Genomic DNA, 115,070 nt, shown 5'->3' with positions numbered 1-115,070 from the left:
GCATCAGATGGATCGGGCGTCCTTCTCAGCCACCCGGTTCAAGCTTCTCTGCTGGACATTATTTGGTTCGTGCCGGCGTTTTAGCAGATCGCCATCTGATATAACAATGCTGGAAAGGCCGGTAGCAGCGTCGATCGGGAACGAATTTTCCACGCAAAATGCAAAATCTGGAAATTCCTGCTCAGTGGATCGACACCTCTAAAAGGCCGGGGAAAATATTGCCCGCATCGAGAGAAATGGCGGCCCGACCCCACCGCACTATCGAAAACCGGGCCCAATCGCTATACCGGCTGCTGAACCCGCGCCATGTGGCATGCCGCAAAATGCCGCCGCCAAACACCCCTCGTCGCGCAGCGACCCCAGCGCATTGTGAACCAGAGCATTGACCCCGATTTCCACCATCAAGCAGCACGTCTCGCCCGCACGGATCAACATCACCTTCTCCATCCTCTGCTTCTTTTGCCCGCCGGTGTTGGGATCGGCCGTCAGCTTTGTGTTCAATGGCGGTGGCCTGTGGTCGGTGTTTCTGCTTGCGCTGAAAAGACGGCGTTTCAATATCGACCGGCCGATGACCGCGATGACGGTGGCCATCTATGCCTATTGCGCAGCCTGCGTGCTCGCTTCTATCGTCAACAATTCGATCGCCAGGGATGCGCCGCATCTGGCAGGGCTGATCACCTTCCTGTTTTTCCCCGTGTCATACGCGACCTGGAGCATTACCGAGAAAACCACGCTGACGCGCATCGTCGTGCTGGCGAGCGCTGCCGCCTGTTTTGGCGCCCTGCTGCTGGCGATCGTGCAATATTACTGGCTGGGCATGCGGGCCGAAGGCGGCGCCGGCAATGCGATCGTGTTCGCGACCGTTGCCTGTCTCAGCGTGATGATGTGCCTGGCGGGTGCCCTCTCGGGCATCGAAAAGAACAGGGCGTTGCTGGCGTGCGCGACACTGGCCGGTGCGGTCGCCATCCTCTATTCGGGGTCGCGGATCATCTGGCTGGCGATGCTGGTGGCCGGCATCGCCGTCCTGCTGATCAACCGTCGCAAGCTCAACAACAGAAACGCCATTCGCCTTTTGCTGATTGCGGGCGCGACAGGTATCGTCATCGCTGTCGTCGGCCTCCCGATCATTTCCGAGCGCGCGGCCTTCCTGTTCAGCGACTGGGATGCGCTCACCTCGAAGGGTGACCACACAACCGCGCTCGGCTTGCGCGCAGCACTTTGGCAGATCGGCCTCGGCGCCTTCCACGACATGCCGATTTTCGGTCACGGCATTGCTGCAAGCCGTGAGCTGATAAAGGATGGATTCCACAATCAGTTCAACATGCCGTCGGTGGGCTTCAGCCATTTCCACAATGGCTTCCTGACCGCATTGGTGCAGGCCGGGCTGCTTGGCGCCATTACGCTCGCGGCTGTTTTCGTCGTTGCCACAAGAAATGCGGCCATCGTGCTGCGCACCAGCACCGATCCGATCGAGCGGTTCGGCGCCACGATGATTGTCGTTACCGTGATCACCTATCTCATCGGCGGCCTGACCGGCATCCTGGTCGGCCACGACATCCTCGATGCCACACTGATGGTGTTCCTGGTGTCAGGGACCTATCTTGCTTCGGGCCGGCAACAGGCGTTGCCGGAACCGACCTCGACGCCGCAGGCAAGCCAGCGATGAAAGTGCTGGTCACAGGCGCGACGGGTTTCATCGGCAGGCAGGTCGTCAAACAGCTTGGCGAAGCCGGGTTCGAAGTACGCTTGGCATCGCGTCGCCCACAACAGGTCGATCCCGCGAGCGATGCCATGCTGTTGCCGGATTTCGACGCGCCGGCCCAGGCGTTCCAGGCGCTGATGCGAGATGTCACCCATGTCGTCCACTGTGCGGCTCTCAACAACGACCGCAAGGCAAGCGAGGCCGACTTCCTGGCCGCCAACGCGACACTGACCGCGCAGCTGGCACGCGCGGCCGCCTGGCGGACAAGCGGGCGCTTCATCTATCTTTCATCGATCCGGGCGGTTGCCGGTTCCGGTTTCAGCGGAACGATCAGCGAGGTGACACCCCCTGCCCCGCAATGCGCCTATGGGCGCTCGAAACGCGAAGGCGAGATCAGGATGCTGGAAGCCTATGCGTCCAGGCCTACCGATGCCACGGCGCTGCGCCTGCCGCCGGTCTATGGCGAAGGCATGAAGGGAAATCTGCGTGGGATGATGCGGGCCGCGGCCATCACTTTGCCATTGCCCTCAGCCGCTCTGACCGCAGTTCGCTCGCTGATATCGCGCGACGCGGTGGCTGGCGCCGTGACGCATCTTTTGACTCGTCCCACGCCGTTGCGCCCTACCTATGTCCTGGGCGATGCTTCTCCCGTTGCGATGTCCGAAATCTTGACCGCATTCAGGAACGGATATGGCCTTCCGACCCGCCTCGTTCTTATGCCGGCCTGGCCGTTCAGCCTGCTAGCCACACTACTTGGTAGAAAATCAGCGTACGAGGCCTCCATGGCGACACAGATATGCGACCCGTCACTGCTGATTTCGGAAGGCTGGATGCCGGAAACCGACACGCTCGGCCGGCTTGAGGAACTTGCGCGGCAGGCCCGTCAAGCCCGGTAGATCGTGCCAAGCAGGATTTTGACGTCGAGACGCACAGAGGCCGCGCTGAGATATTCGGCATCGGTTTCGGCGCAGAGATTCGGATCCGACATGTCGATACCTTTCATCTGCGCAAGCCCGGTAATGCCCGGAAGTGCGGCAAGCACACCCAATCGCCTGCGGCGTTCGATCAAGTCGGTCTGCGTGGGCAGGCACGGCCGCGGGCCGACCAGGCTCATCTCGCCCACCAGCACATTCCACAGCTGCGGCAGTTCGTCGATCTTGAATTTTCGCAGCACCTTGCCGGCGGCAGTGACGGAGTTTGCCGGCGCCTGATGCGAGGGCAGAGACGGCGTTCCGACAACCATCGTCCGCAGCTTGTGGCAGGCAAACAGCACGCCATTCTGGCCGACCCGGGTTTGCGAAAACAATGCGGGTCCAGGCGACGACAGCCTGATTGCCAGCATGGCAAGCAGGATGACGGGCGAGGTCAGCGGCAAGAGAACCGCCGCCACGACGAGGTCGAAAGCTCGCTTGGGTCCCCTCATGGCCATCTCTGCGAGACCATTCGCTAGATCCGCCGCCAGATGAAGGCCAGATAGAGCCCAAGCGTACCAGCCAGCGTCTGCCGGTAAACGCCGCTTTTCCGGAGAAGACGCAGGCGTCGCAAGACACCGCCCTTGCGCGCCCTGATGAACAGGCCGAGGCAGGCGGCGGCATCCTTGGTGAGGATGTCGCGGTTGACAGCCAGGCCGCTCAGATTGTGATCGGTCCAGACGGCGAACTCGCCCTTGAACAGGCGACCCAGCCGCGACAGCCGCGCCTTCCACGACACGTTGGCGCCGACCAGGTTTGCCTCATGCTGGCGGTAGCGCACCAGCGGCCGCGGGTCATAGCGGACAATGCCGCCTGCGGCGGTGACGATCAGATAGGTCCACCAGTCATGGCTGACGAACTCGGTCCTTGCCGATGCCTTTGCCAGCAGTTTTCGCGCCGCGCGGTTGATCATCATGGTGTTACCGCCGGCAATGCTTTGCACAAGCGCATTGCGAAACGACGGCGGCTTTAGGAACAGCGGCGAATGCCCTTGCGCTGTGCCGGTTTCGGACATCGTCGCGGTCCTCGAGCAAAACAGCAGCGGTGTTTCGGCATCGTGCGCCTGCATCCAGGCAATAGCGCTCTCCAGCCTGTCCGGCTCCCAGATGTCGTCCTGGTCGCAGAAGGCGTAGTAGTCGGCATCGATGCGCGGATCGATGATCATCGAGCGGAAGTTGGCGGCAAAGCCCTGGCGAGGGCCGTCCGACAGGGTCAACCGACCCTTGGACCAGCGGCTCTGCCAGGCGCCGATGATGGCAGCGGTGCCATCCGTCGAGCCGTCGTCGGAGACCCAGAGGTCGACAAGGGGATGCGATTGCGCAAGCAGCGATGCGAGCTGCTCGTCAAGGAAAGCCGCGCCATCTTTCGTGCCCAGCAGCACGGCCACGCGCTGATCTTGTCTGCTCACTGGTTCAGAATCATCTGCAAACGCCTGGGACCGGCCATCGGATTGGTTTCAATAGCCAATAGCGGTCGATCAGGACAGGCTTTTTGTTTCCGCAATTCCTCAGGCAAAGCGCTGCGCGCTTTTCCCGGGAAAACCGCTTCACACTTTTCCTGGAATTGCTCTAACCCGCTTGTCCGACTGTTTTCGCAACGGTTTCCCGCCGTGCTTCACCTTGAGGCTTGTCCGCCTGATGAAGTCCGGCCATGACGGCGAGCGCGGCGGCCTTGTCCTGATCTCGCATGGCCGCCTGCAGCGATGTCAGCGCGGCCTGGACCTTGGGCCATCCCACGACATCGGTTCTGAGGCCAAAGATCTTGGGGATATCGAGCGCGACAATCTCCTCATTGCCGCCATGCAGCACCTCGTGAAGCTTCTCGCCCGGCCTGATCCCGGTGAAACGGATCGGAATGTCGGTGTAGGGGCTTTTGCCGGCCATGCGGATCATGGTTTCGGCGACTTCGAGGATCGGCACCGGCTTGCCCATGTCGAGCATGTAGATGGCGTAATCGTCCTTGCCCTGGCGCCGCTCGGCATCGGCCGCCGACATGATGACGAGGTCGACGGCTTCGGCCACCGTCATGAAGTAGCGGGTCATGCGGCGATCGGTGATGGTAACCGGACCGCCGGCCTCGATCTGCGCCTGGAAGATGGTGGCGACCGAGCCGTTGGAGCCGAAGACATTGCCGAACCGCACGGCGATGAACTTGGTGCCGGAGCGACGGCCATTGGGTTCGGTGGTGTGCGTTTCGTGCAGCGAAGAGACGATCTGTTCGGCGGCGCGTTTTGTCATGCCGAGCACCGAGGTCGGATCGACCGCCTTGTCGCTGGAAATCAGCAGGAACTGCGGCACGCCGCATTTGGCGGCAACCTCGGCGCAGACGAGGGTTCCCAAAATGTTGGTCTGGATCGCCGATTCCCAGTTTTCCTCAAGCAGCGGCACATGTTTGAGCGCGGCGGCGTGGAAGATGATGTCGGGCTTGAAATCGCTAACGACGCGGGTGATCTGGCGCCGGTCGGTGACATCGACGATGCGGCTCTTGAGCCGGGCATGATCCTTTTCGTCGACTTGCTGGTCGAGCTGGAAAATCCCGAACTCCGAGATATCGGCAACCAGAACCGCCTCGGCGCCAAGTTCCAGCGACCGCTTGACCAGGATGCGGCCGATTGAGCCGGCGCCGCCGGTCACCAGAACGCGCTTGCCGCCGACGAAGCCGCCGATCCGCTCAACATCAGAAGGAACCGTGGAGCGACGAAGGATGGTTTCCATTTCGACAGCGTCGAGAACCAGCTTTCCGCCCTGCCCGAGTTCCGAGACGCCGGAGAACTGGACGACGGCGATGTCGCTGTGGCGGGCGACACGGACCAACTCCGAATACTCCTCGATCTCGCGTTCGGTGCCATTGCCGAAAATCAGCATGTCGAGGCTTTTGGTGCCTCTTGCATATTCTTCGAGGACCTCGACCAGGCGGGGCCGCACGGCCACCACCGGGACGCCCTGGATCTGCGTGCCCAGCGGCGCGCCGTTCTCGATGGCCATGATGCCGGCGATGGAATACTCGGCCGGCTCTGCCGTGCGCGTGAACCGGATGATGACGTCTGCTTCGCCGAGCCTGCCGACGAACAGCGCCTGCTTGATCGCCACGTTGTTTGCGTTGCGGCTCAGGATGCGCCAGCTCGCTCCATCGCGCAGGAAGCGGTAGTAAAGCCGGGGCGCCGATATGATGGTGAAGGAGACGAGGAAAAAGACGATGAACTGGCGCTCGTTGAGGCCGGTCACCGGCTGAAACGATCGAACCGCCAGCGAGACGACATAGAGCGTGACGGTCAGGATCGTGCAGCTCTTCAGGATGTTGAAGAAGTCCGGCGTGGAGGCGAAACGCCACACGGTGTTGTAGAGACCGCAAAACCTGAACAAAAGGTGGCTAAGCACAACGATGAGCGTCCAGCAGGCGAGACCCGGATAAGACAGCGGATCGAACGACAGTCTCGACTGCGACAAAACAAGGCTGAACGCCACCGCGACCAGAACCATGACAAGGTCCTGGATCATGATGATGGCGCGCCGCATCTTCGGCCGAAGTCCGGACACGACTTCTACATAGGATGTCATTGGGTAGTACTGAACTCCAGGCGCAAGGATACGGACACTAACGTGGTGCGAGAGCGACGGAAACCCGTCACCTATCACCTGTTTAGAGTGCCAATCCCCAGCCCCGCCGCTTAGTATCGCATAGCGTGGAGTTGCATTCATCGCCAGATATTTTTTCGTGGACCCTTTGGTTAAGGGATTGAACGATCAGTCGAACGTCCTTTTCACCAGGATTCGCGAAATGTCGAACGCTGGGACGACCGGCGCGCCTTGGGCCTAAGCCAGGCGCGGCATTGACAGGAAAGCATTTTGACCAAGTGCCAAGATGCGCCTCTGCTCATATCAGAGACATGGATTTAAGGTTCGCGCAGTGCCTCGATTGCGATATCGAGGCAAGAGGCGTCGACCTGTCGCAAGCGATTCGCGGTCCATCGAGGCTTCTTTACGACGCAATGCGTTGCCAAATGCGCGCGGCAATGGCTATGAAGGGCGCCTTTCGCCGGTCTAACGGCCATGGGACGTGATCCACAACGACAACAGACTGCGACACCAGGAAACGATGATTGCGGCACTAAACGGCGCTCTTGACGACATCAGCAAGGCCATGAGGCTGCACCGGGTCTGGATTGCGCTTGCTCACGAAGATATCGGCGACCAGCACAGACGCACAACACTTGGCCCGCTTTGGCTGCTGGTCAATTACGTTGCGTTCGTGGGCACATTCGTCTTCGTGTTCCAACCCGCGGGCAAGGATGCCGCGGGTTATGCTGCCTATGTCGCGATCGGCCTTCTGGTATGGTTCTACCTGATGGAGGTCATGTCCCTGAGCGTGTCGCTGTTCCAGCGCGAAGAGAGCTTCATCGAAGGCACGACGCTGCCTTTGTTTGTGTATGTGCTGCGGCTGACATTGCAGTCCGCCATCCGGGCGGGCTATGCGATCACGGGTTGCGTTGTCATTCTGCTCTTGAGTGGCACCCCTGTCGCTTCGCCGTGGCTGTGGTCGATTGCAGGATTGCTCCTTATACTGTTGGTCACGCCCGCAATGATTACTGTATTCGCGTTTCTCGGAGCTTTCTTTCCCGACAGCCAGTTCATTGTCGGTAATTTGCTGCGGGTAGGCATGTTCTTCACGCCCGTTTTCTGGGTGTACAAAGGACAAGAAGGCATACAGAAATACGCGTATCATTGGAATCCATTCACGTATTTCCTTGAGATCGTCCGTTTGCCGATATTGAACGGAGAATTGCCAGCTCATGCTTTTGGGGTGACGATCATCATGTCTTTGGCGACATGGGTGATTGCATTGCTGCTGCTTGGCCGGTACCGCAAGCAAGTCATCTTCATCATCTGAGTTTTCGATGGTTTCTATCAAACTGGACAACGTTAGCCTTGTTTACAAGCTGCACGAGAAGCTGACGCTTTCCGCGCCGGATCGGCGCGTGGGTGGGCCTGGTGGCAGAATTGAAGGCTCGGGCAGAAAGCAGTTTGTGCAGGCGCTCGACGGCATAAGCTTCGAGTTGAAGGCCGGCGACCGACTGGGCCTGGTCGGCCCGAACGGAGCCGGCAAGACCACCCTTCTCAAGGTGCTCTACGGGATCTACGAACCATCCGGCGGAAGCGTCGCGATAGAAGGCAAGGTCGATGCTCTTTTCAATATCAACATAGGCTTTCGCCGCGAGGCCACCGGACGCAGGAACATCGTGTTGCGTGGGTTGATCAGCGGATGGACGGAAGCCGAGATCGAAGAGAAGATGGAGGATATAATCGCCTTCAGTGAGCTCGGCGACTTCATCGACCTGCCGTTCAAGGCCTACAGCCAGGGCATGGCCGCGCGGCTGGCCTTTTCGGCAGCAACCGCGCTTGATCCCGAGATTCTGTTGATGGACGAGTGGATTGGCGCCGGCGACGCCTCTTTTCAGGCCAAGGCGAAAAGGCGCATGGATGAACTGGCGGAAAAGGCCGGCATCATCGTGCTGGCCAGCCACAGTGAGGCCCTTATCCAAAGCGTCTGCACGAAAAAAATGACGCTCAGGAGCGGTCGGATCGAATCGTTCACTACAGAACCGGTTAAGCGTGCTGGAAAGCCAGCCAAACTCTAATCCTTTTCGCGGGTATCGGGTAGCGAGACTGACGCATGACGAAACAAGACTCCGTTCCGATGAATGATCTGAAGCGCCTGTATCAGCGCTATCAGGTTGAAATCGAGCGTGAAGTAGTGAGCACGCTGCGGTCCGGATGGTGGCTCAACGGCGCGGCGGGCAAAAAATTTGCGGCAAATTTTTCCAAGTATATAGGTGTTTCGGAATGCGTCCTTGTCGCCAACGGCACCGATGCCCTTGAATTTGCCTTGGCCGCTGTCATCAGGTGCAACGGCTCGCGCGGGCGTGAAGTCATCATCGCGGCCAATGCTGGGGGCTATGCTAGCTGCGCCTGCTGGCACAACGACCTCATTCCGCACTATGTCGACATAGAACCGGCTAGCCAGCTCATGGACGTTCAGTCCGTGTTGAAAGCAGCCAACGCCGACACCGCTGCGATAGTCGTCACCCACCTTTATGGTGGCGTCGTCGATGTCCGAGCCATGAGGGCCGGACTTGCCGAGGCTGGCCTCTCGCACATTCCAATTGTGGAGGACTGCGCGCAGGCGCACGGGGCAAGGATCGCAAACGAGGTTGCGGGTTCGCTGGGAGATATCTCCACTTTCAGCTTCTATCCAACCAAGAATCTCGGGGCTATGGGTGACGGCGGTGCTGTTCTCACCCCTGACGCGTCAGCCGCCGCACACATACGGCAGTTGCAGCAATATGGCTGGAGTTCAAAATATCATGTCGGCGTGCCCAACGGCCGCAACTCTCGCATGGATGAGGTTCAAGCCGCGATACTGGACGTTTTGCTGGGCGATGTGGATATCCGCAACGGCCAGCGGCGCGCCGTCCTCAGCCGATATAAGGCGGTCGCTGGGCGCCGATTGAAATTCCTGGAAGGAGGAGATGGCGCTGTCGCGCATCTCGCCGTCGTGCTCTGCGACGACCGGGATGCATTCCGAGCGTTCCTGAAAGAGCGCGGCGTCGACACCGACATTCACTATCCCGTGCTGGATTGCGACCAGGTCGGCTGGGCGGATCTGCCGATGAAGGGCGCGGAAAATCTCGCCGTTTCAAGAGCCAGCGTCAGCCGTCTCTGCTCCGTCCCCTGCTATCCCGACATGATGAGTGACGAAATAGAGCAAGTGTGCCTAGCCCTCCGCGAATGGGAGGCAATGTGACAACACGTTCGATCGTTTTCCCGATCTATCGAAATCAGGCGAACATCCCTTCCCTTCTGCAGGCGGTCGCCAATTTCCATTCCAGATATCGAGGTGACATCGAGTTCGTCTTCGTCGTCGACGGATCGCCGGACGAATCCGGCCCTCTGCTGGTCAAGGAATTGAAGGGCTCGGGCTACGACTACAAGATCATCTTCCATAGCCGGAACTTTGGCTCGTTCACCGCCATTCGAACCGGGCTCGAACATGCCTCAGGTGACCAGGTCGCCGCCATGGCCGCCGACCTGCAGGAACCGCCGGAACTGATTGTCGAATTCTTTTCGAAGCTGGAAAGGGATGAGGCTGACGTCGTGTTTGGTCAGCGAACCGGGCGTAGCGATCCGCCCCTGACCAAATATCTGTCCAGGGTTTTCTGGGGTGCGTACCGTAGGCTCGTGCTGCCCAGCATGCCGAGTGGCGGCGTCGATATCTTTGCCTGCAATCGCCAGGTGCTGGAAGCGATCCTCTCGATCGAGGAGCCGAACAGCTCCCTTGTCGTGCAATTGTTCTGGGTCGGCTTCAGGCGGGATTTCGTGCCATACCGCCGCCGCGAACGAGAGCACGGAACAAGCGCATGGGGCATGGCACGGCGCTTCCGGTACATGATGGACAGCGTTTTCTCGTTCTCAGATTTTCCGATCATGCTCACGCTCTGGTTGGGTTTTGCGGGCTGTGTGCTAAGCTTTCTGTTCGCAATTGTTACCGTGGTCGCCCGGCTGCTTGGCAATATCGACCCCGCTGGCTACACGACGTTGGTGCTACTGATCACCGGCTTCGGCTCAGCCAGTCTGTTGGTTCAGGGCATTCTTGGCTGCTATCTGTGGCGCGCCGTTGAAAACACCAAGTCGCGCCCTCTCAGGATCATCAGCCGCGTCGTTGACGGAACCGCCAAATGACCGACAAGCCATTTTTCGTGCATGAACGCGGCATCTGCGAAAGTACCCATGTTGGCAGCGGGTCGCGTATCTGGGCATTCGCCCATGTGCTTCCGGGCGCTGTGATCGGTTCGAACTGCAATATTTGCGATCACGTCTTCATCGAGAACGATGTGGTCGTCGGCGATGACGTGACCGTCAAGAGCGGCGTCCAGCTATGGGATGGGGTACGCCTGGGCAATCGCGTTTTTGTCGGTCCGAATGCGACCTTCACCAACGATCGTTTCCCGCGCTCCAAGCAATACCCAGAGACGTTTCTGCTGACGAGGGTCGAGGACGGCGCGTCGATCGGTGCCAACGCGACAATCCTGCCGGGCATTGTTATCGGCCGACAGGCGATGATCGGCGCCGGCGCGGTGGTGACCAAGAACGTCCCTGCCAATGCGGTCGTGGTCGGAAATCCAGCCATCATCATTGGCTACCAGACCGGCCCGCAGATCGTGCCGGCAGTGACGCAGACCTTCCCCGACGCCGTCGGCGAGAAGATGCCGCTTGGGGTCGGCGGCAGCGAACTCTGGCGACTGCCGCATTTTGGCGACCTGCGCGGCGAACTGGCACCGCTGGAATTCGGTTCGAACTTGCCCTTCAAGCCCCTCCGGTCCTTTCTGGTCTATGGCGTGCCGTCCGACAAGGTCAGGGGTGAACATGCGCACCACGAGTGCCATCAGTTCCTTATCGCAGCCCATGGCCGCCTTTCGGTCGTCGTGGACGATGGCCATGACAGGAAAGAGGTTTCATTGGCCGAACCGTCGATCGGGCTCTACATACCGCCCGGCATCTGGGGGATTCAGTACAAGTTTCAGCCGGACACGGTGCTCCTGGTTATGGCCTCGCATCCCTACGATGCGGACGACTACATCAGGGACTACACGGATTTCCTCGCCACGGTCAAACCGGATGACCACTGACCGCATAGGCTCAGACGCACTACGCTTTCTTGTGGCGGGCGCATTGAACACCGCGCTGACGAGCGTCGTCTACTTCACCGGCCTTCTTTTACTCCCGTCAGCAGCTTCCTATGCGATTGCCTGGCTGCTAGGCCTCGCGTTCGTGATGGTGTTCTATCCGGGTCGGGTGTTTCCTGGGGGGCGTACTCACCTAGCGGATCGACTGACGGTCGGCGGTTCGGTCGCCGCCGTGTTTATTGCCGGGTTGGCGACCCTTCACTTTCTCGAGCGAGCGTTGCAAAGCCGAGCAGTGGCGTTCTTTGCAACACTGGCCATCACGACGATGCTCAACTTTCTGGTTTCTCGATGGATACTGCGCAGACAATAATGAAAGACTCTATTGGGCCTCAAACGGCGAACGTCACGCCGGGACCCGCCCCCCAAACGACGCGCCGACCCCGCTATACAGCGACATCGGCAGAGCGCGTTATCATTGCCCTTTTCGTCGCCATCCCAATTTGCTGCCTTTTATGGATGGCGATCCAGTGGATTAACTATGGAATAGACCTTCCATATTTCGACGATTGGCGCGATTATTTTGATGGAACCACTGGTTCTCTTAATACCAGATACCTTTTTATGCCAGCAAACGACACTCTATACGCTGTCGGTAAATTTCTTGAATCCCTCATTTTTATCAATTTCAAGGGAAACTCGGTTGTCGATCAATTCCTTTCAATGACGACTGTTCTTGGTTTAATTCTTTTTTTGCAGTGGATTCTAATAAATATAGCGATTAAAGACCGACTTCTTGCGGCATGCGCCTTCTCTCTCACTTTGTTCATGCTTCAACCGGATAGCTATTGGGGTCGACAAAATATAGCTTACCACCAAGCTTTACCACTCATATTCATTCTTGCCGTGGTTTACATCCTGATTGCAAGTCGATGGCCATGGCCCATTCGCTCTTTCGTTTTGTTCGTGTTGGGCATTCTCTCTGGATTGGCTTATACCTCGGGCGCCTTTTCCTTACTCGCACTGACCGCCACCCTCATTGTCTGCATAGCGGGTAACCGGCGCGCTTATGGCGAGTTGATCCCAGACGCGGTCGCACTGCTTTGCGCAGCCGTCATTACCGTTATCGTGCAAGGGTACGTCCTCGTATACGTCCAACATGGCCAGGTGCACTCAGGAACGCCCTGGTCCCTGCCGAACAGCCCCGAATTCTGGTTTTACATGTTCGGCAAGGTAGGCCGTAGCCTCATGCTGACGGGCTCGCATCCGTTGCGATCTCTTTTGGTCGTCTTGTTTTGCTTGGCCCTTGCCGTGACGGTCGCGATAGCCAGCCTGCGTAATGTCATGACGGCGGAGACGCGGCATTCGGTTCCCGCCCGTTTGGGATTGATCAGCCTTCTTTTGTTTGCCTCGGTACTTTTCTACCTTCTAATGGTCGCCGCCGGTCGAACCGATTTGCGGCCCGCCGACATATCAACCCCCTTGCAACTCTTCGCCTTTGGCTTCGCGCGCTTTCACTTCTTTTGGGCCACGCTGATTTGGCCGTGGGTGTTTGCGGGCACCATTGTAATGGCAATGATGCTGCGGCCTAAGAAGGAGGCTGCAATTCGTATCGTAGCGGTGGTGGCGACGGGTTGCGTCGTCGTCTTCACCATGGCGGCAGGAGTTTTTGCCCACGCTTCCTACTTTCGGCAGACATCTGATCTAACCCTTCGAAACGGCGCGTGTTTACAGGCGAAGCTGGTCGCGGGGGGGCCTATCGATTGTCCAACGCTTTACCCTCGCGACATGACACTCGCATATGCCAACGCGGTAAAGATGGGCGCGTCATTCATACGCTACTTTCCGCCCGACCTGCTCGAAAGTGCTCCTCGCAATCCGACCTGGAATGTACTGGGCAAGCCAATTGACAGCATTACGGTGAACAACGCGAAAGCCGAGATTCGCCCTGGCAATCTGAGTCTGGCTGCTGGCAAGGATGTTCAAATGGCCTTCTCAGTCGGCCAGGCGGATGACCTCCACCACTGCTTGGCGGTCCGCGTAGAAACCACCGTGGCTGTTGAAAGCCCCACGATTGTTCAGCTCTTCTATCGTCCGTGGAGCGGTCCGGCTTTCTCCGAGGCCAACAGCCGCATCCGGCAAATAGCTGCAGGTAACGGAATTACGGTACGGTTCCTCGTGATCGAACCGCACGGCTTCAGGAACGAGTTTCGGCTTGACCCGGTTTCCGACAGCCAGCCCGCGGTTGTGAAAGAGCTGAATGTTTCATGCGTTCTCAGAGAGGCTGGTACCGCAGGGTAGATCGCACCACTCGCCTTGGTAACTAACTTAATATGGACGAATCCGGCCGTAAAAAACGCTAACGCAGACTGCAGTATGGATTGAAAGAGATTCGGCAAAACGTTGCGCCGCTCGGAAAGCCTGCGGACGGACGGTTTTGCAGCCCCCCGGCATTCGATACAGAGGAACCCGATGGATATCTTAGACGCATACGTGACGACGGCGCCGAGCGCCCAGAATGTCATCGATATTTTCAGGGACGAATGGTCGTCCAAGTTTCCAGCGGGCGCTGGGGTAATGGCGACTCCCGGAAGCGCGGCCCTGTTTGAGGATGCCAGAATTGAATGGCTCTCGAACACCATTGGGGGCTTTGCAGGAAAGAGCATCCTCGAGCTCGGTCCACTCGAAGCGGGGCACACCTACATGATGCATCGGGCGGGTGCAAAATCGATCGTCGCCATCGAAGCCAATTCGCGGTCCTACCTGAAATGCCTCTGCGTGAAGGAAATCTTTGACCTTAATCGTGCCCAGTTTCGTTACGGGGACGCGATGCGGTATTTATCGGAAACCAGCGAACGCTTCGACGTTTGTGTGGCCTCAGGCATACTTTATCATATGATCGACCCAGTTGAATTTCTTCGAAATATTGCTGGCGTGTCCAATACAATGTTCCTTTGGACGCACTACTATGACGAATCGCTGCGCGCTCGAGAAAATCTGGGCAGACAGTTCGAAAAACCGTACGAGATCGAAGTCAACGGCCACTCGTATGTCGTGTGCAAACGCAACTACGAGGAAGCGCTCAATTGGGCCGGCTTCTGCGGCGGCGGAAAGCCATGGGCGTTTTGGCTTACCCGAGATTCCCTGATGCGGGCGATCACCGATTCCGGCTTCACAGTGGAGGCAATCGAATTCGACCATCCGGCACACCAGAACGGCCCGGCGCTGGCTCTAGTGGCGCGGAGGACTATCAAACCGGACTCTTAGCGTTAGACCGCAGTCACTAGTTGCACAACTGGCTATTCTAGTCATTTTTTGCCTTCAGCTGAGGATACCAGACAACCTTGTGCACCACAAAATAAAGGGGGCCTAATTGAAAATTCGTAGATATTTTGTAATTGGCTTAGCCAAAACCGGTACTACGGTAATCTCGAAAACTATTCAAAATACTGAAGGAATAAAAGACTATTACATGGAGCCGAAGGACGCATCCTTCTTTGAGACGATCGCCACGTGGACAAACGATTGCGTTGTGAAAGTATTATATGATCACTGGGTGACACGACCAAGCTTGTTTAATTCAATAATTTTCAACGAATTCAAAACGAATTTTTTGGCAAACATTTTTATTGTTCGCGACCCCCGCGCAGAGATCATAAGCCGTCTGCATTATGTTGCTTATCCATATTTTGAAAGTCGGAATGCCTCTGAGTCTGATGTGCAAAAGTGGCTCGAAATCTTCCGCCGTAAGGAAAATGATCCTGATGCCGTATCCCTTAGCGACATTACCCATCACTTAGCCACCAACTTCGACGTGTTTGGGGCTGAAGAAATCAAGCAGTCATCCATGGCGGCGATCCGGTATGCGGAATACCTTTCAAATGTGCCGAAAGAGCTGAAAACGATATTGAGATATGAGGATTTCGTCTCCCGTGACTTCTCGGATCACCCTCTACGTGATTTGCTCGTCGGGAGCCGCGACGTGGGCGACGACCTGCAGCGAACGCGCCGGTCGGGCGGCGAAGACGACTGGCATGCATTCTTCCATCCAAGCGACTACGAATGGCTCCGCGACATACTTGGCAATACCGCTCAAGCGCTCGGCTATGATTTTGCACCGGCTAGCTCAAAAAGCGCGATTAATCCTGAAAACAGTAGCAAATATGTTGAACAGATCATTCGCGAAGCGCAGCGCGAAAGACAGCGCAACCTTGCGTAAGTTTCGGGGCGGACCAGTACATGGGCGCTGGCCGCTATCAGTCAATTCGTCATATTGTTGAGGGGCGTCGCAGTCGATCATAAATGCGTTGAATACGAATAGGAAGATGAAAAAGCAAGATCTTCCGGAGATCAGCCTAGCGAGAAATCTTCTCGCGCCTTGGTTAAGTTTGGAGAATAAAATGGATCGTGTTTGATGACCTCTTTCCATTGCCGTTGCATAAACATAACCTCATTCTTAAACCGCTCTATTTTTTCCGGAGCATCCTCCAAACCGCGAGAGACACTTTCCAGGTGATAAAGCTCGGCATAGGGCGTCCAGACATTTGAGTACCCGGCCTCCTGCACCTTCAAACAAAGGTCGACATCGTTGAAGGCGACAGTCAGGTCGACCTCATTGAGACCTGCCACTTCTTCGAACAGATTCTTGCGGATCAGGAGGCACGCCGCCGTAACGGCGGAGAGGTTCTGCAGCACCTTTAACCTGGCAAAGTACCCCGCATGATGGCGGGGAAAATTCTTGTGCGAATGCCCTGCGACGCCACCCACTCCAACAATTACTCCACCATGCTGAATCGTGTCATCGGCATAATAGAGCTTCGCGCCGACACAGCCGATATCCGGCTGTACGGCCCAGGAGGCCATCTCCGTCAGCCAGTCGGGCGAGATCACTTCGATGTCGTTGTTGATCAATCCAATGATCGATCCCTTTGCTTTCAGGACAGCAAAATTGTTGATAGCCGAATAATTGAACGGTTTGTCATAACGGAGTACGCGAACGTTCTTGGTTTTTTTCAGTTCGCTAAAGTAGGCAAGTGTTTCCTGCTCCACGGAGCCATTGTCGACCACAAGAATCTCGTAGTTCCTGTAGGTGGTCTTTTCGCGAATGGACTCCACGCATCGACGCAAAAGTTCCACCTTGTCGCGGGTTGGAATGACGAGGCTAGCAAACGGTTGCGGGTCAGGCACTGAGAACCGAAGACGGTAATGGGGGGTGCCTGGCGCTTCCTCGGCCTTTGCCGGTAGCCCCATGCGTTCGACATGCTCTTCCAGCGCACGCAATCCGGCCATGAAGGCGTAGCTCTTCTGCGAACCATCTAGCGCGGTCGAGCCTTCCACCGCGCGCCAATGGTACAGCACCTTCGGAATGTGCCGGATTCTCTGAGGGCCTATACGCTCAAAGACGCGCAAGTTGAGATCATAATCCTGGCTGCCCTCAAATCCGGGGCGCCAGCCGCCGACTGCGCGAATATTCTCCGCGCGATGCGCGGTAAGATGGTTCAGATAATTCTGCGACCGGAAAAGCTCCCGCGAGAAATCCGGCTTGAAGTAGGGATCATAGCGCCTGCCCTCGGAATCGATCTTGTCCTCATCGCTATAAATCACTTCGGCGTCGGGATGGCGATCAAGTTCCAGCGCTACCTCGGCCAGCGCGTGCGGGCGCAGAACATCGTCATGGTCGAGCATGGCAACCCACTCGCCGGTGACGAGTTCCAGCGCGGAATTGGATGCTCGCGAGATATGGCCATTCTCGTCGCGAAACACGACTTTGATACGAGGATCGCGTTTTGCATAATCGTTCAGAATGAGCCGCACATGAGGCGTCGTTGAGCAGTCGTCCGCAATACAAAGCTCCCAGTTCTCGTAGATCTGGGCACACACGCTCTCGATTGCCTCTCGAAGGAGCGTTTCTGGAGTATTGTAGACCGGCATGAGCACTGAAATGAGGGGCTGCGCCTTGAGTTCCGCCAAGCTCCGGCGCAGGTCGGCAATGTCGTCTTCCGTCGGCATATCGTGAAGAGCAATCCACCCTTCATACGTAATGCTGCCCAGAGCACCTCGTGCCTCAGCAGACCGAAGAGTGGCCGTAAAACCCGAGAGGCCGCCCTCCCTCAATATCTTCGCAACGCGTTTGGCAGACCGCCCCAGAGCACTGGGGCTCTTCACGTGGCGAACGGCAAGCCTCGCTATCAGCCGCGCATAGTATTCAAGCCGCCCGAGCTTGCGCAGCCGCGCGTGACCGATCGTGATCTGGCGGGAACGGTCGCTCGGATCGAAGCGAAGTTTTGCAGCGTGCGCGTAGAGCGGAAATATCGTCTCGGCCGAGCCCCCGCCGTTCGAGTGAAATCGCAGATCGATCCGCTCGACTTCGTTGTATCCTCTGCCACTGTCTACATAGAGACGAGTGTCGGCAAACGCTTCCGCATCGGCCGGTCCATGCATGCTGAGCCGGTAGTGTCCAGGAGCAAGCGGCAAGGAACCTGGCCAAAGGAGTTCGAATTGCGGATCATCACCTGTTACCGTCCATTCCGTGGCTCGCTTTCCCGAGGGGACACCCTCCAAATGATAGAGTGCGCGCGGCACGATGGGCCGTCCGAGATAGAAAGCCACCGTATTCGGAAATGACGCGAGTCTTCGCAAGAACGATCCATAACGCCAGGTTCGGCTAGCCCGAACTAATTCCATCTCACGCTTCAACGCGATCATTTGGTGATCGCGATCCTGCACCTGATGCTCCAGCATCGCGATGCTTTTGTCCCTCGCGGCGAGGTTTGTATCGGCCAATTCCAGCGCTCGAGTGATGGTGCGTTCCAATACCGCGATGTCATTGTTCTTCGTCGCGAGGTTTGTATCGGCCAATTCCAGCGCTCGAGTGATGGTGCGTTCCAATACCGCGATGTCATTGTTCTTCGTCGCGAGATTTGCATTGGCCAATTCCAACCCTTGAGCGATTGCGCGGGCTTGATCACGCTCGGCCATAAGTGCAACGATCTCACTGCCGCGCCGTTCGACCTGTTGCTGCCACTCTTCGCGATTCGCTTCCGCCTGCTCTGCCGAACGGGCCGCATTCTCGCGCTGGGCGACTGCCTGGCCAAGATGGGCGAAGGCAGCTCGTATGGCTTCTGTGCTGCTCTCCTGTTTGCCGGCGGTAAAAAGCGCTTTGACCGCTTTCGGGTAGCTGTCGCCAATCCCCAGAACCCCCAGGCCATGCCCATGCAGGAATTCGAAATGTGGCCGGCCTTCCGATACCTCGTTCCAAAGGCGAAAGACGCCGAAATCGCGCTCACGCACATTCGTGTCGTGAAAGAGCACAATGGCGTTTTGTGTCAGCTTCGGCCGCCAGGTCTCGAAGTCATGGCGGACAGCGTCGTAGCTATGCAGGCCGTCAATGTGCAGCAGATCGATGCTGTCATCCTCGAAATGTCTAACTGCATTGTCGAAAGTCGACCGTAGGAGAGACGAAAAGGCTGCATATTTTTGCGCATGGTAGTCGGCTAGGACGGAATAGATCTCCTCGCCATAGAAGCCTGCATGCTCATCACCCTTCCAGGTATCGATTGCGTAGCTGCTGCAAGAAAGATGCAGCGTTTCGATAGCCTGGCAGGCAGCGCAATAAGAGACTCCGGTGTGCGTGCCAAGCTCGACGAAGCGACGCGGACGAAGCGCGTCGACAAGCCAGAACATGAACGGAACATGCTCAATCCATGCAGATGGAGCTACGAGGTCAGGGAACCGGAACGTCGTCGAAGTGAAGGGGATCATCGCTGTCTTTCAGACCCGGGCAAGCTCACTGCTCCCGCAAAGAGTGTAGGATCAATCGGGGCGAAGAAGGCATCGCACCCCCGTTTCAGTCGATTGCCGCCAGTCCGGCGCATTCCAGCCGAAGACGGAGGCGAACTTTGCGCTCGACAGCCGCGAATTGCGCGGGCGCTGTGCCTTGGTCGGATAGTCGCTGGTCGCAATGTCGCGCACCCGCGCTGTAGGCCCGCCGTACCGCGCGCTCGTGTCGAGTATGTGACGGGCAAAGCCGCTCCAGCTGGTCTCGCCGGTGCCGGCCAGATGATAGATGCCGTAGCCGTCAAACGCCTCGTCGTCTCGCAACATCGCCGCCGCATGCAGGATCGCGTCGGCAATATCAAGTGCGGAAGTCGGATTTCCCCACTGGTCGGCCACCACCGAAATCTCGTCGCGGTCGGCGGCCAGCCGCAACATGGTCTTGACGAAATTCCTGCCGAACGGGCTGTAGACCCAGGCCGTGCGCAGGATCAGGTGGCGCGGATTGGCGGCCGCCACCGCTTGTTCGCCGGCAAGCTTGGAGGCGCCGTAGACGCCGAGCGGTGCGGTGGCGTCGGTCTCGACATAGGCGCCGTCCTTCGAACCGTCGAAGACATAGTCGGTCGAGAGATGGATGACGGGCACGCCAAGCCGCGCCGCCGCCTCGGCGACCTTGCCGGCGCCGACAGCGTTCACCGCAAAGGCCAGATCGGGCTCGTCCTCAGCCTGGTCGACCGCGGTGTAGGCAGCAGCCGACACCACGATATCCGGCCGTGCGGCCGCGAGCGCTTGGAACACCGTGTCGGGCTGGGTGAGGTCGAGCGCCGGCCGGCCGACGGCGACGACCTCGATGCCATCGCGCGCCTTTCCGGCCTCCAGCAGGCTGGTGGCGATCTGACCGTCGCGTCCGGTGACAACCAGCCTCACGCCGCGCCCTTTCTCACTTCGGCCTGACCTTGGCCTAGCCGCTCGCCGGCATAGCGCTGCTCGCGGATCGGCCCCCACCACCATTTGTTGTCGAGGAACCAGTCGACCGTCCTTGCCAGGCCGCTGTCGAAACTCTCCGCCGGCGCCCAGCCGAGATCCCGGCTGATCTTGGAGGCATCGATGGCATAGCGGCGGTCGTGGCCGGGGCGATCGGTGACGAAGCTGATCAAATCGCGGTAGCGCCTGCCGCGGCTGCGCGGACGCCTGATGTCGAGCAGGTCGCAGATCGTCTCGACGACGCCAAGATTGGTGCGTTCGGAATTGCCGCCGACATTGTAGCTCTCACCCGGCTGACCCTTGGTGGCGACCAGCTCCAGGGCGCGGGCATGATCCTCGACGAACAGCCAGTCACGCACATTGGCGCCGGCGCCGTAGACCGGCAGCGGCTTTTCATCGAGCGCGTTGAGGATAACCAGCGGGATCAGCTTTTCGGGAAAGTGATACGGCCCATAATTGTTCGAGCAGTTGGAGAGCACGACCGGCAGGCCGTAGGTCTCGTGCCAGGCGCGTACCAGATGGTCGGACGCCGCCTTCGAGGCGGAATAGGGCGAGGATGGCGCATAGGGCGTTTCCTCGACGAACATGCCGCCGTCGAAGGGCAGATCGCCGAACACCTCATCGGTCGAGACATGGTGGAAGCGGAAGCGGGCTTTCCTGTCCTCGCCAAGGCCGCGCCAATATTCGAGCGCCGAATTCAGCACCCGGTAGGTGCCGACGATGTTGGTCTCGATGAAGGCACCGGGGCCGTCGATCGAGCGGTCGACATGGCTTTCGGCGGCGAGATTCATGACGATGTCGATCTCGTCGCGGTGGAGGATGTCGAGAACCGCCCGCTCATCACAGATGTCGGCCTGCGCAAATTTGTAGTTGTGCGCATTCTCGATCGTGCGCAGCGAGGCGAGATTGCCGGCATAGGTGAGCTTGTCGAGATTGGTCACATGGTAGGCCGGATTGGCGCACAAATGCCGGCACACCGCCGAGCCAATGAAGCCGGCACCGCCTGTCACCAGAAAATTCATGGCGCTCTCCTCACATCGTCGCGCGTCATGCGAACACCTCGGCAGTGGCAAGCGTCGGCGCCTTGAGGTCCTTGGCCGAGAGCTCGAAGGCGCCGGCTGGCGACGGCCAATCGATGCCGATGTCGGGATCGTCGAAACGGATCGAGCGGTCATGCGCCGGCGAATAGGTGTCGGTGACCTTATACAGAACCTCGGTGTCCGGCACGAGCGTGACGAAGCCGTGCGCGAAACCCTTCGGCACAAGGATCTGATTGCCTTTCTCGGCCGATATTTCGAGCGCGACCCATTTGCCAAAGGTTTTCGAGCTGCGGCGAATGTCAACCGCGACGTCGAGGATCCTGCCTCTGATCACACGCAGCAACTTGTCCTGCGCGCGTGGGGGCAGCTGATAGTGAAGCCCCCGCACGACACCCGCGGCCGCCGAATAGGAGTGATTGTCCTGGACGAAACGCAGATCGATGCCGGCTTCCGAAAAGCGCTCGGCATTCCAGGTCTCGATGAAATAGCCGCGCGCATCGCCGTGCCGCTTCGGCACGATCTCCAGCACGCCGTCGAGACCGAGCTGCCTGACGTTCACTCTAATTCTCCGTCAGCTCGGCGACACGCCGGCGCAGATAGGCGGCGTATTCATTCTTGCCCAGGCGCGTGGCGCGCTCAAGCACCTTGTCGGCGGTCAGCCAGCCCTGCTCGAAAGCGATTTCTTCAGGACAGGCAACCTTGATGCCCTGGCGGTGCTCGATGGTGCGCACGAAGGAAGAGGCTTCATGCAGACTGTCATGCGTGCCGGTGTCGAGCCAGGCATAGCCACGGCCGAGCTGATGCACATGCAGCTGCCCACGCTCGAGATAGACGTTGTTGACCGACGTGATCTCGAGTTCTCCGCGCGCCGAGGGCTTGATCGTCGAAGCGATGTCGACGACCTCGTTGTCGTAGAAATAGAGGCCGGTGACCGCCCAGTTGGACTTCGGCTTTTCCGGCTTTTCCTCGATCGTCAAAGCGGTGCCGGTGAGCTTGTCGAACGACACCACGCCATAGCGCTGCGGATCCTCGACATGGTAGGCGAACACCGAAGCGCCGCTTTCACGCTGCGCAGCCGCTCGGCAGAGCTGTGACAGACCCTCGCCGAAATAGATGTTGTCACCGAGGATCATCGACACATTGTCCTTGCCGATGAAGTCGCGGCCGATGATGAAGGCTTCGGCAAGCCCGTTGGGCTGCGGCTGTTCGGCATAGGACAATTCGAGCCCGAATTCCGAACCGTCACCCAGCAACTCGCGAAAAACCGGCAAGTCGCGTGGTGTTGAAATGATCAGAATCTCTCGGATCCCCGCGAGCATCAAGACGCTCAGCGGGTAAAAAATCATCGGCTTGTCGTATATCGGCAGGATTTGCTTAGAGATCGCTAATGTCAGGGGATAAAGACGCGTCCCGCTGCCTCCTGCAAGGATGATACCTTTCAACAAGCTCTCCTTGAATTGCCAGGCCCCCGCCCTGAAATCAAGTTGCCCGTGCTTAGGTATCGCGCAATGGCTTGTCAATTCAATCTCGGCCCTGGATCAGCACCAGAATTGCGCTGCATCTGCCGCCTCGCGGCAATTTGACCGACCGGCCACAAGCTGTTGACCGACCAACCACAAGCTGGCCCTGCGATGGGCGTGGCGATTTGGCAAACCGGCTGCCGCCATCCTGGCGGGCGCGTGACAGCAAAAAGCCGGCGGGCTTTGGACCCGCCGGCTCATTCTGTTGTCCGATTTCAGGGCTGCTTAGGCAGCAGCGACCAGACAGCCGGCACCAGGCTGGCGGCGAGCGCCACCTTGATCAGGTCGCCGAGGATGAACGGCAGGACACCGAACTGCCAGGACTTTTCCACGCCGATGAGGGTAGCCAGCCAGGCAAAGCCCATGGCCATCATGATTATTTCGGCAACCAGCATGGCGTTGAACAGCTTGATCGGGTGGCGATCCCAGCCGCGATCGGCGGCCCAGCCGACAATTGCCGCCATGACGACAAAGCCGGCGAGATAACCACCGGTGCCGCCGATCATGTAGGCGATGCCGATGCCCTTTTCAGGCGTGCTCTGGAAGACCGGGAGGCCCATGGCGCCTTCGGCCATGTAGAGAAGCAAGGTAGCGACGCCAAGCCGCAGGCCAAATGCGGTGGCGATCAGCAGGACGGCCAGCGTCTGCATCGAAATGTCGACCGGCCCGAGCACGACTTTCGTCTTGGCCGACAGGGTCAAAAGCAGCGTTCCGGCGATCGCCAGCAGAAGCTGCGTCGCCAGGCGCAGCGCGCCCTCCTGAGGCAAAGCGAGAGAAACAAGCGGACGCATCGTCGTTGCAAGTGCCATGGTCTTCCCCAATCCGGATTGCCGCAGATCGCGGCCTCGCTTTTTCCTATATTGGCTTCCGTGCTATGCGGCAATCGCTTTTGCCATCCCCTTGACCGGAGCTCAACGACACCGCCATGGCGCTCAAATTCGACACCAGCTTCGATCCGGCCTACGGCCAAGGGGTCACCGTTGCGCCGGACGTCCAGCGCGTCACCGCCCAAAACCCCAGCCCGTTCACCTTTCACGGCACCAACAGCTACGTCATTGGCCGCGAGACGCTCGCAGTGATCGACCCAGGCCCCGACGACGATGGGCATTTGCAGACATTGCTGAAAGTGATCGCAAACCGGCCGGTCAGCCACATTTTCGTCAGCCACACGCATCGCGACCATTCTCCGCTGGCCGCCCGGCTGAAGGAGCACACCGGTGCCGCCGTGCTGGCCGAAGGCCCGCACCGCCCGGCGCGGCCGTTGCGGATCGGCGAGATCAATCCGCTCGACGCCAGCGCCGACACGGCTTTCCTCCCGGATGTCGCATTGCCCGACGATGCGCTGGTCGAGGGCGACGGCTGGGCGATCCGGGCGGCGCTGACGCCGGGCCACACCGCCAATCACGCGGCATTTGCGCTAGAAGGCACCGGCATCCTGTTTTCGGCCGACCATGTGATGGCGTGGGCGACCTCGATCGTGGCGCCGCCGGACGGCGCGATGGCCGACTACATGGCCTCGCTCGACAAGCTGATCGCGCGCGACGACCGCCTGCTGCTGCCCGGCCATGGCGGGCCGGTGAGTGCACCGCGCAGTTTCATGCGCGGCTTGAGAACCCACCGCAAAATGCGCGAACGGGCGATCCTGGAGCGGATCCGCGGCGGCGACCGGACGATCCCGGACATGGTCAAGGCGATCTACCGGGACACCGACCCGCGCCTGCATGGTGCCGCCGGCCTGTCGGTGCTTGCCCATCTAGAAGATCTGGTGGCACGCGGCCTGGTCAGCACTGAGGGTGATGCGGCCATCGATGGTGTTTTTGCGCCGATTGGCTAAAGGCTATTCAGCCGGCGCAGCACCCACCTGGCCCGCGACCTCCTGATCAAGCTCGGCGAGGAACCCAACAATGCGTGCGGCGTTGTCGCCGAGGTCGTAGCGGCCGTAGCGGGAGGCCGAGCGCATGTCGACGACGATCGTGTCGCCATCATTGCTCACCCGGATCGCGACGTCGGCGGGCAGGCCGACCACGAAGCTCCGGGCCACGGCTGATATCGTCACCTCGTCCTGGCCGTCCGTCACCGGGTACGGCGCGGTAAGCGGCCAGTCGCGCCGGTCGAGCACGGTTTCGACAGCGTCGACGACGGTTTCGAACGGCAGATTGTAGCTGCGCCCGGTGACCAGCGGATAGGCGTCGGCCTGCAGGCGCGCCTCGCCCGGCGTTGGCGGCGCGAGCACGTTCATATCCTTGGTGCGGTCGCTGGTATCGAGCACAGGCGGATTGTCGAGATCCGTCGAGATGTCCCTGAGCGGCGGCGTGGTCGCCGCCCAATAGGCGGCGATGCCATAGGGCGTCAGCACCAGCAGCGCCAGCAAGGCGCCGACCGAGAGGTCGCGGCCGCCGCGGTCGCCGAAATGCCACAACCGGGACAAAGCGAGGCCGGCAAACAGCAAAGCGAACGCAGCCAGCAGAGCGACAATCGCCAGCACCCACAGGAAGGCCGGCGTTTCGACCAGTTCGAAATGATGGCCGGCCAGCACGGTCAGCAGCAGCACGAGAGCAAAAGCGCCCGCGCGCCGCGACCAGCCGGCCGCCTTTGATGTCTGCCGCTCGTCAACATCCATTGTCTTCAGCACCGCCCCAACCCGCACAGAGGCTTAGAACGGTTCAACGGTTGATGGAACCGTTGAACCGTTCCAGCTCTTCTTTTTGCGCGCAATTCCGGACGGAAAACCGCTGCGCACTTTTCCTGGAATTGCTCTAGAGCAAAGGATGCTCAAATTGAACATCCCCAGCTCCAACGTTTTTGAAGGTCAATGAATCGCACGGCCCCGATCAATCCGTCGGCAGGCGGTAGTCGCTGAACTGCTTGCGCAAGGTGATCTTCTGAATCTTGCCGGTGGCGGTGTGCGGGATTTCGCCGACAAAAGCGACGTCGTCGGGCATCCACCACTTCGCCACCTTGCCGTCCATGAAGGCCAGGATGTCGGCCTTGCTCGGCTCCTTGCCCGGCTTGGCGACCACGACCAGCAAGGGGCGCTCGCCCCATTTCGAATGATGGACGCCGATAGCGGCTGCCTCCGCGACGTCGGGATGGCCGACGGCGAGGTTCTCCAGGTCGATGGTCGAGATCCACTCGCCGCCCGACTTGATCACATCCTTGGCGCGATCGGTGATCTGCATGTAGCCACCCGGATCGATATGGGCGACGTCGCCGGTGTCGAACCAGCCGTCCTTGTCGAACTGCTCGGAGCCGACGCCGCCATAATAGGCTCTGGCGATGGCCGGACCGCGCACCTTCAGCCTGCCGAAGGTCTTGCCGTCCCAGGGCAGTTCCTTGTCGTCGTCATCCGTCACCTTCATCTCGACGCCGAAGGGCGGGTAGCCCTGCTTGCCCTGAATATCGAGCCGGGACTCGCCCTCGAGCTCCCGATATTGCGGCTTCATCGTGCACAGCGTGCCGAGCGGTGACATCTCGGTCATGCCCCAGGCATGGATGACCTCGACACCGTAATTGTCCTGGAATTTCCTGGTGATGGCGCGCGGGCAGGACGAGCCGCCGATGACGACTTTGCTCAGATGGGGAAGCTTCTTGCCGGTCTCCTCCAGATGCTGCAGCAGCATCATCCACACGGTCGGCACGGCGGCGCTGAAGGTCACCTTCTCGGTGTCGAGCAGCTCGTAGATCGAGGCGCCGTCCATCTTGCAGCCGGGCATGACCAGCTTGGCGCCGATCATCGGCGCGCTCTGGCCAAGGCCCCAGGCATTGGCATGGAACATCGGCACGACGGGGAGAATCGTGTCTCGCGCGGAGATGCCCATGGCGTCGGGCATGGCGGCGATCATGGCGTGCAGCACGTTCGAACGGTGGCTGTAGAGCACGCCTTTGGGATCGCCCGTCGTGCCGGAGGTGTAGCACATGCCGGCGGCGGTGTTTTCACCGAAAACCTTCCAGGCGAAGTCGCCATCGGCCTCGTTCAGCCAGTCCTCATAGGCGACCACATTCGGCAGCGTCGTCTCAGGCAGATGCGCCCTGTCGGTCAGAACGATCACCTTTTTCAGCGATTTGACGGCGCCAGCGATCTTTTCCAGCAGCGGCATGAAGGTCAGGTCGACGAAGATCGCCCTGTCCTCGGCATTGTTCATGATCCAGACGATCTGCTCGGGAAACAGCCGCGGGTTGAGGGTGTGATAGATGGCGCCGATGCCCATGATGCCATACCAGGCCTCGATGTGGCGCGCGGTGTTCCAGGCCAGGGTCGCGATGCGGTCGCCGAGCACAAAGCCGTCGCGCTCCAGCCGTTGGGCAACCTTCAGCGCACGGCGATGGATCTCGGCATAGGTGGTGCGAACGATCGGACCTTCGATCGAGCGCGACACGATCTCGCGTGTCCCGTGCTGCCGCTCGGCATTGTCGATCAGCTTGTGGCAGAGCAGCGGCCATTCCTGCATCAGTCCGAGCATCTGGTTCCTCCCATTGGTTCCTCGTTTTCCCGTCTTTTGTTCCATTGTGAGACGAACGGACAGATTGTCCAGTCATCAAGTCTCCAACCGTTAACGGCTGAAGCAAGCAGTGATCGAAACCCCTGGAAAACCGCCACAATCCGGCCATCGTCGGCGTTAACGTTCGTTAACGGGGCAAGGGGTGCGATAGGCGACTGAAAGAGGTTCGCATGGACGCGCAGCTCGACGACAAGCAGCCAGAGAACGGGCAGTTGGACGACAGCCAGGCCGAAGACGTGCAGTTGGACGATATTCAACTCGACGACAAAGAGCTTGAAGATACGCTGGCCGCAAGCCTGGCCGATCTGGTGCCGGAGGCCAAAAAGGTTTCCGAAGACGAATTTGTCGAGGTGGTCGGCGGCGCCCTCGAGGCGGTTGGCGGCACGCTGCTGTTTAAAATGTGCGTCCAGAACGAAGGCGAAGGCCAGCATGTCGCGGCCGCGTCCATCGGTGACGGCGGCAATCGCCAGTTCCTGCTGCTCACCTTGCCAACCGGCGGCGGCGCGCTGAAGGTCGAGACCACGTCAAGAAGCACCAATCCGGTGGCCGGCATTGCCGCTGCCTATGCCGGCCTCATGGACGTGTTCAAAACCGCAGCCTGACGTTCTCGCATATGTGATCGTTTCAACGACCGACCAGGCACGCCTCGCCCGTTACGACGGCCTTGCGCAACGGGTTCTCCGAACACACTTTAAAGACATGGGAAGCAATCCCCCGCGCTCCCAATCGGACAAGGAGAACCCCCGCATGGACCAGATCGCCAACCCCGCCCCCGGCTTTCAGAGCAATCCCGGCAAGGTCATCACCGTCGAGCCCTATCGCGGTACCGTGGTCGTGCGTGCCGGCGATGCGGTAATCGCAACGTCGACACGGGTGAAGCTTCTGTCCGAACCGCCCTACCCCCAAGCTTTCTACATCCCCTTCGAAGACATCGATTTCACCCAGCTCGGCAAAACCGCTCTGTCGACCCACTGCCCCTACAAGGGCGACGCCAGCTACTGGAGCGTGCTGCCGGCCGGCGAGACCGGCAAGGACGCGATGTGGGCCTACCAGCAGCCCTTCGACGAAATGGCCGAGATTCGCGATCACGGCGCGTTTTATCCGAACAGGGTGACGATCGAAGGCACGCCTGGCTAAGGGCTGCATTGATATTCAGGTGAGGCCGGCCTGCGAACGGCACGTTCCTGCGCTTCCGGTGCTCGCGTACCTCAAGTACGCTCCGCTCCGGTTCTCGGAGCGCACTATTCTCGGCTCAGCCTGACCTGAATCTCAACGCACCCCTACGTCGGTGCTCGACCATTAATCCGTGGTGCCGTCGTTGCCGACGCCATCGGCGTCGTCGAGGCGCACGAAGGTGAGGCCCTTGGCCTTGAGCGCCAGCAGACCTTGCACGACGCCCTCACCGGCCGCGTGGGTCGGCTGGTTGATGTGGGCGATGATGACATCGCCATCCTTGGCGGCGGCGATGCGCCGGGCTGTTTCCTTGGCGCCGAGCAACGAGCCGCCATCGCCGTTGATCGAAAAGCCGGCGATCTTGAAGCCGAGCTTGCGGATCATGGCTATGGCCGACGGGCTGTATTCGGCGGTGGCGCCGCGGAACCATTTCGGCGCCGGCTCGCCGGTCCGGGCAAGAGCGGCCGCGCCCGACTCGACTTCGGCCTGCACCGCTTCAGGGCTGCCGGCGCTGCGGATGCCGTAGATTTTCTGCGGCGTGTCGACGGCCGGGATGTGACGGCCGCCATGGTTTTCCAATTCGAACAGATCGGGATGCGCTCGCATGATCTCGACGGCGGCGGCGTTGCGCTTCAGCCAAATGCCGGTGACGAAGATCGTCGCCGGAATCCGGTTTTCCACCAGGGCCGAAAGTATCCTCGTATCGGTCTGCCCGCCGCAGGCGTCGAGCGTGAGCGCGACGCGGCCGGCACTGCCACCGTCCTCAGCCTTCAGATGCAGCGTCGGCTCGACAAGCGGCGCAGCATGGACCGAGGACACGGCCAAGATAGATAGCGCCAAGGCGCAAAGCAGCTTTTGCAAGGGATGCCTGTCTTGTCTGAGAATCGGCGCTGTCATAGCCGCATCCCAGGACCCGCAACAAGGCGGAAATCGGGATATCAGCCATGAGAAAAGCTGATATCCCGACAATGTGACCGCCGCGCACCATCAGACAGCGTGTTCCAGCTCCACTTGCGTCCGCGACAGGACTTCGCCCACCGCTGCGACGACCGGTTCGACCTCGAGGCGCCAGACGCAGCACGCCTTGCTGGGATCGAGCGGATTGCAGAGGCTGCCCGCCACGCAATTGCACGGCATGGACGGCTGCAAGGCGAGGCTGGGCACGCCGACCGGCCCCCAGACAACCGGGCTGGTCAGGCCATACAGGCCGACAACCGGCGTTCCCGCGGCTGCCGCCATATGCATGGGGCCGCTCTCATTGCCGACAAACATGCGCGCCCGCTGCAGCACCGCCAGCAGCGTTTCCAGCGACAGCGCGCCGACGAGGTTGACGATCGGCGACGCAACGCTGGCGAGGATCTGCTCGGCTGGCTTGCGTTCGTCCGGTCCGCCGACCAGCGCAAAATCCAGTCCGGTCTCGCGCGCAATCGTGTCGATCACGGCGGCAAAGCGTTCCGGCTGCCAGCGCCGGCCGTGGAAGCTGGCGCCGGCATGCACGGCGATGAAGCCGTTTGGCCGCAAACGGTGTTTGTCCAGCAATGCCTGGGCCCTCGCCGTCTCCAGCGGCTGGGGCCGGATCGACGGCACGCGCACGCGCAGAGGGACGCCAAGCGGCTCGAGCGGCGACAGATAGCGGTAGAGATAGTGCTGCTCGCCAAAGCCGAACGGCCTGGCAAACAGATTGGCCGGCTGACGCTCATGCCAGCGCAGCGGCCTTTCCGAGGGATTGTAGCCGATACGGGTCCTGGCGTTGAGGAACCTGACGATGATGCGCGATGTCTTTGAATCGGTGAGGTCGATGGTCAGGTCGAAGCGAAACTGGCGCAGCTTGCTGATCATCGAATAGAGTTCGCGCCCACGCTCGAGCGGGGTGCCGCGCATGGCCGCGCGGCGGAAGCTCACGACCTCTGGGGCGATGCCATGGGCGGTGACGAAACTGGCGAGGCGGGCCTCGCAGAGAAAAACGATCCTGACGCCGGGATATTCGAGCTGCAGGTTCCTGGCGAGCGTGGAGGAGAGAACAATATCGCCGATGAACTTGGTCTGGAGAATCAGGATCGAGCGGAAGGGTCTGGGCGAAATCTGCAACATGTGTTTCTCGGCACCGGGCGGGTTGGGGGACCGCAAAGGTGGGTAGAAACGATGTCGGGATTGCGTGTTAAAGCGGGCAAATCAGCGTGAATTTCCATACAAATTCGTAAACTTAGCGCCAAACGGCCACCCTCGAGGTGGCCGTCTGTGCGACGCGGAAAGAACTATGTCGAAATCAGGATGCCGCGGCGCTCTTTTTGGGGCGCGGCGCCACCATCTTGGCAATCTGCACCGCAGCCTGCGCGGCGGCCAATCTTGCGATAGGCACGCGATAGGGCGAGCACGAGACATAGTCGAGGCCGACCTCTTCGCAGAAGCGGATCGAGGCCGGGTCGCCACCATGCTCGCCGCAAATGCCGAGCTTGATGTCGGGCCGCGTCGCCCTGCCCTTTTCGGCAGCCATGCGCACCAGTTCGCCGACACCTTCGATGTCGAGCGAGACGAACGGATCCTGCTCGATGATGCCCTTCTGGCGGTAGGTCTCGAGGAAGGAGCCCGCATCGTCGCGCGAGATGCCGAAAGTGGTCTGGGTGAGGTCGTTGGTGCCGAAGGAGAAGAACTCGGCCGTAGCGGCAATGACATGGGCGCGGATCGCCGCGCGCGGCAGTTCGATCATCGTGCCGGTCAAATAGTCGATCTTGACGCCGGTCTCTTCCATCACGCTTTTGGCGACGGAATCGATGCGCGCCTTGACGTAGTCGAGTTCCTTCACCAGGCCGACCAGCGGCACCATGATTTCGGGAACCACCAGCGCGCCGGCCTTCTTGCCGGCCTCGACGGCGGCTTCGAAAATGGCGCGCGCCTGCATCTCGGCGATCTCGGGATAGGAGACGGCGAGACGGCAGCCGCGATGGCCGAGCATCGGGTTGAACTCGTGCAAAGCCTCGGTGCGCTGCCTGAGCTTGTCCGGCGACACATTCATGGCAGCGGCGACTTCCGCCACTTCCGCTTCCGTCTTGGGCAGGAATTCGTGCAACGGTGGGTCGAGCAGGCGGATCGTCACCGGCAGGCCGGCCATGATCTCGAACAGTTCGAGGAAGTCCGAGCGCTGCATCGGCAAAAGCTTGGCCAAAGCGGTGCGACGGTCCTTCTCGGTGTCGGCCAGGATCATCTCGCGCATGGCGACGATGCGCTCGCCGTCGAAGAACATGTGCTCGGTGCGGCAGAGCCCAATGCCTTCGGCGCCGAAGGAGCGCGCCATGCGCGCATCGAGCGGCGTCTCGGCATTGGTGCGCACCTTCATGCGGCGCGCGCCGTCGGCCCATTCCATGATGGCTGCGAAGTCGCCGGACAGTTCCGGCTGCAGCATCGACACGGCGCCCTTCAGCACCTGGCCGTTGCTGCCGTCGATGGTAATGATGTCGCCTTTGCGGAAGGTCTGGCCCATCGACATCAGGGTGCCGGCCTTGTAGTCGACGCGCAGCGAGCCGGCGCCCGAGACGCAAGGCTTGCCCATACCGCGCGCCACCACGGCGGCGTGGCTGGTCATGCCGCCGCGCGTGGTCAGGATACCTTCCGAAGCATGCATGCCGTGAATGTCTTCGGGGCTGGTTTCGATGCGCACCAGGATCGCCTTGCGCCCTTGCGTCTTCAGTTCTTCCGCATCGGCGGACGAGAAGACGATCTCGCCGGTCGCCGCGCCCGGAGAAGCCGGCAGGCCGACGCCGATGACGTCGCGCGGCGCCTTCGGATCGATGGTCGGGTGCAACAGCTGGTCGAGCGAGGCCGGATCGATGCGGGCGACCGCCTCCTCCGTGGTGATCAGCTTGTCGCGAGCCATTTCGACGGCGATCTTGAGCGCCGCCTTGGCGGTGCGCTTGCCGGAGCGCGTCTGCAGCATCCACAATTTGCCGCGCTCGATGGTGAATTCGAGATCCTGCATGTCGCGGTAGTGCTGCTCCAGTCGGTCGGAGATATCGACGAAGGAGCGGAACGCGTCCGGCATCAGCTTCTGCAGCGACGGCTTGTCGGAGCCGGCGGCGATGCGCGCCGCCTCGGTGATGTTCTGCGGCGTGCGGATACCGGCAACCACATCCTCGCCCTGCGCGTTCACCAGGAACTCGCCATAGAGCATCTTTTCGCCGGTCGAGGGATTGCGGGTGAAGGCAACGCCGGTGGCTGACGTCTCGCCCATATTGCCGAACACCATGGCCTGGACGTTGACCGCCGTGCCCCAGCTTTCCGGGATGTCGTGCAGGCGCCGGTAGGTGATGGCGCGGTTGTTCATCCAACTGGAGAACACGGCGCCGATCGCGCCCCAGAGCTGCTCGTGCGGGTCCTGCGGAAACGGCTTGTCGAGTTCCTCCTCGACCTTGGCCTTGTAGAGCGCAATGACCCCCTGCCATTCCTCAGATGTCAGCTCGGTATCGAGTTCATAGCCGAGGCTCGCCTTCTGGTCCTCGAGGATCTCCTCGAACACTTCGTGGTCGAGCCCCATGACGACATCGGAATACATCTGGATGAAGCGGCGGTAGCTGTCATAGGCAAAGCGGGCATCGCCGGAATCGGTGGCCAGCGCTTCGACCGTCTCGTCGTTGAGGCCGAGATTGAGCACGGTGTCCATCATGCCGGGCATCGAGGCCCGCGCTCCGGAGCGCACCGAGACCAGCAGCAGTTTCGACGGATCGCCGAAACGGCGTTCGGTCAGCGTGCCGATATGGTCCAGCGCTTTGACGACATCGGCTTTCAGCTGGGACGGATAGGCGCTGCCGTTGGCGTAATAGGCGTTGCAGACTTCGGTGGTCAGCGTGAAGCCCGGCGGCACCGGCAGGCCAAGACTGCACATCTCGGCCAGATTGGCGCCTTTGCCGCCGAGAAGATTGCGGTCGCCCGCACGTCCCTCCGCGGCGCCATCGCCGAAGGTGTAGACCCATTTGGTCATGCTCGCCCTCCAAGTCCTTGGAAGATAGACAACACTTCCTTGGAAGATAGACAACACCGGGGCCAAGGCCCGGTTCCCCCGCATTCCGACCCGAGCGTTATTATGCTGCAGTGCGAAAGGCAAGGCGTGGTCAGCCAAGCCCGGCCACTACAATCGATTAAGCAAAAGCTGCGTCAAAAAGACTTGCCGACTGGCCGTCATCGATATAGAACATATAGAGAACAAGTTGGGAGTAGCGTGATGAAACTCAACGGAAAACTCGACTATCTGGAATTGCCTGCGACCGGCGGGACGCTGGACAGCGTCAAGGCCTTCTACAGTTCTGCCTTCTCCTGGTCGTTCACCGACTACGGGCCGACCTATTCGGCTTTTGGCGAAGGGCTCGACGGCGGCTTCCAGGCCGATGGCGCGAAGGCGCCGGCCAAACCATTGCCGGTGCTTTATTCGCAGGATCTGGAAGCAACCTTCGACGCCGTCGAAAATGCCGGCGGCACGATCGTCAAGCCGATCTTCTCGTTCCCGGGCGGCAGGCGGTTTCATTTCACCGATCCGGCCGGCAATGAGCTGGCGGTCTGGGGCGAATAGCGAGCGCGTACCAAGCGGTGGATCAGTTTTGCACAGTGGCCAACTCGGCATTGAGCTTTCGTGCCGCTCGTCCTATAAGGCCGCGCGCGGCGGGCAAAGCTCGCCTGCTGGGGCGTCGCCAAGTGGTAAGGCATCGGTTTTTGGTACCGACATTCCCAGGTTCGAATCCTGGCGCCCCAGCCAACAAAACTTCTCACAGTAAAATCAATGGCTTAATGAGATACTCAATTTATTGATGTGGGAGAAACTAGGTCACCTCTATAGGTTCAGTTTTGACTGCCTGCTAGCCTCAGCGCGGTGGTAAATCTGGCCGAGACACCAGAAATTCGGGTGCCTGCTCGCTGCTGACCGATCGGTGGCGGGCGCACCCCTTTCCGGTTCCGCTCTAGCCGTCAGCTTCGAACACTCTGCGCAGATGTCCATGAGTGTCGCCTTAATTAGGCGTCGAGAATTCTAGCAACTCCGCGATAACACCTTCTTGCCATGCGACCCGGCGTGCGGATGGGTTCGGCGGGTTAACTACCTTCCGACTTACCGCGCAGCGAAATCGATGTTCGCGAGTTTCTCATTATGGAAAAACACCAACACCATAGATTTTACTGCCACGTTGAGGCAGGCGGGACTTGGGGCGTGTGGGACCGTCTCACAGACAAGCCGGCAAGGTTGGGCGGTGGGGATCTTCGCGGCTGCACGTCGCAGCGCGCAGAGACTGCCCGCGGCGTCCTGTCGAGGATCTACAAAGGCGGCCTTGAGGCCATCGTTGCTCGCGTGTCTGGGTTAGTAGCGGCGCCTCGCCCGCGGCGTGAGTCTCTTCATTCTGCGTCTTAACGCCGATCTCGATAGCGACGCCAGGTCCGAGGCAGGCTCGTCGAGAAGGGCCCCCGCCTTTACTCTCGACGAGCCGTCCGCCGCCTATCCCGGACAGCAAAACGCTGTCGCAGTCTGCTTCGATCGTCAAGGAACTGTTCCGTTCGTCTGTTCGTTCGCGCAATCAGGTTGCGCCAATGTCACATTAGGCGGACGTGTACGAGCGTGCGCAACGGCCGGCGCCTCACTCATCTTTCCAGATGACACGTCTCTCCCATCGGATCTCAACAAGTCGCCTAAAACGGATCGTCACAAGCTCCTGCCCGACCGGATGGAAAAGCTCCGCGCTCATGGATTCGTTGCGCCCGCATTTTTCGCAGCGGACCTTCGCCCGCACCTGGTCGATAGAGACGTTGCCGATTACCTCGCACAACTCCTTCGGTTTGTAGAACCGTCTGATGTTGCAATGCCCGCATCGGATGCGGGCTACCTGCCCGGCATCGTGGGCATGCAATAACGTCCATGGGACGCCCTTCGGCCACTTTTCTGGTTGCTCCGGCATCCCCTGAAATGAGGAACATATTCCTGCCGGGTCAAGGGTCTCTTGACTCTTTTGTTCTCATTTTGTTCACTGTTGCCAAGAAGGAGCTACAGTCATGAAAACGATAAGAGCAACTGAAGCCGAGCAGCCCGAAATGTTTGCCGAGCTACGGCGCGAGATGCCCGCCATCCACCGCGCCACCTTGAAGATGGGGAAGCAGTTGCGAGGGCTGAGCGGTATCGGCAAGAAGCAGGCTATCGCGAAGTTGGTGACGGGCTGGATCATGACAATCTATCCGGACGATCTGGAATTGGCGATCTCGCTGTCCGATGCGATGCGCGATCAGGTCGACATACACCTGCAGGAAGCCTGGAGGATGCACGATCGGCAAAAGCAGCATTAATGGTCACGCGCAGTCGAAGCATACCGCCGCCGTCGACGATCGACCAGAAATGGCCACACCAGGTCGCATTGCTCGATGACCTTTGCACCCAAGGGAACCTGACCACGATTATGAAATTTTGTCAGGATCACGGAATTGAGTATCAGCATAGGCGGGTCCAGGCGGTGTGGCCAAATGGGAAGTATGAAGACTACCGCCTCCACTGCTTCGCCGATGTCGAGGCAGCTAAGGTGTTCTGCAGCCATTTCTCCGGACAGATGTTCGATCCGAAACGTGACCGAGAGAATGGCAAAATACGCGGTGTCTGGCGTCGCACCGATGAATACAGGCGCATCTTCGACCTTGGCCCGCTCAGCGTGCCTGAAATCTTACGCAACTGAGGCAAGGCTATGTGCGGGCGCTTCACCAGATATCTCTCATGGTCGGAAATCCACCGGCTCTACCGGCTGACTGCACCGGCCGAAACGGGCCGCAACGACGCGCCGCGATACAACATAGCGCCTACCGACGAGGTGCCGTTCATCACCGCTGGCGACGACGACAATCACAAGCTTCGGACTGGCCGCTGGTGGCTGGTGCCGTTTTGGGCGAAAGAAATGCCTAAGGCAGCGATGTTCAATGCTCGGATCGAAGGGGTCGACACGACGCCAGCGTTTCGCGATGCCTACAAGTCGAAGCGCTGCCTCATCCCGGCAGATGGTTACTATGAATGGACGATATCGCCGGCAGACGGCAAGAAGGACCCGTGGCATATCTTCCAGCCCGGCCATGCGCCGTTCTCGTTCGCCGGACTGTGGGCCAACAATTCGAACCTTGAAGTCACCAGCTGCACGATTATCACCGAGCCCTCAGCGGGGCCTGTCAGCCAGATACATGACCGCCAGCCGCTCATCCTCGATCCAGCCTACTACGACGCTTGGCTCGATCCCAAAACGCCCGCTGGCGATCTGAAGGACATCCTCAGCCACGACATTGATGGGCAGTTGCAGTTCTTCAGGGTCGGCCGGGAGGTCAATGCAGCGGCCATCAACAAACAGCCCAACGACTACGCCGGGCTGATCGAGCCGATCAAGCTGCTATGAGCGACGAGATCAGACTGCCGAGGCAGGAACATGTAACCGCACCGGGAATTCAGCATCATTTCTGTGAACATTCCGAATGCGGCAGGGACGCCGGCTGGGGTTTCGCAAAGCCAAAGCAGCCGCCCCATTGGTTCTGTTTCAAGCATCGTGGCGACGGCGAGCGGTACCTTTAGGAGCAATCATGTCCGACAACGTTTTACCAATCACAACCAAGCCTAAGCTCATCGTTGTTGTCGCCTTCGACCGGGCCGATGATGGCGAGCTTTTTACTGCCTTCGGTCCTGTCGACCAGCAGAGCGAGGAACGCGCAACACGAGCTGCCAAGGCATTGGCTGGCAAGCACGTAGGCGTCATAGCATGGAGCCGCGACGCTGATCCGGCATTAGGCGACTACGGCCCGCCCACTACGCTGTTCGTCAGCGGCGACGTGCCGGACATGGAATGATTCATGCTCGTATCGGCAAGTAATCAAGGATCAGGGGTCGGGTTGGAATCGTCATCCAGGTTTCGGATAAAACCCTCAAGGGACAGTATCGCATAGCTGATATGCTTGCCGACAGCCAACTTCGCGTCGTCCGGTATGCCTGTCGCAAGAAGTGCCCGCAGCGTGGCGTAAAGCTGATCCATGATTTGCTGAGCAGCGTCTGCAATCGCATGCGTGCTGTCCATCTCACACCCCGTCACTGACCGAGTAGCGGTAGCATGATCGCCACAAGCTGTATGCTTAGCCGTTTGAGGGAGTCGCTGGCGGCCTGCCGATCTCTTTGCCATCGCCAGCGCCTTGGCCTTGGTGGTCGTCGATGAACAATCAAAACGCGTGCTGACGAAGTGCTTGCCGAGGCAAGGCGCCACCCAAAATAAATCAGTCTAGCAGACGCAACAACTTTGTTGCCGGCTCGCCGGTTATTCACCCTGTTCCAAGTTACGCTGTCCCTAGCCGTAAATTTTGCTGCAAACACCAGCGTCGCATGTCAAGATGGGTTTGGGTAAGGGTGGGGATTTGTATATGTACACGGCAATGAGCCAGAAGCTGGCGAGCTATGGCCAGTGGACCTATCGCGGTGCGTGGGCACTTGAAATCGTTGCGGCTATCATCGGTCTGGCGACCGGCGTCGCTCTGAGTTACCGCGGTTTTGTTGCCAATGAGGCGGCGGACTCGATGGACCTTGTCCTTGCGAGTGCACCCTTCTTTATGATCGCGATTGCTGAGCTGACGAAAATCCCAATCGCCACGCTTCTGTTCGGCGCCTCGTGGATTTGGAAACCTGTTATCCTGGCGTTTTTACTCGTATTGGCCGGCATCACTTTTGAGACAGTTCTACTCGGATTGGAGCGTGCCAGCACAATGCGCGAGGTGCAGTACGCCAACTTCGCCAACCAAACTAAAGCACTCCAGCAAGAGCTCGGGAATCTCAAGGCGGCAGCCGACAGTTTGCGAAACAGTGACGACGAGGCAAAGGCCCGGAGCGATCTGGAGCAGATCAGTGGATTGGCTGACACCGAGCGCGACAAATTGCGTGCACGGATAACTGAGGTTGACGAAGAGTTGCAGGCCGCAACCACCCTTTCACCTGCGGCGGCGAGAGCCAAAGAATTTCTCGAGGAGAAACAAACAGCGCTAAGCGCGCTGGTGGAACGGCGCGATCGAGAGATCAAGGACGCCGTGGCGCAGTTCGAGCGACAGCGGGATAGCTACGTTGATCGCATAAAGAGCGCGCGCGAAACGGGCGACCTTGCATCAGTGCAGCGCAACGAAGAAGGGCTGAACAAGTTAACCAATCCGCGGCTCAAAAAAGAGTCCGAATTCGCGCCGAAATTGGCTGAATTGGAGCCCGCAGTGGCCGCAGCCCGCGCGGAATATGAGAGGCTGCGACAAGATAGTCCTCCGATGACCCTCCAAGACAAACAACGCCTTGAGGCTAGGCGAAACGATCTGGAGAAACTGTACGACGGCACCGCTGCCGATTGGGATCGTAAGCTTGACGAGGCACGTACTGCACTAGCCGCCGCTCAGGAAGCGGCAACTCGCAAGTCGGAGACGCTCGCCAAGAACCAGCAGCGGCAAGAGGCCATCGCGACGGAACTCAGCCGCTTGGAAACAGAGCGCCTCCCAGTCGCTCGCAACGATCAGATCCGTCGGCTGGCAGCTCGCTGGTACGGGCTGAAGCCAGAAGACGTTACAGACGCTCAGGCTGGCACGGTATCGACGATCTGGTTCGCCTCGCTTGCATTCATCGCTGCGTTAGCGGGGCCGATCACGGCGATGGTCGCGCTGGCCCTACAACGCATCGGCGCACAGCCCGAAGTTCAGCGTGACAGCAAACTCTCGCGTTTGTTACGCCGAATGCTGCTACGCTGGCGGTGGCGCCGTGTCCGGAAGGTACCTGTGCAGGTGCCAGTCGACAGAGAAGTCGAGAGGCGCGTCGAAGTTCCTGTCGAAGTCGAGAAGGTCGTCAAAGAGATCCTCTATGTTCCCATCCTTACTGATGACCCGGAAGCGCTGCGCCGGGCATTGGGTCGGGAACTACCCCCAGAGGTAGTCGATCTGGTGAAGGTTTCTGCAAAAGGGCAATACGACCAAAAAGAGATGGAGAAAGCCCTGGAAGGTGAACTGCAATTAGATTTTAGCGAGCCGGCAACTGGGGCGAAGCGGGGTAGCAGACGTGCTCGTACGACATAACACCAAGCTGCTCGAACAGGCGATCGATCTGCAGATCAAACGGTCGGCCATTCCAACTCTGCAGGCAGAAGCAGCTGCGCACGACAAGATCGCTCGCGCCAATGCATTTCGGCGAATGGCTAGCGGCGCTGCCATCGCGATGGCCGCTATTGGGATCGGTGTGGGTGTATGGCTGGTCTTTGATCGCGACCCAACGGTGAACCAACCGGAGCCGCCGGTCGTCCAAAACGATCAGCCAGACCCGAAAGAGAACGAGCCAAAAGAGACGAAGAAATCAGAAGACAGAATTCCGGGTGAGACAATCGCAGAAGCGGGAAAGACAGATAAGCTGAAGTCGCCGCCGGTCGAGCAGCCGACGCCGCCGCCCGCAGACCCAGCCAATCCAGATACGTTCGATTTCGTAAAGTTCGCCAATCGCCAAGTGACCTACGCTGGCAGCACTTGGCAACTCGAGTCCGGTCATCATTTTGACAGTGAGAAAGCTCCAACTTGGGACACCGCTTGGTGCTATACGCGCAAACTGGCAAACACCGGGGTCGAGGTTCAGGTAAGTCTTGTCAACAGACCCTCACCTACATCGATGCCGCTGGCACCGGTGTCGTCGAGCGAGACACTCGCATCGGTGGGCCTTGACGACAATTCGGCGCGAGAACTCGCCAGCCGTTGCCTCTGGCTCGACGAGGCGAGTTTCGCGCCAAGCGATTTCGACATGGACCATGAGCGGAAAGAAGCAGCCACCGCGGCCGAAGAACTGTCTGTGCAGGAGGACGGATGGGACGCAATCGGAAACGACTTGCCGGGAATGCCGGCTTGGAATGTCTCGCTCGAACAGTGTCAGGCTCAATGCAAAGCAGATCGCCGCTGCTTGGCACTCACCTACGATAAGAAGCACTCCGCTTGTTTCATGAAAAATAACGGGTCAATTCTGGTTAGGAGTCCTGACGCAGTGATGGCGGCGAAGGGAGCAATCAAGGCGAATCTCCAGTACTCCAGCCTCGTTTTCGCCAAGGACACGGTAGTCGTTGGCGGCGCTTACGCGAATGTGCGGAGCGGCTATGCCGACTGCGTATTGGCCTGCGCCGCTGATCAGAAATGTCTAGGCTTCAATTTTGACGGTCCGAACAAGATGTGCGCTATGCTCGACAACGTGACCTCATCGTCTCCGTTCAAGGGCGTGACGTCGGGCGTTAAGGCCACCCGCAGTTGAATTGGCACCGGCCCGATCATGAAAGCCCGCACCAAGGTTGCGCGTCTATCGATGCGGTCTGTATGAAACGGCCGAGTGTACTCGCGCGCTCGACTATTTTCGCGCGATGAGTACGACGATGACTTTCTTCTGTGGCCCAAGAGCTAATTGTGTTTAAGGCGTGCCCTGGCTATATCGGGGATTGAAACGGCACCTGTTTTCAAGTTCATTGCGCGTGGGGGAGTTTTAATCCATGCGCAAACGTTTCATCATGGCCGCCGTCGCGGTCGTCGCCGGCTGCCAGACGTCGGCACCTATTATCTTCAAGCCAGGAGTAGATCTGAATTCGACCGTTGCGGCCGTCGACCAATGCAAGATCGATTCCTTCAAGGAAATTCCTCAGTCGCTCGCCACGGATGTTAACCCTGGTTACGAAAACCCGGGCACTCTGCAGTGCAACACCTATGGAACCGTGGTCACCTGCAATCGCATCGGTGCGGTAAACATCCCGGCTTCGTCTACGACTTATGACGTCAACGGCGAGCTGCGTGATCGATATGTAGTCCGCTGCCTCCAGTCCAAAGGCTTCACCGTCAAGATGGACGGCCACTCCTGCGCGACCGATGCCGAAACCAAGAAAGCACTTGCCGATCGGGCGGCAGGACAAATGCCGCAATGCGCGGTCAGATACGGGTCGTGAGGCAGTCTCATTGCACTAGCGCCTCTTCGGCTTTCGCGTGATCTCTTCGATCCGCGCATTCGCGCCATCCTGGTTGCCATCCGGCCCGACATGTAGGATTATTATCCTCGTTGCGGCGAACCCCTTCAACGGAGATCGCCAATGGCCAGAACCAAACCTTCCAAGCATCTTTCACAGGCTGAAATCGAGCGCTTCCTGGCGGCAGCAGAGGCGATGCACAAGAGCATCGTCGGCCCGCTCCTAGACTTCCACTGCGAGCATTACCGCGCGCTTCGTGAGGTCCATGGATCGCTGTTGAAGTCGATCGAGACAATCACCGGCAAGAGCGCCGAATTCATCCAGTGGAACGGGACAGGGCCGGCGCAGCCCCCTACCGCTGGGTAGCCTATAGGGTTAATTGCGCGATTGCTAATATATTCATAATTTCAATGGCGCGGGAGGAATGATCGAAATGATCCCGTAGTGGCCGGTGCGGCCTGTACCCCCAACGAGAGCCCCGGGCCGCATCGGCTATTCCCTCAGGCTGGGTAGCGCCTAGCGCCTGCTTGAAATCGTAATCCGGGTGAGCGATTGTCGCCGCTTGGGGAGATGGATCATCAATGCGCCGTACCGCAAAGGCTCTGCCTTTCGTGCCGACAGAGATTCACGTCAGCACGGTATCGGACGAGGCGGGTGTGATTGGCGTTCTCTCAATTCACACAACTCAGGGTCTTGTCGATATCGCGCTGGACCTTCAATCCGCCGATGCCATCGTGGCCGCCATCCACGAAATCCGCTCAAAGCTGGAGCCGACAGACCTTTAGCTGGCGCCTATCGCAGCTTAGCCATAGCGCTCACAGCGCAAGACCTTCTCCAGCCCTAGCCGTATCCGCTGGCCTTCCGCAAAGGCCAGTGCGAACGATTCAAGCTCGAATGATCGGGATTGCTCTTTGCCGTCTTCGACTACTCGAACGAACCATTCGCCACAGGCTTCGACCACTTCAATGCAAGGATGAGTCTTGCCATTCGGCATCACGTTATCCATCACAGCCTCCCTACGAAAAGCAATGGTAACGCGAGTTTTATAAATCCGACGAAATCGGGATTTCAATAAAAAAATCGGTACGGGATCGAACAGAATTTAGGTTCCAGCCGGATGCTCGACCGCGGCTTCGTCAACCTCGGCTTCCATCTGGTCGCTCACAGCTTTGGTGTTGCCCGTACCGGCCATCGGCACGCCATCGTAACCCTGTAGCCACGCTTCGGCGTGTTCGTCCCAGTAAGGCGGTACGACACGCTCCTTGCCATCCTTCAGCGCCTGGGCACCGTACATCCACGCATAGGTGATGCGCTCCTGATCCTTCTTAGCCACGGCCATCTGTGTCATCCTCTCGGAAGTCTTGCAGGGAAGCATGGCGCAAGTCCTCTTCGCCGCGCAAGTGCTTCACGCGGCCGATGATGCCAGGCTTTACCCATTGCGTCGCCGGTCGCTTCATGCCCTTTGGCGCCGGCCCAGCGTGCTCCTGAACCCGCTTCCACATGCGGTCTCGGATTGCGCCGCGCGAGTTGATAAAGGCCGAGCCAACATATTGCCCGGTTGCCCGATCGGCCATCAGGGCGAACGCCGGCTTACCTGGCCCTCGCTCGACGCCGAGCAGATCATATTCGTTGATCTCGTAGCTCTTGATCTTCAGCCAGGCTGTCGAGCGACCGCTTCGATACTTGCTGTCGCGGCGCTTCGAGACAATGCCCTCAAGGCCTGCATGGTCGACAAGGTGAAGGATGGCCTTCGCTTCGCCCGGCAGAGGCTCGCTGAATTGTATGCGGCTGCCCGGCTCGATCATGCTGGCCAGGATCTCGCGACGCTCCTCAAGCGCCATATCGCGCAGATCGTGCCCGTTGAGGTGGAGCAGGTCGAAGGCGACGAAATAGAGGTCGTGCTGCCGGCGGGTGATGGCTTTGCGCAGTTCGCCGAAGTCCGACAGGCCGGCGTCGTTCAGCACGATGATCTCGCCGTCGATGATTGCGCTCTCGGCGCCGAGCTTCACCGCCTCTTTCACCAAGTCGCGATATTTGGCTGTCCAGTCCAGACCGCGGCGGGTGTAGATGCGGGTCCCGTCCTCGTCGATGATCAGCTGCGAGCGGTATCCGTCGAACTTCACCTCATGCGACCAGCCATCGCCCTCGGGAGGCCTCTCCACGAGAGTTGGCATCAACGGCTCGACAAACTTCAAACGCATTAACTGACCCACGCCCGGCGGATTCAATTAGCATGCGCTTAATTAGTTCCGGAACATTTTAATCGACTGGAAATTGTTCGATAGCGATGACGAAGCTATCCGACCCCGGCCCGCCCATTCCGGTCAAGCGACACGGCGCCGAGCCGATGGAGCGGTTTGCCAAAAAACTCACTCTCCGCGCGAAGGAACAAGCGGTCGCACAAACGAACAACCGCGAAGCCCTGCGAAACCAAATCGCCGAAGCCTACAAAAGCCTGGCTGACATGTCCGAACGACTCAAGGCCTCAGATCTCGCGGACGGGCGCCTGAAAATGTACCGGCCGCGATACGGAGGCAATTTCTCTTGCCCAATCTGTTGGGTGGAACGCGGCACTGTCTGGATGCTCCGTCCCGAAGAGGAGCCGAACCATGCGTACCGCTGCAAAGAATGCGGTTTCAACGAACCGAATGATCAATGACAGAAAAAGCACGTCGTCAGGCGCAAAAAACCTGAGCACTGGCTCCCTGACGCCCGGCTGTTGGCTGACTTTATTCGGATGGATCGTGCTGCGTAAGTCCGGACCCGGAAGAGTCTCATTTCCAACACCTGCGCTGCGCGATCTTCGCTACAGGCCTTTGGCGCGAGCATGATGCAACTCCGCCTCGTGTCGGCAATGTCTGCTTTCAGGAATTGGCGAAGCTGGTCTGTACGGTTGATCTAGGCGCTTTCCGGACTGACGATTTTGGGCCGAGAGCGGAACGGCGGCTTTTGGCGTCCGAAGAAATGATAGCGGACCTTCAACCTCCAAGGCAGATGTCGTGACTTGACCCCATTCCGGACGTCGCCGGGTCAGCCCGCCGGCGATGTGGAACTCGCTAGCTTGTGCAAATGTCAGTTGCAGGTCACTGTGTTGCCCGTTCCCATAATGCGAACTCGGAGCGCCCAGGGATATCGGAAAAGAGTTGCCGCGTAAGCGTAGATCAACGATGAAGTAGCAAGGTAGTATGCCAAACGTTGGATAGGCTTTGAAATCGGTGGATTCCAAACTTCAAGGTCTTAATAGCCGTTCCATTGCGAAGTGCTACTTTGCCGGCACGCATCGCACGGCGGCGCCGGAAGAAACCTGGCGGCACATCGAGCCTTTGCTGCACCGCTTCGGCGTGACGCGTGTTGCCGATATCACCGGACTGGATCGGATCGGATTCCCTGTCGCCATAGCCGTACGGCCCTTGTCCCGATCGGTCGTCGTCGCAGCTGGCAAGGGCATGAGCCTTTCCGCAGCAAAGGTATCGGCCGCGATGGAATCTTTGGAGTGCGCGCATGCAGAGATGACTACGCGGCCATTGCTGTATGCAAGCCGGGCCGAACTCAATGGCGCGCGACGCGTCGCGCCGTTGTCGTCGTTGCCGCGCCTTCGCTGCGGATCGATTGACGACGAAACCCGCATCGTCTGGACCGAAGGCGTGGACATCCGCGACGGCGTGCCTGTGCTCGTGCCTTACGAATTGGTCCATGCGCACTACGGCTCGCATGGGCTTGCCGGCACCGGAATCTTCCAAGCAACGACCAATGGGCTTAGTTCAGGCAACACGTTTGCCGAAGCCGTCAGTCATGGCCTCTTTGAAGTGATCGAGCGCGACGCCCTCAATCTGTGGGAACGCGGTCGACTGATCGAACGCAACGCGCGGCGTCTGAATCTTTCCTTCCGTGACCCTGATGGTGTGTCGAAGATGGTCGAGCACCTCCACGGCAAGGGTTTCCGCGTCGCGCTTTGGGACATTACCTCCGATGTTCGCATTCCAGCCTTCCACTGCATAATCGTCGATGCGACGGACCCGAACGGGCATCCTGGAACAGGTACGGGTTGCCACCCTGACGCTGGCGTGGCGTTGAGTCGGGCTATCTGTGAAGCGGTTCAGGTGCGCGCGACGTACATTTCCGGCGGGCGCGATGACCTTATGCGGCGCGAATACGATACGCGCAACATCGCCTTGTTTCACCGTCTGGTGGCGTATGGCGCCGATGAAACGCCTGCGACCCTCGACATAACAAAGTCTTATAAGTCGGCCTACTTCGAGGACGACATCGAATGGGCGGTGGGGCGCGTGGCCGAGGCCGGCTGTGGGCCGGTTATAGTCGTGGATCTTTCGCTGCCCGACACCGGCATCTGCGTTGTCCGCGTCATCGTCCCCGGTCTTGAGGGCCCCCCCGGAGATGAGCTAGACGATGGCGCGCGCGCGCGTCAGACCCGGCCATGAAGGATTTCGTGATCTTCCTTGGCCCTACGCTTGCAATGTCTGATCCGGCTCGGCTGGCGCCATTCGACTGGCGGCCGCCAGCGACCCAAGGCGATGTGCTGCGCGCGGTCAATGGCGGCGCGCGCGTGATCGGCCTTGTTGACGGCGGGTTCGAGGGCCTCCCCGCGGTCTGGCATAAGGAGATACTGTTTGCGCTGAGCCGCGGCGCGCATGTTTTCGGCGCGTCGAGCATGGGTGCCCTGCGAGCAGCCGAATTGCATGTCTACGGCATGCGCGGCATCGGCGCGATCTTCGACTGGTACGCCTCGGGCCGATTGGACGCCGACGACGAGGTTGCCGTGGTTCACGCTCCAGCCGAGATGGGATACGCGCCGCTCAGTGTCCCCCTGGTCAACGTCCGCGCTACGCTTGATGCCCTCCGTGGCTGTGTTCTGAATAGCTTGGTCTGCGAAGCGCTGCTCGGCGCGGCATGCACGCTCCATTTCAAGCAGCGCACCTGGAAGCAGATCGCGGAGACAGCATCCGTCCTCGCCAGCGGCATTCCGGACGCGAATTGGCTCGTCACCAACGCCGTCGATCAGAAGGCGATCGACGCGCGCGCCCTGATCACGGCGATGACCTCACTTGCCGTAGGTTGGCCTGGCCCGTTCCGGCCGGATTTCGTATTCGAGCGCACTGATGCGTGGGATGCGTGCGTCGCCTCAATTGACGATTTGGACAGCCTCTCGGAAGCCGACCAACAGGTCCTCGATGAGGCGAGGCTGTTGGGTGAGGAGTTCGACGCAATACTCACTGCCGCAGCCGCCGCCCTACTGACAACGACCGGACAAGTTGCTTGCGCTCGGACGTCCGATGCGATCGACGCTTTCCGGCGCGGTCACGGGCTTGTCGACCGCAAGCGATATGAGGCCTGGCTGGCTGAGAATAGCCTCGACGCACGCGACTTGGGCCTGGCGCTTGGGCGCCGCGCGGCGGTAGCTGCGCTGGTCGACACGTCTCTTCGTGCGCTGCTCGCCGCTCTGCTTTCCGAGATCAAGCTGCGCGGCCTCTACCCGCGGATGGCCGACAGGGCCGAACGCAAGGCGGCGGTACTAGCCCCAGTTGCCGGCCCGCCCGTCGCGTTCGGGGTCGGCGAGCGGCAGATGCTGCTGGAATGGTTCTGCGAGCGTTGTGGTGCGCGTTTTAGCGCCGAGGATCCCGAAAGACTTCGGCGCGCGTTGGCATTTCCCGATAACGTTGCCCTGCAACAATTTATCCGCCGCGAATACCTGTTCGCTGGACAGATGCGACAAAAGTAAATTATTGTTAACCATGGGTGAGGATGGCGCGTGGGAGCGGCAGACGGACGGGACGCGGTTCCGCGTGTTCCCGCAATCGCCCTTCGGCAAGCCAGACGCCGAACCTGAAACAATCCATGTATCCACGCCTGCCGGCGCGGTGCGGCCCGGTCCTTCCGACGACCGCATGTATTTCGTATGGCCCAAGGGCAAGTTCTATCCCTACGGCGTTAACACTGGCCCACTCGGCACCAAGTTCATGACACTGCCGCCGTGGACCGGTCCGGCCTGGCCCGACGTGCAGCCAGGTCCGAATGGCCATTTCGATCATCTCGAGGTCGGGACACCGGAATTCGAGGCCGCGCACCTGTTCGGCGTGACCCGGTTCGTCATGGATGTGTGGGAGACCTATCTCGGCCATCCGATCCGCTGGCACTTCGGCGAGGACTACGAGCGGCTGGAGCTCACCATCCTGCCCGACTGGGACAATGGCCAGATCGGCTACGGCTATCTTGAAGTCGGCAGCGCTCGCCGCAAGGATGGCAAGGTAGTGCCTTTCTCACTCGACTTCGACATCATCGCCCACGAGGTCGGCCATGGCATCATATACTCGGAAGTCGGTCTGCCGGACCCGAACGCGGAAAGCGGCGAGTATTTCGGCTTCCACGAGGCCGCTGCCGACTGGGTCGCGATGATCGCGTCGCTGCACTTCCCGTCGGTCGTGCGCGACGTCCTGGAGCTGACCAGCGGCAATCTTTACACCTACAACGAGTTCAACCGCTTCTCCGAGCTGTCGGAGAACGAGCAGATCCGCAGCGCCGACAACACCCTCAAGCTTTCCGACTTCGCCGACGGCTGGCACGATGAGCATAAGCTGTCGGAGCCGTTGTCTGGCGCGCTCTTCGACATCTTCGTCGACATCTTCCACGAGGTGCTGGTCGAGACCGGCACGATCCGGCGCAACCTCGAGGACCTGGCCGACGCCGCGATCAACCGTCCCGACCTCGCTGACACGCTTCAGGCCGAGTTCGACGCGGCCTTTGCAGCGAACCCGGACGGCTTCGTTGTCGCGATCGTTGAAGCACGCGATTTGATGGGCAAGTTGTTAGTCGAATCCTGGCGAATGCTCTCGCCGGACGACCTTAACTACGCCGATTTCGCCGACTGCCTGATCGCCGCCGATGCCAAGATCACTGGCGGGGTGCTGGAGGATATCCTGATCACAAACTTCTGGTGGCGGGATATTGGGATGGTTAGGGCGGGTGTGCACGTCGGGCTTTCAAAAACCAAAGCCCATTCACATTCGTCGCGAGTCATCCAGCCTGCACTGGCCAGCTCGCTTCCTGCAATGACCTATCGAGAACGTCGTTTCCTACGATCGATCTCATACTTACGGTAAAGAGTTCCAATATATCGGAGAGTCTAAATGTCCCAAGAAACTTTCTTAAATCTGTCTAAGATATGGATATTTGGTCGGGTAATGCGTGATATGGCAATATTGCATGACGTTTATAAGAACTTCCCACAAAACGACTCTGATGCCAATGACGCAAACAGTCCAGTTACATATGGTAACAATTTCCTGCTAACGCAGATAAACAAAGCTGAGGCGAAATTTGCTAGGATTTACTCTTTCTCATATGAAGCATCTTTTTATGACCTTGCGCGACCTATTATTTTTTTAGTTCATGGCGAAGGTATAGACCCGGAAGGAACGCCTGCCTTACTGACACCTGATCAACAGAAATTGAGCCGCATGCCTGGAGACAGTGGCAGGACGGGGTTGTCGAGCCAGCTGGGGTCGTTCGCGGCAGGAATGCGAGCTTGGGCCTACGATCGTTCTGACTTTACGTTGCGTCTCGATGTTGAAAGCGGCACCTTTGACATGCTGCTTCTGGCCTCAGAAATGGACGATTGGGGCGTCGCGAGCCGCTCCGCCGGGTCTGTTGCTCGATCTTCAGGATCTGTCGCCCGGGCCGCCGGTTCTGTCGCTCGTGCGGCTGGGTCAGTCGCTCGGTCGCGACGAGGCGGCGGCAATACAGAATGAAAATAAGCACCTCCAAGCAAGCAAGGTGATTCCATGGCAAAAATACCACCGATAATTATCAAAGGTGAAGTCGTTCAAATCACTAAAACCATTCCTCAACACATACCAACCTCGCCGAAATACATCGAAAACATACTTCTAAAGACCGGGGAACATCAAACGATCTTTACTGGAGCGAGCGTCTATTTCATAAAACATGATGGTCGTTACGAGCCAACCGCTACAGGAGACGTTGTTGACAATCAAGATGGAACTATAACACTAAACGGATTATTTGACGGCACGCCAGAGAACATATTGAAGGTATATTTATTTAAGACGATTGGTAACGTACTAAATTGCGCGTCAACGGATGACCATGCTGATTTAATAGTAGGCGGGTCATAGAAGACGACTCACAATCCCGCCAACTTGAGCCCCGTCAGCAGCGTGTCGCGATCCTGCTGGCGGCGGTCGGGAACGATCTCGACCCATCGTTCGGCCTTGAAGTCAGGCTGGGCCGCGCGCACCAGCTCGGCAGCCTGACGCGCTTCCTCCAGCCGGCCGAGATGTCCATAGCAGCATGCAAGGATGCGGCGGCCCTGCGTCGCGTTGTGCATACGGGCCACCGTCGCGATCGCCTCTTCAAAACGGTGCAGCTTCATCAGCGCGCCCGCCATGTCCCAGAGATACTGGTCGGGGTAGAACGGATTGAGACGCATGGCCCGCTCAATCTGCGCCAGCGCCTCTTCACAGACGCCTGCATGGGCCAGCGCGTCGCCCATCTCCGCGATTACAGCCGCGTCGTTGGGATTGATCGCCAGCGCACGCCGATAGGAGGCGAGCGAGCGGTCGTGCTCGCGGCGGTAGAGCAGCACGAAGCCAAGCTCGGCGTGGCCGCGCGCGTCATTCGGGTCGGCGCTTACCGCCTGCACGGCTATGTCGAGGGCACGATCGAGAGGCGTCGCAGAGTCGGAACTCCAAGAATAGCGCCAGTCGAGGCTGTTGGTCCGCGAGAGACCGGCGAAAGCGCGCGCATAGCGCGGACTGGCGAGTATGCTCTTCTCGTAATAGGAACTCGCCAGCCTGTTGTCGGTCGGCGTCAGCCGCTCCAGATACTCCTGTCCGCGCAGCGCCAACCCGTAGGCGTGCATGGATTCCGGCGGCTTGCTCGTTAGTCGCTTTCGCTCGGCTTGTTCGATGCGCACTGCCATCACCGAGACGACTAGCTCGGCGATTTCGTCCTGAATCGCGAAGATGTCCTCCAGAGGGCGGTCATACTTTTCCGCCCACAGCGTGTGCCCATTGTCGGCATTGCACAGCTCTATCGAGATGCGCACCCGGTTGGCGGAGAGCCTGATGCTGCCCTGTGCCACGTAGCGGGCGCCGAGCCGGCTGCCGATCTCGGTGGCCGAAAGGTCCTTGCCGCGCAATGCGAAGGACGAGGTGCGGGCGATAAGGTCAAGCCCTCTGAATCGACTGAGGCTGGTGATAATGTCATCAGTCACCCCGTCCGAGAAATAGTCCTGATCGACCTGCCCCGAGAGATTTCGGAACGGTAGGACTGCGATGGACGGGTTCTCCTCGTCCACCGCTGCCTGCCTCAAATGGAGATCGGCGCTGGTTGACTGGGGCCGCGGTGTCGCCTTGAGCAGGGCCACGGCGCCACGATGGACCCGGTAGAGTTCGATCGGCTCAGGCAGGTTCTTGACGCGTTGCGGTCCGAGATACTCAAAACTGAAGTCAAGCCGGCCCTGGATGGCTCGGTACACGAGATCGGACACGCAGACCCCTCCTGCCGGGGAGGCGTCCTGGATGCGCTCAGTGAGGTTCAGGCTGTCGCCAAAAGCGCGCCCGTCTGTCTCGAATATCTCGCCCAGATGCACACCTACGCGAAAACCAATCGGGACCGCCTCAGGCGGGCCGGCGGCGCGTAACGCCTCTTGGAAACTCAGGCTGACACCAACCGCGCTTGCAACGCTGTCGAAGGCCGCCAGCGCGCCGTCTCCGGTGTAGTTCAAAACCCGGCCCTGCGCGGCACTTACTTGGCTTGTGAACATGTCCAGCGCTCGTTCGATGTCGCGGATCGCGCCAAGCTCATTGCGTTTCATAGCAGTGCTTGAGCCGACGGCATCGATAAGAACGATCGCAAAGAGGCGCGAATCCTCGCGAGCCGAGTGGGCCTCCACCGGCCTTCCAGTCTCTGACGAGAAGATGTGCATGCCGTCAGTATCACCCGAGATGAAGGAATTGGCTCCCAATCCTACGGGATTTGCGGGTTTTCGTCATCAGAAATGACATCTGGGTAAGATGATCGCAAAATATCATGCGAGTCATAGGGCAAGTAAGCTGATGCGCTGCGGCAACAGGGTTGCTTGTGCAAGCTGCTGGCGAGCAAAGCTGTTGTGGCCTGTCCAGCAGCGATGTCCGCTATTGGCAAATGGACGAGACGGCGGGAACGACCGCCATGAGGCGCTTAGCCGCCAGGCGGCAATGGGCCGATAGCGGAATGGCAGGTTTCAAGACCTGCACTGCGAAAGCAGAAGTTTCGGCATGCCGGTAGTGCCGGGTCTGACTCAGTTATCGACTTTTTTGCCTTGCCATTGCAGCAAGCCTGACAATCGATGTGACGCTTGGTGTGAGCAGTACGTTCGCGCGTCAGCTTAAGTCGGACGCTTCAAAGGGAATCAGTTCCGCTTCCCCAGTTGGCGGCGCGGCGAATGGTGCCGATCTGCGGTGCTTGCAGCGGCGATTGTGCCAGCTTTTAAGCGACGAGCAAAAGGCCGACGGGCGACTGTGCCGTGAACTAAACCGGTTCCTTGGCGCGGTAAGTTGCAGCCACTTTGTTTTGTCGTAGGAAGCGGGAGCGGAGGCCGGACCTGCGGCTTGCTGGCGGCAAGCGTTCACTACGAATGCTGACACGTTTGAACGCGTGAAGGGCAGAGTCCCCTTCGCCCAGCGGCGACGACTAGGGACGTGAAGAGGGTTAGAAGTCGAACAGATCGGCAAGCTTCACCCAAACTCGTAAACAAACAAAAGTGCTAGGGCGTTCGCGCCGGTCCTAGGGGGCGTAGACTGGCCACGGCCGGACGACCGACAAGCCGGCCCAGTCTTTCACTCAAGAGACCATAGACCAACGTATCGGACGCGCGCGTCTTCGGCACAATGGCTCACACCTCGTTAAGGTTGGCATGGTGGTTCATCTGAACCAGCCCGCCGAGGAATCGGAAAAATGACGATGCGTTCCGTACTTTCGATGTTGATGCCGATCATCTTGAGACTCTGGTGCGTCGATACGACGACGCCGCGGGAACGACACCGCAGAAGGCATGACCAGCTTGCTCGCGCGGCGGCACCGCGCATCCATGCACGCAACGGGGTCAAAGGCTCCTTCTCACACAGCCGTCGCGTCGGCTCAGGGAAAGATTGGCGTTGTCGGGATCGATGACCGGATCCGGTGTCGTCATGAACTGGTGGAGTTCCCCCCTTGCCTACATCGTGCTGGTCGGCCTTGCCGGAATTGTCGTGTGGAACTTTATCCCGAGACGGTTCGCCAACGCGCGGCTGGTCGTCCAGATCGCCTTCTTCATCGCGATGTCGGTTCTGCTTCTATACGGCAGTGTCGTTCCATACGAACCGGCCTCAGGCGACATGCGAACCCCCGAAGCGATCCTCATCGGATCGGCCAAAGTACTGTGGTGGCTTCATTTCGCCTGGGCGTTGATCGGCTTTGTGCGCATTTACCTCGTCTTCGAGGGAAAGCCTCGCGAGGCGCGCCTTCTGCAAGAGCTCGTCGTCGGTATCGTCTACGTCGGAATGCTGCTTTCGATCCTCGCTTTCGTCTTCGCCGTGCCCGTAGGGACGCTCATCGCCACGTCGGGCGTCTTCGCGATCATGTTGGGCCTGGCGCTTCAGAATACGCTGAGTGACCTGTTCTCAGGCGTCGCGCTAACTCTTGGCCGCCCTTATGTGCTCGGCGATTGGATCGTCCTCAGCGACGGCACTGAAGGTCGTGTTGTCGAGACCAACTGGCGATCGACCCACCTGCTCACCTGGGCGCACAACGTCGTGGTGCTGCCGAACAGCTTCCTGGCCAAACTCGGTTTGACCAACGTCAGCAGCCCGAACGAGAACCATGGCGTTTCCCTCTCCGTAAGACTGGCGCCGACGAAGATGCCGTCCGTTGTCGTCGATGTGATGCGCAGGGCGCTGCTGAGCTGCAACTCGATCCTGAAGGAACCCGCGCCCATGGTTGCGATCAAGAGTCTCGATGCCACGGCGATCGAGGTCGACCTGCTTTTCTATGTTGCAAATGTCGGTCGACGAATCCCGGCGAGGAATGAAATTCTTGATCTCGTCTATCGCCACGCAAAATCCACTGGATTGCTGCTAGCCGTGCCTTCCACTTCGATTTCGATGACCGCGTTGCCGACCGAAGAGACCGCGCATCCCCTGCCCGTTACCCCCATCGACCTTATCAGGGCCATACCGATATTCTCGGCGCTGACGGGGGACGAGCAAGAGGCTCTTGCCGCGACGGCCTCGGAGCGCAGCTATCGCAAGGGCGAAATCATCGCGCGACGGGGAGAGATGCTGCCGTCTCTCATGATCGTCCGGACCGGCGTCATCGTCCGGCAACGCGAAGATGACGCCGGCCTGGAAGAAATCAGCCGCTTAGCGCCCGGTGATTTTTTCGGGGAGAGCGGCTTGCTCGCCGGCATCGTCGAGATGTCGACATTGCGCGCACTGAGCCATGTCGTGGTGTACGAAATAGATCAGGCAAGCTTCGCCCCCTTGCTGCTCGACCGGCCCGAAATGGCCGAGGATCTGGCTTCTATTCTCGCAAACGGAATGTCGGCCTCGGGCGAGAACGGCAAAGCTGGACAGCAGCGCGCAAGCTCTAGTTTTGCACTGCTCAAAGCCATTCAGACGGTGTTTCGCAGCGTTCCGTTCAAGCGGGCTCGAGCAGACGGCCGATAAGACGCGCAAGAGGAAGGATCGAGTCCCATGACCCTTCCAAAAACCGACGTCGCAGGCACCGAGACCGTTATTCTGCCGCCGTTCGCCGACTTCGCATTATGGCGCGCCGGGAATACCCATCACCTGTGCCAGAGGCGTTAAGTTCAGCCTGATCGCCGGTGTGTCGACGGCTTGGTCTCGCCGGTCAGAACCTTCTCCTACATGGGCTATGCGGAGATCGTGCTTACCGGCTGTGCGCGATACCAGGTCAAACCCCTACACCGCGATCGCCGGCGAAGTTCTAATCGTCGGCCGGTCCGGTTCGTTCGGCGATATCGAATTGATTCTATTGGAGGCCCGGCGTCGAAGTCGTGCTTCAATCCGCCGGCAGAGCCGCCGGCAAGCGCAAGGTCACAGTCGTGCCCGATCCGAGGACACTGTCGATTTCGACACTGCCGCCGTGCTGCTGGGCGAAATGCTTCACCAGCGGCAAGCCGATACCGCCCAGGCCCTGGCACTTTGTGGTGAAGAAAGGATCGAAGGCGCGAACCATGGTTTCCTGGGTCATGCCGATGCCGGTGTCTGCAACGCGGAGCTCGACAAGGGCGCAATGGCCTTTATCCGCCACCGCGGCGTCTATCGAGATTGAGCCGCCGTTGGGCATCGCGTCGCGCGCGTTGAACACGAGATTCAGGACCGCGTTCTGCAAGCCCAGACGATCGCATCTCGCGGGAGGCAAATCGGATTCGATGCGGACCTCGAGCCGGATCTGCAGTTCCCATGCACTTCGAATAAGAGTCTCGACCTCGGCCAGACAGCTGCTCAGATCCGTGTGCTCGATTTCTCTGGGAGCCTCGAGGGCTCTGCGCATTGTATCTCGGACGAGCGCGCCAGCGTGTTGCAGCGCCGTCCTGGCACTGGCGATCACCGGCTCAAGGGCCGGAGCTGTTGAGACGCTTTGGTCCCGCGCGACGCGGTTCAGTGCTGATGACGCGACCTGGATGAGATTGCCCAGGTCGTGAACGACGCCGGCGGTCGGCTGTTCCGTGAGGCGCCCGTTGGATGCGCTGTCGGCGTTTCGACGAAAGTCCTCATTGCCTACCGTGCCTGGTCTAGCTTCTGTGCGTGACAATCGACGGTCCCCCTGCGGCCCTGAGTGCGTAGCTGATCTGGTCCTGCCAGAACGCTATGTGGGTGGGGCACGCGCGGTCGATTGGATCGAGGATCAGGACGGCGTATCCGGCGGACCAGGATGACCTCGTTGCAAGCTTACCGGGATGCGGTTTGTTGTATGCGGGAGGGTCGATGACTTACCCGAGAGCCCGGTCGACCAATCCACACGCATCTAGCCCTCACCCCATCGCCACATAGGGTTCCCGGTCTTTGGGCTCATCGGTCCTAGACCTTCGCATCGAACGACAGATGCTTCCGTTCGATAGTTTGGCCGGCAGCTCCGTCGCATTGTCTACAGCGAAGGCAGATGGATGCGCCGGCTGCATGGCCGGCCTAATCGCCACCTCCCATGGAACGCGAACGAGGAGTTTCGACATGAAAATCGTGGTTATCGGCGGCACCGGACTGATCGGCTCGAAGACAGTCGAGAGGCTGCGCAAGAAGGGCCATGACGTGCTCGCAGCGTCGCCGAATTCGGGCGTCAATACGATTACCGGCGAGGGCCTGACGGAGGCGCTGGCGGGAGCACAAATTGTCCTCGACCTGGCCAATTCGCCCTCGTTTGAGGACAAGGCCGTTCTGGAATTCTTCGAGACCTCCGGCCGAAACCTGCTCACAGCAGAAAAGGCTGCTGGCGTGAAACACCACGTTGCGCTTTCGGTCGTTGGCACCGAACGGCTGCCAAAAAGTGGCTATCTGCGCGCCAAGGTGGCCCAGGAAAACCTGATCAAGAGCTCCGGCATTCCCTACACCATCGTCCATTCGACGCAGTTCTTCGAGTTCTTGGGCGGTATCGCCCAGTCTTCGATGGTCGGCGATGCCGTCCATCTGCCGGCAGTCTCCTTTCAGCCTATCGCTTCCGACGACGTCGCCGATGTCATGGCCGATGTGGCGCTTGCGGCTCCGGTCAACGGCACGATCGACATCGCCGGGCCTGAGCGGGTGCGTTTCAATGAGTTTGTCGCGCGGTTCCTGAAAGCGACGAATGATCCGCGCCAGGTGATTGCCGATCCTCGCGCACTCTACTTCGGCACGGAGCTGGAAGACGGGTCGCTGGTTCCTGCTGGCAACGCGCGCATCGGCGCCATCCGCTTCGAGCAGTGGCTCCCCCACGCTTCGCTCCAGCGCCACTGATCCGCACCCGCCACGATCCGACCTCGCCCTGGATTGGCGAGGCCCGGTGCCCAAACGCGAAGGAGCACGTGATGAGCAAGAACTTTCCCACCCCTGCCGAAACGACGCGGCGCGATGTCCTGCTGGGCGCAATGGCCGCCACGGTTGCCGTTGGCCTGCCCAGCGCGGCGCTCGCCAAAGCTGAGCGAGGGCAGAAACTTCCCACTTCCAAATCAAGCAGAGGATCAACCAACATGAGCACGGTCACCACCAAGGACGGCACCGAAATCTACTACAAGGATTGGGGGCCCAAGGATGCCCAACCGATCGTTTTCCATCACGGGTGGCCTCTGAGCAGCGATGATTGGGATGCGCAGATGCTCTATTTTGTCGCCAAGGGTTATCGCGTCGTCGCCCATGACCGGCGCGGCCACGGCCGCTCGGCGCAGGTGAGCGAGGGTCACGACATGGATCACTACGCCGCCGACGCCGCCGCGGTGGTCGAGCATCTCAACCTGAGGAATACGATCCACGTCGGCCACTCCACCGGGGGCGGCGAAGCCACTCACTATGTCGCGCAGCATGGCCAGCCTCAGGGCCGCGTAGCGAAGCTCGTTATCATTGGCGCCGTGCCGCCAATCATGGTGAAGACGCCAGCCAACCCGGGCGGCCAGCCAATCGAGGCCTTCGACGTTGCGCGCCAGGCGCTCGCCGCCAACAGGGCCCAATTCTATCTCGATTTCGCGGGTGGTCCCTTCTACAGCTTCAACCGGCCGGGCGCGAAGCCCATCCCGGGCGTCATCCAGAACTGGTGGCGGCAGGCCATGATGGGCAGCGCCAAGGCGCAGTACGACGGGATCAAGGCCTTCTCGGAGACCGACTTCACCGAAGATCTGAAGAGCATCACCGTACCGACCCTCGTGATGCACGGCGACGACGACCAAATCGTGCCGATCGCCGACTCGGCCCTGCTCTCATCGAAGCTTCTGAAAAAAGGGACGCTCAAAGTCTACGAGAAATTTCCACACGGCATGTGCACCACCAACGCCGATGTGGTGAACCCCGACCTGCTCGCCTTCATTCAGTCGATAGGCTAGCGCCGCGCCCTGGCGCGAGCCCGATCGCCGGCCGCCCCTCCCCGGCCGGCGATCCCCCATTCATCCGCAAACAGGAGCCAAGACAATGATCAAGATCATCCTCAGCACCGTTGCCCTCACAGCCGTCTTCGCAGCTGCCGCGCTGGCCCACGAGTCGGACGGGCCCAACGTAACGCTGGTCTACGACCAGCCGCTTCTCAACGTGCCAGGCAAGAGCATCAAGGGCGTGCTCGTCGAATACGGGCCCGGCGGCAGTTCGCAGGCGCATTTGCACGCAAAATCGGCCTTCATCTATGCCACGGTCCTTGAAGGAGCAATTAGCACCCAGGTCAATTACGGGCCGGTCAAGACATATCGGGCCGGCGAAAGCTTTTCCGAGCTGCCGGGCGATCATCACACCTTCGAGGAGAATGCCAGCAAGACGGAACGCGCGCGCATGCTTGCCGTGTTCGTCGTCGATACCGGCGAAACGGAGCTGACGACCTTCGACAAGTAAGTCGAGGATTTTCGGATTGGTTCCAATAGGAGGACGGCCGCAATGCTTATCGACAAACTGCACACCTTGACGTCGCCGCGCCTTGCCGTGGTCGACCTCGATGCCACCGTGCAAGCGGCCGCCCTTTCGCTTTCCAGACCCGGCATCGGCCTTGTCGTGGTTTGCAATGGCAGCGGCGCTGCGGAAGGCGTGCTGAGCAAATCAGACCTCGTCCGCCATCTCGTCAGTTCGGCGTCGTCAGTGCCGCCGGTTTCAGCCCTGATGAGCAGCCCTATCGTGTCGTGCACACTGGAGGATGATCTGCATGAGGTCTGGCAGACAATGGCTGCCACTGGCTTGCAGAACATACCCGTGGTCGACGCCTGCGGCAGACCTATCGGTATTCTCGACATACGCGACGCGATGAAAACTCTGTTCCAACAGGAAGAGATCCAAGAGCAGATGCTCTCCAGCTACGTCGCCGGCATTGGCTATCGCTAACTCGGTTCTCGGCAGTCAGGCGACGGAAAGAGGCTGAGCTGCAACTGACGCGCTAACCGGGATCGTCAGCGAGAGTGCCGACGAAACGGCCACCGGCGCGCGCCCAGCGAGAAGAATTGAACCGTCAACCGACATCATGGAGTCTCACATGATCAAGCGTCTGAATTTCCTGGCCCGCAAGAACGGCGGCATCGAGGGTCTCGTGGCCATCGAGGGCTGGCTTGCCACCAGCTTCGACCCCAAGCTGCTCGAGCTCGTCAAGTTGCGGGTGTCGCAAATGAACGGCTGCGCGCATTGCCTGCACATGCATCGGCACGACGCCCTCAAGCTGGGCGAGACCGACGACCGGCTACTGCTGCTCGACGCCTGGAGCGAATCGGCCCTCTACACCGAACGCGAGCGGGCCGCGCTGGCCTGGGCGGAAGCCCTCACCTGCATTGCCGAGACCCATGCGCCCGACGCGGTCTACGAGGAAGCCCGCAGCGCCTTCTCGGAAGATGAACTCGTCGCACTCTCGATCGGCGTGGCTACGATCAACGCCTGGAACAGGCTGGCGATCGGCTTTCGCCTGCAGCATCCGGCGGACCGCATGCGCGCTGCCGCCTGAACCGACCATTACGAGGCCGGCGAAACCGGCCGAAACACAGTGAGGAGACATTTCGACATGAACGGAACCACCAGCCGGACGCTTGCAGGGGTCTCGGTCCCCGATACCTCACTGGTACGGCAGGCTCTCGAATATGCGCGCAGGGAATGCGAAGACTATCTCTTCAATCACGTCGTCCGCTCCTGGTTGTTCGCGGCACGTCTCGGGCAGCTGCGCAACATTGACCACGACGCGGAAGTCGTCGCGGTTGGGACCTTGTTGCATGACACTACGCTCAACGAGCGTTTTGACGGTCCGCGCCGCTTCGAAGTCGAAGGGGCGGATCTGGCCAGGATATTCTCACGACAGGGCGGTGTCGACGAGCGCCGGGCACAACTCATTTGGGACAGCGTGGCCCTCAACTCGACCCCGTCGATCGGCCTCTACAAAGAAGCGGAGGTAGCCCTTTGCACTGCCGGCATCTGCCTGGATGTTGTCGGACTGAAGTACGAAACCATCCCTCCGGCAGAGATCGCCAGGATTGTAGGTGAATTCCCGCGGCTCGAGATGAAGCGGCGCATGACGCGGTGTTTCTGTCATATCGCCCAGACGCACCCGGAAACGACCTACGACAACTTCGCTCGGGATTTTGGCGAGCGCTTCGTGCCCGGATACCGGGCGCCATCTTCCGTCGACTTCGTGTCGAACGCGCCCTTTGAGGAATAAGCCCCTTCGAGCTCGACGTGGCCGCTTTAGTGTCGTCGTGCCTGACGAATTCGACCTTCAAACCTCACCCGGCGCCAGCACCGATTTGCTTTGCCGCGCGCTTGCGACATCCTATCGGGCCGCCTTGGGATCAAGCTACAGTCCTAGGCGCGCCAGCATCGCGCATCGCAGCCGGCAATGTTTCCCATGCCCGGATCAATTCGCCGATCGACGCGACTTCCATCTTGCGCATCACATTGCCGCGGTGGAGCTTGACAGTGATCTCGCTGATGCCGAGATCGAATGCGATTTGTTTGTTGACTCGCCCGTGCGCGACTTCGCGCAAGACCTGACGTTCGCGTGGCGTCAACGTCTCAAGGCGCTCGACATTACGTTTGACGACCACCGCATCCGCCCGTCGCGCGGAGTCCATCGCAATCCCCGCAACCACCGCGTCGAGTAGGGTTTGGTCCCGTGCTGGCTTTGTGAGAAAGTCGACGGCTCCGGCCTTCATCGCCTGCACCGTCATCGGAATATCGCCATGCCCGGTCAGGAAGATGATTGGCTTGGGGTTGCCGCTTTGGGCCAGACGGTGCTGCAGGTCAAGTCCGCTCGCGCCTGGCATGCGCACGTCGAGGATCAAGCAGCCGGGGCTGTCCAATACGTCGGCGTCAAGGAGTTCACGGGTAGAGGCAAAGCAGATCGACTGGAAACCCGCAGACAGGATCAACTCGGACAACGCCTCCCGAACAGACGCATCGTCATCGACAATGATGACGCGCGGCTGCTCCGGCTCATTCCTTTGCTGCTGCGATAGCGGTGCCGATCTCCGCGGGAGCGGCTGCTCACCTGTCATGATCATCCTCCACTTTTGGATTGGGTAAGGCCTCACCGATCGCCGCAAGCAGGGCGTGGGCATCGAAGGGCTTGCGGAAGAAACCGCTGATGCCCTGCGCGCGATCCTGATCGGCTATCTCGTGTCGACCTGTGATGAGGAATACCGGCAACTCCGGTCGCGCCCTCTTCACCAGGTCACGAAGTTCAAATCCGTTCATCCCTGGTATCCCGATGTCGGTAATGAGCACGTCCAGTCCCGACAGCCCGCTGATGAGCAATTGTCGCGCGGAAGGGAAGCCACGGGCCGTATATCCGGCGGACTCAAGAAGCTCCTCCAGCGATTCAAGCAGCCTTGGATCATCGTCGACAACCGCCACTACAGGTTTATGCTTGTTCACGCTCAGGTCCCTCCCGCTCGGCGCGAGTGTGTGATCGGTATTTCCAGTCGCTCCGCGATACGCACGAGATCGGCGAGGGACGCCGCTGCCATTTTCTGCATCACATTCCTTCTATGGATCTGTAGTGTCACTTCGCTGATCCCCAGTTCGGCGGCGGCCTGCTTGTTGAGAAGACCGCTCACCACGAGCGGAAGCACCTCGCGCTCGCGCGGCGTCAGGTCGAGATAGCGTTGCCTCAGCCCACCAATCTCGCCGCGCTCTGACCTAGCTGCCCGATCCTGGGCAATCGCCGCATGGATTGCGGCCATGAGGTCGGCATCACTGAAAGGCTTGGTCAGGAAGTCCACGGCGCCGCGCTTGATCGCGCGCACCGACGACGGGATGTCGCCATGGCCTGTTATGAAGACGATCGGCGGATGATCCCCCTCGGCTATCTGCCTTTGCAGGTCAAGGCCGTTGATATCCGGCAACTCGACATCGAGGATGAGGCATGCTGGGACATCCGGCTTTTCGGCGCTGACGTAGTCGCCGGCCGATCCAAACACGACCGCGCGCATACCATGCGACGCGAGGAGTTCTCCGAGCGCCTCCCGGATACGTGGATCATCATCCACGATGAGTACGATATGGTCGTCAGTGATCATGCCGCGATTTCCGCTTCAACCGGGAGGGTGAAAATGAACGTCGCTCCGTGCGGTTCGTTCGCCTCTACCCACAGCCGGCCGCCGTGCGACTCGACAATCGAACGGCAGATCGCCAACCCCATCCCCATCCCGTGCTCTTTCGTTGTAAAGAACGGCTCGAATATTCGATCCGGAAACGCAACACCTCTCCCGTGATCGCTGATCTCCGTCTGGACAGCATCGCCCGTTCGGCGAACGCGAAGTTCGAGAACTCGGGCCTCCATAGTGGTGTCCATCGCCTCGATGCCGTTGCGCATCAGATTGATCAGTACCTGCTGTAGCTGGACACGATCGAGCACCAGAAGTGGAAGATCGCTTTCGATGTCCGTATTGATGCGGACACGCCGTCGTCCCGCCTCCTCCGCTATGAGATCCAACGCTTCGGCAATGACGCTGGAGAGCGTCGTGCTGATCCTTGCCCCCACGGATTGCTTGAACAAGGCGCGGATGTGGCTGACGACTTCGGCCGCCGAGTTGGCGTCGCGGATGACGCGTTCCACGGTTTTCTGCGCGCGCTCAAGATTTGGCGGTTCAGCCGTGAGCCAGCGCTGGCAGGCGTGCGAATTCGCTACGACGGCCGCCAGAGGCTGATTGACCTCGTGCGCGATCGACGCGGCGAGCTCGGCCAGGCTGGCCGCCTGGCTCTGACGCGCGAGATTCTCCTGGGCGAGGCGCAGTTGTTCCTGCACCCGAACCTCACCCTCGATGTCCAGGCAGATCACGTTCCACTGCACGATGGCCCCTTCGGCGTTGCGCATCGGCGCGGCACGCGTCTCGACCCAGCGATACTCGCCATCGAAGCGCCGTAGACGATGCCTGCGCGCATAAGGATCGCCGGTGGCGAGCGAATGGGCATACCTCTCCTTGACGCCCGCCAAATCGTCGGGATGAACGCCGGCGTCCAGTGTGCCGGCCAAACGGGACTTTCCCGTCTCGTCCAATGTTTCAAGCTCATATCCGAGGAATTCGCGAAGCTGCTGGCTGCGATAGACCGGCTCGCCATCCGGCGCAGCGCAATCGATCATCGCCGGCAGCGTTTCTACCAGCTCCCATAGGAAGCGTTCTCTCTCGCGCAGCGTCTCCTGAGAAGTCACGTGATCGTGGATATCGACGTTAGCGCCGTACCACCGGATGATGCGACCACTCTCGTCGCGGAGCGGATCGGCATGACCTTCTGTCCAGCGGTATGCACCATCCCACCGGCGGTTGCGAAACTTCAGTTCGAACCGTTCGCCGGTTTTGAAGGATTGGCTCAAGCCCTGCAGCAAGGCGGCCCGGTCATCCGGATGGACGGATGTCTGAATTGCAATGGGCAATCCCCCCTCAGCGTCGACATCTTCCGGCTTCAGGCCAATGTAGTCCATCATGGTCTTGTTGATGTATGCCTGGTCGCCGCCAGGAGCGACGCTCCAGAGCTGCACTGGCACGGTGTCCACGAGCTGCGCAAGCTCACGCTCCCGGTCGCGCAACGCCGCTTCCGCCCGCTTGCTTTCTGTCAAATCAAGAATGTAGGCGACCCCTTGCCTAGCGTTCCCTTCGAAGCAGGCCGCCCCGATCAGTATCGGAACCCGGCTTCCATCTTTTCTGAAGTATTCCTTCTCGCGGGCTTGCATCTTACCCGTCCTCGCGAGCTCTTCAGCCTCCTCGCGAGCATGCACCTCCTGCCATTCCGGGGGCGTCATCGCGAACCAATCAAGCCCGGCCTTCAACTCCTCGCGGTCGTATTGGAGCAAGCGGAGAAACGCGTCGTTGGCGTCGATAAGCGTTCCATCCAGGTCCCAGAAGACGATGCCGATCACATCTGAGTCGAACAGCTGCCGGATCCTGGCTTCCCGTTCTTCAAGTTCGTGGTAGAGGCGCACTTGGTCGTGTATGTCGATGGTAACGCCATACCATTGCAGAATCACCCCGTCTTGACCGCGTAGCGGCTCGCAGCGGCCCTCTACCCAACGATACTCACCGTCAGCGCGGTGCACGCGATACTTTCTGAAAAACGGCTCGCCGGTGACGAGGGAGTGGTTCAGCGCTTCCGCAAAGCCCGCTGCGTCATCCGGATGGACTGCGGTCGCTATGGTCACTGCTAGTCGGCTCATACCTGGCTTGTCAAAGTGCGCCATGTCCAATCCGAGGAGATCGACCATGCGTTTGTTGATGAACGTCGGCTCGCCATCCGGCGCCAGACACGCGATGGCGACCGGCACCACGTCGACGAGCAGCGAGAGCTCTCGCTCCCGTTCCCGCAATGCCTCCTGCGCGCGCATTTCATCGTCGATATCGAGAGAAACACCGTACCACTGTGCTATCGCGCCATCTTGATCGCGCCTCGGCCCTACCCTGCATTCTGCCCACCGGTAGGTGTCGTCTTTCTCGAGCCAACGAAACCGCATGGCGGACGAGACACCATTTTCGAAACAGTTCCGCAACGTGCGCTCGACCCCCGGAGCATCTTCTGGATGAACCAGTTCTTGCAGCAGATTCTCGATACGCGGGTTTTCGATCGTTTCGAAATTCGCGATGACCGAGCGGAAATGATCTTGGTATCGCTTGTTGAAGTAGACCATCCCGCCTTCAGGCGTTGCACTCCAGATGCGGACCGGCACGGCATCGATCATGTCCTGAAGCTGCCGCTCGCTGCGCCGCAGCGCCTCTTCGCCCTTAACCTGTTCCTCAATGTCGTGGCAGAGCCCGTACCACTGGACGATGTGCCCATCCTGACCGCGCAACGGCTCGGCGCGACTCGATACCCAGTGATAGACGCCATCGGCACGGCGCAGGCGATAGCGCATGGAAAAGGACACGCCGGTCGCGAGGCTGCGGCCGAGGGCTTCTCCAAACTCCTTGGTGTCGTCTGGATGGACGCAAGCCTCTATCATTGCCGCCAGTCGGGTCCGCCCCGGCTTGTCCATATCCGACACGTCCAGGCCGATGAAATCGACCATGCGCCTGTTGAAGAAGGTCGGCTCGCCGTCGGGTGTCAGACGCCAGACGTGGCTCGGAACCATATCCACGAGTTGTGAGAGTTCCTGCTCCCGGCCCTGCAATGCCTCCACGCTTTGGCGCAAAGTGAGGACCGCCAGTTGATGCTGCCGGGATATGGCGGCGACGATGAGCGCCGAAAACGCTGAGATGGCCAGAAACAGCTGCAGCATAATTTGATTGTGCTTCTGGGAGGCGGGTTCGCCGGCAAACTGGCTCGCGCCCGATATCGTGAATACGGCCGTGATCAGAGCAAGCAGCATCAAGGCAACGGCGGCACCCTTGAATTCAAAGCGTACCGCAGCCCATAGAAGAGGCGGCATGATGATATAGGCGAAAGGCAGGTAGCCGCTTAGGGAAAGGGCGGCGACACAAAGAAAGATCAACCCCAGCACACCGGCTTCCATCCATCGCGCCGCCGAGAGCTGGGTCTTGGCGCGCCAGTTCTGGAGCAGGACCAGGGTCAATGGCCCTACGATCAGCACCCCGGTGGCGTCTCCGATCCAGAATAGGGGCCAGGCCGCCATGAAGGTCTGCGACAGCATGCCAAACGACGAGACTGTCGCAGCTCCGACCGTCGCGCCAACAACTGGCGCTACTCCAGCCGCCAAGACGACGAACGTGAGAACGCCCTGCAAGGTTTCCAGTTGAACGGGCCGCTTGTCGGTCCGGTTCACGAGCCACGCGCCGACCATCGCTTCCAGAGCGTTGCCGAAAAAGATCAGGAGGGCCGCCGGCAGCGGGCTGTGGAACCACAGGAAATTGCTGAACAGTTCAGCCAGACAGCCAGCCACAATCCACCACAGCCAACTTGGCCTGGAGGCGAGGACGAGCGTAGCGATGAAGAGCCCGCTCGGAGGCCAAATCGAAATGCCTGTTCCAGGTATGATTGCGAGCAACTGGGCAAACCCGCAGCCCAGGACATAGGCGACAAAGAAAAGCCCGAGGTGCAAGAGTTGCGGGCGGTGCGACCAGACGGACATCATTGGCTTCTCCTGCTGCGCAAAGAAAGCCTGAGAACTATCAGCGCTTCGCATAGCACTTGTCCTCAAAAATCTGGGCTGGCGAACTCAAGGCCCACCCTAGCCCCGCCATGCCTTGACCGCATCTCATGGAAATCCATGAGGCGCGACGAGCTAAGCGGTATCTCCAACTCCGGAATGGCACGACCAGGCCGCCCGAGCGGATGCACTCACTTCCTGTTGGGAAGGGCCCGAATCGTAATGCTGATCTCACGGTAGGGTGAAACTCCCTAGCTTTCCGTGTCCGCTCAGTTGTGTCCAATGATCGCGGTGGCCACGTCGCTCAGTGACCGCCGCCGCCTTCGATATTGCCGGGCTTCTTCAGGAGCAGAGTGGCTGCAAGCGCGATCACCAAGGCAATCCCAAGCAGGAAGAAGGTGTCGCTGAAGGCCATGATGAAGGCCTGTTGTCGCACTCTCAGCGCGATCGCGACCATCGCCTTGTGGGCGGCGAGCGCGTGGTCGCTGACGCCGTGTGAGAGGAAATAGCCGGTTAGCCGTTCGATGCGGGAACGCGTTGCCTCTTCGAACAGCGACACCGACTGCACCAGCACGTTCGAATGGTATTGCTCGCGTTTGGTGAGGAAGGTCTGCAACAGCGCGATGCCGACGGCGCCGCCGAGGTTGCGGGTCATGTTGAACAACGCCGATGCCGAGCCGGCGTTATCTTGCTCGATGCCCGATGTGGCGATCGCCGAGAGCGGGGCGAAAACCAGCGCTTGGCCGATGGCGCGCACAATGTTTGGCCAGAACAATTGGTCGGTGGCATAGGCGCCAGTCATGTGCACGTTCATGAAGTTCGAAGCGGCGAAGAGTGCAAAGCCAGCAGCGATCACGAAGCGCACGTCGAAGCGCTGCATCAGGCGCGGCACCAGCGGGATCAGCAGGAGCTGCGGCAGGCCGGTCCAGGCGAGCACCAGGCCGATCTGCTCGGCATTGTAGCCCTGAATGCGCGACAAGTAGACCGGCAAGATGAAGACCGAACCGTAAAGCGCTGTCCCCAAAAGAAAATTGGCTAGGATGCCGAAGCCGAAATTGCGGCGCACGAGCAGCTTCAGGTTGAGCAACGGATGGTTCGAGGTGAGTTCGATCCAGACGAATAGCGAGAGCGACACGGCCGCGACGATTGCCAGCCGAAGGATGAAAGGCGAGCCGAACCAGTCTTCCTTGTTGCCTTCCTCGAGCACGGTCTGCAGTGCGCCGAGCCCGACGGCCATGGTCGCGATACCCCCCCAATCGCCCTTGCCAAGCAGGCCCAGCTGCATCGGGGCGCGGTCGAGCGAGAACCACAGCATGCCGATCATCAACGCGCCGGGCACCAGATTGACGTAGAAAATGTATTGCCAGCCCCAGTTCTCAGTGAAGTAGCCACCGATGGTCGGCCCGATCGCCGGCGCGAAGGTGGCCGACAGCGCGAACAGCGCCAACCCAATGGGCTGCTTGGCTTTGGGCAACAGCGTGATGATTATGGTGAAGGCCATGGGGATCAGTACGCCGCCAGTGAAGCCCTGGATCGCCCGCAACACGATCATTTGCCCGAGATTGGCGGCGAAGGCACAGGCGATCGAAAAGGCAAGGAACAGCACCGCGTTCGTTATCAGGTAACTGCGTAGCGAGAAGACCCGAGACAGCCAGCCCGTCAACGGGATCACGACAATCTCGGCGATGAGATAGGAGGTCGAGATCCAGCCACCGTCGTCGGCACCGGCGCCGATGGCGCCCTGGATGTCGGCAAGCGAGGCATTGACGATCTGGATGTTCAGGACTGCCATGAAAGCGCCGAGTGTAGAGCCAACCACCGCCACCCAGACTCGCGGCGAGGTGGCTGCACCTGCGGCCCCGGTCGCGTCCCGGGCGGCCGGAGCGGGGATGGTCGACACGATAGCGGTCATGGCTGCAACTCCGTAAGCACAGGGAGGATGGCCGAAGAACTGATGTCGATAGTCGAGAGCGTCGGGAGATTATCCGCCCGCCGTCGCTTTGGTATCGATGGTGGGCTCGACCGACATGCCCGGCTTCAACAGCCCGGCGAGATCGTGATCATCGACCACAATCCTCACCGGGATGCGCTGCACGATCTTGGTGAAGTTGCCGGTGGCGTTGTCGGGCGGCAGCAGTGCGAATTCGAGGCCGCTTGCCGGCGACAGGCTGTCGACGTGGCCCGTCAGCTCGACATCGGGCAAACCGTCAATGGCGACGCGCACCGGCTGGCCAGCGCGTACATGGGTAAGCTGCGTCTCCTTGAAGTTGGCGACGATGTAGACCGCATCCAGCGGCACGACCGCCATCAGTTGCGTACCGGCGCCAACATACTGGCCGACTCTGAGCGTGCGCGCGCCGACTGTGCCGTCGACCGGCGCGGTGATCGTCGCGTAGGATAGGTTGAGCTTCGCTTGCTCCACAACGGCCTGGGCACGATCCTGCTGCGCGACAGTCTTGTCGCGCTCGGTGGCCAGCACCTCGATCTTGGCCCGTGCAGCGACGACTGCGGCTTGATCGCGCTGCAGCCCGGCGGCGAGCTGGTCTGCCCCGGCGCGGCTGGCTTCGGCTTTCTGTGTCGTGCTGGTGCCGCTCCTAGCCAACGTAGCGTAACGATCGGCGTCGGCGCTCGCGAACTTCAGCGACGCCTGCGTCGCCGCGACCGTCGCCTTTGCCTGCTCGATCAACGATTGCTGCAGCGCGATCTGCGCATCGAGATTGCGCACGGTCGCCTCGGCCGCTTTCACCTCGGCTTCGGCCTGAGAAAGTGCGGCGCGGAAATCGCGGTCGTCTATGCGGGCGAGAACCTGTCGCGCCGTCACGTCTTGGTTGTCGCGGACCAGCACCTCGGCGATGTAGCCTGAGATTTTCGGCGCGACTGTCGTGGAGTCCGCCTTCACATAGGCGTCGTCGGTCGATTCCAGATATTGGCCGTTCGTCCAGTAATCGTAGCCCCACCAGCCGCCTGCCGCCGTGGCGGCCACGAGCGCGAGCCCAAACGCAATGCGCTTGAAGCGGCGCTTGGGTTGCGGCGGAATGACCTCCTCAGCGGTGACCGCGGCAGGAACCGGCAGCGAGCCCGGCTGCTCGGGCGAAGACTGCGCGGGCCACTCGACGGGAGGACCAGGTTGCTCGGCCCTGGCTGCCATCTCGCTAGCGTGGGCGAAGTTCTTGGTGGCGGGCATCTCGGACATTTCGTTCTCCCGGCGATCTTGCACAGTGGGCCTGCAAACGCGCATGGCCTCGATCAAACTTACTTTCGAAACGCGTTGAGGGTCGATCACGTGTCGGGCTAGCTTGCTTCGTCCGATCGTCTAGGGTTTCCGACACTTCGGTAGCACGGCTTGTTTTCTGCAATTGCTGAACGCACAGACTCCGCCAACCAACAGGGGGAAGACGCTACGGTCACGATGCCCATGGCATTTCGTCTGCTTCCCGGGGACGGCCGCCTTAGCTCGCGAGTCCGTCCCCGACCGTTACCCTGGATCACATTATCTGCGGACTTCGGACTTCGTGCTCGACGGCGCCTGTGACTTGCTGCTAGCCACAAGCTGGATGGCAGCGATCGTCGCAACGCAAACCCCGATCGCAACGTGCGTCCACATCGGTCCCTGCGCCGACCCGAATCCGAGCAAAAATGGCGCGATCACCGTCCAGCACCCCAGGGTGAGATTGGACCATTCGGCCCAGGCGCCGTAGCGAAACAGCGCAACGACAGAACAGCACACGATCAGCGTGCCGACGATCCCCGCGTTCCAGGCGGCGCCCGGCAGCGTGGCGAACAGAAAGGCCGCGCAGGCCAGGCATGCGCCCAGAATAAGATTGGTCCATTCCAGTCCTTTGTTGGGTACTTCACTTGTCATAATCTTCTCCTTTGAGTTTATCGATGGCCTAACCTCTCGCACTACTGAAATGGAGGCAGGTTTTTATAAGATGACGCAGTCCGATGCATTATCCTATTCTACCGAAGCATCTGTTGGGCGATGCAAAGGGCTAGGGCAGCTGGTCGCGGGGATGGCACACAGGCGCCGGGGCATAGGGGAAGGTGCACGCCCTCGTGACAACAGTGCGCTGTCTTGGACCGAAACGAATCGGATGCTGTCCACCTGTACTGCTGATTGTTCGGTGCAGCCGACGGCCGCCGCAGTGCTGCGATCTGAAACAGCGCCTTTCGCCGGTCACTATCCCAGGGTCAAAAGCGCGGCATTGGATGCATGCCTTCAGGCGTACAGCAGCGTTTGGCAAAGCCATTCATCAAAACGCCAGCAGCGCTGGCCGGGCATTACCCGGAGACGCTTCTCGCCGCCATAAGGGCGGCCGGCACACCTTCGGGTTTTTCCACTACGACCGGCGGCTGGACTTCGTTGCAGGCCATGTTCCTGCAACAAGCCCATGGGGACTTCCACCGGTCGGGGCGTCATGCGCGATGGCTCGACCTGGAAGGTCGAGGATACCGAGTAGAGGTGGTGAACTTAACAGGCGACGTGAACGCGCCGAAACCATCTGACAGGATCCGCCACGGCGTGTCTCTCCTGGCGACCTCCCAACACATTTGCGAACAGAAGTAATAATGGCACGGTCGCCTGTGAAAGGCGGAGTTGCAGTGAATACAGTTCATTGGTCGCCTCCAGCGTATCGGCACACGCAGGCGGCTCTTGGGGTCCGGGCAGCGAAAGCTGGCACGGCAGCGGATGTGCCGCGCGACGGCATTCCCGTGAGATCGTACATTGGCTCCTCCATGAGGATTGAGGCTGTGGGAACAGAATGCGCCGCCTCCACCCGCGAACCTATTCTGCGCGGGTATCTGTGATGCGATGGGAAAGGTTTGGGTTGGATGTGCTGGTGGATGGCGGCCCTAACCAAAGTAAGACACATTCCGATGCCGCAGCAGGTGGACGCTACTGTGGGCTGCAGGATAGATGTATTCTCGGAGCCATCCCCGGTCGGATGGGGTCTGAAAGACGGCCGCGATGCCTTCGCCAATCTTCGATCGGCCTTTGCTGAACCGGCGATCCGTGTTTCAGCAATCTATGCCTAGGGATAGGGTATCCCCTGCCCGGGAGTCATAGACTGCTATCGATAGGCTGGAGTATTGTGGAGTAAGGCAGTGTATTGTCTGGCTGCCAGTGCCGATTTGGAGCGACTATGGAACCTCTCGACGGCATCGGCGGACGCTGAGTTGAACAAGGGCCCGAGACGCGCTCGTTGGCTAAGGATTTGGGTGCGTATGGCCTGCCGCAGTCCCCTCGCCGAAAGACTAGGCCAACAGGGACAATCGATGCAGACTTCCTACCATCATCCGGCCAAACAATCCTCCAGACGCAGCCTTGGCCTGCGAATACTGGGGCTCGCGCTCGGCCTGCTGCTTTTGGTGGTGCCAGCGTACGCTCAGCAGGACGTCTTGCGCGTACCGTATGTGGCCGATATCGGCACATTCGATCCCGACAACGGGTTTGAGACCGGCGCGATGAGCGCAATCAACAACGTCTACGAAGGCCTCGTCGAATATAAACCGGGCTCGACCAGGATTGTTGGTCTGCTCGCCAGAAATTGGGAAATTTCCGATGACGGGCTGACCTACACCTTCCACCTTGTCGAAGGTGTCAAATTCCACGACGGCACGCCATTCACGGCGGCAGCCGTAGTCAGTTCGTTCGAACGCCGCCGCGATCGCGGACTGAGCCTGAGCTACTTTCTGGCCAACGTGAAGGACGTGAGGGCGCCCGACGATTCAACGGTCGTGCTCACGCTGGGCCATCCTCAGCCTTCGCTCCTTGATACCCTTTCCAGTCCGTGGGGCCCCAAGATCATCAGTCCGGTAGCGCTCGCCGAACACGACAAGGGCGACTTCGCGACGACCTGGCTCAATGAGCATGCGGTAGGCACCGGCCCGTTCAAACTGGCTGAATTCAAACGCGGTCAGCGCTATGTGCTCGAGCGCAACGACGACTACTGGGGCGACAAACCATTCTTCCGGCAGATCCAGATTTCGGTCGTGCCCGATATCAGCCAGCAGATACTTCAGTTGCAGGCGGGTGCAATCGATGCCGTGCCGATCAACTATCCGTTCGCGCAACTCACCAGCCTACCGAAAGATCTGGAGATCACAGACGCCCCGAGCATGATACCGTACACTCTCTTCGCTAGGCCGAACTCGGCGCTCGACGACGCGGAGGTCCGCAAGGCCGTTTTGACAGCGATCAACCCGGCGCTGTGGGTCAAGGACGCCTTCGGCGAGTTCGCAAGCGTGTCGAGGTCGGTTTATCCGAACGTGATGCTCAACCCGGTGAATCCGATCCAGTTTCCGACCGACTTCGAGGCAGCGAAAGCCGCGATCACCAAACATGGCGCGGTCAATTTGGTCATTGGCCTCCATAGCGCGGCCCCGAGCTATGGCCGCATCGCCGACCTGATGATAGCGCAACTGGCGTTGATAGGCGTAAAGGCAACGGCTTACGTGCTGCCCTCTGGCGCAGCCTACACCTTGAAGGACGACCGAAACCCTCCCGATTTGCTGCTCACGATTGCAGGCCCGGACGCCGCCCATCCTGAGAGTCAGGCGAAGGTGTTCTTCACAAAAAACGGTCCCCTTAATTTTTTTGGCCGGGTCGTGCCGGAAGCCGAGGCCATCGTGGAACAGGCCGGTCAGTTGACCGATGTCAAAGAACGCGACGCTCTCTATGAGAGAGCGGGGCAGATGTATTTCGATGCCGGCATTGTTATCCCGCTTGTCAACGTCAACGATGTGGTTGTCCATGCCAAGGGTTTGAAGGATCTAGGACTCCGTCCCGTGTACCCACCCGGCAATATCGACTTCAGCACCGTTCGCTGGGGACCCTGAAACCCGGCCGTCCGGTTCATTCCGGAAGCAGGTCAGCCTCGTACCGCAGATGATCGAGCTTTCGCACCAAATGTCCGAACCCGTGGCCGAGTCCGTCCTCTCCGTCAAAGGCCTGTCCGTCATTCTTAGCCGCGAAGGCCGTCCTTCGCGCGTCCTCGATGGCATCAGTTTCGACATGCTTCCAGGCGAGATCATCGCACTGGTCGGGGAAAGCGGTTCCGGCAAGACAAGCATCGGGCTGACGCTTCAGGGGCTCCTGCCGCGCGAATACCTGCCGAAGGTTGCAGGTTCGATCCGGCTTGCGGGGATCGAGCTTGTCGGAGCGGGACGGCGCACCTGGCAGTCGGCCCGCCGTCACCTCGTCCGCGCCATTCCACAAGATCCGATGGGCGCGCTCAACCCCACGATGACGATCCGCCGCCAAATGCGGGAATCCAATGGGGGGGACGAGGGATCGATCGAAGACTGGCTTAGCCGAACCGGTGTCCCTGACCCGGACCGCATCGCCGATGCTTTTCCGCATCGTCTGTCGGGAGGGCAGCGTCAGCGCGTGCTGATCGCCATGGCGATGATGGCAAGACCGAAGCTGCTCATCGCCGATGAACCGACCACCGCGCTCGATGTCACCATCCAGGCGCAGATCCTCGACCTGTTGCGCGATCTCGCCCGCGAGCAGCAGACGGCTATTCTGTTCGTTACGCACGATCTGAGAGTGGCGGCCTCGCTTGCCGACCGGGTTCTGGTTCTCTACGCTGGACGCATCGTTGAAATGGGCCCCATGCGGGACGTGGCCCGCAATCCCGCGCACCCCTATTCTGCCGGCCTGCTCGCAGCTCGATACGATCTGGACTCTGATCGACGGCGCCCGCTTCCCACCCTCCCGCCCGAACGCACGCCCTCAAAAAATGTTGAGAGCGCCTGCGCCTACGCGACACGTTGCCCGATCGCCCAGCCAGATTGCAGGACGATCCGCCCACCGCTGGAGCCTGTTTCAGTCCACGGTGGCGCAGTCGCCTGCCTTCACCACCAACAAACCCCATCTCTGTCAGCGCAGCGCGCTGCTGCGGAACCATGGCCGGCCCAGACGATCCAGGAAACCGCCGCCTTGAGGCTGTCCAACGTCGGAAAAACATATCCGACAGGCGCCCGGTCGTTTTGGGGACGGCGGCAACCGCAGCCCGTCCTCAGGTCGGTCAACCTCACGATCAAGCTTGGCGAGTGCGTGGCCCTGGTGGGCGAGAGCGGCGCCGGCAAGTCGACCCTGCTGAGGATTGCTGCCGGGCTGGTGGTGCCCGAGAGCGGCACTGTCAGACGCTTCGACAAGCTTCCTCCGCAAGTCGTGTATCAAGACCCCGTGGCGGCGCTGACGCCGTGGCTCACGATCGGCGAGCAGATCGGCGGGCGCCTGCGGGCCGTTTCGCTGGACAGCGATTATGGTCGCCGTCGCGTCGCAGAGGCAATGCGGCTGGTCGGCCTCGATCCGACCCTGATGGACGCGCTCCCCGCCGAGATGTCGGTCGGTCAGTGCCAACGCGCCGTCTTGGCTCGCGCGGTAATCGTCCCCCCGAAGCTTCTGCTCTGCGATGAGCCGATCAGCGCCATGGACGTGTCACTGGCTGCCACCACCTTGAACCTTCTCAGCGACCTTCGGCGGCGGCTCGACATGGCGATGCTGTTCGTGACCCACGATCTGGCGGCGGCCAGAATCATCGCCGATCGTGTCGCGGTGCTGAAGGACGGCGAGTTGGTCGAGATTGCCGATCCAGATGCCATCATTGCCGCACCACAGTCCGCCTATACGCGATCTCTCGTCGCGGCGATGCCGAGCCTGCAGGCGGGAGACGGACGATGACCGGCAGGCCAGGACCGAACATTTTGCCTGCGCGACCTCGGTTCAACTGGCGTGATTTCTTCCGGCGTGCCGGTTGGCTTGAAAGCGTCGGCATTGTCGGCGTCCCTGTCGTCACCCTTGTCGCGGTGCTGGCGCCGTGGATCACGCCGTTCGATCCACAATTGCGCGTCGCCGCGGCCTACCTGCCGCCTTCGGCAGGACATTGGTTCGGCACCGACGAGATCGGCCGCGACCTGTTCTCGCGCGTCATTCTCGGCGTTCAATATACCTGGCTGCCGGGGCTTGCCGTGATTGGTTTCAGTCTCACTGTGGGTTCCTTGGTCGGATTGATTTCGGGCCTGGTGGGCGACAAGGTCGGTCTGGTCATCGAGCGGATCGTCGACTTGTTCCTGGTCCTTCCAGGAACGCTTATCGCGCTTGCTGTCGTGGCTTCGCTTGGCCCCGGGCTCGTCAACACGATGATCGCGCTCGCTATCTTCTGGTGGCCCTGGTACGCGCGCATATCCCGCGATGAAATCCGTCGCCTCAAGGCCCGTCCTCATGTCGAGGCAGCGCGTATCGCCGGGATCCGCGGTACGCGCCTGCTGTTGCGTTACTTGTTGCCGGGCGTGATCCCGGCCTTGCTTATCGGGGCGTCACTGGATGTCGCTAACATCATCATGACGATGTCGCTGATGTCGTTCCTTGGCCTTGGATTGCCGGCGCCAGCGCCTGAACTCGGAGCGATGACGTCACGCACCCTCGACAGTCTCACCGTCCATTGGTGGCTACCGATCCTGCCCGCCGCGATCATCTTTCTCCTCTGCCTCCTCGCCAATCTTGCGGGCGACGGCATTCGCGCCACGCTAAGGGGGGCCTAGATGCTGGCATATCTCACCAAAAGCATCATAGGCGCCGTCGTCGTTCTCCTGGTGATGAGCTTGATCGTTTTCGGTCTCCAAAGCATTATCCCGGCCGATCCAGCGCGGGCAATTGCCGGGCCGAGCGCCCCGCCGGAAACTGTCGAAGCCATGCGCGAGCAGCTCGGGCTCGACGACCCGGCTGTCGTTCAGTACGGGCGCTTTCTATTGCGACTCGCGCATGCGGATCTGGGGACGTCGGTGCGAACCCGGCGGCCGGTGGCTGACGACATACGGCAATATCTTCCGGCTACACTCGAACTCGGACTGACGGCAATCGCTTTGGGAGTGGCGCTCGCTGGCGTCATGGCGGCGCTTCAGTTCCTGATTCCGAGATCGAGCGGCATAAGGCTGGCCATGGTGGGGGTGGGCTCCACGCCGATCTTTCTGTCGGCCTTGCTGCTTAGCTACTTTTTCTGGTTCCGACTCGATTGGTTTCCCGGAGCAGGTCGGCTTGCCTACCGCGACTTTGCTGGCCCTACGGGACTCAACGTCATCGATGGAATACTGGTCGGCCGGCCCGAGGTCAGCGTCGATGCGCTGCTGCACATGATCTTGCCGGCGCTGGCGCTGGCATTGCCCATCGGCGTCGCGGTCGGGCGAAGCCTGAACGGTGCGCTTCACGACGTTATGAGTCAGGCATATGTTCGCACAGCACGCGGCAAGGGTCTCGGCGAGACAAAGGTGCTGCTGCGTCACGGATTGCGCAATGCCGCCACTGCGCCACTGTCAATGCTCGGCCTGCAAATCCGCCTTCTCTTCGGCAATTTGCTTATTGTTGAGCGCGTTTTCGGGTGGCCTGGTCTGGGTCTTTACACGGTCCAGGCTTTTGCCAGCGCCGATCTCCCCGCAGTGCTGGGCGTCGCCCTCGTCTTCGGCATTTTGTACATCTTGGCCAACACGCTCATCGAGATCGGGCAGTCGATGGCCGATTCCCGGATCAACCTCTGAAAGCGCCCACTCAGGAGCTTGCTGCCGAGGCGGCGGGTGTCTTGGTCGGGTCTGCAGCGCTTATGGGGAGGCTGAAGGTTATGGATGCCCCGCCTATCTTAAGATTTTCCGCCCAAAGCCGTCCGCGGTGTGCCTCGACAATCGAGCGGCAGATTGCCAGGCCCATTCCCATTCCATCCGGCTTGGTTGTGTAGAACGCCTCGAAAATCCGCTCCGGATCGCTAAGCCCGCGGCCGCTATCTTGCACCTCGACCTCGACCGTTCCGTCACTCTGACGCCGGGACACAATCCGCAGCCTGCGCGCGTCGATGCTGACATCCTGCATCGCTTCTATGCCGTTGCGGACGAGATTGAGGACGACCTGCTCCATCTGAACGTGATCGGCAGCCGTCGCAGGAAGGCGGGGATCGAGCTGAAGGTCCAGGTTGACGCTGCTTGATGCGAGCCTGTCAGCCAGGAGATCACAGACTTCGCGGACCACGGCGTTCAGATCGATCGCTTGCGGTTCGCCTTCGGTCTTGCTGAACAGCGCCCGGATGCGGCCGATCACCTGCGCCGTCGCGTCAGCGTTTCTGATGATTTTTTTGGCGACCCGGCTGGCGTGATCGAAGTTTGGCGGATCGGCGCTCAACCATCGCTGGAACGCGCCGGCGTTGGCCACGACCGCCTGCAGCGGCTGGTTGAGTTCGTGCGCAATGGATACCGACAGTTCGGCCAGGCTGGCGGCGCGCAAGGCACGCGCCAACCGTTCGTCCGCAAGACGCAGGGATTCCTGGGCGCGGACCTCATCGTCGATGTCGAAGTTGACACCGTACCAGCGAAGGATAGCACCGTCTTCGTCACGTAGCGGTTCGAAGCGCGAATCGATCCAGCGATATTCGCCATCCTTCCGACACAACCGACCTTTGTGCTGCAGGGGCTCACCGCGGGCAAAGGACTTTTGGAACACGGCCTTGACGGCCGCTCGGTCATCGGGATGGAACAACTCCACATGCGAAGCGAATTGCCGCGTGCCACGCGGTTCCACCTTGGCAGAGTCGATGCCCGCCCAGTCGACGAACCGTTTGTTGAAATAGTAGGGTAACCCCGCCGGCGTCATCAGCCAGATCATCGTGGGAACGGTATCGACCAGCAGCCTGAGCTCCCTTTCGCTCTGGCGCAGAGCGGCTTCCGCCTTGTACCGGTCGTCGATGTCCTCTGTACGGCCATACCAGCCGATAATTCGTCCCCGCTCGTCGCGTGAGGCAACACCGGTATCGCGAAACCATCGATAGGTGCCATCGAACCGGCGCAAACGCCGCTCGTCGACCATCGGCTCGCCCGTCTTCAGGCAGTGCTGCCATTGCGCCATGCTCGTCTCGACGTCGTCGGGGTGGACAAATCGCAGCCACCAGGAGTCGTCGGCCTCCATGATCCCGCGCATTTCTTTGGCGGTGACGCCAACATACTCAAGGGCTGCAGGATTGAGGAACCGAAGGCGCCCGTCCGGATTGGCGGACCAGCCGAGGCCGGGTATATCGGCGATATTAGGCCCGGTTCCCTGGTAGATCCGGTCAAAAAAGCTCATCCTTCTGAATATACTCACCACCAGCCAAAGACCAAAAGCTGCGGCAACAAAAGCCACCAACCTGACAGCGCCATCCTCGGCCCCGTATGCCGGCAGGATCAAAGCTGAAATCAGACTGCCTGCGGCAACAGCCGCCAATCCCGCCTTCCATCCAACGCAGATGCATATAACCGCAGTGGCGACCAGCAGGCCGGAAGGCTCGCCGGCAAACAATGAAAGCAAGACTGTCCCGGCGCCGATCGCCCCAGCCACGGCGCGGCGTTGTGTTATCGACCTCAGTTCCATTTGAGCCCCTCTCGAAACCGCCTAGACGGCGGTCTCGGTATCAACCGCAATCCCCGAGGGCCAATGCGCCTCGCTGCGCGCATATCCTCCCGGTCGCGAGAGCCGCATCTCGAGTGGCGTTCAGCGCATCTCAGCCGGCAGGGATTGCCAAGCACTCAACAGATGCGTCAGGGACCTTACACTCATCTTTTTCATCATGTTGCTCCGATGGAGCTTCACGGTGATTTCGCTGATGCCAAGATCGAATGCGATCTGCTTGTTCATCGCCCCGGAGACCACAAACCTAAGCACCTCACGCTCGCGGGGAGTGAGCGTCTCGTAAAGCGCTATGGTCTTGCGCGATACGGTCGCCGCCGCTCTTCGGGCAATATCGGCGGCGACGGCCGCCGATATTGCGTCAAGGAAGGTCTGGTCGCGCACGGGCTTGGTCAGGAAGTCAACCGCCCCCGCTTTCATCGCCTGCACACTCATGGCGATGTCGCCATGGCCCGTCAGGAATACAACCGGCGTGTGTATGCCCTTGGCCAGCAGGAGATGCTGGAGATCCAAGCCGCTCAGACCCGGCATGCGCACGTCGAGAACAAGGCAAGCCGGGCGATCCGGCAGCTCTGCGTCTAGCACTTCCTGAGTCGAAGAGAACGATATCGACTCGATGCCGACCGAATTCAGCAACTCCTCCAGGGAGTCGCGAACCTCTGTGTCATCATCGACCAGAATCGCTATGGGGCTGCCTACGCTTACGGAGTATGCTCCGGGTGCTGAATTTAGCATGCCCTTGATCCTCGCCTCGGGGAGATCTGCTGGACACGAAATTGGCTGCGTTCACACCTATATTATCAACCGCGTGTCCGCCACTCGTCAACCATGCCCTGCGCTTAATGCCCGCTGGCGGGAACCGATAGAGTAACAGGCAGTCCCGTATATGCCCCACCAATGTTTGACGTCACCGTTGAGACTTTACGTAGCGGAAATGTGATCGGCAGAGCTACTACGCCAAGGTGCCATCGAACCGAGAGGTTTCGATGCCCAACCTATGCTTCGGTATAGGTCTGCATAGCGCGCGGAGACGGCGGATCACGATCCGACAGGGGACCGCCAGACGCTTCCGCGTTCCATGGCAACGAGGCGTTGCCGGGACAAATGTCAGCTCATCTTGCTCGCTTGAAACGTCCTGCGCCTTTTGACAGCCCATCACCGATCAAAACCTCTCGATCGTCGGACGGCAAGGTTGCGTTCAGCGGCAGAACCTTGGGGGCGCGGGCGTTCCTCGTAGCCCAGTCGAGCGAGAAGTCCGCAACCTCCTCCCAGCCCGGCTGAATGCAGGTCCAGTGCGAGCGGTCGGGATAGATTTTGAGCTCGGTGTAGGACGGCGCCTGCTTCTGCTTCTCGAACATGGCTTTGGTCATCCTGGCCTGGGCAATGAGGTCGATACCGCCTCCGATGAGCAGCAGTGGTGCGCGATTGGGGTTGTCCCAGCGGATCTTCCCTGCGGCCGAGACCAGACCGTCCCAGTAGATTTTCCCTGGCGTGGGGACGATGTAGCGATCGTACATGGTATTGACCTGCCCTGCTGGCACGGTCTGCGCGAAGCGCATTCTGAAGAACCTCCGCGACATGGTCATGACGCGGCGCCAGCTTCCCCAGGAAAAGAACACAGGGAAGGTCGATTTGATGGTCTGCCACCCGACCAATACGCCGGAAGTCGGCGCGGGGTCGATGGCGACGCCGGCCACGCCGAGCCCTCGGTCAAGCAGGTGCTGCGTGACGGTACCGCCGAACGAATGCCCGATCAGGATTGGCGGCTCGGGCAGCGCACGGATGAGGCGATCGTAGTGATTGATGAGCTCGTTGATGCCGACCTGGGCTAGAGCGGCGTTCGGCGACGCACGCAGCTCGGCTGGAGAGCGGTCGTCAAGCGGCCAGGGTGGGGCGACGACGGTGTAGCCCCTGGCTTCGTAGCGGGCCTTGAAGCCTTCCCAGCAGTGGGCGTTCAGCCAGGCGCCGTGGATCAGCATGATGATTTTGGACATTGTTCTCTCCGTCGGTCCTGCTTGGCGCGATATGCCCGTGTTGCTGTCGCTCGATCGACCAGTGTGCCGATAAGAGCCATCGGAACGCTATGTGAGGGTGCGCGCACGGTCGATTGCATCAAGGCCGGGGACGACTGGTGCCGCCGCACAGGGTAGTCCCACGCGCTGGGTGTAGCCCAGCATGCAGGAGGGACAGCGATTGTCGGCTGCTCAACGCAGAGCCTTGCGACGTTTGCGGGAGATCACCCATGCCTGCGACGGGTCTGCCATAGACCTTCGCATTGGCCGAGCGACGCTTCCGTTCGATGGCCGCACAGACCGATGCGGTGCAAACGTTCCCCGCAGCCGCTTGGTGGCTGTTCATGGAGGCGCGTGCCAACCCATGGGGTCAGCAGCGGAGGAGGCCGATACGGCCGTGGATAAGGCGATCAGCAGGAGACAAACATGAGCTTAGCGGAGCAACAGATGACACACCAGAGCTTGAGCAATACCTCACAGCCGTCGATCAAGTACTGTGCCGACAAGATCAAGGCGAAGCACATCCACGGCAGACCGGATTCCGAGCTGGTTCCGTCGCGTTACGCACTTAAAGTCGGCGAGATTGATGTGTTGGTTGTCAGCGATGGAGTGCTACCAATTCCATCCCAGACTATCGCATACAACGTCGACCCGGCCGTCCGGTCAGCCTGGCTGGAGGACGAGTTCCTGTCGCCGGAGATGCTTGAGTGGCCGCTCAACGTGGTCGTGGTGCGCAGCGGCGGCCAGACCATACTCGTCGACGCTGGGCTAGGGGCGGACCCGGACTTGCACTTGCCGCGGGCCGGGCAGGTGATTCATCGACTGGAGGCTGCCGACATCGATCTCGCATCAGTGACCGACGTGGTGCTGACCCACATGCACATGGACCACATTGGCGGGCTGCTCATCGATGGCGTGAAGGAGCAGCTGCGTCCGGACCTGCGGGTTCATGTGGCTGCCGCTGAGATCAAGTTTTGGGAGTCGCCCGATTTCTCCCGTGTTTCCATGCCGCAGGGGTTTCCGGACGCGCTTCGGCGGGCAGCCAAGCGGTTCGTGAATGACTACCGCAGCCAGCTGCGCCCATTCGAAGACGAACACGAGGTGGCACCAGGGGTGGTCGTCCGTCGCACCGGCGGCCACACCCCCGGGCACAGCGTGGTCCGCCTGGCGTCGGGCGGCGACCGGCTGACGTTCGCCGGGGACCTTGTATTCCAGGTCGGGTTCGACCATCCCGACTGGCACAACGGCTTCGAACACGACCCCGAAGAGGCGGCCCGCGTCCGCATCAGTCTTATGCGGGAACTCGCGGCGAACCGCGAGCCGCTGGTGGCCACTCACCTGCCGTTCCCGTCAATCTGCCATGTGGCGGTGGACGGCGACGCCTTTCGTTGCGTACCGGCGGTATGGGACTACTGACCTTGCTGGGCTAGGACCGGAACCAGCCTGTATAACATCGCCGTCGAGAAACGTAGCACCATGATCGTCTGTTCGTGCAATGTGTTGACCGATCAGGATGTCCGCTCCGCTGTAAAGGCGGAGCGGCCGCGCTCGACCGGCCAGGTCTATGGCTGTCTCGGTTGCAGCCCCAAGTGCGGCCGCTGCGCGCTCACCATCCGTCGCCTCATGGACGAGGCGCTCGGCAGCGCCCATGCTGCATCCTGCAAAGGCTGCACGCGGTGCTCGCAATCGTGACTCGGCTTTCGCCGACCGAGCTTCAGGGAGGTATGGATCGCTTGCGTTAGGGGCGAACAACACGTCTCTACGCGTTTCAACAACCGATCGATCTTACGACATTACCGGCCGATCCACGCGGCCAGGTTTGTTCGCCTCCGATAAAGACACACCCTTCCCCGGTAGGCTGCCATTTCCAGCGCAGCCGTGCGCGACCATTCATCGATTGTTCTCAGCAACCCCCTGTGCCTTCGCACTCGTTTGAGGTGGCCGAGCCGTCGGTGATTTCAGCGATTCAAATACTGAGTTTTCCTGAACCGGAACGAAGCCATCGCCGAACAATGAAGCAAGTTGAATAGGCGGGAAGGCCGGTGCTTCCTCGGCTTCCATCCTCAGAAATTCCGGGCGTAGCCCATCGCCGCGTTTCGCAGCGATTTGGTGGAGACTCTGCAGTAGAGGCAGCATGATCAGACTCCTTCGCTATTTTCGGCTCGGTTGGCGCCCCGCAGTGGCTGGCGTCACGAGACAATTGCTTCAGAAAGCTCTCACCTGGCGAGAAGGACGGCTACGACGCTGACAGTTAGGCGCGACTATGCCGAGGTATGATCAGGCCGAGACAATTGCTCTGCGAACGCCCCGCCCAAGCCCGGATATCCAAAGTCCCAGCACAAGCGAAATGCTATCTGGAGGATTCGAGAAACTCTCGCCCCGGCTCGGCCAGTCCTTCGCTCAGGAAATCATGACCGAAAGTATTGGACGCATGTGCCCTTGGCATGATGGCTCACATCCCGCCTCGGTCGGCATATTTCACGGCATGAGGAATCTAGGAAAGCGAAGGCCGTGGCTTGCTTTGCCCTTGCGGCCGAGCCGATGAAGCAGCCTTTCCAATAACAGGAGACGCTATCGTGGCCGATCTCTCTGGACCCGAAACCGGCAGTGCCGAACATACAACGCCTGCCGAGGTCCCGGCCCGCGTCGAGGTCGATGTGTCCTTGCTGACCCCTGGCATGTCGCTGATTGTCAAATGGCGCGGCAAGCCGGTCGTGGTGCGCAACCGCACCGAGCAGGAGATGAAGGACGGCGAGGCCGTCAACCTTGCAGATCTCAAGGATCCGATCGCACGCAACGCCAATCTGCCGGCCGATGCGCCGGCGACCGACGCCAACCGCACCACGCCCGGCAAGGAAGCCTGGATGGTGATGGTGCAGGTCTGCACACATCTGGGCTGTATTCTGCTCGGCCAGGAAGGCGATTTCGGCGGCTGGTTCTGCCCGTGCCACGGTTCGCAGTACGACACCGCCGGCCGCATCCGCAAAGGCCCGGCGACGGAAAACATGGCCGTGCCGGTATTCAAGTTCATTTCCGATACCAAAATCCTTATCGGTTGAGGCAGGGGATATTTCGATGAGCGAGGGACACTCGACCTATACGCCCAAGACCGGTATCGAACGCTGGTTCGACGCTCGCCTGCCGCTGCCGCGGTTGGTGCATGATTCCTTCATCGTCTATCCTGTCCCTCGCAACCTGAACTACGCCTATACGTTCGGCGGTATCCTCACGGTCATGCTGGCATCGCAGATCCTGACCGGCATCGTGCTGGCGATGCATTACTCCGCGGATACGGGGCTGGCCTTCAATTCGGTCGAGAAGATAGTACGCGACGTGAATTCGGGGTGGCTGCTGCGCTCCCTTCATTCGAACGGCGCCTCATTCTTCTTCATCGCCGTCTACATACACATCTGCCGCGGGCTCTATTACGGATCCTACAAGGCGCCGCGTGAGCTTCTGTGGGTACTCGGTTGCACCAACCTGCTGTTGATGATGGCGACGGCCTTCATCGGCTACGTGCTGCCCTGGGGGCAGATGAGCTTCTGGGGCGCCACCGTCATCACTGGCTTCTTCAGCGCCATTCCGCTGGTCGGCGACTGGATCCAGCAGTTGCTGCTGGGAGGCTTTGCCGTCGACAATCCGACGCTGAACCGCTTCTTTGCGCTGCACTATCTGCTCCCGTTCATGCTTGCCGGCGTGGTGACGTTGCATATCTGGGCGCTTCACGTCGTCGGCCAGAACAACCCAACGGGCATCGACGTAAAATCAACGAGCGATGTCGTGGACTTCACACCTTACGCGACCGTCAAGGACGCGTTCGGCATTATCGTGTTCCTGTTCTTCTTCGCCTATTTCGTCTTCTACCTGCCCAACTTCCTCGGCCATCCGGACAATTACACGGTCGCCAACCCGCTGAAAACGCCGGCGCATATCGTGCCGGAGTGGTACTTCCTGCCGTTCTACGCGATGCTGCGCGCCATCACCTTCAATGTCGGACCGATCGATTCCAAACTCGGCGGTGTGCTCGCGATGTTCAGTTCGATCGCCATGCTGTTCCTGGTGCCGTGGCTCGACACCTCCAAGGTGCGCTCGGCGGTTTACCGCCCATGGTACAGGGTGTTCTTCTGGCTGTTCGTGGCCAATGCCCTTTTTCTCGGCTGGCTCGGCTCAAAACCGGCAGAGGGCGCCTACGTCACGATGTCCCAGTTGGCGACGCTATACTATTTTGCATTCTTCATTCTGGTCATGCCGCTGCTTGGGCTGATCGAGACGCCACGGCGCATGCCGCACTCGATCACTGAGGCGGTTCTCGAGAAGCGTGCGGCCAAGGCCAAGCCGGAAGAATAGAAACTGCCACGATCATCAACCGTGTCTAATCATGTCGCCAGAGACGAGAGCTTCAGGCCCCATCTGTTGGGCGCTCAAATCTGGATCGCACCGCCTTTCGCATCTGCCAGCGCGGTATCGGCTCGTGGGAAGGAGTTCGCCGGAGCGGAGCGGGGCGGCGGCTACCAAAGTGCCATCGGCCAGGGGCACACGCGCTAGCGGCGCCTAGACACCGGTCTTGAACTCCAGCTTCTCGCAAGATCACTGGAACACGAGCCGGCAATGCGGACAGATAGTGTCGGACAGGCAAAACGAGCCGACGACGACTGGCCCTTGGGCACACTGTGCACGGCGCTGCCGACCTCCTCGACAAATGCCACGGAACTCATGGCCAATTGAGCTCGCAGAAGGCTACCGTGCGATAGATGAACGGCGGACCGTTAAGACGCTGCTACGCGTCTGAACCCGCTGACTGGAAGCGCCGACACCAACCGACGCAATTTTGGGGGCGTACGCAGTTAGGAACAATTCCATATGGGCCACGTCCGCTATCAGGTGATGGCTAAGACTTCTCGATGGCCGACGTCAGTTGCATTCCAGACATTCACTCGCGTTGTGACGCTTGGTTGTCCGATCGCGACGGATGTCAACGGGATCAGCTACTATCAGCACCTCGGGCTGCTCAATGCTCTTGGCCAACGCAACATGTGGGGACACTGGCCGGATCGGTAGACTCCGATCTGGCACTCCACAAATCCGATGCTGCAGCCTGCGACGGCCGCGGGAAGTACGCATAAGATGCGATACCGGAATTGTGGCGGCCAAATTGCGAGCCTCTTCGCGGCTCCCTGGCCTCGGCGATCGGTTGGCTTCAGGTTCGCTGATGGGCTTGCGAACTCAACTCCGATCGAGCTTTTCGAGACGTTCAAGGAGGTTTCTGGCCGAATTGTGGTTCCAGAGGCCTGAACGCGGCGAGAGGACACCGACCTCGTTAAGTGCGCGCGCCAAGGCTGATGGCGAAACTTTCGAACCGGGCACTAGTTTCGCTGTGTGCGATCGAACGAAGTCTGCGAGTTGGCGTGCGAAGGCGTCAGCCTTGGTCTGATTTGCTAAGTTGCCCCTCTCCCAGTTGTTCGCCGACGGCTTTTTTCGAGTGGCTGCTGACCGCAGTCCAACTCTGATCGGCTTTGCGCGGCTCACCCGAATTGCTGCCGCGCGATTTATCATGTTTTTTTTCGTCTCCAACGACAGTGACGTCCAGAGACCGTTACGAGACACATCCCAAATATCAATGGATAAGGAGTCGAGAGCTTTCACACAGCCAACGATTTTCTCCACTGGAGTTCGGGACAGGAGCTCCGAAATATCAGCCATAACCAGAGGATATGCGCGGGCACTTGCGAGGCGGACTGCCTCCCGGAATTTCACGCTATCGGAAAAGGCTGTACCGGCGTGAGTTGTGGTTCCCCACTCTGTGTGAGCGAGTTCAAAACTATTGGCCGCTGCCCAACGCTGGATTATTTTGTGCTGTTGGTTCAGCCACGTGAGTGCTCGCAGTTCTGAATCGTCGCGCGGCTGTTTGGTGACACGGCTGAAGCAGAATGCCATAAATTTTTTCTGATCTGTCATTGGAATGACTGCACCATGTTCAGTGTTTTCAATGTCATCTGTTCGCCATTTATCTCGTGTGACAGAAGGGAGGAGGCGCAACTTCGGTTGTCGCAGGGCAGCTTCACCAGAGCGTGTATCGAGAGTTCATGCACAAAGATGCTCGACACCACTCGGAGCCAGCCCTGCACGTCCCCTGAGCGAACCTGAAGTGCTCGTACAGCATATCGAGCGTGTTACGACACAGATACGCTGCGGTGCCGGCGGATAACAGGAAGGCCAGTGATCTCCCAATCGCTGGGCAGAAGCAGCGGATACGATTTGCTCTATCATTCTTCGAGCCTTCACAATCGTCAGCGTTGTTGGATCAGAGCTTTTCTCCACGCGTTCGAGTGCACGACGGGTCTTCTGAGCGCTCTCGACACGTTGAAAGCGTTGAGTTTGCGAAAAGGACACGCTTGGGGATCTAATAACTTGTCTCAGACGAGAGACGCATCGCACTTAAGCAACACCAGAAGCCCTACCTCTCACCTACCCTTTACGAATCGTAGCCGCGGCGACACGATCACCCAGATGACGCAGTGCCATCAGCACGCGACCGGTCAACGCCTTGTAGGCGACCATAGGTACTTCTTGAGGTGTCGACATTGCAGCTGGAGCGTTTCCTATCTCTCTTGCCTCCGTGCGCATGGTCATCTGAAGAGCTCCGGTTCGCCTAGCTCTTGCATCGTCCATGGCTTTCAGCCCTACAACGCCACTATTCAGGAATTTGGTTCGACGTTCATTCTCTCTGAGATGGCTTAGAGCAGCGTGGTTACCCTTTGGCAGCGCACCCGCATCTGCAAACGTCGGCAGCCTGAACTGGAAGTAGCGACCTTGAAATGTCTGGAAGCGGAACGCCATCAGGCTTGCCATCGAGTCAATGCCGATGCTTCGCAGTTCGGTGTTGGAAAGCGTCACTTCAATCCTCACTCGTCTCTCATTGTCCGGTAGAATCAGGCGCTTCCCGGTGGCCTTGTTCTGCTGGTCCATTATCTTGATCATGGTGCGCCACGACGGTGAGGCTTTCTTTGCGCCCACGTAATAAGATGAATCAGCCACTGCCGGCCGGTCCATGTGGGTGGCTAGAAGCAGTTCGTCGTTTCGGTCGGGTCTGGCTTTTTGAGCAGCCAGCACGTGAGCAGTTTTCCCTGTACCCTTTCCCCATGTGAACCGCGGCCGATCGGATAGTTCGGAGATGACATCCCGGCCCGGAAGGTGGCTGCGTGCGAGAACGCCAAAGATCCTCGCCAGGCTGACGTCCGAGGGCACCTTCGGACGAAAGTCCACGCTGATCTCGAGGTTTTCGACCATCGTCGATTGAGCCAATCCCCATCTGCCGTCGATAGCGAGCTCAGCGGCCAGGAGGTCCGTTATTTCCGGTTCCTGAAAGCGGACGCGAAATTCCCGGTATTGGACTTTATCCTCGTCCCGGTCTTGCCAAACGAACGACCTGCTGCCGATTACCTTCTCGAGTTCAACGAAAATCCACCTCCATTGAGTCGGACGAACCGTCTGGAAAACAAGATCTACCCAGTCGATGACCGCGCTCGTGGTGTAGGCGTTAAGGTCGATCTCCGGCTCGAGCGTCAATCGTCCCCGCAGTCGAGCTTGGATGTTCGGCAGCCTTCTGCACTCATAGCGGATCTCTGCAGCAGCAGAGCCATCGTTGCTGGCTATAGTGATGTTCGCGCTTAGAGGCATCTGCTTGCTTTCGGTGGCCGGTTATCGAATTCTGTCGCCCGGAACATACTTCTAAGGTCGGGGTAAACCTTACCGGACGACTTGGAGGGCGAGATCAGTGGCCACGCTGTCAGGGAAGCTCACTGGAGAGTTCCTTTGCCGTTTCAGCGCTGGACTGCGCTCCAAACTTCGCCGGCCGGTGGCAAGCCCCCCCTGACAGCGCGGCCATTATACGTAGAGTGTGTCAGCGGCTCCCATTCACGGTCCCGATTTTCCACTTTCGGCGCGAGCGCAGTCAGTGCGGCCAGCCCAGCGAAGGGGGACGCCGGTTCACCGGCGTCCGTCGCATCAGGCTATTGCCAGAGCCCTGTAGTGGGATCATTGGCCATTGGCAGGGCTACAAGCTTGCCAACTTCTTCCAGCACCGCGTCTACCTTGGAATATTCGACCCATTTTTTCGATGGGTACGGTTCGATGGCCCGCAGTGCGTCGCGGATAAGTTCCGCTCTTGTACTGACAATGCGAAATCGCCTGAGCGTCACCAAAATAGCCGAGTGCTCAGGATCATAACGCCCATGCCATGTCCAAGTGTCATACCGATCTGCCGGGAGCGAAATTTCCACCAGCTCACGTATGAGGGCATCGATAACAGGTCCCGGCAGGTAGTTCCTGCCGGGAAATATCTCAGGCATACCCACGGTGCCGTAGCAGTCCTTGATCACCTTCGCGCTGCGATACCTAGCATCGTCATACATGTCGAAAGTGGCGCACTTGAACCGTCTTGAGGTCGTCCAGGACCACGGTTTCGGCCTCTTTGGCGTTCGGCTCCGGACAGCAGCGGTCATGCCGCACTCCTCAACTTGGTCGCTGAGCCTTTCTTAGCCAATATCGCTTTGAGTTCTGCATCCCTTACGCTTTGCCGTGCCTCAGACGCGCGACCAATTTCCCGCTCCCATGCGATCAGCTTGGCACGCGTATGAGTATCGAACTCAGGATCATTTCTCTGCTGCCGTTCAGCAACAAATGTGTCCCACGCAGCGTGTAATTCGCCATACATCTCGCCAAATTCGGCTCTGTCGCTCTTCGTCCTTTCCATATATCTTTCGAAGGCAGTTGCCCGCCCTTCTAGTTGGTCGATCTGCCACTCTGAATCACGAATGGCTTGCTCCGCCTGCTCGATCTCAAATTCTAATCGACGGACGTCCCGTTCTTTGCGGCCGGCTGCTCGCGCAATTCGCTTGATTGCCATTTCCTCAATCGACGGCGGCGTGTTCCTAAAGGTAAATTCGGCTACCCCGAACTCGTGATCTTCGGACTCGTCTCCGCCGTAATATTCGTCGCGTATGGCATTAAGGATTTCCGCGTCATCAGGAAGTTCCGCGGCGGCCCACTGCAGGAGCTTCCGAACAGGAACCTCTAGGTATCTGATGTTAAACTCATTTTGGATATCTTCGGGAAAACAGAAGCTCAAAACACGTTCGTATTGAGCGCCTTTTTCCTCGGCGTCATCATCCTCGAAGTCACTCGCTTGGTGATTTGATACAAGCTTATCCAGTTCCAACAAGACAGCCTGAACGTCAGCGTCCGGAATGGCATTGCTTGTATTCGTCCGTGGATCGGGTTGGATCGGTTGAGCAGGAGGGTTGGTCGGATTGGTCATTTGGTGGTCTCCTAAGGTTAGGGACAGAATTGTGCTCTACACATCTACGCAACAGCGTTCTCGGGGCGACGCCGACGCGTTGCCCCGAAGAACGCAATTTTGGTGCGCAGAATTTTGAGATTTGCGTGGTCGCCGCCCATCGAGGCGCGACGTGCGTGCTTCAAAGACGACCGATGGGCCTAACAGGGGCGATTTCGCCTTTTGTTGCCATCTGCGACCTGGCGACAAGGTGGCGTGTGTCACCCCGCGCCGCCGTGCCGATCATTCAGTTTTGGTCGCGCATCCGACGATCAGATTGCAACTTTCCACTCGGCCATACGGCAGAACAGAAAATAGCCCCCTCGAATATCTTCCAGTTGCACGTCGTCGTCGTCGATCTGCATTATGCACCCTTCCAGATAGGCTATGTAGCCGGCGTCGAACGGTTCCTGGACTTTTGTTTTGCCGAGAAGACGATGAGCTTCCTCAATCTGAAGCGAAGCGGCTCGATACAGGGCGTCAGCTCGAGCAAGTTGCTCGGGCCTGACTACGATTTCAGTCTCCGGCAAGTTGCTAAATTGATCAATGATGTCCGTCATGTTAAAGTTTTCCTTGTGATCGGCAGGAATAAGCCCCTGCCGTTGGCTACGTCGCCGGAGTGAGATCGGGCTCAATCGAAAATCACTCCGGCGAAATTTCTTTGCTCAGTCGAGACGCTCAGCCTCCACCTGTGTTGACGGGAACACGTAGCGAGCGGGCGCGTGGAGTGTCTTGGTCTCTTAATCCTCCTTAGCTTTCCATTGTGGCAGCGACCTGCGGACTTCCCTGTCCAATAGCCCCGCGATGCGGTTGAGCTTCGTTAGTTTGTTCACGATTTCATGCCGCCCTTCCGGCGTGGCTTGATCTGCAAGTCTGTGAAGTCGATCTTCCTCGCGTTTGATCTCACTCAGTTTGTAGCGGTTGATTATCCCTGCAAGCTGAGTGGCCGCGTCTAGCAAATTGGCGACCATGATCTCCGCACGGCCTATAGAGCCGGCGTTATCCACGTAGTCATCGTACCCGCCCTTCTCGATTTCACCTGTCGCAGACTTTGGATCACGGTCGTCCTCAAACTGGTGGGGATGGATGCCAGCAACATCCAGCGACATCTCAAAATTCGAGGCGTCCGGATCGTCCTTAAAAAACTTGAAGAACGGTTGTTTCAGAAAAGATCGCGTTGCTTCTTGCCGAGCTTCCAGTGCTCGGCGTTTCCGATCGCGATAGTCGCGCTGATATTCCGCCGGTGTCTTGACCATGTCGCACTCCTATTCGACGCCGTTTTAACACTAACGCGTTAAATGTCAATACCCTATTTGGGTTTAGAAACGCGGTCACCGTTGCGGGCGAAAACGGCATGTGAAGCATGCAATGCAGATTCCCGCATTGTGCGCGCTAATTGGAAGGCTTCTGACGGACAATGGAGGCGTGCAACCTGAGAACACAACAGCGTTCCGCGCGGTTAGGCAATGCGATCTAAGGCACTGCCCTTGCCCTTACGAAATCCAATTCCAAGACATCGGATAGTTGGATTTTTCTCCGCGGTCTCTCTGAGGAGTTCGGCCGCGAATAAACGATCATTGAAAGCGAAAAGCCGAGGCCCTCAATTCACCATCACACCACGCCTCTACACTCAGCCTCTCTACGATCCAGGACTTTGGAGCTCCCGTGGCCTTGTGCGTGTCTCTCTGCTGTTTAACTAATTCGCTCTCTACGCCAGCGCTATTAGTCTGATGGTGGTCAAGCTGTTGGCGTTCGTATGTCTGTTCGATCAGGGGTGAGCGCCAGATAGCTTCCGTGATGTATCTCGCTCGATCGCTGCGCTGACGGTGCTGTCGGTGTCTGGTGAGCTTCTCTGTCTGTTTCGCTGTTCGAGCCTTGGAAGCTGTCTCAGGTTGCGTTTGTCAACTTATTGCCGAAAAAGTGGTTTTGGGTCTGAGTTGTCAACTTAGCGTAAACTTAGCGTCAAGCGCGCTCTTACGGCTTAAGAGAACGCATTACATTCTGGTTGACAGAATTAGGTCGCGAACCGTCGCTATCGAATCGCCAAGTTGACATTGTCAACCTCCCCGCTCGTTCAGAACCGTCTCCTAAAAAGAGACTGGATCTCAACAATCATCGCCCAGGACATGCGGTTTCGCGCCCGACCTCCCGGACTTACCTCCGTATCCCTTCGCCGAGGGCCGCCTTCCATGATCGCGTCAATTCGCCGACGTTGAGATGATCTGAGGATTTGCGAGGGCGGGAAGTGTCCACAAAATTGGTTATGGACACAACTTTGACTGGGAGACGTCACCGCTCCTGGCCGGAAGCATTGAAGCGTGAGATTGTCGCTGCATCGTTGATGCCTGGCTCGTCGGTTTCAAAGGTCGCCCGGCAATATGATGTGAACGCGAACCAAGTCTTCAGTTGGCGCAAGCGCTATCGCGACGAAGTGCGTGTGCCGGCCGTATCGGCGGCTCCGCAATTGATCCCGATGATCGTTACAGCGGAACCGGACGCTGTCGCCACGCAGCCATCGAGCGTTGTGGCGACGATTCGCGTCGCGCGATTTGCGGGCCGCGAGAATGAGATTTTCTGTAATCGCTTTCGCCTGCTTCGGTCCACGGTTGGACATCTGCGCTACTGCCTCCATACTGGCTATAACCTCGGGTGTTAGTTTTCTTGGCTCATGCAAAGACACGCGACGTTCCAATGATTTTCATTTCTTCCATATTCAGTTGCGTAAAGTTACAGTTGCGGGGAGTTCGCAAAGGGTCACTGCCGTGGAGCGCAAGCTCGCCGTTATTTTAGCCGCCGATGTCGTTGGCTATTCGGCACTCATGGAGCGTGATGAGAAAGGCACATACGAGCGATTAAGTGCCAGACGCAAGGAACTGTTCGAGCCAGAAATAGCCCGTCATCACGGCCGAATTTTCAAGCTCATGGGTGATGGCATGCTGGCCGAGTTCGGCTCTGTCATCGACGCTGTCGAATGCGCCGTAAGCCTGCAGCGCGGACTGGCCGAACGAAATGCTGCGATTCCAGAAGATCAGCGCGTGCTCGTGCGCATCGGCATCAATCTGGGAGAAGTCATCGTCGAAGGCGAGGACCGCTATGGTGAAGGTGTCAATATCGCCACGCGCCTCGAACAACTAGCCGACCCTGGAGGCATCTGCGTCTCGGGCAAAGTTGCAAAGGAAGTCGAAAAAAAGCTTGCCTTCCGCTTTGAATCGATGGGCGACCAGAAGGTCAAGAACATCGCCGAGCCGGTGCAGGCTTATCGCGTGAGGCCGGACGGCGCGGCCAATGCGCCGCCGCTTCCGAAGCACCTGCCCTGGCAACGTCTCGTCGCAGGTCTGGCGCTGGCCCTCATTCTGGCTGGCCTCGCGGGGGGCACCAATTACTGGTTCATGCGGCACACTCCTGTTACCGAGACCGTCTCGACGGTAGCCGATAATAAGCCTTCGCTCGTAGTGCTCCCCTTCGCCAATTTGAGCGACGACAGGGAGCAAGGCTATCTGGCCGACGGCATCACAGAGGATTTGACGACCGAGCTTGCCCGCATCCCCGGTCTCTTCGTCATCTCGCGCAACGCAGCCTTCACCTACAAGGGCAAGGCGACAGCGCCGTCGCAAGTCGCCAAAGAGCTTGGCGTGCGCTACATCCTCGAAGGCAGCACGCGACGCATAGCCGATGACCTGCGCATCAATGCGCAGTTGATCGACTCGCAATCGGGTGGTCATCTGTGGGCCGAGCGCTTTGAGGGCAAATGGGCCGATGTCTTCGCGCTTCAAGACAAGGTGATCGCCAACATCGCCGGAACCCTGGAGCTGCGGCTGGTCTCTGGCGAAGGTAAGGAAGGCGCTGCGGGCGGCACGAACAATCCGTCGGCGTATGATGCCTACCTCAAAGGACTTGAACTCTCCTATCGCGGAACGGCTGAGCATACCAAGAGCGCAATCCCGTATCTTCTGGAGGCCTTGAGACTCGATCCTGACTTCGGTCGCGCCAGTGCCGAACTCGCTTGGCTCTATTGGAACGCCGATGACAAGGCGTCGCAAGCCGTCCTTGGGCTGTCGGAGGCGGAGATCAATGCCAAGTCAGACGTCTATTTCGCCGATGCGGCCAAGCATCCGTCGGCTATCTTCTATATGCTTCTTGCTGAGCACTCGATCTCGCGCCATGAGCACGATGCGGCGCTAGCCGCAAGCGAAAGAGGCATCGCCCTCGACCCCAGCAACCCCTATATCTTCGAGGAAATGAGCTGGGTGCTCACCCTGAGCGGACGGCCTGCGGAAGGACTTGAATATCTCGAAGCCGTCAGGCGCATAGACCCGCGCTGGAATTCCGGCCGATACGTCATGGCGGCGCTAGCCTATATAGGTCTCGGTCGCTTCAGCGAAGCCGCCGAGGCGCTGGAGAAGTCGAATCCCAGCGCGGAAGATTCGCCCTACTGGTCGATCTTTTGGCTTGGCTATCAGCGCCTCAGACTGCTCATCACGGTTTACGGACATCTCGGTCGAAGCGCCGATGCGGCGAGGGTCAAAGAGCAGATCACATCCTACATCGCCGGTCGTGGCTATGACGAATTCACCGTATTGCTTGCGACAAAGGATTACAGCTTCAAGAACGATGCCGATCTCGAGCGCATTCTTGACGGGCTCCGCAAGGCCGGTGTCCCCGAACTGCCATTCGGCATCGACCCGAATTCCAAGGATCGCCTGACCGGGCCCGAGATCAAGACGCTTCTATTCGGCCACGAGCTGCGCGGCCGGGCGCTTACATCGGCAGACGCGTATTCGCGAACAACGACACTCGACGGAACGTCGCGGGTGATGGTCGGTTCCGAAATGGTGGAAGGCAAGACCCGAATTGTCGGCGATGTGTTCTGTAACCTTAGCGGCGGCGGGCAATCATGCAGCGCCATCTTCCGCAATCGCGCCGGCAGTGCCGCTAACAACTATCAGTATCTTCTGGTGAGTCAAAACGCCCGGTTCGAGTTTTCAGTGGTGAAGTGAGCTAGCCCAAGGACCGCAATCCCACCATTCTTGCCGCCGATGTGATGAGCTATTCCGCCATGATGGAGCGGACGAAAAAGGGACGCATGAGCGGATGAGCGAGGGCAGGAAGCTTCTGTTCGATTCGGAGATTGCGCGCCGTCATGGTCGCATCGTCGAGCTAATGGGTGATGGCATGCTTGGAGAATTCGGTTCGGACGGCTCCCAGAGTTTCACTGTGCCGCTCGCAAAATTTATTCGCCACATCGCAATATCCTCGCGAGCCGTGCCGTCTTCAGCGCATCGATCTCAGTAGATGCGCCGCCACGATGTGGCGATGGCGTCGCACACGCGGGAGGATCGCGTCCGGGTCGCTAATGCTCGCCCGAATCCTAGCGGATCGGACGCCGTTGCGAGCGAACGACGAGAACGGCCCGTTGTTCTTACCTCCCATCGAAAGTGGAGCATTGTCGGAATTTTGTCTGCCGCAACAGGAGGCATCCCCACCGCTGACCAAATACCCTCTAGGACTTCGCTATGGGGCATCCCCTCAAGCGAATAAAGTCGATTGGTTCCCAGGAACCGAGGCGCACGTCGCACAAGCCTATCCGTGGCACCAGCGATCATTGGGGCCACGGCTGTAAAGCATCCGATTGTGCGGACGGGATTAACGTTCACTCCCAGTCGGATACATCCGCCCAGACCGGAGCGGCCATCGGCTGCCGGGCTTTGGTCATCGGCATCGATCGACCTGCCGCGATGTCATTGGCCAGGGTATGGTCCGATCTTCCCAAAAATCGCGCGCAATATCTTTGCGCGTTTTGCGGTCAGGGGTGGATCGGTATTATCGGAGGCCCTACGAAGCGCCTCGACCCAAGACACCTCGTTCTCGCTCACCACAGTTCCGAAGATCTGCTTGATCGCCACCAACGCGCTGCTCTCAAAGTATTGCTCGAGCGCCAAGAGAAATAGCCGCGCGGGGTCGCACTCAAGGGCTTTCGCAAGCCCCGGAACCCGATCAAACGGCACTTTCGTCGCGCCGGACTTTATCATCGAGAGAACATTGACATTGGTGAATCCTGCTTGGACAGCGATGTCTTTCTGGCTCTTCCGCCCCTTTAGCTGATCGATGCGACCATCTATGAACCTTGAGATTTCCGTATTTGCATTTGGACGACCTGGAGGTGTGTTCATGTTATTCTTGCTTTCTGCTACATAAGATAATTTACATCTTATATATAGCAATATCATAACGGGATATTCGCGTATAATTTGGCGAGTGTTTGCCCCTACACTTGTGGTCTTTTTCGATCCTCTGCAGTATGGCACCCCTGTAGCCGGCCGCATCCCGGATGGGAGGCGCCGCGTCTCTGGCCTGCGAAAGTGCGGGATTGTACCCCCACCAACGGTTCTGAGATCCGCCTGTGCGTTAGACTGTCGGCCCCGTAGCACGATGGAGCCATGTCCGTGGCTTGGGGGTTGGCCTTTAAGGCTGAGCCCCTTGGTCGGCAGAGCTAGTGGTAGAGGTGTTTGAGATCCAACCCCGGATATTCGACCCGGTTGATCATCTCGATGCGCTGACGAAGCATGCCTTGAGGCAGGCTGCCATATTGTTCAGTCATGGAATGGGCTTTGTGGCCAATCAAGAACCCAAATTGTTCATCAAGGTATTCGGCTCGGCGAAGGGCGTCTACAAAGCCGTGCCGGAAGCTGTAGAGCGAAAGCCCTCGTCCGACCTTGACCCCTATCCGCGTCAGATAGCGGCCGAAGTCACGTGAGAAGTCGGCGACCATCTGGCCGCGCTGGTTTCGGACGGCCTTCGGGAATAGGCGGGTCTCAGCGTTCGCCTTCATGCGTTCACAGTAGGTAATGAAGCCGAGGGCGACCAGTTGCGGGTGCACCGGAACGACGCGCATTGAGCCCTTAGTCTTGGTCGATTTGCCTCCGCCGCCTTCCGTGGTGATATGGATTATCCATGAGCCGTGATGCTCTCGCACGTCCTCGACATGGAGCTGGGCGATCTCTGCCGGCCGCGCCCCGCTGTAGAGCATCACCAGCGGCAACCAGTAGCGGTGATCGCGAACAGCGTGATTGCCCGCAAGGTGCCAGTCGTCATCGTTTTGGCATCCGGTGAACAGCGGCGATGCAAACAGCGTATTCATTTGGTCGGAGGAGAACGGCTTTTGCGATCGCTTCGCTTTGTCGACCTTCTGCGAGAAACCGTCGACAGGATTGCGGTCGAGATACTCGTTGTGGGCAAGCCATTCGCAGAACGCGCCAAGCGATGAGAGGTACCGATTCACGGTGCGATCTGTGATAGCCGGCTTCTTGACCAAGACGTTGGCCTCAATAACCTGCTTCATGGTCATGCCGCGGAAGGCAGTGATTTCGGCAGCCTTCACCGGATAGTCCATCAAGAGCGCCTTCCAGTTGCGAACTGACTTCTTGTCGATCTTGGAAGCTGGAATATCGCCTGTCGTCCCGGCAAACAGCTTAACGTCGCGCCGGGCTTGCGTCAGCGTGTCCTGGCTGATGCCTTTGGAGTTCTCACGCGAATACGTGTCATAGAGGTCCATGATGCCTGCGCCCGCTTCAACGACCACAGCTTCCGGCTCTACATCGATCAATAGCGGGTGCTTCGGCGTCCCGGTAAAATCACCGCCATCGCGCTCATCTTGCCTGCTGCGGGCTTCATAGGTGGACGCACAGAGTGCTTGCGCGATTGTCCGCCACTCCTCGCTGCCTTTCGGCGATCGCTGGCCTAGCGCTGCCATGTGATGGTCGACGCGAGCGCCAACGATCTCTTCAAGCTGGTCGTCGGAAAGGATACCGGAATAGCCATCGCGGAACCGGCGGGCTTCGTCATAGTCGACACCGATTTGCGCCCAACGGTGATCGGCTTCACGTAGCTCAGCGTCGAAGGCGATCTGAGACTTGTAGTCGCGCATAGCTATCTGTGCTACCGACAACGGCTGGCGCTGCTCTATGGCTATCGCTGATTGACGGCGGGCTTCGCTAAACAGGCGATCCCACTCATCTAAGATCGGACGCACGAGACGTTTCGCTTCGCGCGGGTCTTTTGTGCGCAGCGACCTGTCCATGGTCTTTCTGTTCATGATCGGCTGCAAATCGAGTGGCACCGCGACCTGTGCATAGTAGGTCGAGCCACGTCTTTTGATATGTGAGGTTTGGGGCAATTTATCCGATCTGACGGGTGCAACTTAGGTCACCGGTCTAGGTCAGTTATGCGCCTGAAACTAAAGTTAAAGCAATAGGTTGTGGAAATTCATTTACTTAGGCAGCGCTGGATTAATGTCCTGGCGCCCCAGCCAATTCACATGCCTTTTGAAATCAATGATTTACAGATGCCATGAATGGCTGCCGTCAGGGGCTATCCGAGTCCCCACGCGACCCGACTCCATCCACAGAGCCGGGCCGTGCGAAGAGGATCAGTAGTCGTTGTCGTCCTGGATGATAACGCGATGATGCCGATGGTATCGATGATACCAATGATGGCGACTCTCGATCGAGCCAGTCACGATAACAGTATCCGGGCGGTGGTGTCTGCGGCCGTGGTCGTAAAAGGCAACCGTGCCGTGTCTACGATGATGAAGTCGTTGGCCCTGGTCATTGATGATCTTGACGTTCTTGTGATGATGTCGATGGTGGGTTGTGATGATGACGTCGGCTTCGGCTGCCGACGCTATCGCCGGCATCGCCATGAACAGCGCCAAAGCGCTCACGATCATTGTTTTCATTGCAATATCTCCATCTGCTAATTATCCCTTCGCGGGGATAACCGCGTCCCATCCCTTTGGTTCCGAGGGCCATCGTCGGTGCGCGCGCCGCGATCAGTGACGGCTGCTCCGCTCAACACGGCATGTCGAAAGGGGGAATTGCGACACTAGGTCTTGTTGGCAACTTCTGGTGGAGACACTCTTTCAAAGCCGACCACGAGGAGTTGCGCAACTCGACAAAGGAGCGCTGTGCACGACCCTCTATGTCGTCGCGTTCGATCTGCTGATCCGTGGTGTGAAGCATCTGTCTTGCGAGGAAGACCGTTGGCTTTTCAGGACTTCCGAGAGGACCACCAATCAGGCCGTCTCAGATCCCGTAAGAAAGCGCAAAGTAGACCACCGGTGCCAAGATCAGCAAAATCCCCATCGCGATAAGCACGGCGATTCCCAAGCGCTCTGTTCGCCTGACAAGGTCAGCGACCTTGTCGTCGTCAGCCGACGGTATGAGGTCAAGGATCGAAGAAACTTCCGGGGTATGGGTATGACTGTCATTGTCGTTTGCTGGTCGGGTTGCGCCGTCACGCACTGATCTCTGGACAAAGGTCACTGTTTGCCTCGCTATTGAAACGCACGCCGTTTGGGGTGAACGGAAATCGGGTGCCCGCTAGTCTCTCAGGAATGGCGGGCACCCGATTGACCACCGATGAAGGGACTCATACTCGGCAGCCCGGTCCTAATGTATTGGGAGGGCATAGGTTGCCGCCCTCAGACCTATGGCTCAGGCACCAAGACTTCAGTCATAACCCTGATCGGACCTTAGTCCGCCGGCCGACGAAAGGGATGGCGGTCATTTGTTTCGTCGCAGAAAAATGCGGGAACGTTAGTAGGCTCTAACGAGTTCACTCCCAGCAACAGATTTCGGGAGAGATATCGTGAACAATATAATTTGGCTCGTCGGAGCAGTAGTGATCGTGATTGCGATACTGAGCTTCCTTGGCTTCCGATGAACGTGGCGTCTGCCGGTCGGCGACAAAACACGAAATCGTTCGCGACACACTTTTTTGGGTTGATGCGTTTGAGTTGGGGGCGCCATGCGTCCCATCGTCTTTCATCAACCGAAGTTGCGCGTTGATCCGACAAGCGGCCGTCAGTTCGTCTTGCGGCCAAAGGCCCGGGCGGCGCGTCCAAACAGGCCGGAGATCGCCTCCGTCGTTTTGGTCGGTGACGGTTTCTCAGACACCGGTTGATTTTTGCGATCGGAGGCCATGGCCATGAGCACCTTGTAGGCATCGAAATTCGCGGTCGGCCGGGCGCTTTGCATTCTTTGCTGGGTCAGCACGGAGCATGTGGGCTTGCCGTTCGCGTCGAGGATCTCGCCCATGGTCAACTTCTTGGTGAAACCGAAAAGATCCCAGACCGCGTAACGGACGGCGTTCGCGTCGTAGGCGCCACTGCCGGCCTTGGCATGGATCTCCATCAATTTGGGGATCAGAAAATGCGCCTTGCCCGCATCCGTTTCGCCTTCATAGGGCAGCGTGCTCCAGTCCGATTTTATCAAGGTCGATCTGAGTTCGGCACTTTCCCGCCACAGCGCGACGACGGTTGCCGGATCGACGAAGGCCGGCACGTAATTGCCTTTGACATTGTGGGCGATCCCCTGCCCGTCCAGCAGCTCCTTGCATTCCGGGACGAGCCAGACGGCCTTCGGCAAGATCGACTGCATTTCGAAGTCGTAGTTCAGGTCCACCGCAAGCCTCCCCGTCGCCTTGACGTAGCGTCAGTCTCTCAGCTTGCGCTTAAGTTTCCCTCTCCGCCGGCACGCAAATCCCTCCGAATGCGCGGCGGGCAGTTTGCGTTTTGGATTTATGGCGGCTCCCGGCAATCAGCCCTTTGCCACCTTCGCCATCCATTCCGACCGGTACCAGTCGACAAATTTCTTCAGGCCGTCCTCGATCGAAACGCTTGGCCTGAAGCCGAAATCGCGCTCCAGTGCCGTCATGTCGGCATAGGTCTGTTCGACGTCGCTGGTCTGCATCGGCTCGCTGTTGCGGATGGCGGTGACGCCGAGCAGACGCTCCAGCGTGGCGATGAAATCGTTTAGCCGCTCGGGCCGATTGTTGCCGACATTGTAGAGCCGGCATGGCGGCGCCTCGACCGGCGGCTTGTCGAGCACGGCGGCAATGGCGCGCACGACATCGTCGATATAGGTGAAATCGCGCCACATCTCGCCATCGTTGAAGACCCGGATCGGCCTGCCCTCGAGCATCGCCTGGGTGAACAGCCAGTAGGCCATGTCGGGCCGGCCCCAGGGACCGTAGACGGTGAAGAAGCGCAGGCCGGTCAGCGGCAGGCCGAAGAGATGAGCGTAGGTATGGCTCATTAGCTCGTCGGCCTTCTTGGTGGCGGCGTAGAGCGAGACCGGCCTGTCGACCTGATCGGTCTCCGAGAACGGCACCTTGCGGTTGCCGCCATAGACCGAACTCGACGAGGCGTAGACCAGGTGCTCGAAGCCGGCTGTTGCGCGGCAGAATTCGAGCACTTCGAGATGACCAACGACGTTGGAACGGACATAGAGCCGGGGATTGTCGAGCGAATGGCGCACGCCCGCTTGTGCTGCCAGATGCACGACCTTGACGATGCCTTGTCCGGCCAGCGCATCGGCGAGCGCTCCGGGCTCGGCGATGTCGAGCTGGTGAAAGGAAAAGTCCTTGTGCGGCGTGAGGCGGGCGAGCCGGCCCTCCTTCAGCGCCAGGTCGTAATAGTCGTTCATGTTGTCGACGCCGACGACCGCCTCGCCACGGTTCAGCAGATGATGGCAGACATGGCTTCCGATGAACCCCGCGGCTCCGGTGACGAGTACAGGCAACAACGTTCTCCAGGCACATGACCAAGCCAGCCATCAGGGGCGATTGGCTGCATTCCATTGCTGCTATAATCGAAAGCCGTGATTGAGGCCACTGGCGACTAAAATCAGTAGAGCATGATGTCGTCCGAAAACCGCTTCACACTTTTCGGCATCATGCTCTGACGCGTCAGCTCGCCTCGCGCATCGCCTCGGCGGCCTGCAGATCGACCGACACCAGCTGGCTGACGCCCTGCTCGGCCATGGTCACGCCGAACAGGCGGTTCATGCGCGCCATGGTGATCGGATTGTGCGTGATGATGACGAAGCGCGTCTCGGTGGTGGCGGCCATTTCGTCCATCAGGTTGCAGAAGCGCTCGACATTGTGATCGTCGAGCGGTGCGTCGACTTCGTCGAGCACGCAGATCGGCGCCGGATTGGTCAGGAACACGGCAAAGATCAGCGACATCGCCGTCAGCGCCTGTTCGCCGCCGGACAGCAGCGTCATCGTCTGCGGCTTCTTGCCGGGGGGGCGCGCGAGAATTTCGAGCCCGGCCTCGAGCGGATCGTCGGATTCGATCAGCTGCAGCTCGGCCGTGCCGCCACCGAACAGATGCGAGAACAGCCGCTGGAAATGGCCGTTGACGACATCGAAAGCGGCGAGCAGCCGTTCGCGGCCCTCGCGGTTCAGGCTCTGGATCGCTTGCCTCAGCTTGCGGATCGCCTCGATGATGTCCTCGCGCTCGGAAACGATGGTCTCCAGCCGGTCGGACAATTCCTTCTGCTCTTCCTCGGCGCGCAGGTTGACGGCGCCGAGCCGTTCGCGCTCGACCTTCAGCCGGTCGAGCTGGCGTTCGATCTCGGCCATTTCCGGCATCGGGCTGTCGGCTTCCAGACCGGTGTGGCGGATGACCAGATGCGGCGGCGTGTTCAGCGTTTCCTGGATGCGCGCCTCGACCTCCAGCCGGCGTTCGTCGGCAGCGGTCAACCGCTCTTCGGCGCGGACGCGGGTTTCGCGGGAATCGGCCAGCGACTGGATCGCGGAGGTTGCCGCCTTGTCCAGCTCGGCCTGCTTGTTCTCGGCCTCCTGCAAACGGTCGGCCGCCGCCTTGCGCAAGGTCTCGGCCTCGGTCAGCTGCGACAGCAGCGCGCGCCGCCTGGCGTCGATTTCGTCGGGAGCGTCGGCCAGTGTCTCGCGCTCGGCCTCGGCTTCGGCCCTGCGCTCGCCGAGCGAGGCGATCTGGGTGGAGGCGTTTTCGGCCCGCTGCAGCCAGCTGCTGCGCTCGGCGCCGATGGCGTCGAGCCGGCGCGTGCGCGCCTCGGCTTCGCGGCGCAGGCCCTCATGGACGGCGCGCGCGTCGGCAAGGGTTGCGCGGTCCCTGCCGACATTGGCGGCGGATTGTTCGAGCTGCAATTGCAGGTCGCCGAGATCGGGCGCGTCCTGCAGCAGCATTTCGGCCTCGGCAAAGGCGGCGGCCGTCTCTTCATGGCTGTCGACGATGCGCGCGCGCGCCTCGTCCAGTGCGGCGCGACGGCTTGCCAGTTCGCCGCCGGCCTTTTCGGCCTCGGCCAGTGCGTTGCGGGCGGCGTCCAGCCCGTGCTGGGCATCGCGTCCGGCCTGGCGGGCATTGCGCTCGGCCTCGCTCGCCTGGCGCAGCGCCTGTTCGGCCTGGGCAAGGGCACCTTCCGCCTCGCGCACGATCTGTGTTGCCTGCACCGCCTCGGCGTCAAGCTCGGCCAGCCGGTTCTTCTGCGCCAGCCTTTGCGCGGCCGCGGTCGGCGCATCGGCGCTGGCGGTCAGGCCATCCCAACGCCACAGCGCGCCGTCGCGGCTGACCAGCCGCTGGCCGGGCGCAAGCAGTGCCTGCAGCCGGCGGCCGTCGGCAGCATCGACAATACCGATCTGCGCCAGCCTTCGGCCAAGCTGCGAAGGCGCGCGCACGACACTGGCGAGGCTCTTGATGCCTTCAGGCAGAGCCGCATCACCTGATTGAACCTGACTTTCGCCCCAATGCACCGGCGCGCTGCGGTCGAGCGGCACGTCGAGGTCTTCGCCGAGCGCAGCACCAAGCGCCGTCTCGTAGCCGCGTTCGACGCTGAGCTGTTCGAGTACCGATGGGAAAAGATCGCCACTGGCGGCATTCAGGATCTTGGCCAGCGTGCGGGCTTCGGTCTCGATCCCGGCCAGTTCCGCCCTGGCGTCCTGCAGCGGCGGACGGGCGGCACTCTCAGCAGCACGAGCCTCGACAACCGCCTGTTCGGCGGCAATGGCGCCGGCCTCGGTTTCCTCAAGTCGGGCAAGCGCGTCCTCGACCAGGGCGCGCTTCTCGGCGGGGTCGGGCAAGCCGGCGACCTTGGAGATGATCTCGGACAGTTCGCGGTCGACGTCGGCCAGCTGCCGGCCAAAACGGTCGCGGCGTTCGGCGGTTTCGCGCAGCGTGCGCTCGATCTGGTTGCGCGAGGCCGCGGCCTCGGCCCGTTCGGCGGTCAGCGCGGCGAGCCTGGCTTCACTCTGGACGAGCGTGGCGCCGGCCTGTTCGAAAGCGGCCCGCGTGGTGGCCTCGCGTTCGGCGGCGCCGGCGTTTTCGGAATTGAGCGTCGCCTCTTCCTCGCGCAGGCGCTCAAGGATGTCGGCATTGTCGCGCACCATGCGTTCTTCGCGGGCGATGTCGCCGTCGAGCTGCTGCAGCCGGCGCTCGAGTTCGGCCTGGCGGGCGCGGATGCGGCCGGCCTCCTCCTCGATCTGCGCTCTGGCGATCGACAGGCGTTGGAAGGCGGCGGCGGCGGCCGCTTCGGCGTCGCGCAGGTCGGGCAGCCGGTGCGCGCCGATGCCTTGCTCCCTGGCGGCGTTCATCTGCGCCGAGGCGCGGTCGCCGACCAAAGCGGTGGCAACGGCAAGCGCCGAGCGGGCCTCGCCCTCCTGGGTCTTGGCCAGCGTCCAGCGCAGATGCAAGAGCGTGGCTTCCGCCTTGCGGATATCGGCCGACAGGTTCTTGAAGCGCGAGGCCTGGCGCGCCTGGCGCTTCAGGCTTTCGATCTGGCTCTCCAGTTCGCCGACGACGTCGTCGAGCCGCTCCAGATTCTGCTCGGCAGCCTTCAGCCGCAGCTCGGCTTCGTGCCGGCGCGTGTGCAGGCCGGAAATACCCGCGGCTTCTTCAAGCAGGGCGCGGCGCGCCTGCGGCTTGGCCTGAATCAGCTCGCCGATGCGGCCCTGGCCGACCATCGAGGGCGAGCGCGCGCCGGTCGACTGGTCGGCGAACAGAAGCTGTACGTCCTTGGCGCGGGCTTCCTTGCCGTTGATGCGGTAGAGCGAGCCGGCCTCGCGCTCGATGCGGCGCGACACCTGCAATTCATCGGCGTCGTTGAAAGCGGCGGGCGCGGTGCGGTCGCTGTTGTCGAGGAACAGCGTGACTTCGGCGGTGTTGCGCGCGGGGCGCGTTCCCGAACCGGAAAAGATCACGTCGTCCATGCCGGACGCGCGCATGTTCTTGTACGAGCTTTCGCCCATCACCCAGCGCATCGCCTCGACAAGGTTCGACTTGCCGCAGCCATTCGGCCCGACGATACCGGTCAGGCCGCGTTCGATGACGAACTCGCCGGGTTCGACGAAGGACTTGAAGCCGAGGAGGCGAAGGCGCGAAAACTTCATTCGCGCCAGCCTACAGGACACAGAGGTGCGCAGACGCCAAAGCGCAGTCGCTCCGGCGTCGCCTGGACGTCAGAGCAGAGGGTCGATGATGGCCGACATTTCCTCAATCGACATCGCACCTTTGTAGGTCTTTCCGTTGATGAAGAAGGTCGGCGTCGAGTCGACCTTGAATTCATCGGCGCCGCGCTTCTGGACCGATCTCACATCGTCCAGAAGTTTCTGGTCCGTCAAGCAGGCCTCGAAGGACTCCTGTGTAAAACCGGCGAGCTTGGAGATCTGCAGCAGGGCATCCTTGGTATTGTTGACGCCGACCCAGTTGGGCTGCTGCTTGAATAGCACGTCGACCATCGGGAAATAATTGTCCTTTGAACAGCGCGCCAGCATGAAACCGGCCTCGGCGCTCGGATCGAACGGGAATTCGCGCAGGATGTAGCGCGCTTTGCCGGTGTCGATGTATTTGGTCTTCAACTCCGGGAAGGTGGTCGCGGCGAAATGCGCGCAATGCGGGCAGGTCATCGAGGCATATTCGACGATGGTGACCTTGGCGTCGTCCTTGCCGAGCTGCTTGTCGGGCAGAGCGCCGGGCTTCAGCAGCTCCGCCATGTTGACGTCGCCCGTCGAGTCCGGCGCCTTGGCGGCGGCCGGCGTGGCAGGCGTCGCAGCAGGCACGGCTGGCGCCGCAGGCTTCACGTCCGCAGCCTTGGCGTCCTCGCCGGAATCGCTGCATGCGGCGAGCAGTGCCACTGCCGGAATGGCTGCCAGCGAAGACAGGAGGTTTCTGCGGGACAAGCTACGGTTCATGCGAATCACCTGACAATGGTTGGATTTTGCAATGCAAAGGCTAGAAAAGGCGAGAGTTGGCGGGAATTAAGGCATCGCTGTCCCCATTCCAATCGCCTAACTCTATATGCATCATCACGAATGCGCGAGATTGGTGACGGGTTCATGACCGGCCGACTAGCCTGGCCGCTTCCGCTCGCCGAGAATAGTGGCGCCGAGGCGCTCCAGCGAGGCGCGCAGGCCCTCATCCTCGATCTTGCCCACGGTATCGGACAATTTGGCCTTTTCGACAGCCGTCAGCGGCCTGGGAGCCGGTTTCGGCCGGGCTTTCTCTGATAGCACCGGCTTTTGCACGATCCGGATCCTGCCGATCGCATTGAAGCCAAGGAAAGAATTGACGCGGTTGATGATTTCGCCCGTTTCGTGCTGCAGATGGAGTGCCGCCATGCCTTCGCAGGCGATAACCAGCGTCGCCGGCTCGAACGGGTCGTCCTCATGCATACGGCGCGGCCATTGAATTTTTTCCGGGCGCGAATGGCCGGCAAGGCGCGGCCCGGCGATCTCTTCCCACGACTGCACCAGCCCGATCGAAATGCCGGCCCGCTTGCGCAGCACCGGATCGAGGATCTGGGTCGCGAGATCGCTCACCGGAACGGGATTGCCGTAAGGCGTTCTCCCTGCCATGTACGTTCTCCAGCCACGCTCCACACCAGCCTAGAGCCAGCCCGCGATCAATGGCACTGCACGAACAGACCCGCAAGGCCGCATCCGGAGACAGCGCTTCCCGCCTGCTTGCCTGGTACGACGCGCACCACCGCGAGCTGCCGTGGCGCATTGCGCCGCGCGCGGCTGCCGGCGGCGCACGGCCGGATCCCTACCGCATCTGGCTGTCGGAAGTTATGCTGCAGCAGACCACGGTCGAGGCGGTAAAGTCCTATTTTCGCGCCTTCGTCGAGAAATGGCCTGATGTGAAGGCGCTGGCCGCGGCGCCGACCGAGGATGTGATGAAGGCCTGGGCCGGGCTCGGCTATTATTCGCGGGCGCGGAACCTCAAGGCCTGCGCCGATCTCGTTGCCGCGCAGGGCGGGCGCTTTCCCGACAATGAAGCGGGATTGAGGGAATTGCCGGGCATCGGCGCCTATACGGCGGCGGCGATCGCGGCAATCGCCTTCGACCGCCCGGCGGCGGTCGTCGACGGCAATGTCGAACGTGTCATCTCGCGGCTCTATTCGATCGAAACGCCGCTCAGCGAGGCCAAGCCTGAAATTCGCGCGCTGGTCGAAAAACTGGTTCCGCAGACAAGGCCGGGTGACTTCGCACAGGCGATGATGGACCTTGGCGCGACGATCTGCACGCCAAAGCGGCCGCGCTGCATGCTGTGCCCAGTACGCGAGGATTGCAGCGCCATCCTGTCTGGCGATCCCGAGCGCTTCCCGCTCCGCTTGCCCAAGGCCGACAAGCCATTGCGGCGCGGCGCTGCCTTTGTGGCCGAGCGCGCCGACGGCGCCCTCCTGTTGCGCAAGCGACCCGACAAAGGCCTGCTCGGTGGCATGACCGAGGTGCCGACCACCGGCTGGACCGCGCGGGTGGACGGCGCGACGACGACAGACGCCGCTCCCTTCCCCGCCGACTGGCGGCGCGCCGGTGAGATCGCGCATGTCTTCACCCATTTCGCGCTCGAACTCGAAGTCTTTCACGCCCACATGAGAGGTGACGCCCCGGAAGGGCATTTCTGGTCGCTGGCCCATGACATTTCCGGGGAAGCGCTGCCAACCGTCATGAAAAAGGTAATCGAAGTGGCGATACCGGGAGCGACCAAGAAACACCGCCCGCATTGAATCGCATCGCATTGAAAGGCCAGACATGCCTGAAATCCGCCACATCGTGTTCGACATCGGCCGCGTGCTGATCCACTACGATCCGAACATTCCGTTCAGCCGCCTGATCCCGGATGCGCAGGAGCGCAAGTGGTTCTTCGACAATGTCTGCACGCATGACTGGAACATCGAGCAGGACCGCGGCCGGACATGGGAAGAGGCGGAAGCACTGCTGATCGCGGAGCACCCCGATCATGCTGAAAACATCCGTAATTTCCGCCGCCACTGGCACGAGATGGTGCCGCATGCCTATGAGGACAGCGTCGCCATCATGCTGGGCCTGATCGAGAGCGGCCACGACGTAACCATGCTGACCAATTTCGCCGCCGACACGCTTGCCGAGGCAAGGCAGCGTTTCGACTTCCTCAGCCGCCCGCGCGGCGTCACCGTGTCGGCCGACATCCATGAGATCAAGCCCGACCGCGCCATCTACGATCACCACGTCGCCGCGTTCGGGCTCGAACCATCGGCCACATTGTTCATCGACGACAGCCAGAAAAATGTCGACGGCGCCAAGGCAGCCGGCTGGCAGTCAGTGCTGTTCACGGATGCCAAGACGCTTCGGGCGGATCTTGCGGGGTATGGGATCGCGGTGTGAGCGGTGGAGAGCTCCGGAGGTAGGCACTCTACGGCGCCCCCCTCTGGCCTGCCGGCCATCTCCCCCTCAAGGGGGGAGATCAGCGGCGTCTGCGGCCGCTCTCACCTTGCAATGTCAAAAATTGGCGAAAGCAATGACGACAGCTGATCTCCCCCCTTGAGGGGGAGATGCCCGGCAGGGCAGAGGGGGGCCGCCGTAGAGCGCCGACTTCCTGGCCTCAGGCCCCTGCCCGCTCCATGCCGAGCCTTGCGATACGGCGCAGTTCGTCGATCGGGGTCAGGCCGCCGCTGCGCTCATAGTGCCAGAAGGTCCAGCCGTTGCAGGCGTCCAGCCCCTGCACCTCGGCGCCGATCTTGTGGATCGAGCCTGCGCTGTCGCCGATTGCCACCGTGCCGTCGGCGCGCACCCTGGCCGCCCAGCGCTTCTTGGCATCATAGAGCGTGGCGCCGGGCTGCATCAGCCCGGTGTCGAGAAGGCTGACAAAGGCGACGCGCGGCTCGGCGCGCTTGCCGGTGAGCACGGTGAGATCAGCGCTTTCCAGCGGCCGCACGGCGTCGATGCGCTCATTGGCGGCGTCGATATAGGCCTGCTCGCGCTCGATGCCGACGAAATGGCGGCCGAGGCGCTTGGCGACGGCGCCGGTGGTGCCGGAGCCGAAGAACGGGTCGAGCACGATGTCGCCCGGCTTGGTCGAGGCCATCATGATGCGGGCAAGCAGCGCTTCCGGCTTCTGCGTCGGATGCAGCTTGTCGCCATTGTCGTTCTTCAGCCGCTCGCCGCCCGTGCAGATCGGAAACAGCCAGTCGGAACGCATCTGGATGTCGTCGTTGGAGGCCTTCATGGCTTCGTAGTTGAAGGTGTAGCCCTTGCCCTTCTGGTCGCGCGAGGCCCAGATCATGGTCTCATGTGCATTCTGGAAGCGGCGGCCGCGGAAATTCGGCATCGGATTGGTCTTGCGCCAGACGACATCGTTGAGGATCCAGAAGCCCAGATCCTGCATCTTGGCGCCGACGCGGAAGATGTTGTGGTAGGAGCCGATGACCCAGATGGTGCCGTTGGGCTTCAGCACGCGGCGCGCAGCCAGCAGCCAGGCGCGGGTGAAGGCGTCGTAAGCCTCGAAACTCTCGAACTGGTCCCAGTCATCGTCGACGGCATCGACCTTGGACTGGTCGGGGCGGTGCAGATCGCCATCGAGCTGCAGATTGTAGGGCGGATCGGCGAAGATGACGTCGATGGATTTTTCCGGCAGTCGGTCGAGTGCGGCGACGCAATCGCCCTTGAGGATCGTGTCCAGCCACTCGGATTGCTGGGGAGCGTGAGAAAGGTCGTCGAGAAGACGCACGGCAGACATGTTTACACCCAAAGCACGCGTTACTGTTTACTCCCCGTTATGGTTACCGATCAGCGTAAATATTCGGTGAAGGGCGAAATCGGCCCGGCATCCCTGAGTTCGTTAATTTGCGCAGCCCGGTCCGTTGGTGTATGTCGCGCCGCTTGAGCCCTGCCGGGCCTCCATCACCCTTCCCTCGTTCCGGATTGCCATGCCCCAGCCAGATCTTGTCATCTTCGATTGCGACGGCGTGCTCGTCGATTCCGAAATCATCGCAGCCCGCGTCGAGGCCGAACTGCTGACACTCGCCGGCTTCGAAATATCGGCCGAGGAGATCGCCGAAAGCTATGCCGGGTTGACCTTCAAGGACATCATGATGCGGGTCGAGGCGAAGTCGGCGATCCCGTTCCAGGCCTCGATGATCGACCGCGCCGAAGAGCTCGTCGACCGCAAATTGCGCAGCGATGTGCGCGCCATCGACGGCGCGCGCGAGGCGGTGGCGGCGGTCACCGCGCCGCGCTGCGTGTGCTCGAACTCGCGCTCCGAGCGGATCGAATTCATGCTGGAGAAGGTTGGCCTGCTGCCGTTCTTCGCCGGCCGGATTTTTTCGGCGCTGGAGATACCAAGCAAGAAGACCAAGCCCGCCCCGGACGTATTCCTGGTCGCGGCGGAAAAACTCAACGCCGATCCGGCAAACACGTTCGTCATCGAGGATTCCGTGCACGGCGTCGCCGGCGCCAGGGCCGCCGGCATGCGCGTGATCGGATTTACCGGGGCCGCGCACAGCTATCCCGGCCATGCCGATGCGTTGACCGAGGCCGGCGCCGAAACGGTCATCCGCCGCTGGGCTGAACTGAAAAGCGTGATTGCCGCTTTGTCGGAGTGGTCGGACGCCTGACCTTACTCCTTGGCTTTGACCGGCTTGGCGCGAGCCGGTTTCTTCTTCGCCTGGTTATAGGCGATGGCGGCGCGGACGAGCGCCTTCAGCGCGTCCGCATCGATCTCCTCGCCCTCGGAAACATCGATGGCGCGCCACACCTTGCCGCCAAAGCCGTTGTTGAACAGCCCGTCGGGGTCAGGCAGGCTGGCGCCGTGCGAAAAGGTCAGCTTCACCTTGTCCTTGTGGGCGTTGCCGACTGCGATCATGCCGTCGCGCGACCACACCGGGCTGCCCATCCACTTCCACTCCTCGATGATTTCCGGATCGGCGTCGAGGATGGTCTTGCGCAGGCTGGCCAGCATTTTCCCTCGCCAATCATCCAGCTCCCGGATTCGGGCATCTATCCGCTCGGAGGGAGAGGCGCCTCCCTCGTTCGAAACGCTGGTCTTCATGGTCTCCTCCGTTCACATCTTCTCGCCGGGCAGTTTACTGGCCTGCTTCACCCAGCTGGCAAAGCGGGCTTCATCGATTTCTTCGCCTTCATGGATATCGAGATAGCGCACTTCCTTTTGCTTCGAGCCGCCGGGAGGAATGGGATCCAGCGACATGCCGCGGAAGAAGGCGACCTTGACGTAGTTGGTGAAGCAATGAAGGCTGAGGAACCAGCCCTCGCCTTCGATGCCATAGAGCGGCGAGTTCCATTTGACGGCCTTGTAGACACCGGGGACGGTGTCGGTGATGAGCGCGTCGAGACGGCGCCCAACATCGCTTTTCCAGCCGGGCATGGCCGCGATATAGGCCTGCACCGGGCCATCGCCGTAGCCCTTGGCGATCTGCGGGTTGCCGCCTGAAAGCAGGACCGGTTTCGCCGCGTCCTGCTTTGCAGCCTTCAATTGTCCGGGCGCCTTGGCCATGTCCTATCCTTGCGCGCGCTGCTCGCCGCGCGACCGGGCGACATAGGGCAGCACGAACATGTAGAGCCCGCTGAACAGCAGCAGGAACAACGGCAGCAGCGGCGAATAGACCACCCATGCCGGAGGCTGCCCGAAGGCCATGGTGATGAAATTGGCTGCCACGGTCAGCGTGAAGATGATCGACAGCCAACGGTGGGTTTGGCGAATCCACTTGCTCAAGTTCATTGCCACCTCCTCTTGAAAACGAGCGCTTACCAGCGTGCCAGCTGGGTGATCTGGATGAGATTGCCGCAGCTGTCGTTGAGCTGGGCAATGGTCGAACCGGTCACTTCGGTTGGCGCCATGGCAAACGCGCCGCCGCGCCCCTTGATGCGCTCATAGTCGCCCTTGATGTCGTCGGTGAACAGCATGAGCGCGGGCTGGCCCTGTTTGAAGATGGCCTGCTGGTAGGTTTTGGCGGCCGGGTTGTCGTTGAGCGCGAGTTGCAGTTCGGTTCCCTCGGGTTCATCGGGTGAGATCACGGTCAACCAACGAAAAGGCCCATTGCTGAAGTCGGCCTTCACGGCAAAGCCGAGCACATCGGTGTAAAAACGCAGTGCGTTGTCCTGGTTGTCCACGTAGACGCTGGTCAGCTTGATCTTCATTGATTTCTCCTTCGTGGTCGGTGGCCCCGCGATCAGGGCATGGCGTCGAATTGTGCCGGCAGGCTTCAATCAGGCTTCGCCAGAAGCTGCTCCAGCCTGGTGAGGAATTGCTGCCAGCCGACCCGGGCGCCGCCATAGGCCTGCTTCTGGCTCGGATGGAAGCCCGACTGCTCGACGCGCAGATGGGTTCCCGTGCTGGTGGGCGTGAGCGTGAACGTCACCACGCTCTTCAGATTGTAGGCGGCATCCTCATGGGCAAAATCCCAGCTGTAGGACAGCGTTCTGTTTTGCTCGATGGCGAGGACCTCGCAGTCGAGCACGCCGCCCCAGTCGCCGCGAAGATTGAAGCTGTGGCCGATGACAGGCTTGAAATCGTTCTTCATGAGCCATTCCTCCATCAGATGCGGCTGCGTCAGCGCGCGCCAGATCTTCTCCGCCGGCCAGGATATGTCACGTTCGACGACGACGGTGCGCAACTCGGGATTGCTCACTGATCCATCCTTTTCAGCAGGTTCTCGAGATCATCGAAGCGGCTCTCCCAAAACCCAGTCATCTGAACTGTCCAGTCGGTCAGCGGACCAAGTGCCGCGGGCTGCGCGCTGTAATGGGTCTGCCGTCCGGCGTGGCGGTCGAGCACTAGGCCGGCTTGCTTCAGCACGCCGAGATGCTTCGACACCGCCGGCTGCGAGACGCCGGACTGTGCCGTCAGCGCCCCCACTGTCTGCTCGCCCTGGCGGCACAGGCGCTCGAAGATGGCCCGCCGGGTCGGGTCGGCAAGCGTTCTGAAGAGAGTATCGTGGGCGTCTGGCATCGGGATCAATAACCTGCGAGCTATTGATCGACGTATAACCGCCGAGATATGAATGAGTCAAGTGCGCTGGTGGAATGGATCAGGATCTAAAGCGCTAACGCCAGCCGCCTGCAGGCGCACACCTGCAGGGTTATGATCGGATCGTTTCGATCTTTCAAAGAGTTGACCGCCACCGTCGCAGCAGCGACGGCGCCCAGGCGACGCCTAGTTCGTCGCCGGAGCGCGCTTCTTTTTCTTGCCCGACTTCTTGTCCGCCGCCGCCGGTGCGGTGTCGTCATAGCCGGCATAGACCTGGTAGTCCCTGGCGGAGGGCTCGGGCACGACGACGTTGGAATCGGTGAACACGAACTGGGTGGCGGTCGAGGGATCGCTGACCTGGATCTGATAGGGGTGGATCTGCGAATAAAGCACGTCGGGGCCGTGCATGACGGCGACGCGGATCGGCATGGTGATGGTGCCGGGAGTGAACATCGGTCCCGGCACGATCTTGCCGGCAACGCCAACCTTCATCGTCAACTGGCCGTTTGCACGGCTGCAATCGCGGCTCACATCGCTGATCGAGGCCTGATAGATGATCTTGGTCGGGTCCTTGTTCGGATCGACGATTGTGCCATCCGGCGCCGTCTGCGCGGCGGCAGCGGCCTCGGCGTCCTGCGCGGCGTCAGCCTTTTTCTTTTTTGGCTGCGACGCACCCTTGGCGTAGGTGTTGAAGTAGGCGGTGCCGTCGCGCACCGTCACTTTCGGGCAATAGGCCTGCAGCTGGCTGGCGAGCACCTTGGGGTCCTGCGGCGGTATTGGCGCGTTCGGGTCGGTCTTCTTGCCCAATCCGAGGTTGAGGAGGCCATTGTCGCTCGATTGGCAGCCGGCGGCGGCAAGCATAAAGCCGGTGAGCGCCAGACCCGCGACAAAGCGACGGTCGAACTTGTAAAACGCCATGAAACTGCACTTCCCTCTCGCAAAGCTGGTGACGTATAGCAACGGCGCGGCAAAAATGCGACTGAGCCAGCGCAGAAATTAACCACTCTGTGGTGAACGGAAACGCCAAGCGGCAACGGGTCTATGACATGCAATATGTGAGTACTCGCGGGGAAGCGCCCGCGCTGGGATTTTCCGACGCGGTGCTGGCCGGACTGGCGCGCGACGGCGGGCTCTATGTGCCGCGCGAGTGGCCGCAGTTTTCGGCAGCCGAGATCCGCGCCATGCGCGGCCTGCCCTATGCCGACCTCGCCATCCGCGTGCTGACGCCGTTCCTCGGCGGCGAGATCGCCGCCCCCGTCTTCGAACGCCTGGTGCGCGAAGCCTATGCCACCTTCCGCCACCAGGCCGTCTGCCCGCTGGTGCAGACCGGCCCGAACACTTTCATCCTCGAACTCTTCCACGGTCCGACGCTGGCCTTCAAAGACGTCGCCATGCAGCTGCTTGCCCGGCTGATGGACCATGTGCTGGCCGAGCGCGGCCAGCGCGCCACGATCGTCGGCGCCACGTCGGGCGACACTGGCGGTGCGGCCATCGACGCCTTTGCCGGCCGCGACCGCACCGATATCTTCGTGCTGTTCCCGCATGGCCGCGTCTCGCCGGTGCAGCAGCGGCAGATGACGACATCGACCGCGGCCAACGTCCAAGCGCTGGCCATCGAAGGCAATTTCGACGATTGCCAGGGGTTGCTGAAGGATATGTTCAACGACCACGCCTTTCGCGATGGGGTGTCGCTGTCGGGCGTCAATTCGATCAACTGGGCCCGCATCATGGCCCAGATCGTCTATTATTTTTCCTCGGCGCTTTCGCTCGGCGCGCCGGACCGGCCTGTTTCCTTCACCGTGCCGACCGGCAATTTCGGCGACATCTTTGCGGGTTATGCCGCCAAGAAGATGGGCCTGCCGATCGAGCGACTGATCGTCGCCACCAACGACAACGACATTTTGGCGCGCACTTTCGCGACCGGCGAATACCGCACCAAGGGTGTGTTTGCGACCACGTCGCCATCGATGGACATCCAGGTGTCGTCGAACTTCGAGCGCCTGCTGTTCGAGGCCTCCGACCGCAATGCCGAGACCGTTCGGCGTTACATGGCCGGGCTGAAGCAGTCCGGCGCCTTCACCATCGAAACGGCTGAAATGGCCAGGATGCGGGCCGAATTCGACGCCGGCCGCGCTGACATGGATGAAGTCGCCGCCACCATCCGTTCGACGCTGGAAACAAGCAATTATCTCCTCGACCCGCACACGGCGGCCGCCGTGCATGTCGCCGCCGGCAAGGCTGCCGGCGCAGTGCCGATGGTGGTGCTGGGCACCGCCCATCCGGCGAAGTTCCCGGCCGCCGTCGAAGCCGCCTGCGGCGTGTCGCCGACCCTGCCCGCATGGCTGGGGTCCTTGATGTCAGCCGACGAAAAATACACGGTACTTCCATCCGACCTGAAAATGGTGGAAGATTACGTGAGCCGCCACTCAAGGGCAGCGCGTTAGGGAGTACTTGCCATATGGGTGTTGAGGTAAGCCGTCTGTCGAACGGCCTGACAGTCGCCACCGAAACCCTTCCAAGCCTCGAATCCGTTGCCCTTGGTGCCTGGGTCAAGTCGGGCGCTCGCAATGAGCGTGACGAAGAGCACGGAATGGCCCATTTGCTCGAGCATATGGCCTTCAAGGGCACGAAAAGGCGCAGCGCCTTCGAAATCGCCTCGGAAATCGAGGATGTCGGCGG

107 protein-coding genes and 1 tRNA gene (1 of these 108 only partly in view) are annotated in these 115,070 nt (G+C 60.2%); 54 read left to right on the top strand and 54 right to left on the bottom strand.

The window, feature by feature from the left end; translation table 11 throughout:
- The first annotated feature begins 382 nt into the window (after positions 1-382).
- Both AC1DYO_RS12665 and AC1DYO_RS12660 read left to right on the top strand, forming a co-directional pair.
- Entirely contained in the window at positions 383-1,666 is a 1,284-nt protein-coding gene (locus AC1DYO_RS12665; RefSeq protein ID WP_477263612.1) for an O-antigen ligase family protein, read from the top strand.
- Positions 1,663-2,598 carry an NAD-dependent epimerase/dehydratase family protein gene (locus tag AC1DYO_RS12660; RefSeq protein ID WP_477263610.1) on the top strand — a complete coding sequence of 312 codons (936 nt, stop codon included), beginning with the start codon at positions 1,663-1,665 and terminating at the stop codon, positions 2,596-2,598. Before AC1DYO_RS12665 ends, AC1DYO_RS12660 begins: the two co-directional genes overlap by 4 nt.
- On the opposite strand, the gene AC1DYO_RS12655 is transcribed toward AC1DYO_RS12660, so the two are convergent.
- From AC1DYO_RS12655 to AC1DYO_RS12645, 3 genes are all read right to left on the bottom strand, one after another.
- Positions 2,586-3,125 carry a sugar transferase gene (locus AC1DYO_RS12655; RefSeq protein ID WP_477263608.1) on the bottom strand — a complete coding sequence of 180 codons (540 nt, stop codon included), beginning with the start codon at positions 3,123-3,125 and terminating at the stop codon, positions 2,586-2,588. The two genes, AC1DYO_RS12660 and AC1DYO_RS12655, sit on opposite strands and share 13 nt — an antisense overlap.
- A gap of 23 nt (positions 3,126-3,148) precedes the next feature.
- Complete coding sequence (locus tag AC1DYO_RS12650) at positions 3,149-4,081, bottom strand: glycosyltransferase family 2 protein (RefSeq protein ID WP_477263606.1); 933 nt, start codon at positions 4,079-4,081, stop codon at positions 3,149-3,151.
- Positions 4,082-4,241: 160 nt separating this feature from the next.
- Positions 4,242-6,230 carry a UDP-N-acetylglucosamine 4,6-dehydratase gene (locus tag AC1DYO_RS12645; RefSeq protein ID WP_477263604.1) on the bottom strand — a complete coding sequence of 663 codons (1,989 nt, stop codon included), beginning with the start codon at positions 6,228-6,230 and terminating at the stop codon, positions 4,242-4,244.
- Positions 6,231-6,729: 499 nt separating this feature from the next.
- Between AC1DYO_RS12645 and AC1DYO_RS12640 the strand changes: the two genes are divergently transcribed.
- The 9 genes from AC1DYO_RS12640 to AC1DYO_RS12600 all read left to right on the top strand — a co-directional run bounded on the left by AC1DYO_RS12640 (position 6,730) and on the right by AC1DYO_RS12600 (position 15,569).
- Entirely contained in the window at positions 6,730-7,560 is an 831-nt protein-coding gene (locus AC1DYO_RS12640; protein WP_477263602.1) for an ABC transporter permease, read from the top strand.
- A gap of 7 nt (positions 7,561-7,567) precedes the next feature.
- Positions 7,568-8,308 carry an ABC transporter ATP-binding protein gene (locus AC1DYO_RS12635; protein WP_477263600.1) on the top strand — a complete coding sequence of 247 codons (741 nt, stop codon included), beginning with the start codon at positions 7,568-7,570 and terminating at the stop codon, positions 8,306-8,308.
- Between the two features lie 35 nt (positions 8,309-8,343).
- On the top strand, positions 8,344-9,474 hold the full coding sequence (locus AC1DYO_RS12630) for a DegT/DnrJ/EryC1/StrS family aminotransferase (RefSeq protein WP_477263598.1): 1,131 nt from the start codon (positions 8,344-8,346) through the stop codon (positions 9,472-9,474).
- Entirely contained in the window at positions 9,471-10,409 is a 939-nt protein-coding gene (locus AC1DYO_RS12625) for a glycosyltransferase family 2 protein (protein WP_477263596.1), read from the top strand. The genes AC1DYO_RS12630 and AC1DYO_RS12625 overlap by 4 nt, the downstream gene beginning before the upstream one ends.
- Positions 10,406-11,356, top strand: coding sequence for a WxcM-like domain-containing protein (locus tag AC1DYO_RS12620; RefSeq protein WP_477263594.1), 951 nt, complete (start codon positions 10,406-10,408; stop codon positions 11,354-11,356). Before AC1DYO_RS12625 ends, AC1DYO_RS12620 begins: the two co-directional genes overlap by 4 nt.
- Complete coding sequence (locus AC1DYO_RS12615) at positions 11,346-11,723, top strand: hypothetical protein (RefSeq protein WP_477263593.1); 378 nt, start codon at positions 11,346-11,348, stop codon at positions 11,721-11,723. Before AC1DYO_RS12620 ends, AC1DYO_RS12615 begins: the two co-directional genes overlap by 11 nt.
- A complete protein-coding gene (locus tag AC1DYO_RS12610; protein WP_477263591.1) occupies positions 11,723-13,651 on the top strand; it encodes a hypothetical protein in 1,929 nt (642 codons plus the stop codon). The genes AC1DYO_RS12615 and AC1DYO_RS12610 overlap by 1 nt, the downstream gene beginning before the upstream one ends.
- A gap of 171 nt (positions 13,652-13,822) precedes the next feature.
- A complete protein-coding gene (locus tag AC1DYO_RS12605; protein ID WP_477263589.1) occupies positions 13,823-14,617 on the top strand; it encodes a class I SAM-dependent methyltransferase in 795 nt (264 codons plus the stop codon).
- Positions 14,618-14,723: 106 nt separating this feature from the next.
- Entirely contained in the window at positions 14,724-15,569 is an 846-nt protein-coding gene (locus AC1DYO_RS12600) for a hypothetical protein (protein WP_477263587.1), read from the top strand.
- Positions 15,570-15,700: 131 nt separating this feature from the next.
- Here the strand turns inward: AC1DYO_RS12600 and AC1DYO_RS12595 are convergent, their stop codons facing one another.
- The 6 genes from AC1DYO_RS12595 to AC1DYO_RS12570 form a co-directional block, all read right to left on the bottom strand.
- Positions 15,701-19,033 (bottom strand): glycosyltransferase, encoded by a 3,333-nt coding sequence (locus tag AC1DYO_RS12595; RefSeq protein ID WP_477263585.1) that lies wholly within the window; start codon positions 19,031-19,033, stop codon positions 15,701-15,703.
- Positions 19,034-19,162: 129 nt separating this feature from the next.
- Positions 19,163-20,050: a dTDP-4-dehydrorhamnose reductase gene (rfbD, locus tag AC1DYO_RS12590; RefSeq protein WP_477263583.1), complete on the bottom strand. Its 888-nt coding sequence runs from the start codon at positions 20,048-20,050 to the stop codon at positions 19,163-19,165.
- The gene (gene rfbB, locus AC1DYO_RS12585; protein ID WP_477263581.1) at positions 20,047-21,129 is read right to left on the bottom strand and encodes a dTDP-glucose 4,6-dehydratase; all 1,083 of its coding nucleotides are present in this window, start codon (positions 21,127-21,129) and stop codon (positions 20,047-20,049) included. Before rfbB ends, rfbD begins: the two co-directional genes overlap by 4 nt.
- Before the next feature lie 25 nt (positions 21,130-21,154).
- On the bottom strand, positions 21,155-21,706 hold the full coding sequence (gene rfbC / locus AC1DYO_RS12580) for a dTDP-4-dehydrorhamnose 3,5-epimerase (protein ID WP_477263579.1): 552 nt from the start codon (positions 21,704-21,706) through the stop codon (positions 21,155-21,157).
- Position 21,707: 1 nt separating this feature from the next.
- The gene (rfbA, locus tag AC1DYO_RS12575) at positions 21,708-22,589 is read right to left on the bottom strand and encodes a glucose-1-phosphate thymidylyltransferase RfbA (protein WP_477263577.1); all 882 of its coding nucleotides are present in this window, start codon (positions 22,587-22,589) and stop codon (positions 21,708-21,710) included.
- Between the two features lie 293 nt (positions 22,590-22,882).
- A complete protein-coding gene (locus AC1DYO_RS12570) occupies positions 22,883-23,476 on the bottom strand; it encodes a biotin transporter BioY (protein WP_477263575.1) in 594 nt (197 codons plus the stop codon).
- A 116-nt stretch (positions 23,477-23,592) separates the two neighbouring features.
- Between AC1DYO_RS12570 and AC1DYO_RS12565 the strand changes: the two genes are divergently transcribed.
- A complete protein-coding gene (locus tag AC1DYO_RS12565; RefSeq protein WP_477263573.1) occupies positions 23,593-24,501 on the top strand; it encodes an MBL fold metallo-hydrolase in 909 nt (302 codons plus the stop codon).
- 3 nt (positions 24,502-24,504) lie between these two features.
- Here the strand turns inward: AC1DYO_RS12565 and AC1DYO_RS12560 are convergent, their stop codons facing one another.
- Positions 24,505-25,287, bottom strand: coding sequence for a DUF1499 domain-containing protein (locus AC1DYO_RS12560; protein WP_477263879.1), 783 nt, complete (start codon positions 25,285-25,287; stop codon positions 24,505-24,507).
- Between the two features lie 211 nt (positions 25,288-25,498).
- Complete coding sequence (locus AC1DYO_RS12555; RefSeq protein ID WP_477263571.1) at positions 25,499-27,127, bottom strand: fatty-acid--CoA ligase; 1,629 nt, start codon at positions 27,125-27,127, stop codon at positions 25,499-25,501.
- A 209-nt stretch (positions 27,128-27,336) separates the two neighbouring features.
- Between AC1DYO_RS12555 and AC1DYO_RS12550 the strand changes: the two genes are divergently transcribed.
- Positions 27,337-27,768, top strand: a complete 432-nt coding sequence (locus AC1DYO_RS12550) for a hypothetical protein (RefSeq protein WP_235984281.1) — start codon at positions 27,337-27,339, stop codon at positions 27,766-27,768.
- Positions 27,769-27,913: 145 nt separating this feature from the next.
- Positions 27,914-28,303 carry a DUF427 domain-containing protein gene (locus AC1DYO_RS12545; RefSeq protein WP_477263568.1) on the top strand — a complete coding sequence of 130 codons (390 nt, stop codon included), beginning with the start codon at positions 27,914-27,916 and terminating at the stop codon, positions 28,301-28,303.
- A gap of 162 nt (positions 28,304-28,465) precedes the next feature.
- On the opposite strand, the gene AC1DYO_RS12540 is transcribed toward AC1DYO_RS12545, so the two are convergent.
- From AC1DYO_RS12540 to ppdK, 3 genes are all read right to left on the bottom strand, one after another.
- Positions 28,466-29,236, bottom strand: coding sequence for a polysaccharide deacetylase family protein (locus AC1DYO_RS12540; RefSeq protein WP_477263566.1), 771 nt, complete (start codon positions 29,234-29,236; stop codon positions 28,466-28,468).
- A 90-nt stretch (positions 29,237-29,326) separates the two neighbouring features.
- Complete coding sequence (locus tag AC1DYO_RS12535) at positions 29,327-30,430, bottom strand: glycosyltransferase family 9 protein (protein ID WP_477263564.1); 1,104 nt, start codon at positions 30,428-30,430, stop codon at positions 29,327-29,329.
- 175 nt (positions 30,431-30,605) lie between these two features.
- Positions 30,606-33,311 (bottom strand): pyruvate, phosphate dikinase, encoded by a 2,706-nt coding sequence (ppdK, locus tag AC1DYO_RS12530; RefSeq protein ID WP_477263562.1) that lies wholly within the window; start codon positions 33,309-33,311, stop codon positions 30,606-30,608.
- 240 nt (positions 33,312-33,551) lie between these two features.
- Here ppdK and AC1DYO_RS12525 point away from each other — a divergent pair, with 240 nt between their 5' ends.
- From AC1DYO_RS12525 to AC1DYO_RS12500, 6 genes are all read left to right on the top strand, one after another.
- On the top strand, positions 33,552-33,896 hold the full coding sequence (locus AC1DYO_RS12525) for a VOC family protein (RefSeq protein ID WP_477263561.1): 345 nt from the start codon (positions 33,552-33,554) through the stop codon (positions 33,894-33,896).
- A gap of 108 nt (positions 33,897-34,004) precedes the next feature.
- Positions 34,005-34,079, top strand: a tRNA-Gln gene (locus AC1DYO_RS12520).
- A 1,280-nt stretch (positions 34,080-35,359) separates the two neighbouring features.
- Entirely contained in the window at positions 35,360-35,647 is a 288-nt protein-coding gene (locus AC1DYO_RS12515) for a hypothetical protein (RefSeq protein ID WP_477263559.1), read from the top strand.
- Positions 35,647-36,027 carry a hypothetical protein gene (locus tag AC1DYO_RS12510; RefSeq protein ID WP_477263557.1) on the top strand — a complete coding sequence of 127 codons (381 nt, stop codon included), beginning with the start codon at positions 35,647-35,649 and terminating at the stop codon, positions 36,025-36,027. The genes AC1DYO_RS12515 and AC1DYO_RS12510 overlap by 1 nt, the downstream gene beginning before the upstream one ends.
- A gap of 9 nt (positions 36,028-36,036) precedes the next feature.
- Positions 36,037-36,729: an SOS response-associated peptidase gene (locus AC1DYO_RS12505; RefSeq protein WP_477263555.1), complete on the top strand. Its 693-nt coding sequence runs from the start codon at positions 36,037-36,039 to the stop codon at positions 36,727-36,729.
- Between the two features lie 181 nt (positions 36,730-36,910).
- Positions 36,911-37,174: a hypothetical protein gene (locus AC1DYO_RS12500; RefSeq protein ID WP_477263553.1), complete on the top strand. Its 264-nt coding sequence runs from the start codon at positions 36,911-36,913 to the stop codon at positions 37,172-37,174.
- Between the two features lie 23 nt (positions 37,175-37,197).
- On the opposite strand, the gene AC1DYO_RS12495 is transcribed toward AC1DYO_RS12500, so the two are convergent.
- Complete coding sequence (locus AC1DYO_RS12495) at positions 37,198-37,398, bottom strand: hypothetical protein (RefSeq protein ID WP_477263551.1); 201 nt, start codon at positions 37,396-37,398, stop codon at positions 37,198-37,200.
- 337 nt (positions 37,399-37,735) lie between these two features.
- On the opposite strand from AC1DYO_RS12495, the gene AC1DYO_RS12490 reads away from it, so the two are divergent.
- The 5 genes from AC1DYO_RS12490 (at position 37,736) to AC1DYO_RS12470 (ending at position 42,098) form a co-directional block, all read left to right on the top strand.
- Positions 37,736-39,409 carry an ABC transporter permease gene (locus AC1DYO_RS12490; RefSeq protein WP_477263549.1) on the top strand — a complete coding sequence of 558 codons (1,674 nt, stop codon included), beginning with the start codon at positions 37,736-37,738 and terminating at the stop codon, positions 39,407-39,409.
- Positions 39,393-40,616 carry a PAN domain-containing protein gene (locus AC1DYO_RS12485; protein WP_477263547.1) on the top strand — a complete coding sequence of 408 codons (1,224 nt, stop codon included), beginning with the start codon at positions 39,393-39,395 and terminating at the stop codon, positions 40,614-40,616. The genes AC1DYO_RS12490 and AC1DYO_RS12485 overlap by 17 nt, the downstream gene beginning before the upstream one ends.
- A gap of 232 nt (positions 40,617-40,848) precedes the next feature.
- Positions 40,849-41,295 (top strand): hypothetical protein, encoded by a 447-nt coding sequence (locus AC1DYO_RS12480; protein ID WP_477263545.1) that lies wholly within the window; start codon positions 40,849-40,851, stop codon positions 41,293-41,295.
- 141 nt (positions 41,296-41,436) lie between these two features.
- A complete protein-coding gene (locus AC1DYO_RS12475) occupies positions 41,437-41,679 on the top strand; it encodes a hypothetical protein (protein ID WP_477263543.1) in 243 nt (80 codons plus the stop codon).
- Between the two features lie 215 nt (positions 41,680-41,894).
- Positions 41,895-42,098, top strand: a complete 204-nt coding sequence (locus tag AC1DYO_RS12470) for a hypothetical protein (protein ID WP_477263541.1) — start codon at positions 41,895-41,897, stop codon at positions 42,096-42,098.
- A gap of 17 nt (positions 42,099-42,115) precedes the next feature.
- Here AC1DYO_RS12470 and AC1DYO_RS12465 read toward each other — a convergent pair whose 3' ends face one another.
- The 3 genes from AC1DYO_RS12465 to AC1DYO_RS12455 form a co-directional block, all read right to left on the bottom strand.
- Entirely contained in the window at positions 42,116-42,319 is a 204-nt protein-coding gene (locus AC1DYO_RS12465; RefSeq protein WP_477263540.1) for a hypothetical protein, read from the bottom strand.
- Positions 42,320-42,415: 96 nt separating this feature from the next.
- Positions 42,416-42,652, bottom strand: a complete 237-nt coding sequence (locus AC1DYO_RS12460) for a hypothetical protein (RefSeq protein ID WP_477263538.1) — start codon at positions 42,650-42,652, stop codon at positions 42,416-42,418.
- Entirely contained in the window at positions 42,639-43,514 is an 876-nt protein-coding gene (locus AC1DYO_RS12455; RefSeq protein ID WP_477263536.1) for an ATP-dependent DNA ligase, read from the bottom strand. The genes AC1DYO_RS12460 and AC1DYO_RS12455 overlap by 14 nt, the downstream gene beginning before the upstream one ends.
- An 86-nt stretch (positions 43,515-43,600) precedes the next feature.
- On the opposite strand from AC1DYO_RS12455, the gene AC1DYO_RS12450 reads away from it, so the two are divergent.
- The 6 genes from AC1DYO_RS12450 to AC1DYO_RS12425 all read left to right on the top strand — a co-directional run bounded on the left by AC1DYO_RS12450 (position 43,601) and on the right by AC1DYO_RS12425 (position 49,463).
- Entirely contained in the window at positions 43,601-43,972 is a 372-nt protein-coding gene (locus tag AC1DYO_RS12450) for a hypothetical protein (protein ID WP_477263534.1), read from the top strand.
- A 556-nt stretch (positions 43,973-44,528) separates the two neighbouring features.
- Positions 44,529-45,752, top strand: a complete 1,224-nt coding sequence (locus AC1DYO_RS12445) for a YcaO-like family protein (protein WP_477263877.1) — start codon at positions 44,529-44,531, stop codon at positions 45,750-45,752.
- Entirely contained in the window at positions 45,749-47,050 is a 1,302-nt protein-coding gene (locus tag AC1DYO_RS12440) for a TfuA-like protein (RefSeq protein WP_477263532.1), read from the top strand. Before AC1DYO_RS12445 ends, AC1DYO_RS12440 begins: the two co-directional genes overlap by 4 nt.
- A gap of 13 nt (positions 47,051-47,063) precedes the next feature.
- Positions 47,064-48,428: a gluzincin family metallopeptidase gene (locus tag AC1DYO_RS12435; protein WP_477263530.1), complete on the top strand. Its 1,365-nt coding sequence runs from the start codon at positions 47,064-47,066 to the stop codon at positions 48,426-48,428.
- Positions 48,429-48,455: 27 nt separating this feature from the next.
- Positions 48,456-49,076, top strand: a complete 621-nt coding sequence (locus AC1DYO_RS12430) for a hypothetical protein (RefSeq protein WP_477263528.1) — start codon at positions 48,456-48,458, stop codon at positions 49,074-49,076.
- A gap of 33 nt (positions 49,077-49,109) precedes the next feature.
- Entirely contained in the window at positions 49,110-49,463 is a 354-nt protein-coding gene (locus AC1DYO_RS12425; protein ID WP_477263526.1) for a hypothetical protein, read from the top strand.
- Between the two features lie 8 nt (positions 49,464-49,471).
- On the opposite strand, the gene AC1DYO_RS12420 is transcribed toward AC1DYO_RS12425, so the two are convergent.
- Positions 49,472-51,277: a hypothetical protein gene (locus AC1DYO_RS12420; RefSeq protein WP_477263524.1), complete on the bottom strand. Its 1,806-nt coding sequence runs from the start codon at positions 51,275-51,277 to the stop codon at positions 49,472-49,474.
- Positions 51,278-52,499: 1,222 nt separating this feature from the next.
- Here AC1DYO_RS12420 and AC1DYO_RS12415 point away from each other — a divergent pair.
- A complete protein-coding gene (locus AC1DYO_RS12415; RefSeq protein WP_477263875.1) occupies positions 52,500-54,035 on the top strand; it encodes a mechanosensitive ion channel family protein in 1,536 nt (511 codons plus the stop codon).
- A 355-nt stretch (positions 54,036-54,390) separates the two neighbouring features.
- Here the strand turns inward: AC1DYO_RS12415 and AC1DYO_RS12410 are convergent, their stop codons facing one another.
- Positions 54,391-55,146 carry a sensor histidine kinase gene (locus AC1DYO_RS12410; protein WP_477263523.1) on the bottom strand — a complete coding sequence of 252 codons (756 nt, stop codon included), beginning with the start codon at positions 55,144-55,146 and terminating at the stop codon, positions 54,391-54,393.
- Positions 55,147-55,562: 416 nt separating this feature from the next.
- Between AC1DYO_RS12410 and AC1DYO_RS12405 the strand changes: the two genes are divergently transcribed.
- The 6 genes from AC1DYO_RS12405 (at position 55,563) to AC1DYO_RS12380 (ending at position 59,685) form a co-directional block, all read left to right on the top strand.
- Positions 55,563-56,321, top strand: a complete 759-nt coding sequence (locus AC1DYO_RS12405) for an SDR family oxidoreductase (protein ID WP_477263873.1) — start codon at positions 55,563-55,565, stop codon at positions 56,319-56,321.
- Positions 56,322-56,554: 233 nt separating this feature from the next.
- Positions 56,555-57,397: an alpha/beta fold hydrolase gene (locus tag AC1DYO_RS12400; protein ID WP_477263871.1), complete on the top strand. Its 843-nt coding sequence runs from the start codon at positions 56,555-56,557 to the stop codon at positions 57,395-57,397.
- Positions 57,398-57,482: 85 nt separating this feature from the next.
- Positions 57,483-57,893, top strand: a complete 411-nt coding sequence (locus AC1DYO_RS12395) for a cupin domain-containing protein (RefSeq protein ID WP_477263521.1) — start codon at positions 57,483-57,485, stop codon at positions 57,891-57,893.
- A gap of 42 nt (positions 57,894-57,935) precedes the next feature.
- Positions 57,936-58,373 carry a CBS domain-containing protein gene (locus tag AC1DYO_RS12390; RefSeq protein ID WP_477263519.1) on the top strand — a complete coding sequence of 146 codons (438 nt, stop codon included), beginning with the start codon at positions 57,936-57,938 and terminating at the stop codon, positions 58,371-58,373.
- Positions 58,374-58,521: 148 nt separating this feature from the next.
- Positions 58,522-58,980, top strand: a complete 459-nt coding sequence (locus AC1DYO_RS12385) for a carboxymuconolactone decarboxylase family protein (protein WP_477263517.1) — start codon at positions 58,522-58,524, stop codon at positions 58,978-58,980.
- Between the two features lie 57 nt (positions 58,981-59,037).
- On the top strand, positions 59,038-59,685 hold the full coding sequence (locus AC1DYO_RS12380; protein ID WP_477263515.1) for an HD domain-containing protein: 648 nt from the start codon (positions 59,038-59,040) through the stop codon (positions 59,683-59,685).
- A gap of 130 nt (positions 59,686-59,815) precedes the next feature.
- Here the strand turns inward: AC1DYO_RS12380 and AC1DYO_RS12375 are convergent, their stop codons facing one another.
- The 7 genes from AC1DYO_RS12375 to AC1DYO_RS12345 all read right to left on the bottom strand — a co-directional run bounded on the left by AC1DYO_RS12375 (position 59,816) and on the right by AC1DYO_RS12345 (position 69,421).
- On the bottom strand, positions 59,816-60,520 hold the full coding sequence (locus tag AC1DYO_RS12375; protein ID WP_477263513.1) for a response regulator transcription factor: 705 nt from the start codon (positions 60,518-60,520) through the stop codon (positions 59,816-59,818).
- Entirely contained in the window at positions 60,510-60,899 is a 390-nt protein-coding gene (locus AC1DYO_RS12370; protein WP_477263511.1) for a response regulator, read from the bottom strand. The genes AC1DYO_RS12375 and AC1DYO_RS12370 overlap by 11 nt, the downstream gene beginning before the upstream one ends.
- Positions 60,900-60,901: 2 nt before the next feature.
- Positions 60,902-61,543, bottom strand: coding sequence for a response regulator transcription factor (locus tag AC1DYO_RS12365; RefSeq protein ID WP_477263509.1), 642 nt, complete (start codon positions 61,541-61,543; stop codon positions 60,902-60,904).
- On the bottom strand, positions 61,540-65,544 hold the full coding sequence (locus AC1DYO_RS12360) for a PAS domain-containing protein (protein WP_477263507.1): 4,005 nt from the start codon (positions 65,542-65,544) through the stop codon (positions 61,540-61,542). The genes AC1DYO_RS12365 and AC1DYO_RS12360 overlap by 4 nt, the downstream gene beginning before the upstream one ends.
- Positions 65,545-65,863: 319 nt before the next feature.
- Positions 65,864-67,471, bottom strand: coding sequence for an MDR family MFS transporter (locus AC1DYO_RS12355; protein ID WP_477263505.1), 1,608 nt, complete (start codon positions 67,469-67,471; stop codon positions 65,864-65,866).
- 69 nt (positions 67,472-67,540) lie between these two features.
- Positions 67,541-68,752 carry an HlyD family secretion protein gene (locus AC1DYO_RS12350; protein WP_477263503.1) on the bottom strand — a complete coding sequence of 404 codons (1,212 nt, stop codon included), beginning with the start codon at positions 68,750-68,752 and terminating at the stop codon, positions 67,541-67,543.
- Positions 68,753-69,049: 297 nt separating this feature from the next.
- On the bottom strand, positions 69,050-69,421 hold the full coding sequence (locus AC1DYO_RS12345) for an SPW repeat protein (RefSeq protein ID WP_477263501.1): 372 nt from the start codon (positions 69,419-69,421) through the stop codon (positions 69,050-69,052).
- A 351-nt stretch (positions 69,422-69,772) separates the two neighbouring features.
- Between AC1DYO_RS12345 and AC1DYO_RS12340 the strand changes: the two genes are divergently transcribed.
- The 5 genes from AC1DYO_RS12340 to AC1DYO_RS12320 all read left to right on the top strand — a co-directional run bounded on the left by AC1DYO_RS12340 (position 69,773) and on the right by AC1DYO_RS12320 (position 76,101).
- Complete coding sequence (locus AC1DYO_RS12340; protein ID WP_477263499.1) at positions 69,773-70,126, top strand: hypothetical protein; 354 nt, start codon at positions 69,773-69,775, stop codon at positions 70,124-70,126.
- A gap of 710 nt (positions 70,127-70,836) precedes the next feature.
- Positions 70,837-72,399 (top strand): ABC transporter substrate-binding protein, encoded by a 1,563-nt coding sequence (locus AC1DYO_RS12335; RefSeq protein ID WP_477263497.1) that lies wholly within the window; start codon positions 70,837-70,839, stop codon positions 72,397-72,399.
- 49 nt (positions 72,400-72,448) lie between these two features.
- Positions 72,449-74,251 carry an oligopeptide/dipeptide ABC transporter ATP-binding protein gene (locus AC1DYO_RS12330; protein WP_477263495.1) on the top strand — a complete coding sequence of 601 codons (1,803 nt, stop codon included), beginning with the start codon at positions 72,449-72,451 and terminating at the stop codon, positions 74,249-74,251.
- Positions 74,248-75,111 (top strand): ABC transporter permease, encoded by an 864-nt coding sequence (locus AC1DYO_RS12325; protein ID WP_477263493.1) that lies wholly within the window; start codon positions 74,248-74,250, stop codon positions 75,109-75,111. Before AC1DYO_RS12330 ends, AC1DYO_RS12325 begins: the two co-directional genes overlap by 4 nt.
- Positions 75,112-76,101, top strand: coding sequence for an ABC transporter permease (locus tag AC1DYO_RS12320; protein WP_477263491.1), 990 nt, complete (start codon positions 75,112-75,114; stop codon positions 76,099-76,101).
- A gap of 10 nt (positions 76,102-76,111) precedes the next feature.
- Here the strand turns inward: AC1DYO_RS12320 and AC1DYO_RS12315 are convergent, their stop codons facing one another.
- From AC1DYO_RS12315 to AC1DYO_RS12305, 3 genes are all read right to left on the bottom strand, one after another.
- Complete coding sequence (locus AC1DYO_RS12315) at positions 76,112-77,953, bottom strand: PAS domain-containing sensor histidine kinase (protein WP_477263489.1); 1,842 nt, start codon at positions 77,951-77,953, stop codon at positions 76,112-76,114.
- A 120-nt stretch (positions 77,954-78,073) separates the two neighbouring features.
- A complete protein-coding gene (locus AC1DYO_RS12310; RefSeq protein ID WP_477263487.1) occupies positions 78,074-78,724 on the bottom strand; it encodes a response regulator transcription factor in 651 nt (216 codons plus the stop codon).
- Positions 78,725-79,101: 377 nt separating this feature from the next.
- Positions 79,102-79,983, bottom strand: coding sequence for an alpha/beta hydrolase (locus AC1DYO_RS12305; protein WP_477263485.1), 882 nt, complete (start codon positions 79,981-79,983; stop codon positions 79,102-79,104).
- A 444-nt stretch (positions 79,984-80,427) separates the two neighbouring features.
- Between AC1DYO_RS12305 and AC1DYO_RS12300 the strand changes: the two genes are divergently transcribed.
- A complete protein-coding gene (locus AC1DYO_RS12300; protein WP_477263483.1) occupies positions 80,428-81,417 on the top strand; it encodes an MBL fold metallo-hydrolase in 990 nt (329 codons plus the stop codon).
- 60 nt (positions 81,418-81,477) lie between these two features.
- Positions 81,478-81,693, top strand: coding sequence for a (2Fe-2S)-binding protein (locus tag AC1DYO_RS12295; protein WP_477263481.1), 216 nt, complete (start codon positions 81,478-81,480; stop codon positions 81,691-81,693).
- 198 nt (positions 81,694-81,891) lie between these two features.
- Here the strand turns inward: AC1DYO_RS12295 and AC1DYO_RS12290 are convergent, their stop codons facing one another.
- On the bottom strand, positions 81,892-82,137 hold the full coding sequence (locus tag AC1DYO_RS12290) for a hypothetical protein (protein WP_477263479.1): 246 nt from the start codon (positions 82,135-82,137) through the stop codon (positions 81,892-81,894).
- 440 nt (positions 82,138-82,577) lie between these two features.
- On the opposite strand from AC1DYO_RS12290, the gene petA reads away from it, so the two are divergent.
- The gene (gene petA, locus AC1DYO_RS12285) at positions 82,578-83,060 is read left to right on the top strand and encodes a ubiquinol-cytochrome c reductase iron-sulfur subunit (protein ID WP_477263477.1); all 483 of its coding nucleotides are present in this window, start codon (positions 82,578-82,580) and stop codon (positions 83,058-83,060) included.
- A gap of 16 nt (positions 83,061-83,076) precedes the next feature.
- Positions 83,077-84,348, top strand: a complete 1,272-nt coding sequence (locus tag AC1DYO_RS12280) for a cytochrome b (RefSeq protein ID WP_477263475.1) — start codon at positions 83,077-83,079, stop codon at positions 84,346-84,348.
- 876 nt (positions 84,349-85,224) lie between these two features.
- Here the strand turns inward: AC1DYO_RS12280 and AC1DYO_RS12275 are convergent.
- From AC1DYO_RS12275 to AC1DYO_RS12250, 6 genes are all read right to left on the bottom strand, one after another.
- Positions 85,225-85,956 (bottom strand): hypothetical protein, encoded by a 732-nt coding sequence (locus AC1DYO_RS12275; RefSeq protein WP_477263473.1) that lies wholly within the window; start codon positions 85,954-85,956, stop codon positions 85,225-85,227.
- Positions 85,957-86,466: 510 nt separating this feature from the next.
- Complete coding sequence (locus tag AC1DYO_RS12270; RefSeq protein WP_477263471.1) at positions 86,467-87,678, bottom strand: hypothetical protein; 1,212 nt, start codon at positions 87,676-87,678, stop codon at positions 86,467-86,469.
- 332 nt (positions 87,679-88,010) lie between these two features.
- Entirely contained in the window at positions 88,011-88,502 is a 492-nt protein-coding gene (locus AC1DYO_RS12265; RefSeq protein ID WP_477263469.1) for a hypothetical protein, read from the bottom strand.
- Complete coding sequence (locus AC1DYO_RS12260; RefSeq protein ID WP_477263467.1) at positions 88,499-89,317, bottom strand: hypothetical protein; 819 nt, start codon at positions 89,315-89,317, stop codon at positions 88,499-88,501. The genes AC1DYO_RS12265 and AC1DYO_RS12260 overlap by 4 nt, the downstream gene beginning before the upstream one ends.
- A 290-nt stretch (positions 89,318-89,607) precedes the next feature.
- Complete coding sequence (locus AC1DYO_RS12255; protein ID WP_477263465.1) at positions 89,608-89,895, bottom strand: hypothetical protein; 288 nt, start codon at positions 89,893-89,895, stop codon at positions 89,608-89,610.
- A gap of 180 nt (positions 89,896-90,075) precedes the next feature.
- Positions 90,076-90,591 (bottom strand): hypothetical protein, encoded by a 516-nt coding sequence (locus AC1DYO_RS12250; RefSeq protein WP_477263463.1) that lies wholly within the window; start codon positions 90,589-90,591, stop codon positions 90,076-90,078.
- A gap of 1,007 nt (positions 90,592-91,598) precedes the next feature.
- On the opposite strand from AC1DYO_RS12250, the gene tnpA reads away from it, so the two are divergent.
- Both tnpA and AC1DYO_RS12240 read left to right on the top strand, forming a co-directional pair.
- Positions 91,599-91,991 (top strand): IS66-like element accessory protein TnpA, encoded by a 393-nt coding sequence (gene tnpA, locus AC1DYO_RS12245; protein WP_477263461.1) that lies wholly within the window; start codon positions 91,599-91,601, stop codon positions 91,989-91,991.
- A 106-nt stretch (positions 91,992-92,097) separates the two neighbouring features.
- Positions 92,098-94,332: an adenylate/guanylate cyclase domain-containing protein gene (locus AC1DYO_RS12240; protein ID WP_477263459.1), complete on the top strand. Its 2,235-nt coding sequence runs from the start codon at positions 92,098-92,100 to the stop codon at positions 94,330-94,332.
- A 741-nt stretch (positions 94,333-95,073) separates the two neighbouring features.
- On the opposite strand, the gene AC1DYO_RS12235 is transcribed toward AC1DYO_RS12240, so the two are convergent.
- The 9 genes from AC1DYO_RS12235 to AC1DYO_RS12195 all read right to left on the bottom strand — a co-directional run bounded on the left by AC1DYO_RS12235 (position 95,074) and on the right by AC1DYO_RS12195 (position 106,003).
- Complete coding sequence (locus tag AC1DYO_RS12235) at positions 95,074-95,505, bottom strand: XRE family transcriptional regulator (protein WP_477263457.1); 432 nt, start codon at positions 95,503-95,505, stop codon at positions 95,074-95,076.
- Between the two features lie 320 nt (positions 95,506-95,825).
- On the bottom strand, positions 95,826-97,508 hold the full coding sequence (locus AC1DYO_RS12230; RefSeq protein ID WP_477263455.1) for a DUF6538 domain-containing protein: 1,683 nt from the start codon (positions 97,506-97,508) through the stop codon (positions 95,826-95,828).
- Between the two features lie 252 nt (positions 97,509-97,760).
- Positions 97,761-98,069 (bottom strand): hypothetical protein, encoded by a 309-nt coding sequence (locus AC1DYO_RS12225; RefSeq protein WP_477263454.1) that lies wholly within the window; start codon positions 98,067-98,069, stop codon positions 97,761-97,763.
- A 346-nt stretch (positions 98,070-98,415) separates the two neighbouring features.
- On the bottom strand, positions 98,416-98,655 hold the full coding sequence (locus tag AC1DYO_RS12220; protein WP_477263452.1) for a hypothetical protein: 240 nt from the start codon (positions 98,653-98,655) through the stop codon (positions 98,416-98,418).
- A 540-nt stretch (positions 98,656-99,195) separates the two neighbouring features.
- Positions 99,196-99,795 (bottom strand): hypothetical protein, encoded by a 600-nt coding sequence (locus AC1DYO_RS12215; RefSeq protein WP_477263450.1) that lies wholly within the window; start codon positions 99,793-99,795, stop codon positions 99,196-99,198.
- Positions 99,796-99,930: 135 nt separating this feature from the next.
- On the bottom strand, positions 99,931-100,914 hold the full coding sequence (locus AC1DYO_RS12210; RefSeq protein WP_477263448.1) for an NAD-dependent epimerase/dehydratase family protein: 984 nt from the start codon (positions 100,912-100,914) through the stop codon (positions 99,931-99,933).
- A 166-nt stretch (positions 100,915-101,080) separates the two neighbouring features.
- Positions 101,081-104,539 (bottom strand): chromosome segregation protein SMC, encoded by a 3,459-nt coding sequence (gene smc, locus AC1DYO_RS12205; protein ID WP_477263446.1) that lies wholly within the window; start codon positions 104,537-104,539, stop codon positions 101,081-101,083.
- Between the two features lie 69 nt (positions 104,540-104,608).
- Positions 104,609-105,340 (bottom strand): DsbA family protein, encoded by a 732-nt coding sequence (locus AC1DYO_RS12200; protein WP_477263444.1) that lies wholly within the window; start codon positions 105,338-105,340, stop codon positions 104,609-104,611.
- Positions 105,341-105,496: 156 nt separating this feature from the next.
- Positions 105,497-106,003: a DUF721 domain-containing protein gene (locus AC1DYO_RS12195; RefSeq protein WP_477263442.1), complete on the bottom strand. Its 507-nt coding sequence runs from the start codon at positions 106,001-106,003 to the stop codon at positions 105,497-105,499.
- A 50-nt stretch (positions 106,004-106,053) separates the two neighbouring features.
- Between AC1DYO_RS12195 and mutY the strand changes: the two genes are divergently transcribed.
- Positions 106,054-107,157, top strand: a complete 1,104-nt coding sequence (gene mutY / locus AC1DYO_RS12190; RefSeq protein ID WP_477263440.1) for an A/G-specific adenine glycosylase — start codon at positions 106,054-106,056, stop codon at positions 107,155-107,157.
- Between the two features lie 25 nt (positions 107,158-107,182).
- Positions 107,183-107,794 (top strand): HAD family hydrolase, encoded by a 612-nt coding sequence (locus AC1DYO_RS12185; RefSeq protein ID WP_477263438.1) that lies wholly within the window; start codon positions 107,183-107,185, stop codon positions 107,792-107,794.
- 217 nt (positions 107,795-108,011) lie between these two features.
- On the opposite strand, the gene AC1DYO_RS12180 is transcribed toward AC1DYO_RS12185, so the two are convergent.
- Complete coding sequence (locus AC1DYO_RS12180) at positions 108,012-109,145, bottom strand: DNA methyltransferase (RefSeq protein ID WP_477263436.1); 1,134 nt, start codon at positions 109,143-109,145, stop codon at positions 108,012-108,014.
- Between the two features lie 190 nt (positions 109,146-109,335).
- On the opposite strand from AC1DYO_RS12180, the gene AC1DYO_RS12175 reads away from it, so the two are divergent.
- Positions 109,336-110,022 (top strand): HAD family hydrolase, encoded by a 687-nt coding sequence (locus AC1DYO_RS12175; RefSeq protein WP_436258892.1) that lies wholly within the window; start codon positions 109,336-109,338, stop codon positions 110,020-110,022.
- A gap of 2 nt (positions 110,023-110,024) precedes the next feature.
- Here AC1DYO_RS12175 and AC1DYO_RS12170 read toward each other — a convergent pair whose 3' ends face one another.
- From AC1DYO_RS12170 to AC1DYO_RS12140, 7 genes are all read right to left on the bottom strand, one after another.
- Complete coding sequence (locus AC1DYO_RS12170; protein WP_477263434.1) at positions 110,025-110,456, bottom strand: DUF1801 domain-containing protein; 432 nt, start codon at positions 110,454-110,456, stop codon at positions 110,025-110,027.
- 12 nt (positions 110,457-110,468) lie between these two features.
- Complete coding sequence (locus AC1DYO_RS12165; protein ID WP_477263432.1) at positions 110,469-110,918, bottom strand: DUF1801 domain-containing protein; 450 nt, start codon at positions 110,916-110,918, stop codon at positions 110,469-110,471.
- Positions 110,919-110,921: 3 nt separating this feature from the next.
- Entirely contained in the window at positions 110,922-111,143 is a 222-nt protein-coding gene (locus tag AC1DYO_RS12160) for a hypothetical protein (RefSeq protein WP_477263430.1), read from the bottom strand.
- A gap of 26 nt (positions 111,144-111,169) precedes the next feature.
- Positions 111,170-111,562, bottom strand: a complete 393-nt coding sequence (locus AC1DYO_RS12155; RefSeq protein WP_477263428.1) for a VOC family protein — start codon at positions 111,560-111,562, stop codon at positions 111,170-111,172.
- Between the two features lie 65 nt (positions 111,563-111,627).
- The gene (locus AC1DYO_RS12150; protein WP_477263426.1) at positions 111,628-112,053 is read right to left on the bottom strand and encodes an SRPBCC family protein; all 426 of its coding nucleotides are present in this window, start codon (positions 112,051-112,053) and stop codon (positions 111,628-111,630) included.
- Positions 112,050-112,373, bottom strand: coding sequence for an ArsR/SmtB family transcription factor (locus AC1DYO_RS12145; RefSeq protein WP_181058304.1), 324 nt, complete (start codon positions 112,371-112,373; stop codon positions 112,050-112,052). The genes AC1DYO_RS12150 and AC1DYO_RS12145 overlap by 4 nt, the downstream gene beginning before the upstream one ends.
- A gap of 204 nt (positions 112,374-112,577) precedes the next feature.
- Complete coding sequence (locus AC1DYO_RS12140) at positions 112,578-113,309, bottom strand: hypothetical protein (protein WP_477263424.1); 732 nt, start codon at positions 113,307-113,309, stop codon at positions 112,578-112,580.
- A gap of 128 nt (positions 113,310-113,437) precedes the next feature.
- Between AC1DYO_RS12140 and thrC the strand changes: the two genes are divergently transcribed.
- Both thrC and AC1DYO_RS12130 read left to right on the top strand, forming a co-directional pair.
- On the top strand, positions 113,438-114,835 hold the full coding sequence (thrC, locus tag AC1DYO_RS12135; RefSeq protein WP_477263869.1) for a threonine synthase: 1,398 nt from the start codon (positions 113,438-113,440) through the stop codon (positions 114,833-114,835).
- Between the two features lie 14 nt (positions 114,836-114,849).
- Positions 114,850-115,070, top strand: partial view of a M16 family metallopeptidase gene (locus AC1DYO_RS12130; protein ID WP_477263422.1) — the 5' portion only. It continues 1,072 nt past the right edge of the window; the window shows 221 of its 1,293 coding nt (coding positions 1-221); it begins with the start codon at positions 114,850-114,852; its stop codon lies off the right edge, out of view.

The sequence above is a fragment of the Mesorhizobium sp. P2_F5 genome, assembly GCF_056403715.1.
Note: the sequence above shows the minus strand (reverse complement) of the source record. Positions and strands in the feature narration are given on the sequence as shown.

Bases quoted from the DNA above. Each gene is read 5' to 3' on its own strand.
- AC1DYO_RS12660 (WP_477263610.1), top strand. From the start codon at position 1,663: ATGAAAGTGCTGGTCACAGGCGCGACGGGTTTCATCGGCAGGCAGGTC.
- AC1DYO_RS12655 (WP_477263608.1), bottom strand. From the start codon at position 3,125: ATGAGGGGACCCAAGCGAGCTTTCGACCTCGTCGTGGCGGCGGTTCTC.
- AC1DYO_RS12645 (WP_477263604.1), bottom strand. From the start codon at position 6,230: ATGACATCCTATGTAGAAGTCGTGTCCGGACTTCGGCCGAAGATGCGG.
- AC1DYO_RS12635 (WP_477263600.1), top strand. From the start codon at position 7,568: ATGGTTTCTATCAAACTGGACAACGTTAGCCTTGTTTACAAGCTGCAC.
- AC1DYO_RS12630 (WP_477263598.1), top strand. From the start codon at position 8,344: ATGACGAAACAAGACTCCGTTCCGATGAATGATCTGAAGCGCCTGTAT.
- AC1DYO_RS12620 (WP_477263594.1), top strand. From the start codon at position 10,406: ATGACCGACAAGCCATTTTTCGTGCATGAACGCGGCATCTGCGAAAGT.
- AC1DYO_RS12615 (WP_477263593.1), top strand. From the start codon at position 11,346: ATGACCACTGACCGCATAGGCTCAGACGCACTACGCTTTCTTGTGGCG.
- AC1DYO_RS12610 (WP_477263591.1), top strand. From the start codon at position 11,723: ATGAAAGACTCTATTGGGCCTCAAACGGCGAACGTCACGCCGGGACCC.
- AC1DYO_RS12605 (WP_477263589.1), top strand. From the start codon at position 13,823: ATGGATATCTTAGACGCATACGTGACGACGGCGCCGAGCGCCCAGAAT.
- AC1DYO_RS12595 (WP_477263585.1), bottom strand. From the start codon at position 19,033: ATGTTCTGGCTTGTCGACGCGCTTCGTCCGCGTCGCTTCGTCGAGCTT.
- rfbB (WP_477263581.1), bottom strand. From the start codon at position 21,129: ATGAATTTTCTGGTGACAGGCGGTGCCGGCTTCATTGGCTCGGCGGTG.
- AC1DYO_RS12570 (WP_477263575.1), bottom strand. From the start codon at position 23,476: ATGGCACTTGCAACGACGATGCGTCCGCTTGTTTCTCTCGCTTTGCCT.
- AC1DYO_RS12565 (WP_477263573.1), top strand. From the start codon at position 23,593: ATGGCGCTCAAATTCGACACCAGCTTCGATCCGGCCTACGGCCAAGGG.
- AC1DYO_RS12560 (WP_477263879.1), bottom strand. From the start codon at position 25,287: ATGGATGTTGACGAGCGGCAGACATCAAAGGCGGCCGGCTGGTCGCGG.
- AC1DYO_RS12555 (WP_477263571.1), bottom strand. From the start codon at position 27,127: ATGCTCGGACTGATGCAGGAATGGCCGCTGCTCTGCCACAAGCTGATC.
- AC1DYO_RS12550 (WP_235984281.1), top strand. From the start codon at position 27,337: ATGGACGCGCAGCTCGACGACAAGCAGCCAGAGAACGGGCAGTTGGAC.
- AC1DYO_RS12545 (WP_477263568.1), top strand. From the start codon at position 27,914: ATGGACCAGATCGCCAACCCCGCCCCCGGCTTTCAGAGCAATCCCGGC.
- AC1DYO_RS12540 (WP_477263566.1), bottom strand. From the start codon at position 29,236: ATGACAGCGCCGATTCTCAGACAAGACAGGCATCCCTTGCAAAAGCTG.
- AC1DYO_RS12535 (WP_477263564.1), bottom strand. From the start codon at position 30,430: ATGTTGCAGATTTCGCCCAGACCCTTCCGCTCGATCCTGATTCTCCAG.
- ppdK (WP_477263562.1), bottom strand. From the start codon at position 33,311: ATGACCAAATGGGTCTACACCTTCGGCGATGGCGCCGCGGAGGGACGT.
- AC1DYO_RS12525 (WP_477263561.1), top strand. From the start codon at position 33,552: ATGAAACTCAACGGAAAACTCGACTATCTGGAATTGCCTGCGACCGGC.
- AC1DYO_RS12515 (WP_477263559.1), top strand. From the start codon at position 35,360: ATGAAAACGATAAGAGCAACTGAAGCCGAGCAGCCCGAAATGTTTGCC.
- AC1DYO_RS12510 (WP_477263557.1), top strand. From the start codon at position 35,647: ATGGTCACGCGCAGTCGAAGCATACCGCCGCCGTCGACGATCGACCAG.
- AC1DYO_RS12505 (WP_477263555.1), top strand. From the start codon at position 36,037: ATGTGCGGGCGCTTCACCAGATATCTCTCATGGTCGGAAATCCACCGG.
- AC1DYO_RS12500 (WP_477263553.1), top strand. From the start codon at position 36,911: ATGTCCGACAACGTTTTACCAATCACAACCAAGCCTAAGCTCATCGTT.
- AC1DYO_RS12495 (WP_477263551.1), bottom strand. From the start codon at position 37,398: ATGGACAGCACGCATGCGATTGCAGACGCTGCTCAGCAAATCATGGAT.
- AC1DYO_RS12490 (WP_477263549.1), top strand. From the start codon at position 37,736: ATGTACACGGCAATGAGCCAGAAGCTGGCGAGCTATGGCCAGTGGACC.
- AC1DYO_RS12480 (WP_477263545.1), top strand. From the start codon at position 40,849: ATGCGCAAACGTTTCATCATGGCCGCCGTCGCGGTCGTCGCCGGCTGC.
- AC1DYO_RS12475 (WP_477263543.1), top strand. From the start codon at position 41,437: ATGGCCAGAACCAAACCTTCCAAGCATCTTTCACAGGCTGAAATCGAG.
- AC1DYO_RS12470 (WP_477263541.1), top strand. From the start codon at position 41,895: ATGCGCCGTACCGCAAAGGCTCTGCCTTTCGTGCCGACAGAGATTCAC.
- AC1DYO_RS12465 (WP_477263540.1), bottom strand. From the start codon at position 42,319: ATGGATAACGTGATGCCGAATGGCAAGACTCATCCTTGCATTGAAGTG.
- AC1DYO_RS12460 (WP_477263538.1), bottom strand. From the start codon at position 42,652: ATGGCCGTGGCTAAGAAGGATCAGGAGCGCATCACCTATGCGTGGATG.
- AC1DYO_RS12455 (WP_477263536.1), bottom strand. From the start codon at position 43,514: ATGCGTTTGAAGTTTGTCGAGCCGTTGATGCCAACTCTCGTGGAGAGG.
- AC1DYO_RS12450 (WP_477263534.1), top strand. From the start codon at position 43,601: ATGACGAAGCTATCCGACCCCGGCCCGCCCATTCCGGTCAAGCGACAC.
- AC1DYO_RS12440 (WP_477263532.1), top strand. From the start codon at position 45,749: ATGAAGGATTTCGTGATCTTCCTTGGCCCTACGCTTGCAATGTCTGAT.
- AC1DYO_RS12435 (WP_477263530.1), top strand. From the start codon at position 47,064: ATGGGTGAGGATGGCGCGTGGGAGCGGCAGACGGACGGGACGCGGTTC.
- AC1DYO_RS12430 (WP_477263528.1), top strand. From the start codon at position 48,456: ATGTCCCAAGAAACTTTCTTAAATCTGTCTAAGATATGGATATTTGGT.
- AC1DYO_RS12425 (WP_477263526.1), top strand. From the start codon at position 49,110: ATGGCAAAAATACCACCGATAATTATCAAAGGTGAAGTCGTTCAAATC.
- AC1DYO_RS12420 (WP_477263524.1), bottom strand. From the start codon at position 51,277: ATGCACATCTTCTCGTCAGAGACTGGAAGGCCGGTGGAGGCCCACTCG.
- AC1DYO_RS12415 (WP_477263875.1), top strand. From the start codon at position 52,500: ATGACCGGATCCGGTGTCGTCATGAACTGGTGGAGTTCCCCCCTTGCC.
- AC1DYO_RS12405 (WP_477263873.1), top strand. From the start codon at position 55,563: ATGAAAATCGTGGTTATCGGCGGCACCGGACTGATCGGCTCGAAGACA.
- AC1DYO_RS12400 (WP_477263871.1), top strand. From the start codon at position 56,555: ATGAGCACGGTCACCACCAAGGACGGCACCGAAATCTACTACAAGGAT.
- AC1DYO_RS12395 (WP_477263521.1), top strand. From the start codon at position 57,483: ATGATCAAGATCATCCTCAGCACCGTTGCCCTCACAGCCGTCTTCGCA.
- AC1DYO_RS12390 (WP_477263519.1), top strand. From the start codon at position 57,936: ATGCTTATCGACAAACTGCACACCTTGACGTCGCCGCGCCTTGCCGTG.
- AC1DYO_RS12385 (WP_477263517.1), top strand. From the start codon at position 58,522: ATGATCAAGCGTCTGAATTTCCTGGCCCGCAAGAACGGCGGCATCGAG.
- AC1DYO_RS12380 (WP_477263515.1), top strand. From the start codon at position 59,038: ATGAACGGAACCACCAGCCGGACGCTTGCAGGGGTCTCGGTCCCCGAT.
- AC1DYO_RS12375 (WP_477263513.1), bottom strand. From the start codon at position 60,520: ATGACAGGTGAGCAGCCGCTCCCGCGGAGATCGGCACCGCTATCGCAG.
- AC1DYO_RS12365 (WP_477263509.1), bottom strand. From the start codon at position 61,543: ATGATCACTGACGACCATATCGTACTCATCGTGGATGATGATCCACGT.
- AC1DYO_RS12360 (WP_477263507.1), bottom strand. From the start codon at position 65,544: ATGATGTCCGTCTGGTCGCACCGCCCGCAACTCTTGCACCTCGGGCTT.
- AC1DYO_RS12355 (WP_477263505.1), bottom strand. From the start codon at position 67,471: ATGACCGCTATCGTGTCGACCATCCCCGCTCCGGCCGCCCGGGACGCG.
- AC1DYO_RS12350 (WP_477263503.1), bottom strand. From the start codon at position 68,752: ATGTCCGAGATGCCCGCCACCAAGAACTTCGCCCACGCTAGCGAGATG.
- AC1DYO_RS12345 (WP_477263501.1), bottom strand. From the start codon at position 69,421: ATGACAAGTGAAGTACCCAACAAAGGACTGGAATGGACCAATCTTATT.
- AC1DYO_RS12340 (WP_477263499.1), top strand. From the start codon at position 69,773: ATGCCTTCAGGCGTACAGCAGCGTTTGGCAAAGCCATTCATCAAAACG.
- AC1DYO_RS12335 (WP_477263497.1), top strand. From the start codon at position 70,837: ATGCAGACTTCCTACCATCATCCGGCCAAACAATCCTCCAGACGCAGC.
- AC1DYO_RS12330 (WP_477263495.1), top strand. From the start codon at position 72,449: ATGATCGAGCTTTCGCACCAAATGTCCGAACCCGTGGCCGAGTCCGTC.
- AC1DYO_RS12325 (WP_477263493.1), top strand. From the start codon at position 74,248: ATGACCGGCAGGCCAGGACCGAACATTTTGCCTGCGCGACCTCGGTTC.
- AC1DYO_RS12320 (WP_477263491.1), top strand. From the start codon at position 75,112: ATGCTGGCATATCTCACCAAAAGCATCATAGGCGCCGTCGTCGTTCTC.
- AC1DYO_RS12315 (WP_477263489.1), bottom strand. From the start codon at position 77,953: ATGGAACTGAGGTCGATAACACAACGCCGCGCCGTGGCTGGGGCGATC.
- AC1DYO_RS12310 (WP_477263487.1), bottom strand. From the start codon at position 78,724: ATGCTAAATTCAGCACCCGGAGCATACTCCGTAAGCGTAGGCAGCCCC.
- AC1DYO_RS12305 (WP_477263485.1), bottom strand. From the start codon at position 79,983: ATGTCCAAAATCATCATGCTGATCCACGGCGCCTGGCTGAACGCCCAC.
- AC1DYO_RS12300 (WP_477263483.1), top strand. From the start codon at position 80,428: ATGAGCTTAGCGGAGCAACAGATGACACACCAGAGCTTGAGCAATACC.
- AC1DYO_RS12295 (WP_477263481.1), top strand. From the start codon at position 81,478: ATGATCGTCTGTTCGTGCAATGTGTTGACCGATCAGGATGTCCGCTCC.
- AC1DYO_RS12290 (WP_477263479.1), bottom strand. From the start codon at position 82,137: ATGCTGCCTCTACTGCAGAGTCTCCACCAAATCGCTGCGAAACGCGGC.
- AC1DYO_RS12280 (WP_477263475.1), top strand. From the start codon at position 83,077: ATGAGCGAGGGACACTCGACCTATACGCCCAAGACCGGTATCGAACGC.
- AC1DYO_RS12275 (WP_477263473.1), bottom strand. From the start codon at position 85,956: ATGACAGATCAGAAAAAATTTATGGCATTCTGCTTCAGCCGTGTCACC.
- AC1DYO_RS12270 (WP_477263471.1), bottom strand. From the start codon at position 87,678: ATGCCTCTAAGCGCGAACATCACTATAGCCAGCAACGATGGCTCTGCT.
- AC1DYO_RS12265 (WP_477263469.1), bottom strand. From the start codon at position 88,502: ATGACCGCTGCTGTCCGGAGCCGAACGCCAAAGAGGCCGAAACCGTGG.
- AC1DYO_RS12260 (WP_477263467.1), bottom strand. From the start codon at position 89,317: ATGACCAATCCGACCAACCCTCCTGCTCAACCGATCCAACCCGATCCA.
- AC1DYO_RS12255 (WP_477263465.1), bottom strand. From the start codon at position 89,895: ATGACGGACATCATTGATCAATTTAGCAACTTGCCGGAGACTGAAATC.
- AC1DYO_RS12250 (WP_477263463.1), bottom strand. From the start codon at position 90,591: ATGGTCAAGACACCGGCGGAATATCAGCGCGACTATCGCGATCGGAAA.
- tnpA (WP_477263461.1), top strand. From the start codon at position 91,599: ATGGACACAACTTTGACTGGGAGACGTCACCGCTCCTGGCCGGAAGCA.
- AC1DYO_RS12235 (WP_477263457.1), bottom strand. From the start codon at position 95,505: ATGAACACACCTCCAGGTCGTCCAAATGCAAATACGGAAATCTCAAGG.
- AC1DYO_RS12225 (WP_477263454.1), bottom strand. From the start codon at position 98,069: ATGAAAACAATGATCGTGAGCGCTTTGGCGCTGTTCATGGCGATGCCG.
- smc (WP_477263446.1), bottom strand. From the start codon at position 104,539: ATGAAGTTTTCGCGCCTTCGCCTCCTCGGCTTCAAGTCCTTCGTCGAA.
- AC1DYO_RS12200 (WP_477263444.1), bottom strand. From the start codon at position 105,340: ATGAACCGTAGCTTGTCCCGCAGAAACCTCCTGTCTTCGCTGGCAGCC.
- AC1DYO_RS12195 (WP_477263442.1), bottom strand. From the start codon at position 106,003: ATGGCAGGGAGAACGCCTTACGGCAATCCCGTTCCGGTGAGCGATCTC.
- mutY (WP_477263440.1), top strand. From the start codon at position 106,054: ATGGCACTGCACGAACAGACCCGCAAGGCCGCATCCGGAGACAGCGCT.
- AC1DYO_RS12185 (WP_477263438.1), top strand. From the start codon at position 107,183: ATGCCTGAAATCCGCCACATCGTGTTCGACATCGGCCGCGTGCTGATC.
- AC1DYO_RS12180 (WP_477263436.1), bottom strand. From the start codon at position 109,145: ATGTCTGCCGTGCGTCTTCTCGACGACCTTTCTCACGCTCCCCAGCAA.
- AC1DYO_RS12175 (WP_436258892.1), top strand. From the start codon at position 109,336: ATGCCCCAGCCAGATCTTGTCATCTTCGATTGCGACGGCGTGCTCGTC.
- AC1DYO_RS12170 (WP_477263434.1), bottom strand. From the start codon at position 110,456: ATGAAGACCAGCGTTTCGAACGAGGGAGGCGCCTCTCCCTCCGAGCGG.
- AC1DYO_RS12165 (WP_477263432.1), bottom strand. From the start codon at position 110,918: ATGGCCAAGGCGCCCGGACAATTGAAGGCTGCAAAGCAGGACGCGGCG.
- AC1DYO_RS12160 (WP_477263430.1), bottom strand. From the start codon at position 111,143: ATGAACTTGAGCAAGTGGATTCGCCAAACCCACCGTTGGCTGTCGATC.
- AC1DYO_RS12155 (WP_477263428.1), bottom strand. From the start codon at position 111,562: ATGAAGATCAAGCTGACCAGCGTCTACGTGGACAACCAGGACAACGCA.
- AC1DYO_RS12145 (WP_181058304.1), bottom strand. From the start codon at position 112,373: ATGCCAGACGCCCACGATACTCTCTTCAGAACGCTTGCCGACCCGACC.
- AC1DYO_RS12140 (WP_477263424.1), bottom strand. From the start codon at position 113,309: ATGGCGTTTTACAAGTTCGACCGTCGCTTTGTCGCGGGTCTGGCGCTC.
- thrC (WP_477263869.1), top strand. From the start codon at position 113,438: ATGCAATATGTGAGTACTCGCGGGGAAGCGCCCGCGCTGGGATTTTCC.